Annotated in this window: 110 protein-coding genes, 1 tRNA gene and 1 pseudogene (2 of these 112 only partly in view); 72 read left to right on the plus strand and 40 right to left on the minus strand. The window is 72.1% G+C overall.

Annotated features, from left to right (window positions below; genetic code table 11):
* The 3 genes from FBY23_RS10075 to FBY23_RS26185 form a co-directional block, all read left to right on the plus strand.
* Window positions 1-215 carry the 3' portion of a WhiB family transcriptional regulator gene (locus tag FBY23_RS10075; RefSeq protein WP_141003398.1) on the plus strand. 52 nt of this gene lie to the left of the window's left edge, so only the last 215 of its 267 coding nucleotides appear in the window; its start codon lies off the left edge, out of view; its stop codon occupies window positions 213-215.
* A 48-nt stretch (window positions 216-263) separates the two neighbouring features.
* Entirely contained in the window at window positions 264-431 is a 168-nt protein-coding gene (locus FBY23_RS26180; protein WP_174245198.1) for a hypothetical protein, read from the plus strand.
* Window positions 432-566: 135 nt separating this feature from the next.
* Window positions 567-731: a hypothetical protein gene (locus tag FBY23_RS26185; protein WP_174245199.1), complete on the plus strand. Its 165-nt coding sequence runs from the start codon at window positions 567-569 to the stop codon at window positions 729-731.
* Between the two features lie 15 nt (window positions 732-746).
* On the opposite strand, the gene FBY23_RS10080 is transcribed toward FBY23_RS26185, so the two are convergent.
* Together FBY23_RS10080 and FBY23_RS25945 are read right to left on the minus strand one after the other, a co-directional pair.
* Window positions 747-1,586, minus strand: coding sequence for a hypothetical protein (locus FBY23_RS10080; protein ID WP_141798020.1), 840 nt, complete (start codon window positions 1,584-1,586; stop codon window positions 747-749).
* 135 nt (window positions 1,587-1,721) lie between these two features.
* Window positions 1,722-1,880 carry a DUF5679 domain-containing protein gene (locus FBY23_RS25945; protein WP_011754982.1) on the minus strand — a complete coding sequence of 53 codons (159 nt, stop codon included), beginning with the start codon at window positions 1,878-1,880 and terminating at the stop codon, window positions 1,722-1,724.
* Between the two features lie 139 nt (window positions 1,881-2,019).
* On the opposite strand from FBY23_RS25945, the gene FBY23_RS10085 reads away from it, so the two are divergent.
* From FBY23_RS10085 to FBY23_RS10095, 3 genes are all read left to right on the plus strand, one after another.
* Window positions 2,020-2,841, plus strand: a complete 822-nt coding sequence (locus FBY23_RS10085; protein ID WP_141798021.1) for an enoyl-CoA hydratase/isomerase family protein — start codon at window positions 2,020-2,022, stop codon at window positions 2,839-2,841.
* A gap of 351 nt (window positions 2,842-3,192) precedes the next feature.
* Complete coding sequence (locus tag FBY23_RS10090; RefSeq protein WP_141798022.1) at window positions 3,193-4,239, plus strand: PHP domain-containing protein; 1,047 nt, start codon at window positions 3,193-3,195, stop codon at window positions 4,237-4,239.
* Window positions 4,240-4,286: 47 nt separating this feature from the next.
* Entirely contained in the window at window positions 4,287-4,844 is a 558-nt protein-coding gene (locus FBY23_RS10095; protein WP_141798023.1) for a M48 family metallopeptidase, read from the plus strand.
* A 3-nt stretch (window positions 4,845-4,847) separates the two neighbouring features.
* Here the strand turns inward: FBY23_RS10095 and FBY23_RS10100 are convergent, their stop codons facing one another.
* Both FBY23_RS10100 and FBY23_RS10105 read right to left on the minus strand, forming a co-directional pair.
* Window positions 4,848-5,390, minus strand: coding sequence for an NUDIX hydrolase (locus FBY23_RS10100; RefSeq protein ID WP_141798024.1), 543 nt, complete (start codon window positions 5,388-5,390; stop codon window positions 4,848-4,850).
* A complete protein-coding gene (locus tag FBY23_RS10105; RefSeq protein WP_141798025.1) occupies window positions 5,387-6,721 on the minus strand; it encodes a zinc-dependent metalloprotease in 1,335 nt (444 codons plus the stop codon). The genes FBY23_RS10100 and FBY23_RS10105 overlap by 4 nt, the downstream gene beginning before the upstream one ends.
* Before the next feature lie 73 nt (window positions 6,722-6,794).
* On the opposite strand from FBY23_RS10105, the gene FBY23_RS10110 reads away from it, so the two are divergent.
* The 10 genes from FBY23_RS10110 to FBY23_RS10155 all read left to right on the plus strand — a co-directional run bounded on the left by FBY23_RS10110 (window position 6,795) and on the right by FBY23_RS10155 (window position 15,428).
* Window positions 6,795-7,223: a molybdenum cofactor biosynthesis protein MoaE gene (locus FBY23_RS10110; protein ID WP_141798026.1), complete on the plus strand. Its 429-nt coding sequence runs from the start codon at window positions 6,795-6,797 to the stop codon at window positions 7,221-7,223.
* Window positions 7,224-7,268: 45 nt separating this feature from the next.
* Entirely contained in the window at window positions 7,269-7,589 is a 321-nt protein-coding gene (locus FBY23_RS10115) for a hypothetical protein (protein ID WP_186348225.1), read from the plus strand.
* A 27-nt stretch (window positions 7,590-7,616) separates the two neighbouring features.
* Window positions 7,617-8,654 carry a PDZ domain-containing protein gene (locus tag FBY23_RS10120; protein WP_141798027.1) on the plus strand — a complete coding sequence of 346 codons (1,038 nt, stop codon included), beginning with the start codon at window positions 7,617-7,619 and terminating at the stop codon, window positions 8,652-8,654.
* 28 nt (window positions 8,655-8,682) lie between these two features.
* Complete coding sequence (locus FBY23_RS10125; RefSeq protein WP_141798028.1) at window positions 8,683-9,243, plus strand: PPA1309 family protein; 561 nt, start codon at window positions 8,683-8,685, stop codon at window positions 9,241-9,243.
* A complete protein-coding gene (locus FBY23_RS10130) occupies window positions 9,236-12,172 on the plus strand; it encodes a UPF0182 family protein (protein WP_141798029.1) in 2,937 nt (978 codons plus the stop codon). Before FBY23_RS10125 ends, FBY23_RS10130 begins: the two co-directional genes overlap by 8 nt.
* An 18-nt stretch (window positions 12,173-12,190) precedes the next feature.
* A complete protein-coding gene (locus tag FBY23_RS10135) occupies window positions 12,191-12,808 on the plus strand; it encodes a trimeric intracellular cation channel family protein (RefSeq protein WP_141798030.1) in 618 nt (205 codons plus the stop codon).
* 60 nt (window positions 12,809-12,868) lie between these two features.
* Window positions 12,869-12,942: transfer RNA gene (locus FBY23_RS10140), tRNA-Met, on the plus strand.
* A gap of 233 nt (window positions 12,943-13,175) precedes the next feature.
* Window positions 13,176-13,691, plus strand: coding sequence for a CinA family protein (locus FBY23_RS10145; protein WP_160158210.1), 516 nt, complete (start codon window positions 13,176-13,178; stop codon window positions 13,689-13,691).
* A 16-nt stretch (window positions 13,692-13,707) separates the two neighbouring features.
* Window positions 13,708-14,580 (plus strand): ERCC4 domain-containing protein, encoded by an 873-nt coding sequence (locus tag FBY23_RS10150; RefSeq protein WP_160158211.1) that lies wholly within the window; start codon window positions 13,708-13,710, stop codon window positions 14,578-14,580.
* A gap of 146 nt (window positions 14,581-14,726) precedes the next feature.
* Window positions 14,727-15,428: a response regulator transcription factor gene (locus tag FBY23_RS10155; RefSeq protein WP_141798033.1), complete on the plus strand. Its 702-nt coding sequence runs from the start codon at window positions 14,727-14,729 to the stop codon at window positions 15,426-15,428.
* Window positions 15,429-15,455: 27 nt separating this feature from the next.
* Here FBY23_RS10155 and FBY23_RS10160 read toward each other — a convergent pair whose 3' ends face one another.
* Entirely contained in the window at window positions 15,456-16,070 is a 615-nt protein-coding gene (locus tag FBY23_RS10160; protein WP_141798034.1) for a class I SAM-dependent methyltransferase, read from the minus strand.
* 128 nt (window positions 16,071-16,198) lie between these two features.
* On the opposite strand from FBY23_RS10160, the gene FBY23_RS10165 reads away from it, so the two are divergent.
* Genes FBY23_RS10165 through FBY23_RS10175 form a run of 3 tightly spaced genes read left to right on the plus strand, consistent with a single transcriptional unit; the run spans window position 16,199 to window position 22,584 of the window.
* Window positions 16,199-21,730, plus strand: coding sequence for a carboxyl transferase domain-containing protein (locus tag FBY23_RS10165; protein WP_141798035.1), 5,532 nt, complete (start codon window positions 16,199-16,201; stop codon window positions 21,728-21,730).
* Window positions 21,731-21,778: 48 nt separating this feature from the next.
* Complete coding sequence (locus FBY23_RS10170; protein WP_141798036.1) at window positions 21,779-22,105, plus strand: helix-turn-helix transcriptional regulator; 327 nt, start codon at window positions 21,779-21,781, stop codon at window positions 22,103-22,105.
* A complete protein-coding gene (locus FBY23_RS10175; protein WP_141798037.1) occupies window positions 22,102-22,584 on the plus strand; it encodes an SRPBCC family protein in 483 nt (160 codons plus the stop codon). The genes FBY23_RS10170 and FBY23_RS10175 overlap by 4 nt, the downstream gene beginning before the upstream one ends.
* Before the next feature lie 17 nt (window positions 22,585-22,601).
* Here FBY23_RS10175 and FBY23_RS10180 read toward each other — a convergent pair whose 3' ends face one another.
* From FBY23_RS10180 to FBY23_RS10210, 7 genes are all read right to left on the minus strand, one after another.
* The gene (locus FBY23_RS10180; protein WP_160158212.1) at window positions 22,602-23,585 is read right to left on the minus strand and encodes a hypothetical protein; all 984 of its coding nucleotides are present in this window, start codon (window positions 23,583-23,585) and stop codon (window positions 22,602-22,604) included.
* Between the two features lie 980 nt (window positions 23,586-24,565).
* The gene (locus tag FBY23_RS10185; RefSeq protein WP_141798039.1) at window positions 24,566-26,209 is read right to left on the minus strand and encodes an amidohydrolase; all 1,644 of its coding nucleotides are present in this window, start codon (window positions 26,207-26,209) and stop codon (window positions 24,566-24,568) included.
* A gap of 25 nt (window positions 26,210-26,234) precedes the next feature.
* Entirely contained in the window at window positions 26,235-27,818 is a 1,584-nt protein-coding gene (locus FBY23_RS10190) for a sulfatase (RefSeq protein WP_141798040.1), read from the minus strand.
* Entirely contained in the window at window positions 27,815-28,657 is an 843-nt protein-coding gene (locus tag FBY23_RS10195) for an ABC transporter ATP-binding protein (RefSeq protein ID WP_141798041.1), read from the minus strand. Before FBY23_RS10195 ends, FBY23_RS10190 begins: the two co-directional genes overlap by 4 nt.
* Window positions 28,654-29,427, minus strand: a complete 774-nt coding sequence (locus FBY23_RS10200) for an ABC transporter permease (RefSeq protein WP_141798042.1) — start codon at window positions 29,425-29,427, stop codon at window positions 28,654-28,656. The genes FBY23_RS10195 and FBY23_RS10200 overlap by 4 nt, the downstream gene beginning before the upstream one ends.
* Entirely contained in the window at window positions 29,424-30,212 is a 789-nt protein-coding gene (locus FBY23_RS10205; protein WP_141798043.1) for an ABC transporter permease, read from the minus strand. The genes FBY23_RS10200 and FBY23_RS10205 overlap by 4 nt, the downstream gene beginning before the upstream one ends.
* Before the next feature lie 12 nt (window positions 30,213-30,224).
* On the minus strand, window positions 30,225-31,232 hold the full coding sequence (locus FBY23_RS10210) for an ABC transporter substrate-binding protein (protein ID WP_141798044.1): 1,008 nt from the start codon (window positions 31,230-31,232) through the stop codon (window positions 30,225-30,227).
* A gap of 233 nt (window positions 31,233-31,465) precedes the next feature.
* On the opposite strand from FBY23_RS10210, the gene FBY23_RS10215 reads away from it, so the two are divergent.
* Genes FBY23_RS10215 through FBY23_RS10225 form a run of 3 tightly spaced genes read left to right on the plus strand, consistent with a single transcriptional unit; the run spans window position 31,466 to window position 33,026 of the window.
* Entirely contained in the window at window positions 31,466-32,371 is a 906-nt protein-coding gene (locus FBY23_RS10215) for a LysR family transcriptional regulator (protein ID WP_141798045.1), read from the plus strand.
* On the plus strand, window positions 32,368-32,730 hold the full coding sequence (locus FBY23_RS10220; RefSeq protein ID WP_141798046.1) for a YidH family protein: 363 nt from the start codon (window positions 32,368-32,370) through the stop codon (window positions 32,728-32,730). Before FBY23_RS10215 ends, FBY23_RS10220 begins: the two co-directional genes overlap by 4 nt.
* The gene (locus FBY23_RS10225) at window positions 32,727-33,026 is read left to right on the plus strand and encodes a DUF202 domain-containing protein (protein ID WP_160158213.1); all 300 of its coding nucleotides are present in this window, start codon (window positions 32,727-32,729) and stop codon (window positions 33,024-33,026) included. The genes FBY23_RS10220 and FBY23_RS10225 overlap by 4 nt, the downstream gene beginning before the upstream one ends.
* A gap of 6 nt (window positions 33,027-33,032) precedes the next feature.
* Here the strand turns inward: FBY23_RS10225 and FBY23_RS10230 are convergent, their stop codons facing one another.
* From FBY23_RS10230 to FBY23_RS10260, 7 genes are all read right to left on the minus strand, one after another.
* On the minus strand, window positions 33,033-34,595 hold the full coding sequence (locus FBY23_RS10230) for a DNA polymerase ligase N-terminal domain-containing protein (RefSeq protein WP_141798048.1): 1,563 nt from the start codon (window positions 34,593-34,595) through the stop codon (window positions 33,033-33,035).
* Window positions 34,596-34,619: 24 nt separating this feature from the next.
* Complete coding sequence (locus FBY23_RS10235) at window positions 34,620-34,856, minus strand: hypothetical protein (RefSeq protein WP_141798049.1); 237 nt, start codon at window positions 34,854-34,856, stop codon at window positions 34,620-34,622.
* A gap of 78 nt (window positions 34,857-34,934) precedes the next feature.
* On the minus strand, window positions 34,935-36,560 hold the full coding sequence (locus tag FBY23_RS10240) for a GMC oxidoreductase (protein WP_141798050.1): 1,626 nt from the start codon (window positions 36,558-36,560) through the stop codon (window positions 34,935-34,937).
* Window positions 36,561-36,628: 68 nt separating this feature from the next.
* On the minus strand, window positions 36,629-37,180 hold the full coding sequence (locus FBY23_RS10245) for a HutD family protein (protein ID WP_141798051.1): 552 nt from the start codon (window positions 37,178-37,180) through the stop codon (window positions 36,629-36,631).
* Between the two features lie 103 nt (window positions 37,181-37,283).
* The gene (locus FBY23_RS10250; protein WP_260805884.1) at window positions 37,284-37,619 is read right to left on the minus strand and encodes a hypothetical protein; all 336 of its coding nucleotides are present in this window, start codon (window positions 37,617-37,619) and stop codon (window positions 37,284-37,286) included.
* Between the two features lie 126 nt (window positions 37,620-37,745).
* On the minus strand, window positions 37,746-38,435 hold the full coding sequence (locus FBY23_RS10255) for a lysoplasmalogenase (RefSeq protein WP_141798052.1): 690 nt from the start codon (window positions 38,433-38,435) through the stop codon (window positions 37,746-37,748).
* A gap of 25 nt (window positions 38,436-38,460) precedes the next feature.
* On the minus strand, window positions 38,461-38,913 hold the full coding sequence (locus tag FBY23_RS10260) for an HNH endonuclease (protein WP_313901094.1): 453 nt from the start codon (window positions 38,911-38,913) through the stop codon (window positions 38,461-38,463).
* 207 nt (window positions 38,914-39,120) lie between these two features.
* Between FBY23_RS10260 and FBY23_RS10265 the strand changes: the two genes are divergently transcribed.
* The 3 genes from FBY23_RS10265 to FBY23_RS10275 are packed head-to-tail and all read left to right on the plus strand — an operon-like array spanning window position 39,121 to window position 41,704.
* The gene (locus FBY23_RS10265; RefSeq protein WP_222117785.1) at window positions 39,121-40,104 is read left to right on the plus strand and encodes an NADP-dependent oxidoreductase; all 984 of its coding nucleotides are present in this window, start codon (window positions 39,121-39,123) and stop codon (window positions 40,102-40,104) included.
* An 11-nt stretch (window positions 40,105-40,115) separates the two neighbouring features.
* The gene (locus FBY23_RS10270) at window positions 40,116-41,186 is read left to right on the plus strand and encodes a Dabb family protein (RefSeq protein ID WP_141798054.1); all 1,071 of its coding nucleotides are present in this window, start codon (window positions 40,116-40,118) and stop codon (window positions 41,184-41,186) included.
* Window positions 41,187-41,236: 50 nt separating this feature from the next.
* Window positions 41,237-41,704, plus strand: coding sequence for a hypothetical protein (locus tag FBY23_RS10275; RefSeq protein WP_141798055.1), 468 nt, complete (start codon window positions 41,237-41,239; stop codon window positions 41,702-41,704).
* A gap of 12 nt (window positions 41,705-41,716) precedes the next feature.
* Here FBY23_RS10275 and FBY23_RS10280 read toward each other — a convergent pair whose 3' ends face one another.
* Window positions 41,717-42,862, minus strand: a complete 1,146-nt coding sequence (locus tag FBY23_RS10280; RefSeq protein WP_141798056.1) for a CdaR family transcriptional regulator — start codon at window positions 42,860-42,862, stop codon at window positions 41,717-41,719.
* 82 nt (window positions 42,863-42,944) lie between these two features.
* Here FBY23_RS10280 and FBY23_RS10285 point away from each other — a divergent pair, with 82 nt between their 5' ends.
* Together FBY23_RS10285 and pruA are read left to right on the plus strand one after the other, a co-directional pair.
* The gene (locus tag FBY23_RS10285; RefSeq protein WP_141798057.1) at window positions 42,945-43,880 is read left to right on the plus strand and encodes a proline dehydrogenase family protein; all 936 of its coding nucleotides are present in this window, start codon (window positions 42,945-42,947) and stop codon (window positions 43,878-43,880) included.
* 28 nt (window positions 43,881-43,908) lie between these two features.
* Entirely contained in the window at window positions 43,909-45,546 is a 1,638-nt protein-coding gene (gene pruA / locus FBY23_RS10290) for an L-glutamate gamma-semialdehyde dehydrogenase (protein WP_141798058.1), read from the plus strand.
* Between the two features lie 170 nt (window positions 45,547-45,716).
* Here pruA and FBY23_RS10295 read toward each other — a convergent pair whose 3' ends face one another.
* Both FBY23_RS10295 and FBY23_RS10300 read right to left on the minus strand, forming a co-directional pair.
* Window positions 45,717-46,094, minus strand: a complete 378-nt coding sequence (locus FBY23_RS10295; RefSeq protein WP_141798059.1) for a VOC family protein — start codon at window positions 46,092-46,094, stop codon at window positions 45,717-45,719.
* A gap of 2 nt (window positions 46,095-46,096) precedes the next feature.
* The gene (locus FBY23_RS10300; protein WP_141798060.1) at window positions 46,097-47,518 is read right to left on the minus strand and encodes a DHA2 family efflux MFS transporter permease subunit; all 1,422 of its coding nucleotides are present in this window, start codon (window positions 47,516-47,518) and stop codon (window positions 46,097-46,099) included.
* Between the two features lie 83 nt (window positions 47,519-47,601).
* Here FBY23_RS10300 and FBY23_RS10305 point away from each other — a divergent pair, with 83 nt between their 5' ends.
* The 8 genes from FBY23_RS10305 to FBY23_RS10340 all read left to right on the plus strand — a co-directional run bounded on the left by FBY23_RS10305 (window position 47,602) and on the right by FBY23_RS10340 (window position 59,618).
* Entirely contained in the window at window positions 47,602-48,237 is a 636-nt protein-coding gene (locus FBY23_RS10305) for a TetR/AcrR family transcriptional regulator (RefSeq protein WP_141798061.1), read from the plus strand.
* Between the two features lie 52 nt (window positions 48,238-48,289).
* Window positions 48,290-49,609 (plus strand): serine hydrolase, encoded by a 1,320-nt coding sequence (locus tag FBY23_RS10310; protein WP_141798062.1) that lies wholly within the window; start codon window positions 48,290-48,292, stop codon window positions 49,607-49,609.
* Window positions 49,606-50,643 (plus strand): dipeptidase, encoded by a 1,038-nt coding sequence (locus FBY23_RS10315; protein ID WP_141798063.1) that lies wholly within the window; start codon window positions 49,606-49,608, stop codon window positions 50,641-50,643. Before FBY23_RS10310 ends, FBY23_RS10315 begins: the two co-directional genes overlap by 4 nt.
* Before the next feature lie 88 nt (window positions 50,644-50,731).
* On the plus strand, window positions 50,732-52,813 hold the full coding sequence (locus FBY23_RS10320) for an ABC transporter ATP-binding protein (protein WP_260805886.1): 2,082 nt from the start codon (window positions 50,732-50,734) through the stop codon (window positions 52,811-52,813).
* Between the two features lies 1 nt (window position 52,814).
* Window positions 52,815-53,765, plus strand: a complete 951-nt coding sequence (locus tag FBY23_RS10325; protein ID WP_141798064.1) for an ABC transporter permease — start codon at window positions 52,815-52,817, stop codon at window positions 53,763-53,765.
* Window positions 53,762-54,658: an ABC transporter permease gene (locus FBY23_RS10330; RefSeq protein ID WP_222117786.1), complete on the plus strand. Its 897-nt coding sequence runs from the start codon at window positions 53,762-53,764 to the stop codon at window positions 54,656-54,658. The genes FBY23_RS10325 and FBY23_RS10330 overlap by 4 nt, the downstream gene beginning before the upstream one ends.
* 131 nt (window positions 54,659-54,789) lie before the next feature.
* Window positions 54,790-56,652 (plus strand): ABC transporter substrate-binding protein, encoded by a 1,863-nt coding sequence (locus FBY23_RS10335; protein ID WP_141798065.1) that lies wholly within the window; start codon window positions 54,790-54,792, stop codon window positions 56,650-56,652.
* The gene (locus tag FBY23_RS10340; protein ID WP_141798066.1) at window positions 56,652-59,618 is read left to right on the plus strand and encodes a prolyl oligopeptidase family serine peptidase; all 2,967 of its coding nucleotides are present in this window, start codon (window positions 56,652-56,654) and stop codon (window positions 59,616-59,618) included. The genes FBY23_RS10335 and FBY23_RS10340 overlap by 1 nt, the downstream gene beginning before the upstream one ends.
* Here FBY23_RS10340 and FBY23_RS10345 read toward each other — a convergent pair.
* The 4 genes from FBY23_RS10345 to FBY23_RS10360 all read right to left on the minus strand — a co-directional run bounded on the left by FBY23_RS10345 (window position 59,602) and on the right by FBY23_RS10360 (window position 64,561).
* Window positions 59,602-61,272: a CdaR family transcriptional regulator gene (locus tag FBY23_RS10345; protein WP_260805887.1), complete on the minus strand. Its 1,671-nt coding sequence runs from the start codon at window positions 61,270-61,272 to the stop codon at window positions 59,602-59,604. The genes FBY23_RS10340 and FBY23_RS10345 overlap by 17 nt on opposite strands.
* A 216-nt stretch (window positions 61,273-61,488) precedes the next feature.
* Window positions 61,489-62,592: an o-succinylbenzoate synthase gene (menC, locus tag FBY23_RS10350; RefSeq protein ID WP_141798067.1), complete on the minus strand. Its 1,104-nt coding sequence runs from the start codon at window positions 62,590-62,592 to the stop codon at window positions 61,489-61,491.
* On the minus strand, window positions 62,589-63,434 hold the full coding sequence (locus FBY23_RS10355) for a GNAT family N-acetyltransferase (RefSeq protein ID WP_141798068.1): 846 nt from the start codon (window positions 63,432-63,434) through the stop codon (window positions 62,589-62,591). Before FBY23_RS10355 ends, menC begins: the two co-directional genes overlap by 4 nt.
* A complete protein-coding gene (locus FBY23_RS10360; RefSeq protein WP_141798069.1) occupies window positions 63,431-64,561 on the minus strand; it encodes a M20 family metallopeptidase in 1,131 nt (376 codons plus the stop codon). Before FBY23_RS10360 ends, FBY23_RS10355 begins: the two co-directional genes overlap by 4 nt.
* Window positions 64,562-64,668: 107 nt before the next feature.
* On the opposite strand from FBY23_RS10360, the gene FBY23_RS10365 reads away from it, so the two are divergent.
* On the plus strand, window positions 64,669-65,727 hold the full coding sequence (locus FBY23_RS10365) for an alpha/beta fold hydrolase (protein WP_222117787.1): 1,059 nt from the start codon (window positions 64,669-64,671) through the stop codon (window positions 65,725-65,727).
* Between the two features lie 125 nt (window positions 65,728-65,852).
* Window positions 65,853-66,218: a DsrE family protein gene (locus tag FBY23_RS10370; RefSeq protein ID WP_141798070.1), complete on the plus strand. Its 366-nt coding sequence runs from the start codon at window positions 65,853-65,855 to the stop codon at window positions 66,216-66,218.
* Here FBY23_RS10370 and FBY23_RS10375 read toward each other — a convergent pair.
* Genes FBY23_RS10375 through FBY23_RS10385 form a run of 3 tightly spaced genes read right to left on the minus strand, consistent with a single transcriptional unit; the run spans window position 66,212 to window position 69,048 of the window.
* Window positions 66,212-67,147, minus strand: coding sequence for a 2-hydroxyacid dehydrogenase (locus FBY23_RS10375; RefSeq protein WP_141798071.1), 936 nt, complete (start codon window positions 67,145-67,147; stop codon window positions 66,212-66,214). The two genes, FBY23_RS10370 and FBY23_RS10375, sit on opposite strands and share 7 nt — an antisense overlap.
* Window positions 67,144-67,827 carry a GntR family transcriptional regulator gene (locus FBY23_RS10380; RefSeq protein WP_141798072.1) on the minus strand — a complete coding sequence of 228 codons (684 nt, stop codon included), beginning with the start codon at window positions 67,825-67,827 and terminating at the stop codon, window positions 67,144-67,146. The genes FBY23_RS10375 and FBY23_RS10380 overlap by 4 nt, the downstream gene beginning before the upstream one ends.
* A 3-nt stretch (window positions 67,828-67,830) precedes the next feature.
* Entirely contained in the window at window positions 67,831-69,048 is a 1,218-nt protein-coding gene (locus FBY23_RS10385) for an aminopeptidase P family protein (protein ID WP_141798073.1), read from the minus strand.
* Window positions 69,049-69,271: 223 nt separating this feature from the next.
* Between FBY23_RS10385 and FBY23_RS10390 the strand changes: the two genes are divergently transcribed.
* The 8 genes from FBY23_RS10390 to FBY23_RS10425 all read left to right on the plus strand — a co-directional run bounded on the left by FBY23_RS10390 (window position 69,272) and on the right by FBY23_RS10425 (window position 78,236).
* Window positions 69,272-70,840: an ABC transporter substrate-binding protein gene (locus FBY23_RS10390; RefSeq protein WP_141798074.1), complete on the plus strand. Its 1,569-nt coding sequence runs from the start codon at window positions 69,272-69,274 to the stop codon at window positions 70,838-70,840.
* An 8-nt stretch (window positions 70,841-70,848) separates the two neighbouring features.
* Window positions 70,849-71,889 carry an ABC transporter permease gene (locus FBY23_RS10395; RefSeq protein WP_141798075.1) on the plus strand — a complete coding sequence of 347 codons (1,041 nt, stop codon included), beginning with the start codon at window positions 70,849-70,851 and terminating at the stop codon, window positions 71,887-71,889.
* A gap of 353 nt (window positions 71,890-72,242) precedes the next feature.
* On the plus strand, window positions 72,243-72,749 hold the full coding sequence (locus tag FBY23_RS26905) for an ABC transporter permease (protein ID WP_396954511.1): 507 nt from the start codon (window positions 72,243-72,245) through the stop codon (window positions 72,747-72,749).
* Window positions 72,750-72,763: 14 nt separating this feature from the next.
* The gene (locus FBY23_RS10405) at window positions 72,764-73,786 is read left to right on the plus strand and encodes an ABC transporter ATP-binding protein (protein WP_260805888.1); all 1,023 of its coding nucleotides are present in this window, start codon (window positions 72,764-72,766) and stop codon (window positions 73,784-73,786) included.
* Window positions 73,783-74,625, plus strand: coding sequence for an ATP-binding cassette domain-containing protein (locus FBY23_RS10410; protein WP_141798078.1), 843 nt, complete (start codon window positions 73,783-73,785; stop codon window positions 74,623-74,625). The genes FBY23_RS10405 and FBY23_RS10410 overlap by 4 nt, the downstream gene beginning before the upstream one ends.
* Window positions 74,622-75,710, plus strand: coding sequence for a sugar phosphate isomerase/epimerase (locus FBY23_RS10415; RefSeq protein WP_141798079.1), 1,089 nt, complete (start codon window positions 74,622-74,624; stop codon window positions 75,708-75,710). Before FBY23_RS10410 ends, FBY23_RS10415 begins: the two co-directional genes overlap by 4 nt.
* A complete protein-coding gene (locus FBY23_RS10420) occupies window positions 75,707-77,170 on the plus strand; it encodes an FAD-binding oxidoreductase (protein WP_141798080.1) in 1,464 nt (487 codons plus the stop codon). The genes FBY23_RS10415 and FBY23_RS10420 overlap by 4 nt, the downstream gene beginning before the upstream one ends.
* Entirely contained in the window at window positions 77,160-78,236 is a 1,077-nt protein-coding gene (locus tag FBY23_RS10425; protein ID WP_141798081.1) for a sugar phosphate isomerase/epimerase, read from the plus strand. Before FBY23_RS10420 ends, FBY23_RS10425 begins: the two co-directional genes overlap by 11 nt.
* 14 nt (window positions 78,237-78,250) lie before the next feature.
* On the opposite strand, the gene FBY23_RS10430 is transcribed toward FBY23_RS10425, so the two are convergent.
* Entirely contained in the window at window positions 78,251-78,778 is a 528-nt protein-coding gene (locus FBY23_RS10430; RefSeq protein WP_141798082.1) for a MarR family winged helix-turn-helix transcriptional regulator, read from the minus strand.
* A gap of 101 nt (window positions 78,779-78,879) precedes the next feature.
* Here FBY23_RS10430 and FBY23_RS10435 point away from each other — a divergent pair, with 101 nt between their 5' ends.
* From FBY23_RS10435 to FBY23_RS10470, 8 genes are read left to right on the plus strand one after another with little or no spacing between them, the layout of a single operon-like run.
* Window positions 78,880-79,818 (plus strand): VOC family protein, encoded by a 939-nt coding sequence (locus FBY23_RS10435; RefSeq protein WP_141798083.1) that lies wholly within the window; start codon window positions 78,880-78,882, stop codon window positions 79,816-79,818.
* A complete protein-coding gene (locus FBY23_RS10440) occupies window positions 79,815-80,621 on the plus strand; it encodes an aspartate dehydrogenase domain-containing protein (RefSeq protein WP_141798084.1) in 807 nt (268 codons plus the stop codon). Before FBY23_RS10435 ends, FBY23_RS10440 begins: the two co-directional genes overlap by 4 nt.
* Window positions 80,622-81,437, plus strand: a complete 816-nt coding sequence (locus tag FBY23_RS10445; protein ID WP_222117788.1) for an alpha/beta fold hydrolase — start codon at window positions 80,622-80,624, stop codon at window positions 81,435-81,437.
* Entirely contained in the window at window positions 81,434-81,943 is a 510-nt protein-coding gene (locus FBY23_RS10450) for a cupin domain-containing protein (protein WP_141798085.1), read from the plus strand. Before FBY23_RS10445 ends, FBY23_RS10450 begins: the two co-directional genes overlap by 4 nt.
* 4 nt (window positions 81,944-81,947) lie before the next feature.
* Window positions 81,948-82,754, plus strand: coding sequence for an SDR family oxidoreductase (locus FBY23_RS10455; RefSeq protein WP_141798086.1), 807 nt, complete (start codon window positions 81,948-81,950; stop codon window positions 82,752-82,754).
* Window positions 82,755-82,792: 38 nt separating this feature from the next.
* Window positions 82,793-84,448, plus strand: a complete 1,656-nt coding sequence (locus FBY23_RS10460; RefSeq protein ID WP_141798087.1) for a thiamine pyrophosphate-binding protein — start codon at window positions 82,793-82,795, stop codon at window positions 84,446-84,448.
* A complete protein-coding gene (locus FBY23_RS10465) occupies window positions 84,445-85,947 on the plus strand; it encodes an aldehyde dehydrogenase (protein ID WP_141798088.1) in 1,503 nt (500 codons plus the stop codon). The genes FBY23_RS10460 and FBY23_RS10465 overlap by 4 nt, the downstream gene beginning before the upstream one ends.
* Window positions 85,948-85,964: 17 nt before the next feature.
* The gene (locus FBY23_RS10470; protein WP_141798089.1) at window positions 85,965-87,095 is read left to right on the plus strand and encodes an FAD-dependent monooxygenase; all 1,131 of its coding nucleotides are present in this window, start codon (window positions 85,965-85,967) and stop codon (window positions 87,093-87,095) included.
* A 16-nt stretch (window positions 87,096-87,111) separates the two neighbouring features.
* On the opposite strand, the gene FBY23_RS10475 is transcribed toward FBY23_RS10470, so the two are convergent.
* The 4 genes from FBY23_RS10475 to FBY23_RS10490 form a co-directional block, all read right to left on the minus strand.
* A complete protein-coding gene (locus FBY23_RS10475; RefSeq protein WP_141798090.1) occupies window positions 87,112-88,224 on the minus strand; it encodes a S1C family serine protease in 1,113 nt (370 codons plus the stop codon).
* Window positions 88,225-88,294: 70 nt separating this feature from the next.
* A complete protein-coding gene (locus FBY23_RS10480; protein WP_141798091.1) occupies window positions 88,295-89,629 on the minus strand; it encodes an FAD-dependent oxidoreductase in 1,335 nt (444 codons plus the stop codon).
* A gap of 100 nt (window positions 89,630-89,729) precedes the next feature.
* Entirely contained in the window at window positions 89,730-91,001 is a 1,272-nt protein-coding gene (locus tag FBY23_RS10485) for a hypothetical protein (protein WP_141798092.1), read from the minus strand.
* Between the two features lie 26 nt (window positions 91,002-91,027).
* A complete protein-coding gene (locus FBY23_RS10490) occupies window positions 91,028-91,702 on the minus strand; it encodes a response regulator transcription factor (protein WP_141798093.1) in 675 nt (224 codons plus the stop codon).
* A gap of 26 nt (window positions 91,703-91,728) precedes the next feature.
* Here FBY23_RS10490 and FBY23_RS10495 point away from each other — a divergent pair, with 26 nt between their 5' ends.
* The 4 genes and pseudogenes from FBY23_RS10495 (at window position 91,729) to FBY23_RS10505 (ending at window position 93,958) form a co-directional block, all read left to right on the plus strand.
* Window positions 91,729-92,400: a hypothetical protein gene (locus tag FBY23_RS10495; protein WP_141798094.1), complete on the plus strand. Its 672-nt coding sequence runs from the start codon at window positions 91,729-91,731 to the stop codon at window positions 92,398-92,400.
* Between the two features lie 41 nt (window positions 92,401-92,441).
* Window positions 92,442-92,519 (plus strand): annotated as a pseudogene (locus FBY23_RS26910) (hypothetical protein); the annotation flags it as partial.
* 15 nt (window positions 92,520-92,534) lie between these two features.
* Window positions 92,535-93,029 carry a sensor histidine kinase KdpD gene (locus FBY23_RS10500; RefSeq protein ID WP_222117789.1) on the plus strand — a complete coding sequence of 165 codons (495 nt, stop codon included), beginning with the start codon at window positions 92,535-92,537 and terminating at the stop codon, window positions 93,027-93,029.
* Window positions 93,030-93,031: 2 nt separating this feature from the next.
* A complete protein-coding gene (locus FBY23_RS10505) occupies window positions 93,032-93,958 on the plus strand; it encodes a LysR family transcriptional regulator (protein ID WP_141798096.1) in 927 nt (308 codons plus the stop codon).
* 39 nt (window positions 93,959-93,997) lie between these two features.
* On the opposite strand, the gene FBY23_RS10510 is transcribed toward FBY23_RS10505, so the two are convergent.
* Both FBY23_RS10510 and FBY23_RS10515 read right to left on the minus strand, forming a co-directional pair.
* On the minus strand, window positions 93,998-95,020 hold the full coding sequence (locus FBY23_RS10510; protein ID WP_141798097.1) for a hypothetical protein: 1,023 nt from the start codon (window positions 95,018-95,020) through the stop codon (window positions 93,998-94,000).
* A 140-nt stretch (window positions 95,021-95,160) separates the two neighbouring features.
* A complete protein-coding gene (locus FBY23_RS10515) occupies window positions 95,161-96,057 on the minus strand; it encodes a phenylalanine 4-monooxygenase (RefSeq protein WP_141798098.1) in 897 nt (298 codons plus the stop codon).
* Between the two features lie 90 nt (window positions 96,058-96,147).
* On the opposite strand from FBY23_RS10515, the gene FBY23_RS10520 reads away from it, so the two are divergent.
* Together FBY23_RS10520 and FBY23_RS10525 are read left to right on the plus strand one after the other, a co-directional pair.
* Complete coding sequence (locus FBY23_RS10520) at window positions 96,148-96,576, plus strand: Lrp/AsnC family transcriptional regulator (RefSeq protein ID WP_141798099.1); 429 nt, start codon at window positions 96,148-96,150, stop codon at window positions 96,574-96,576.
* A gap of 17 nt (window positions 96,577-96,593) precedes the next feature.
* On the plus strand, window positions 96,594-97,376 hold the full coding sequence (locus FBY23_RS10525) for an SDR family oxidoreductase (protein ID WP_141798100.1): 783 nt from the start codon (window positions 96,594-96,596) through the stop codon (window positions 97,374-97,376).
* Here the strand turns inward: FBY23_RS10525 and FBY23_RS10530 are convergent.
* Window positions 97,368-98,441, minus strand: a complete 1,074-nt coding sequence (locus FBY23_RS10530) for an alpha/beta fold hydrolase (protein ID WP_141798101.1) — start codon at window positions 98,439-98,441, stop codon at window positions 97,368-97,370. The genes FBY23_RS10525 and FBY23_RS10530 overlap by 9 nt on opposite strands.
* 195 nt (window positions 98,442-98,636) lie before the next feature.
* Between FBY23_RS10530 and FBY23_RS10535 the strand changes: the two genes are divergently transcribed.
* From FBY23_RS10535 to FBY23_RS10575, 9 genes are all read left to right on the plus strand, one after another.
* Window positions 98,637-99,014, plus strand: coding sequence for a prepilin-type N-terminal cleavage/methylation domain-containing protein (locus FBY23_RS10535; RefSeq protein ID WP_141798102.1), 378 nt, complete (start codon window positions 98,637-98,639; stop codon window positions 99,012-99,014).
* 103 nt (window positions 99,015-99,117) lie between these two features.
* On the plus strand, window positions 99,118-100,224 hold the full coding sequence (locus FBY23_RS10540; protein ID WP_260805890.1) for a type IV pilus twitching motility protein PilT: 1,107 nt from the start codon (window positions 99,118-99,120) through the stop codon (window positions 100,222-100,224).
* A gap of 16 nt (window positions 100,225-100,240) precedes the next feature.
* The gene (locus tag FBY23_RS10545; protein ID WP_141798103.1) at window positions 100,241-101,974 is read left to right on the plus strand and encodes a GspE/PulE family protein; all 1,734 of its coding nucleotides are present in this window, start codon (window positions 100,241-100,243) and stop codon (window positions 101,972-101,974) included.
* Between the two features lie 2 nt (window positions 101,975-101,976).
* Window positions 101,977-103,182 carry a type II secretion system F family protein gene (locus FBY23_RS10550; protein ID WP_141798104.1) on the plus strand — a complete coding sequence of 402 codons (1,206 nt, stop codon included), beginning with the start codon at window positions 101,977-101,979 and terminating at the stop codon, window positions 103,180-103,182.
* Complete coding sequence (locus FBY23_RS10555) at window positions 103,182-103,676, plus strand: type II secretion system protein (RefSeq protein ID WP_141798105.1); 495 nt, start codon at window positions 103,182-103,184, stop codon at window positions 103,674-103,676. The genes FBY23_RS10550 and FBY23_RS10555 overlap by 1 nt, the downstream gene beginning before the upstream one ends.
* Window positions 103,664-104,311 carry a type II secretion system protein gene (locus FBY23_RS10560; RefSeq protein WP_160158214.1) on the plus strand — a complete coding sequence of 216 codons (648 nt, stop codon included), beginning with the start codon at window positions 103,664-103,666 and terminating at the stop codon, window positions 104,309-104,311. Before FBY23_RS10555 ends, FBY23_RS10560 begins: the two co-directional genes overlap by 13 nt.
* Window positions 104,308-106,521 carry a hypothetical protein gene (locus tag FBY23_RS10565; protein ID WP_141798107.1) on the plus strand — a complete coding sequence of 738 codons (2,214 nt, stop codon included), beginning with the start codon at window positions 104,308-104,310 and terminating at the stop codon, window positions 106,519-106,521. Before FBY23_RS10560 ends, FBY23_RS10565 begins: the two co-directional genes overlap by 4 nt.
* A gap of 32 nt (window positions 106,522-106,553) precedes the next feature.
* On the plus strand, window positions 106,554-107,318 hold the full coding sequence (locus tag FBY23_RS10570) for an A24 family peptidase (RefSeq protein ID WP_222117790.1): 765 nt from the start codon (window positions 106,554-106,556) through the stop codon (window positions 107,316-107,318).
* A 228-nt stretch (window positions 107,319-107,546) separates the two neighbouring features.
* Window positions 107,547-108,794 carry an HNH endonuclease signature motif containing protein gene (locus FBY23_RS10575; protein ID WP_141798109.1) on the plus strand — a complete coding sequence of 416 codons (1,248 nt, stop codon included), beginning with the start codon at window positions 107,547-107,549 and terminating at the stop codon, window positions 108,792-108,794.
* 12 nt (window positions 108,795-108,806) lie between these two features.
* Here FBY23_RS10575 and FBY23_RS10580 read toward each other — a convergent pair whose 3' ends face one another.
* The 3 genes from FBY23_RS10580 to cls all read right to left on the minus strand — a co-directional run bounded on the left by FBY23_RS10580 (window position 108,807) and on the right by cls (window position 110,882).
* The gene (locus FBY23_RS10580) at window positions 108,807-109,019 is read right to left on the minus strand and encodes a DUF6458 family protein (protein WP_141798110.1); all 213 of its coding nucleotides are present in this window, start codon (window positions 109,017-109,019) and stop codon (window positions 108,807-108,809) included.
* Window positions 109,020-109,056: 37 nt separating this feature from the next.
* Window positions 109,057-109,266 carry a hypothetical protein gene (locus FBY23_RS10585; protein WP_141798111.1) on the minus strand — a complete coding sequence of 70 codons (210 nt, stop codon included), beginning with the start codon at window positions 109,264-109,266 and terminating at the stop codon, window positions 109,057-109,059.
* A gap of 143 nt (window positions 109,267-109,409) precedes the next feature.
* Window positions 109,410-110,882 (minus strand): cardiolipin synthase, encoded by a 1,473-nt coding sequence (gene cls / locus FBY23_RS10590; protein WP_141798112.1) that lies wholly within the window; start codon window positions 110,880-110,882, stop codon window positions 109,410-109,412.
* 27 nt (window positions 110,883-110,909) lie between these two features.
* Between cls and FBY23_RS10595 the strand changes: the two genes are divergently transcribed.
* The 4 genes from FBY23_RS10595 to FBY23_RS10610 form a co-directional block, all read left to right on the plus strand.
* Entirely contained in the window at window positions 110,910-111,314 is a 405-nt protein-coding gene (locus FBY23_RS10595) for a hypothetical protein (RefSeq protein ID WP_141798113.1), read from the plus strand.
* A 35-nt stretch (window positions 111,315-111,349) separates the two neighbouring features.
* Complete coding sequence (locus FBY23_RS10600; protein ID WP_160158215.1) at window positions 111,350-111,814, plus strand: RDD family protein; 465 nt, start codon at window positions 111,350-111,352, stop codon at window positions 111,812-111,814.
* Between the two features lie 67 nt (window positions 111,815-111,881).
* Entirely contained in the window at window positions 111,882-112,568 is a 687-nt protein-coding gene (locus FBY23_RS10605; RefSeq protein WP_141798115.1) for an HD domain-containing protein, read from the plus strand.
* Window positions 112,569-112,577: 9 nt separating this feature from the next.
* On the plus strand, window positions 112,578-112,687 hold the start of the coding sequence (locus FBY23_RS10610; protein WP_260805891.1) for an IclR family transcriptional regulator. The gene runs 667 nt beyond the window's last position; 110 of the gene's 777 nt are visible here — the first part of the coding sequence; the start codon lies at window positions 112,578-112,580; its stop codon lies beyond the right edge, outside the window.

Genomic DNA, 112,687 nt, shown 5'->3' on the forward strand with positions numbered 1-112,687 from the left:
TGAACGACGCGGAGCTGTGGTTCGCAGAGTCCCCGTCGGACGTCGAGGCCGCGAAGGCGCTGTGCCTGGACTGCCCGGTCCAGAGCATGTGCCTGTCCGGCGCCCTGGAGCGGCGCGAGCCGTGGGGCGTCTGGGGCGGCGAGCTGTTCCTGGCCGGCGTGGTGATCCCGCGCAAGCGGCCCCGGGGCCGCCCGCGCAAGGACGCCGCGGCGTAGTCCACCCACGCAATCCCCTTCCGTACCACCACACCCTTGGAGCATGAGATGACCCAGTTCATGAACGAAGACCTGGCGCGGGCCCACATGGCCATGCGCCTGGGAGAGGCGCAGCAGCTGCGCGCGGCCAGCAGGATGGCCCGCGCACGCCGCTTGAGCCGCAAGGCCGAGCGTGCAGCGCAGCAGGCTCGTCTCGCCCTCGCTCGCGCACTCTGAGTCCGCACCGCGGACCAGCGAGACCGGAATTCTTCGAGGCCTCCTCGAAGGGCACCTGATCGCGGGTGAGAAGGAAGGGCCGGACCGACTGATCGTCGGGCCGGCCCTTCCGGCATTTCTGCGTAGGCTGGGCGGGTGAGCGTCACCTGCGACTTCTGCGGCCGCCTGATCGAGGGCGAGGAGCCGCCGCTGACCTGGACCACCTCGGTCGAGCGCGGTCGGGTACGCCGCTACTGCGACGAGTGCTCCCGCATCCACCTGCGCTCGATGGAGGCCAAGTTCGACAGCGAGTGGTGGTAGACCGGCCGTCGAGCGTCAGGGCAGGTCGAGGAAGCCGTCCCACGCACAGCCGCACCACGGGTGCCGGCCCCACCGGGTGAGGACCGGCGCGCCGCTCGGGCCGAGGTCGACGGTCGTCGACCAGGTGCTGGGCTCCTCGCCGTCCACGAAGCCGGTCAGGTCGCGCACCGCCCAGGCGAGCGCCAGCCGGTCGAGGACGGGATCACGGGGCGGCGGTCGCTGCGTGCTGTGCCTGGCCGCCTGGGCGAGGAGGAGCGGCAGCCGCTGGTCGTGGAGCGACTCGTGGGCGTCGACGCAGCGCAGGCAGGCGGTGCGGCCGGGGACGACGAACGGCCCGATCCGCACGCCCCGCGCGTCCCCGCCGACCAGCAGGTGGGGGACCGAGGCGCGCACCAGCGGGTCCAGGCGCTCGCGGGCGAGCGGGCCGTCGCCGATCACGAGCCGTACGGTGGCGTCCTCCGGCGCCTCGGCCTCGACGAGGCCGGCGGCGGCCAGCAGGGGGCCGAGGACGGCGCGGGCGCCGGGCGGCGCGTCGAGGGCGACCGGGGAGGCCGCGCGAGCCGCCGGGCGCCGTACGGCGTCGGACCCGGCCTGGGCCAGCAGGTGGGCCGGCACGTCACCGGCGGGTACGGCGAGACCGGCGTCGAGCAGCCGGGCCAGGGCGGTGGCAGCCTCCGTCGGCAGGGCGTCGGCCGGGGCGTGACCGGCCGGCCGGGCCAGGCCCTCGAGGAGGTCTCGGACGGCGGGGATGTCGGGCAGCCGGATCGAGGGCTCCACGAGGCCGACCTGTAGGACGCCGGGGGAGCGGGTCAGCACCGGCGTACCGGGGCGCAGCAGGAGGGTCCGGGACGCCATGACCGCAGCGTGGCACGCCCGCAACGACCCGCGCGGCGCTCCTCCACAGGGCGCCGGGGAGCGACCGCAAAAACACGCCACGGGCGGCTCCACCGCAGTGGAGCCGCCCGTGAAAGTCGGCTGGGTGCCTGTGGATCAGGCCTTGCCGAGGATGCGGTTGAGGTTGGTGCCGCAGACAGGGCAGACGGCCTTGGCCATCCGGGTGCCCTTGTCGTTCACCTTGACCTCGCCCTCGGCCTCGCGCTTCTCCTTGCACTTGACGCAGTAGAACTCACCGCTCCAGGTCTCCGCCATGACGGCCTCCTTGCTCATCTTTTCTCGTTCGGTCGTCGCGACGGGGACATGGGGGGAAGCCCGTCGGGGTCCGGAGCAGCACTCCGGACCTCTCTGACCCTACGGCACGCCGCCGCGGAGTCGCAGTAGCGTGCCCCGCATGTCTGAATCCGCTGTGAACCGGCCCACGCCGCCGTCCCTGACGCACCTGCGCCTCGAACGGCCCTCCGAGGGGGTCGCACTGCTGGTCCTGGACCAGCCCGAGCTGCGCAACGCGATGAGCGACGAGATGACCGAGTCCTGGGTCCGGGCGGTCGACCACCTGGCAGGCGACCCCACCGTGCGAGTGGTCGTGGTGACCGGCGAGGGCAAGGGGTTCTGCTCCGGCGGCAACCTGTCCTGGCTGGCGTCCGAGCCGGACGCGACCGTCGACGACCTGCGTGCCCGGATGCTGCCGTTCTACCGCGCCTGGCTCTCGATCCGGCGCCTGGAGGTGCCGACGGTCGCCGCGATCAACGGCGCGGCGATCGGTGCGGGGCTCTGCCTGGCGCTGGCCTGCGACCTGCGGTACGCCGCCCGGGGGGCCCGGATGGGTGTGCCGTTCACGAAGCTGGGGATCCACCCGGGGATGGCCGGGACCTACCTGCTGCCCGACGTGGTCGGCTCTGCCGCCGCCCGCGACCTGTTCCTGACGGGTCGGCTCGTGGACGCCGACGAGGCGCTCGGGCTCGGCCTGGTCTCCCGGGTCTGGGAGCCGGCGGAGTTCCGCGACGGCGTGCTGGGGGCGGCGGCCGACATCGCGGCAGCGGCACCGATCGCCACCCGGCTCACCAAGCGGGCCCTGCAGCACGGGCACGCGAGCATCGACACCGCGCTGGAGTGGGAGGGCCTGGCCCAGCCGGTCACGCTGGCCACCGCGGACCTGCTCGAGGGGATCCGAGCCGCCCAGGAGAAGCGGCCGCCGGTCTTCACCGGGCACTGAGCCCGGACGGGGGCCGAGGTGAGGAGACCCCCGGCGCCGCGGCCCCTCGCTTGCCTTCCCCTTGCGAGCGAGGTGCTGCGGCCCCGAGGGGCCTCGTCGGGGACGAACCTAGGCACCCCGGCGGGCGCGGTCAATCCGGGCGTCGCGCGTCCTGTGGACAGAGCTGTGGAGAAACCTGTGGAGGGAGCGCGGGCCCCGTGGATGGACGGGGGAGAACCCTGATCGGCCTGTGGAGGGACCGTTGGCAAGATCGGCCCGGCGGGCGCCGTACCGCGGGGTGACCAGCAAGGATGGTCCCCACAGGCTCATCCACGGCCTGTGGACAGACATTTCTCGAGGACGGACGAGGTCGTGAACGAGCAGGAGTACGACGGCACGCCGGTGGCGGCGCTGCGCCGGATCGCGTTCCTCCTGGAACGGGGCCGGGCGGACAGCTACAAGGTCAAGGCCTACCGCGGTGCGGCGGCCGCGATCCTGCCCCTGGACCCCGACGACGTCGCCGCCCGGGCGGCGGCGGGGACGCTCACCGACCTGCCCGGCGTCGGCGCCAGCACCGCACGGGTGATCGCCCAGGCGGCGACCGGCCGGGTGCCGGACAAGCTGGCCGAGGTCGAGGAGCAGTACGGCGGCTCCCTGACCACCGAGGGTGCCGGGACCGGCCTGCGGGCACTGTTGCGGGGCGACCTGCACTCCCACTCCGACTGGTCCGACGGCGGTTCGCCCATCGAGGAGATGGCGATGACCGCGATCGAGCTGGGCCACGACTATCTCGTGCTCACCGATCACTCGCCGCGCCTCAAGGTGGCCCGCGGGCTCTCGGCGGAGCGGCTGACCCGGCAGCTGGCCGTGGTCGAGGCGGTCAACGAGCACCTCGCCGGTGCCGGGTTCCGCCTGCTCAAGGGGATCGAGGTCGACATCCTCGACGACGGCGCGCTCGACCAGAGTGAGGAGATGCTCGCCCGCCTCGACGTCCGGGTCGCCAGCGTCCACTCCAAGCTCGCGATGGACCCCGAGCCGCTGACCCGGCGCATGGTGGCCGCGGTGCGCAACCCGTTCACCAACGTGCTCGGCCACTGCACCGGCCGGCTGGTGACCGGCAGCCGCGGCACTCGCCCCGAGTCGCGCTTCGACGCCCGCGCCGTGTTCGAGGCGTGCGCCGAGGAGGGCGTGGCCGTCGAGATCAACTCCCGCCCGGAGCGCCGCGACCCGCCGACCCGGCTGCTGGAGCTGGCCCGTGACATCGGCTGCGTGTTCTCCATCGACAGCGACGCCCACGCCCCGGGCCAGCTCGACTACCCGCTGCTCGGCTGCGAGCGCGCCGAGGCCGCCGGCATCGACGCGGACCGGATCGTCAACACGTGGCCCGTCGAGCGCCTGCTGGAATGGGCAGCGCCCTGACCATCGAGGTCCCACCACTCATCCCGGGGGAGCCGTAGGGTCGAGACATGCCCACCCCGCGCGTGGAGGTACGACGGTCGCAGCGCCGCCGCCGTACGGTCACGGCGTATCGCGAGGGCGAGACGATCGTGGTGCTCATGCCCGACAACCTCTCGGGCACCGAGGAGCGCGCCTGGGTCTCGAAGATGGTCGCCCGGGTGCAGCGCAAGGAGCTGCGCGCCGCCACGCCGCGGCGTTGGGACGACGAGGACCTCAAGCAGCGCGCCCAGGAGCTGAGCGACGAGTACCTCGGCGGCATCGCCGTGCCCGAGTCGATCCGCTGGGTCGGCAACCAGCGCGCCCGCTGGGGCTCGTGCACGCCCAAGGACCGCACCATCCGGCTCTCCGAGCGCCTGCAGCGGATGCCGGAGTGGGTCATCGACTACGTGATCGTCCACGAGCTCGCGCACCTCATCGAGCCGCACCACGACGAGAGGTTCTGGGGGTGGGTCGCGCACTACCCGGCGGCCGAGAAGGCGAAGGGCTATCTCGCCGGCTGGTCCGACGCCGCCCGGATCGACCGGCCGCCGTCGGAGCAGGTCGTGCCGGGCGAGGACGTCGACTGATCCTCAGACGAGGATCGCGCGGGCCCGGGCGATGAGGGCGTGCATGGCAGGCTCCAGCTCGGGCAGGCCGTCGAGGGGCCACCAGCGCACGGCGAGCGACTCGTCGCTCACCACCGCCGTCGCGTCCACCGGCGCGGCGGCGACGTAGCGCACGTCGAGGTGGTTGACGTCGCCGCGCTCGCCGCAGAAGGGCACGGTGTGCAGGTCGAGCTGGACCGGCTCCGGGTGGAAGGCCAGCTCGCGCAGCCCGCTCTCCTCGTGCGCCTCGCGCAGCGCGACGGCGGCGAGGGTGGCGTCGTCGTCCTCGCAGTGCCCGCCGAAGTGGAACCAGCGCCCCGCCTTGCGGTGCAGGTTGAGCAGCACCCGCTCCCCGGTGGCGTCGATGACGAGGGTGCCGGCGGTGATGTGGTCGGGGTACGACGCGCGCCGCATCCCGTCGGGCCTCGCGGTCAGGTGCTCGACGTACCGCCCGCGGAGGGCCTCTTCGACGGCGTCGGGCGCGCGCCAGCTCGTCAGGACGCCCAAGGCGTCCGCGTGGAGGGTCACTCGGTCGGGCTGTCGGGCGTGCCGGGCGTGCCGGGCGTGTCGGGGCCGTCGAGCAGCTTGCGCAGCTCGGCGTCGAACTCGTCCTCGCTGAGCGCTTCCGGCCGGGTGGCCTCGTCGCGGAAGGACAGCGGGTCGTCGAGGTCGGCGGCGGTGGGCAGCAGGTCGGGGTGCATCCACACGCCGTCGCGGGCCTCCTGGCCCGAGCGGGTGCGCAGCCCGCCCCACAGGGTGGACGCGTCGCGCAGCCGGCGCGGGCGCAGCTCGAGACCGACGAGCGCGGCGAAGGTCTGCTCGGCCGGGCCACCGGCGGCCCGGCGGCGGCGGACCGCCTCGCGCAGCTTGGCCGCGGCGGGCATCCGCTCGGCCGTGGCCTGGCCGACCACCTCGTCGACCCAGCCCTCGACCAGGGCCAGCGCGATCTCGAGGCGGGACAGCGCGGCGGTCTGCGCCTCGGTCTGCGGCGGGTCGAACATGCCGCCCTCGAGCAGGCCCTGCATCGCCTCGAGGTTCGTCGGGTCGATGCCGCGCAGCTGCTCCTGGACCCGGTCCTGGATCTGCTGGGCGTTGATCTCCAAGCCGCGGGCGTAGTCGGTCACCGCGCCGATGAGGTGCTCGCGCAGCCACGGCACGTGGGCGAACAGCCGCTGGTGGGCGGCCTCGCGCAGCGCGAGGTAGAGGACGACGTCGTCCTCCGTGACGTCGAGGCCCTCGGCGAAGGCGCGGACGTTGGTCATCACCAGCGCCGCCTTGCCGGGGGCGCCGAGGGGGAGCCCGATGTCGGAGGCGGTGAGCACCTCACCGGCCAGGGCGCCGAGGCCCTGCCCGATCTGCATCGCCATCATCCCGCCGACGGCCTGGCCGATGATGCCGACCAGCGGACCGGCCGCGGCCTTCATCTCCTCCGGCAGGCCGCTGGACAGGCCCGTCACGGAGCGCGCCGCCACGGGCTCGACGAGCACCTGCCACACCGGCTGGGTCTCGACCAGCCACTCGGCGCGGCTCCAGGCGGCCGTCGTACCGATGCCGGAGGGGAAGCCGGTGGCGGTGTCGAGCCAGTGGTCGGCGAGCCGGACGGCGTCGGCGACGCGGTCCCGGTCGCGCTGGGTGGGGGACGGGTCCGGCTCCTGGGCGACGGCCTTGCGGGCCATGTCGTTGGCGGCATTCCAGTTCAGCGGGCCGTCGTGCGGCTGCATCAGCGACTGCAGCTGCTGGAAGAAGGCCATCCCGCCGCCGGGGCCACCGGGGAAGGCTCCGCCGAGGGCGCCGAAGATCTGCTCGAACGGCGTGCCCTTGAACGGGTTCGGCTGGTCGTCGCCCGGGTTGTCGGTCATGGGTCAAAACTACGCCCGAACCACAACCAGGAGTGTCGGGGACAGCCCTGAACGGACCCCTAGAGTGGGCCGCATGCCGAACCCCGCCGTGCGCCTCGTCGCCATCTCCGACCAGCCGCTGTCGGTGACCGACGTGCTCGACAGCCTCGACGACGCGGCGTCCGGTGGTCTGGTGCTCTTCGTCGGACGGGTCCGCGACCACGACCACGGGCAGGGCGTCACCGGCCTGTCGTACTCCGCGCACCCCTCCGCCCTCGACCGGCTCCGGGACGTGTGCGACCGGATCGCCGACGCGCATGACATCACCGCGCTCGCCGCCGTGCACCGGGTAGGCGACCTCGACATCGGAGACCTCGCCGTCGTCGTCGCCACCACGGCCGGGCACCGCGGCTCGTCGTTCGAGGCCAGCCGCGCGCTGATCGACACGCTCAAGGCCGAGGTGCCGATCTGGAAGCACCAGCGCTTCGCCGACGGGTCCGACGAGTGGGTCGGTTCTCCGTAGCGTGTCCTGACCGGACGCCGACCCGGGTCGACCTACCCTCGTGGAGTGGAGATCCTGTTCTGGCTGCTGCCGGCCGCCGTGCTCACCCTCGCCTCGATGGCGTGGGTCGCGTGGTGGGGCCGCGAGGGCCGGGGCCAGGTCGACCGCGAGACCGCGGCCCGGCGCCTCGGCGAGGCGCTGACCCGCGAGCAGCGCTCGCGACCCGGGTACGCCGCACCCCAGCGGGCGCCCGAACGGCACACCGGCGTGGCCCTGCGCGCCTCGCAGGCCCGGCCCTCGGTGGTCGCCGGCGGCGAAGTGGAGGAGCCGGCCGCCGAGCCGGACGTCCAGGCGGACGACGCCACGGGTGACCGGCGCGCATCCTGATTGGACACGTCTGACAAGGTAGGCGCCATGAGCCAGCGCCTGATCGCCGCGTGCATCGCGGCCCCGTTGGTGCTGATCCTGGGCGGCATCGCGCTCGTGGTGCCGCTGCCGTACGCGTCCTACAGCCCCGGGCCGACGTACGACATCCTCGGCAAGGACGCCGACGATGCGGAGGTCGTGCAGGTCGACGGCCACGAGGCCTTCTACGACAAGGGCCAGATCCGGTTCACGACGGTGGTCGCGTCGTCGTACGGCCAGAAGCTGTCGCTCGGTGAGGCGCTGTCGCGCTGGCTGGACCCGGACAAGGCGATCCTCCCGTACGACGTGGTGCACCCGCCGGAGACCTCGCAGGCCGACGAGAAGGCCGAGAGCGCGGTCCAGATGACGACGTCGCAGGACGTCGCGAAGGCCGTCGCGATGAAGGAGATCGGCCTCCAGGTCCCCACCGCGGTGCAGGTCGCGATGGTCGACGAAGAGGGCCCGGCCAAGGACAAGCTGCTCGTCCACGACGTCTTCAAGGAGGTCGACGGCGAGCCGGTCACCGACGCCGACCAGATCGTCGCCGCCGTGCGCAAGCACGACGACGGCTCGCTGGTGGAGTTCCGGATCCTGCGCGACAAGCGCGAGCTGACCGTGCGGCTCAAGCCCGAGGAGATCGACGGGAAGCCGCGGGTCGGCGTCTCGCTCGGCCTGGGCTACGAGTTCCCGTTCACCGTCAACCTGCGCGTCGACCCTCAGGTCGGCGGCCCGAGCGCGGGACTGATGTTCTCGCTCGCCATCTACGACACGCTCACGCCGGGATCGATGACCGGTGGCGCGACCATCGCCGGAACGGGCGAGCTGGCCCCCGACGGCAAGGTCGGCCCGATCGGCGGCATCGAGCAGAAGATCGCCGGAGCCGAGGCGGCCGGCGCCAAGCTGTTCTTCGTGCCGAAGGACAACTGCGCCGACGTCAAGGGCCTCCACCCCGACCTGCGCCTGGTGAAGGCGACCACGATGCACGAGGCCCGCCTCGCGCTCGACACGTGGGTCGGCGACCACGACGCCGCCCTGCCGACCTGCTGACGGACCGACCGGACCACGGAGCAAGACCATGGACTACGACCTGGACGTCGACCCGGCCCTGGCTGCCGCCGTGCTCGAGATCGAGGGGCACCACGCCCGGGCGGGCTGGGACCAGCCGGCGCGGCTCTACGCCCTCGTCGACACCGCGCAGCTGGTGGCCCAGGAGCCCGCTCTCGCCGCCCAGCTCGGCCTCGACGCCCCGGCCGAGCAGGGCTCGCTGACCCCCGTCGAGCAGGACGACCTGCCGGCCGGCCAGCAGCTCGAGGAGGTGCTCCCCGGCATCCAGTGGCCCGCCGTGGTCACCGGCTGCGCGGCCGTGGTCGAGCGCCTGGTGCTCCCGCCGGCAGCGGACGGCCAGGTCCCCGAGGACCCGGCGGCGGCCGCGGAGTTCGCGCGCGAGCACCCCGACGCGGAGGAGGTCCGGATCGTCGCCGGCGTCACCAGGCACGGTGCGGGCTACTGCGCGCTGCGGATGCGCAGCCAGGACGAGGACATGGCCGTGATGGGCGGCAACGACCTGGTGCCGGGGCTCTTGGAGCTGCTGCACGCCACCCTGCTCGACGACGCGGAGGACGAGACCGATGAGTGAGCTGTTCGACGAGGAGCCGGAGCGTCCCGCACCCGAGCGGACCGGTCGTCGTACCCGTGCCCTGGTGATCACCGGTGTGGTGCTCATCGTCGGGTTCTTCCTGCTCAGCGCCTTCGCAGGCCTCTACACGGACCGGCTCTGGTACAAGGAGGTCGGCTTCGGCAGCGTCTTCAGCAAGATGCTGTGGACCCGGGTCGGGCTGTTCCTGGCCTTCGGCGCGGTGATGGGCGGCGTCGTCGCGCTCAACATGTACCTCGCGTTCCGGTTCCGGCCGCTGTTCTTGATGGCCGGACCCGACGGGGTCGACCGCTACCGCGACGCCGTCACCCCGATCCGCGGCTGGCTGCTGGCCGGGGTCGGCGTGGTCGTCGGCATCTTCGCGGGCACCTCCGCGATCGGGCAGTGGCGCACCTTCCTGCTGTGGCGCAACAGCGAGCCGTGGGGCGCGAAGGACGCGTACTTCAAGAAGGACATCGGCTTCTACGTCTTCGACCTGCCGTGGTGGAACTTCGTCATCGACTTCGTGATGGCCGTCGCCATCGTGTCGCTGATCGCGACCGCGATCGTGCACTACCTGTACGGCGGCATCCGGCTCCAGGTCGCCCACGACCGCTTCTCGCCGGCCGCCCAGGTCCAGCTCTCGGTCCTGCTCGGCGCGTTCGTGCTGATGAAGTCGGTCGACTACTACCTCGACCGCTACGACCTCGTCGCCGACGACCACCGGCTCTTCACCGGCATGAACTACGCCGGAGAGAACGCGATGCTGCCAGCGCGCAACATCCTCGTCGGCGTCGCGCTGATCTGTGCGGTGCTGTTCTTCCTCAACGTGTGGCGCAAGACCTGGCAGCTGCCGTCGGTCGGCCTCGCGCTGCTCGCCCTGTCGGCCGTGCTGCTGGGCATGATCTGGCCCGCCATCGTGCAGAACTTCCAGGTCAAGCCGTCGGAGGCCGACAAGGAGAGCTCCTACATCAAGGCCAACATCGATGCGACGCGCGAGGCCTACGGGCTCAGCGACATCGACATCGTGCCCAACTACCAGGGCATCGCCACCGACAGCAGCGGCGAGCGCGGCGCCGCGGTGCTCGGTCAGCTCGCCACCACCCCGGTCGTCGACCCGCTCCAGGTGCGCGAGACCTTCCAGCAGCGACAGCGGAGCAAGGGCTACTACTCCGTGCCGACCGTCCTCGACGTCGACCGCTACGAGCTCAACGGCAAGGAGGTTCCGCTCGTCCTCGGCGTGCGCGAGCTCGACCAGAGCGGCATCCGGGCCTCGTCCCAGAACTGGCTCAACCTGCACACCGTCTACACCCACGGCGACGGCCTGATCGCCGCCTACGCCAACCAGATCGCCGTCAACGACGAGGCCAACGGCCGGATGGTCTGGGCCGAGGGCATCCGCAGCGACGGCGATGCCGGTGGCTCGGACCTCACCAACGCCGAGAAGTTCGAGACCCGGGTCTACTTCGGCGAGCAGAGCCCGTCGTACTCCGTCGTTGGCAAGGCCAAGGGCGGTCGCGACGTCGAGCTCGGCCTCGACGAGAACGACCCGGAGGAGGCCGCCGACACGCGCACGACGTACGACGGCAAGGGCGGTGTGCCGGTCGGCAGCACCTTCAACCAGCTGATGTACGCGATCAAGTTCGGCGAGCCGAACTTCCTGCTCTCGGGCCGGGTCAACGACAACTCCAAGGTCATCTACAACCGCACGCCCACCGAGCGGGTGGAGAAGGTCGCGCCGTGGCTGACCATCGACGGCGACCCGTACCCCGCCGTGGTCGACGGCAAGATCGTGTGGATCCTCGACGGCTACACGACCACCGACCGCTACCCGAACGCGCAGCGCGAGTCCTTCGCGGCGATGATCGACGACTCGCTGCAGCAGGACACCGGGCTGCAGACGATCCCCACCGACGAGATCAACTACATGCGCTCGGCGGTCAAGGCCACCGTCGACGCCTACGACGGCACGGTCACCCTCTACCAGTGGGACGAGAGCGACCCGATCCTCAAGACGTGGATGAAGGCGTTCCCCGGTGCGGTGGAGCCGAAGTCGGCGATCGACGACGAGCTGATGGAGCACATCCGCTACCCCGAGGACCTGTTCAAGGTGCAGCGCTACCAGCTGGCGAAGTACCACGTCAGCGACGCGGGCGTCTTCTTCTCCGACGACGAGCGGTGGGAGGTCCCCGAGGACCCGAACGCGTCGCGTGAGGTGTTCCAGCCGCCGTACCGGCTGTTCTCGACCGGGGTCGACAACACCAACGACTGGTCGCTGACCTCGGTCTTCAAGCCGTGGGGCGCGCAGAACACGCTGGCGTCGTACCTGCAGGTGAACTCGGACGCGACGTCCGACGACTTCGGCCGGCTGCGCCTGCTCGAGATGGCCGACCAGGACACGCCCGGCCCGGGCCAGGTCGCCAACGAGATGCAGGGCAACGACGACGTCTCGCAGAAGCTGCAGCAGTACCGCGTTTCCGGCGCCACGCCGCCACGGTTCGGCAATCTGCTGACCCTGCCGGTCGACGGCGGCCTGATCTACATCCAGCCGGTGTACGCCGCCCGCAGCGCGACGTCCGCGTTTCCGATCCTGCAGTACGTGATCGTCAAGTACGGCGCCAAGGTCGGCATCGACCGCGACCTCCCGCTGGCCCTCGCGGCGGCCCTCGGGGTCGACCTCAACACGGGGGAGCCGACCCCGGAGACCCCCGAGACGCCGGAGACTCCCGAGACCCCGGAGACGCCGGGCGAGCCGACCGGCACGCTGAACGAGCAGATCGCGGCGGCGCTGCGCGACGCCGACGCGGCGTTCAAGGCCGCGGAGCAGGCCCAGGCGAAGAACGACACCGTGACGTGGGCCCAGGAGCTCGACAAGGCCCAGAAGGCGGTGGAGGAGGCGCTGAAGCTCGCTGACGAGCGCGACAAGCAGTAGCTGCGGCATCATCGCCGCATGCTGCAGACCCTCGACCTCGTCGGGATCTTCGTCTTCGCCATCTCCGGCGGACTGGTGGCGGTGCGCAACCAGCTCGACATCCTCGGGGTCGTGGTGCTGGCGATGGCCACCGGCCTCGGCGGCGGTGTCATCCGCGATGTCGTCATCGGAGCGGTGCCACCGCCCGCCGTCGCCGACTGGCGCTACCTGCTGGTGCCCGTCGTCGCCGGCCTGGTCGCCTTCTGGCTGCACCCCGCCGTGGGGCGGCTCGAGCGCGAGATCAACGTCTTCGACGCCTTCGGCCTCGGCCTGTTCTGCGTCGCCGGCGCCCTCAAGGCCCAGGAGTACGGGCTCGGCCCCGCCCCCTCCGCCGCCCTCGGCATGGTCACCGGCGTCGGCGGTGGCATCATCCGCGACCTGCTCGCCGGCCGGATCCCGGTGATCTTCCGCACCGGCGAGCTGTACGCCATCCCCGCCCTCGCCGGCGCCGCCATCGCCGCGACCGGTGCCGAGCTCGGCGTCGCCCACGGCGTGATCCTCGCCCCGGCGGCACTGGTCACCATCGGGTGGCGGCTGATCGCCGTACGTCGGGGGTGGCGGGCGCCCGTACCCCGGCTCGGGCCACCACCCTCGTGATCGCCCGATCGCCCCGATTTGGTGCGGTTTGGGGGCATGCCCTAACGTTGGGTTCACCGACGCGGGGTGGAGCAGCTCGGTAGCTCGCTGGGCTCATAACCCAGAGGTCGCAGGTTCAAATCCTGCCCCCGCTACAAAGAACAGGGCCCGACCTGCGGAAACGCAAGTCGGGCCCTGTTGCTGTTGTCGGGAACCTGTACCGGGTTCCCGCCAGTTCCTCTGCGATCGGCGCGACGTCGCGCCGTCACCTTCACGAGAACCATCACGTCGCCGGCTGCGTCCGATCGGCCCCGGGGCGCTGGATGCTGGCGCGCGAGGTGGGTACCAGTGCCATCACCGAAGAGAACGGCGAAGGGAGGTCGCAGGAGTGAGTCGGGGGCGAGAAGCCGAGGCCGGCGGTCACGGTCACAGCCACGCCGCGCCCGCGGTCGAGCGCATCGCCGCCCTCGCCTCCGAGCGGTCGCTCACTCTCGCGTGCGCGGAGTCCCTCACCGCGGGAGCGATCGCCAGCGCGCTGGCGCGTGGCGAGGACGCGGCGTCCTGGTTCGCCGGTGGTGTCGTTTCGTACATGAGCGAGGTTAAGTTCGAGGTCCTCGGCGTGACCGAGGGGCCGGTCGTGACCGCTTCGTGCGCGCAGGAGATGGTGCGCGGTGTGGCCGCGCTCCTCGGCGCCGATGCCGCCGTCGCGGTCACGGGAGTCGGCGGGCCGGACGAGGAGGAGGGCCAGCCGGCCGGCACGGTCTTCGTCGCCACCTGCGTCCACGGCCGGACCGAGGTCACCCACCACCGCTTCGAGGGCGATCCGCTGGACGTCCTCGACCAGACGGTCGCGGTGGCGATAGACCAGCTGCAGGCAGGTCTCGTCGCGACGCCCGGGCCGTAGCGAGCCGATGGCCGACATGGACGTCGTGCTGGTGGACCACCGCGAACGGAGCAGCGCGATCCCGGACGCGCTGGTCGCCGCCGGCCTCGACGTACGTCTCACCGACCTGCCGGTCGCCGACTACGTGGTCGGTCCGGGGCTGGCGATCGAGCGCAAGGGCCCGAACGACCTGGGTGCGTCGATCCGTGACGGGCGGATCTTCGAGCAGGCCGTGCGCCTGCAGTCGGCCTTCGCCCAGGCGGTGCTGCTGATCGAGGGGGAGCCACGCGGCATCGCGGAGGATGCCTGGCGTGGCGCGGTCTGCCGCCTGGTGGAGGACGGCTTCACCGTCCTGCACAGCCTGGACGCCGAGGACAGCGCAGCCTGGATCGTGCGGCTCGCCAAGCGTGCGCGTCGCGCCGCTCCCACGGTGCCGACGATCGGGCCGCGCCGTGCGCCGCGCCACCCGTCGGCGCAGGCCGAGGCGATGCTGTCGGTCGTCCCCGGGATCAGCGCCACGATGGCGCGCAGCCTGCTCGCGGCGTACGGGAGCCTGGCGGCGGTCGCGGCCGAGGCTCCGGAGGGGGTGCGCAGTCATCCGGGGATCGGACCGGTGCGGGCAGCCCGGCTCGCCGAGGCGCTGCACGGTGAGTACGTCGCCCCGGGCGACCGCGCACCGCAGCCCGGGCGCCGGGCCCGTGGCCCGCGGACGCCGCGACGGTGGCTCCTGGTCGAACCCGGCTCCAAGGGCGAGTCCGCGTCCTTCGACCGCCGGGCCGTCGCCCTGCGCGCCCTGCACTCGGCGCGGGCTGGCTCCCAGGTGGTCGACGGCCTCACCGGCGAGGTCTCGGCCACGGCGCCGTTCCCCGGCCGCGGATCGACCGGCCAGTCGTCGTCCGCGACCACCTGACCTGCAGACAAGAATTGGGTACGCCGGACCCGATCGGTGTCGGTGGGAGCAGGATGCGCGCATACTCAGGACATGGTGGGTCTGGCAGCGGGCCGCTGGTAGGAGCGTCGGTCTGGAGCACCTGCGGTGGACGACGGGCAGCACACATGACACCGGGCGCGCGGCCGACCCGGTTGACGATCGTCGAGGACCACGTGCTCTTCGCCGAGTCGGTCGCCACGAACCTGGCCACCGAGGGCTACCTGGTCAAGCGGATCAACCTCGCGGACTCCCGGGCGACGCTCGCCTCTGTGCTGGCGTCCGTGCTGCGCTCGGTGCCGCGAGTGGTACTGCTCGACCTGGACCTCGGCCGGATCGGTGACGGCATCCGGCTCGTCTCGCCGCTGGCCGGGTCAGGGGTGTCGGTGGTCGTCCTCACCGACGGCCTGAGTCGTGGCACCTGGGGCGAGTGCCTGCGGCGTGGCGCCAAGGCCGTCGTACCGACGACGGGCTGTCTCGAGGACGTCCTGGCCGCGGTCGGCCGGATCCGCGACGGTCTCCCGGCCATGCCCGCGGCGGAGCGTGCGGAGCTGGTCCAGGCGGCGCTGCACGATCGTGAGGAGTGCCGGGCCCTGCGCGCCCGGCTGGCTCGTCTCACCCCACGCGAGACGGAGATCCTCGGGGCGCTGATGGACGGTGCGCAGGTGCGCGACATCGCTCGCAGGTGCGTCGTCTCCGAGGCGACGGTGCGCACGCAGGTCAAGTCGATCCTGGCGAAGCTGGAGGTGCGCTCGCAGGTCGCGGCCGTGGGCGCCGCCTCCAGGGTGGGCTGGCACCCGCCCGGCGCCGACTGGAACCGCGCCAGCTGACCGGTCGAAACGGACCTTCGACGGGGCTCAGGCAGCGGCGACACCGAGGTAGAAGGCGGTCGCGAACCGCGGTCCGCCGGAGGCGTAGAACTCGTCGAGCTCGGTCATCGTGAACCCCGCGTCCGCGACGAGCGTGTCGATCGGCCGGCTGAAGGTGCAGCCCCCGGCGAGCCGCTTCTCGATCGGGTCGAGGCGGTGCTGCCAGCGCTGCACCTTCTCGTCGGGTGCCAAGCCGTGCTCGACGAAGTGCAGGGTGCCGCCGGGACGCAGCACCCGGCGCACCTCGCGCAGCGCCTGCGCGACGTCCGGGATCGTGCACATGGTCCAGGTGCTCAGTGCCGTGTCGAAGGAGTCGTCGGCGAACGGCAGCGACTGCCCGTCCAGCCCCGAGCGCTCGATCGGCACCCGCGAGCCGGCGACCCGTCGCTCGGCGAGGCGCCAGCCCAGGTCGGCGGGCTCGACCGCCGTGACGCGGGTCACCGCGTCCGGGTAGTGCGGGACGTTGAGGCCGGACCCGAAGCCGATCTCGACCACCTCACCGTACAGCCCGGCGCAGGCGCGATCACGGTGCGGTCGCATGTCTTTCGTGCCGCACGCGAGGTTCACGATCCGCGGCACCACGTGGTCGTCGTAGAAGCCCATGGGCCCAGCGTGCGCCTCGTCCCGATCGGACGCCAGCGTCGGGCTGGACGGACCCCACAACGATTCGATGCCAACCCTGTGGGATCCGCGCTGTCCCGCGCGCGCCGCGAGATGGAAGGGTCGAGATCGTGCCAACGGTCTCGCGAATCGCCATCGTCAACCGCGGTGAAGCCGCCATGCGTCTCATCCACGCCGTGCGGGACCTCAACGCCCGGCACACGTCCGGGAGCGAGCAGATCCGGACCATCGCGCTGCACACCGACGTGGACGCCGGCTCGGCCTTCGTGCGGGAGGCCGACGAGGCGTACCTGCTGGGCGCGGCCGCCGACCGGCCCTACCTCGACCTCGCCGTCCTCGAGCGGGCGCTCACCGAGACCGGGGCGGACGCGGCCTGGGTCGGGTGGGGCTTCGTGGCCGAGGACCCGGCGTTCGCCGAGCTCTGCGCCCGGCTCGGCGTCACGTTCATCGGCCCCAGCGCCGACGCGATGCGCCGGCTCGGCGACAAGATCGGCTCGAAGCTGATCGCCGAGGAGGTCGGCGTACCGGTGGCGCCGTGGAGCCGCGGTGGCGTGGACAGCCTCGAGGCGGCCCTGGCCAGTGCCGAGGAGATCGGCTACCCGCTGATGCTCAAGGCCACCGCCGGCGGCGGCGGGCGCGGCATCCGCAAGGTCACCTCGGCCGAGGAGCTGACCGACGCCTACCAGCGCACCCGCGACGAGGCCGAGCGTGCGTTCGGCAGCGGCGTCGTCTTCCTCGAGAAGCTGGTCACCGACGCCAGGCACGTCGAGGTCCAGGTGATCGCCGACGGCCAGGGCACCGCGTGGGCGATCGGCGTGCGCGACTGCTCGGTGCAGCGCCGCAACCAGAAGGTCATCGAGGAGTCGGCCTCGCCGCTGCTCGAGGACGCCCAGACCGCCGACCTCAAGGCCTCGGCCGAGCGCCTCGCCAACGCGGTCGGGTACGCCGGCGCCGGCACCGTCGAGTTCCTCTACCACCCGGGCACCCGGTCCTTCGCCTTCCTCGAGGTCAACACCCGCCTCCAGGTCGAGCACCCGATCACCGAGGAGGTGACCGGCACCGACCTCGTCGCGCTGCAGATCCAGGTCGCCCGCGGCATCCCGCTGGCCGGGGAGCGCCCCGCCGAGAGGGGCCACGCCGTCGAGGCCCGGCTCAACGCCGAGGACCCCGACCGCGACTTCGCCCCGGCGCCCGGCCGGATCACCCGCCTCGAGCTGCCCGCCGGCCCCGGCATCCGGGTCGACACCGGTGTCGGCGAGGGCGACGTGATCCCCGCCGACTTCGACTCGATGATCGCCAAGGTCATCGCCTGGGGCACCGACCGCGAGCAGGCGCTGGCCCGGCTGCGTCGGGCGATGGGGGAGACCACCGTCGTCATCGAGGGCGGCGCCACCAACAAGAGCTTCATCCTCGACCTCCTCGATCAGCCCGAGGTCACCACCGGCACGCCCGCCTGGGCCGACACCGGCTGGATCGACCGGGTCCGCGGCGATCAGTCAGGCGGCCGGCTGCAGTCGGCGCGCCACTCCGGCGTCGCGCTCGTCGCCGCCGCCATCGAGGCCTACGACGAGGAGGAGCGCGCCGAGATCGCCCGCTTCCTCCAGTCCGCGCAGGGCGGTCGCCCGCAGGTCCAGCACGACCCGTCCCGCACCATCGAGCTCAAGCTGCGCGGTGCGACGTACGCCCTGACGGTGCGGCAGACCGGCCGTGCCCGGTACGACGTCACGGTGGCCGGCGGCGGCGAGGAGCGCACCGTCACCGCGGTCCTCGACCGCATCGACGACGTCCACGGCCGTCTCACCGTCGACGGCCACCGCTACCGGCTGGTGAGTGCCACCCACGGCACGGTCCACCTGGTCGAGGTCGACGACGTCATGCACCGGGTCAGCCGCGACGAGGGCGGCATGGTCCGCTCGCCCGCCCCGGCGCTGGTCGTCGCGACCCCGGTCGCCGTGGGCGACGAGGTCGCCGCCGGGCAGCCGGTGCTGGTGCTCGAGTCGATGAAGATGGAGACCGTGCTCCCCGCGCCCTTCGCCGGGCGGATCAAGGAGCTGCTGGTCCGCGTCGGCGGCCAGGTCGAGACCGGGGCGCCGCTGGTGCGCCTGGACCCGACCGGTGACGGTGACGAGGCAGCCGTCGACGGCGGCACGAGGAGCGTCGACCTCGACCTGCCGACCTCGCACCGCGCCGGCGTCGCCGCCGACTGCCTCGGCGCGCTCGCGGGCCAGCTGCTCGGCTACGACATCGCGCCCGACCAGCGCGGTGCCCTGCTCGCCGGCCACCTCGCGACCCGCGAGCCCGGCGCCCTGCGCGCCGAGATGGACCTGCTCGCCCTGTTCGCCGACTTCGCCGAGCTCAGCCGCAACCGGCCGGCCGGCGACGAGGGGCACACCGAGCTTCGGGTGCACAGCTCGCGCGAGCACTTCCACACCTACCTGCGCAGCCTCGACCCCGACCGCGGCGCGCTCCCGGACCACTTCCGCGACAAGCTGCTGCGAGTCCTCGCGCACTACGGCATCACCGACCTCGAGCGCACACCCGAGCTCGAGCAGGCGGTGTTCCGCATCTTCCTGGCCCAGCAGCACCCCTCCGACGTCGACATCGCCGTCGGCGTCCTGCAGCGCTGGCTGAGCACCCCGCCGCCGCCCCCCGCCGAGGAGCAGGCCGAGGCCCGCGCGCTGCTCGAGCGCCTGGTGCGCGCCACCCAGCTCCGCTTCGCCGTCGTCGGCGACCTGGCCCGCTCGGTCCGGTTCGCCTGGTTCGACCAGCCGCTGGTGGACGACGAGCGCCGCGCGGTCCTCGAGGGCGTCGCCGCCGAGGTCGCCGCCCTCACCGACGCCGCGGCGCCCGACCGCGACGCCCGGATCGCCGCCCTCACCGCGATCCCCGAGCAGCTCGTCGGCTTCCTCCGCGACCGGCTGGTCGACGGCCTGCCCGAGCGCGAGCCGCTGCTGGAGGTGCTGATCCGGCGCCACTACCTCGAGTACGACCTGCACGACCTGACCGTCTCCGCCCCCGGGGAGTACGCCGGCCGCCCGGTCGTGCACGCCGAGTACGCCACCGACGACAAGGGCGCGACCCGGGTCGTCTCCACGATCGGCGACGTGGCCGAGCTGGCCGATCCCACCAGCGCGCTCGGCACCGCGATCACCGACGCGCTGGTCGCCGACCACGACGACGTCGTCGAGATCTACCTGCGCTGGCCCGACGCGCCCGCCGACCCCGACCGCGCCTCGGCCGAGGTCGCCAAGATGCTCGCCGGCCACGACTTCGCCGCCCGCGCCCGCCGCGTCTCGGTCGCGGTCTGCCCGGCCGCGCCGCAGCCGGTGGACTACTTCACCTTCCGACCGGAGGGTTTCGAGGCTCGCTCCGCTCGCACCTCAACCACCGAGCTGGTCGAGGACACCCTGATCCGCGGCATGCACCCGATGGTCGGGCGCCGGCTCAACCTGTGGCGGCTGCGCGAGTTCGACGTGACCCGGCTCGCCGCACCCGACGACGTGCTGCTCTACGAGTGCGTCGCCCGCACCAACCCGGCCGACCGGCGTCTGGTCGCCGCGGCGCAGGTGCGCCAGCTGGCCGTCGTACGCGACGACGAGGGGCGGGTGATCGCGCTCCCGCACGCCGAGCGCGCGGTCGAGAACTGCCTCGAGGCGATCCGCCGGGTCCGTACGGCGCGGGGCCGCGAGGGCACCAAGCTCGACGTCAACCACGTGTGGGTGACCGTGTGGCCGGTCGTCGAAGCCGACCTCGACCAGCTGACCGCGCTGCAGGGCAAGATCACGCCCCTCAGCGAGGGCGCCGGGATCGAGGAGGTGCTCGCCGAGGGCCGCGTCGCGAGCCCCGACGGCGGTGCCCCCACCCCGCTGGCGATCCGCTTCCACGCCAAGCCCGGCGCCGGTGTCGTGGCCGACATCGTCGCGCCGCCGACCGAGCCGCTGGCCCCGCTCGACGAGTACGCCGGCAAGGTGCTGCGTGCCCGCCGTCGTGGCCTGGTCTACCCCTACGAGCTGCAGCCGGTCCTCGCCGGTGGCGGCACCGTGGTCGAGCACGACCTCGACGATTCCGGTGTCCTGGTGCCCGTCGACCGGGCGCCCGGCCAGAACAAGGCCGGCATCATCGTGGCCGTCGTCTCGACCCCGACGCCGCTGCACCCCGAGGGTGTCACCCGCGTCGTGCTCTGCGGCGACCCGCTGATGTCCCTCGGCGCCGTCTCCGAGCCGGAGTGCTCGCGGATCATCGCGGCCATCGACCTCGCCGAGCGGCTCGGCGTACCGGTCGAGTGGTTCGCCGTCTCCGCCGGTGCCCGGATCTCGATGGAGAGCGGCACCGAGAACATGGACTGGGTCGCCGCCGCGCTGCGCCGGATCGTCCAGTTCACCCAGGCCGGTGGCGAGATCAACATCGTGGTCGCGGGCATCAACGTCGGCGCCCAGCCGTACTGGAACGCCGAGGCCACGATGCTGATGCACACCAAGGGCATCCTCGTGATGACCCCGGACAGCGCGATGGTCCTGACCGGCAAGCAGTCCCTCGACTTCTCCGGTGGCGTCTCGGCCGAGGACAACCACGGCATCGGCGGCTACGACCGGGTGATGGGCCCCAACGGCCAGGCGCAGTACTGGGTGCCCGACCTGGCCGGCGCGTTCGGAGTGCTGATGGCGCACTACGACCACACGTACGTCGCCCCCGGCGAGGCCGGGCCGCGTCGTGCCGAGTCGAGTGACCCGGTCGAGCGTGACGTGACGACGTACCCCCACCCCGGGACGGACTTCGCCACCGTCGGCGAGATCTTCTCCGCGACCCACAACCCGGACCGCAAGAAGCCCTTCGACATCCGCACCGTCATGCGGGCGCTGGCCGACGCCGACCACGAGATGCTCGAGCGCTGGGCCGGCATGGCCGACGCCGACACCGCCGTCGTGGTCGACACCCGGATCGGCGGCTACCCGGTCAGCTTGGTCGGCATCGAGTCCAAGCCGGTCCCGCGCGCGGGCTTCCCTCCCACCGACGGCCCCGACACCTACACCGCGGGCACGCTGTTCCCGCGGTCCTCGAAGAAGGTCGCCCGCGCGATCAACGCGGCCTCCGGCAACCGGCCGCTCGTCGTGCTCGCCAACCTGTCGGGCTTCGACGGCTCGCCGGAGTCGATGCGCAGCCTGCAGCTGGAGTACGGCGCCGAGATCGGCCGCGCGATCGTCAACTTCGAGGGTCCGATCGTGTTCTGCGTGATCTCGCGCTACCACGGCGGCGCGTTCGTGGTCTTCTCCAAGCAGCTGAATCCGGCGATGACCGTGCTCGCGATCGAGGGCTCCTACGCCTCGGTCCTCGGTGGTGCCCCGGCCGCGGCCGTGGTGTTCGCCGCCGAGGTCGCCAAGCGGGCCGCGGCCGATCCGAAGGTCGCCCAGCTCCAGGAGCGGATCGACCACGCCGAGGACGGTCAGCGCGGTGCCCTCGTCGTCGAGCTCGCCGAGCTCCGGGCGCAGCTGCGGGCCGACAAGATCGCCGAGGTCGCCGCCGAGTTCGACGGCGTCCACGACATCCACCGTGCGGTGGAGGTCGGCTCGGTCGACGAGGTCATCGCGGCCGGCGACCTGCGGCCGAAGGTGGTCGCGGCGATCGAGCAGGGTTGGCAGGCCTGACCTCCGGAGGCCTTGTGCCGGGCGAACGTAAGCAGTAACTTACCGTTCGTGACCACTTACGCAGTTGATGCGTGGACCGCGCTCGCGGATCCGACCAGGCGGGAGATCTTCGCCCGCGTGGCGCAGCGGCCGCGGTCGGTGGCCGAGCTGGCGGGGGACCTCCCCGTCAGCCGGCCCGCTGTGTCCCAGCACCTACGGGTGCTGAAGGACGCGGCGCTGGTGCAGGTGCGGCCCGATGGCACGCGGCGGATCTACTCCGCCGATCCCACGGGCCTGCAGGCGATGCGCGCCGAGCTCGAGGGCTTCTGGAGTGCGACGCTGGCCAACTTCAAGGAGCTCGTCGAGAGCGAGCCGCAGGATCGGAGCACGACATGAGCGAGACCACGCAGGACACGGCAGTGCGCTTCGAGATCACCGTGGAGGCGCCGGTCGAGCGCGCCTTCTCGGTCTTCACCGAGCAGTTCGACCGGATCAAGCCGCGCGAGCACAACCTGCTCGCGCCCGAGCCGATCGCGGAGACCGTCTTCGAGACGCGCGTCGGCGGCCACGTCTACGACCGCGGTGAGAACGGCTCTGTCTGCCGCTGGGCCCGGGTGCTGGCCTTCGAGCCGCCGCACCGCTTCGTGATCAGCTGGGACATCTCGCCGGCCTGGCAGATCGTGACCGACCCGGCCGAGGCGAGCGAGGTCGAGGTGCGCTTCGTCTCCGATGGCCCCGAGCGCACCCGCGTCGAGCTCGAGCACCGCCACCTGGAGCGCCACGGCGCCGGTTGGGAGTCGGTGCGCGAAGGCGTCGACAACCCGCGCGGCTGGCCGCTCTACCTCGAGCGGTACTCCGCGGCCGTGGCGGGCTGAGGGCTCAACACTGCGCGTCAGGCGGCGTAGTCGCCGGCCAAGGTAAGTGCCTGGTGGGTGTGGAGGTGGTACTCGGCCTGGGTGATGGGTCGGGTGCCACCGCCGGTGACGAGGCGGTAGAGGCCGTGGGGTGTGCCCCAGATCCATCTGTCGGGTCCGAGCTGCATCACCGTGTAGTCGAGGTGGGTCTTCGCGCGGTGGTGGTGTCGGGTGAGTGGGGTGTCGTTGTGATCACCTGTTTGGCCGGGTGGTCCGTGCTTGTCGTACGGCGTGGTGTGGTCGTGGTCCGGCGGGCGGCCGCTGTGGTTGAAGAGGCCGGTGGCGTGGGGGAACGCGTCCCCAACCGTTCTCAGCTGGGTGCGGTGCTTGACGTCGGTGGGGTGCTCGTAGCCGTTGACCGACCGTCCGGTGTGCAGGTCGATGACCGGCTGCACGGTGATGGTGGCGTGGCGGCGCAGGAGGTCGTGAACCTGGTCGAGGAGCCGGGGGCCGAGGCCCTCGACCCGCGCAACGGGGCCGAACTCACCGGTGTCGGTCAGGGAGACATGGACGATGAGCTCGGTGGTCGGGCTGCGGTGGTCTCGTGATGGTTGCTGCGCGACCTCCTCGACCTCCGAGGTGCCCGGGGTGTCGTCGATGCTGTTCAGGAAGGCGAGGACGGCGGCGGGGTCGGCAAGCATCGCGAACGCTTCGGCCCGCCAGTGGTCCATGCCCAGTGGCTCGGCACCGTCGGCGACGTCGGCGTGCTCGGCGAGGGCAGTGGCGAGGTCGTCGACGGTGTGTTGGTGGGCGAGGGCGTCGGCTTCGTCGAGCCGCGCGAACACCGTCCCCACCCCGGCCTGACTGTCGCTCTCGTCGACCTGCGCGCCCGGACGGGGCTTGGGGTACCAGACGCCCTTCTGGCTCTGGTTCTTGTCGATCCGGGCCTGGTGGGCGACCGGGTCGGCCTCGATGACCTTGGCCTCGGCGATGCTGAGGATCCGGCTGGGTGCTTCGTCCAACGCGGCAGCCACCGCGGTCGACGATGTGGATCTGGTGGCGGTCGAGCGTGCGGGACATCCGTGCGACCCGCCGCACCACCCACACCTCGCACCGGCCGGCCTTGACGCCTTCCCACGCCTGCGGGAGGCGGTGGCGCAGGTCGAACGCGTCAGCGAGGGCCCCACGGGTGGCGAGCACGTGCTCGTGCCGGGCGATCGCCATCTCCACCAGTGCAAGGTCGGCGACCTCCGGGGTCCCGTCCCCGCCCAGGGTGATCAGCCGCGGACCACCGAACCGAACAGGTACCGCGTTGGGCTCGGCCTGCGGGTCACCGGAGTGGAGGTCGGCCCAGGCGAGCAGCAGCTCAAGCTTGCGGACATCAAGAATCCGAGTCTCTCGGACACTGTCCTCGGCCGCGTGGAGCAGCTGCTCCGGCGTGGCGTCCGAGGGGTCCGAGATCATGGGGCCTACTCTATTCGAACAGACGTTCTAATTCAAGAGGTCGGGAAGGACTTTCCCCTTGTTTCTAGGGGTTTTTCGGCCGCATGCGAACCGTCGCCCGACCGCGGGACCCGGCCGCCTCCCAACCTTCTTCGTCGCTGCCTTTCGCGACCGCTACGCACCCGAGGCCGCGGACAGTTCGCGCGAAGGCCAGGTGGTTTCGAGGCTCGTCGCTGCGCTCCTCGCACCTCAACCATCGGACGAGGTCGGTTGCGGTGGTCTCGTGACGGTCGCTGCACGACCTCCTCGACCTCCGGACGCGGACCGCGGCCCGACCGCGGAACCCGACCATCTCCGCACTGTCCTCGTTGCTGCCTTTAGGAACGCAACCCGCTATGCACCTGAAGCCCACGGACAGTTCGCGCGACCAGCCGAGTGGTTTCGAGGCTCGTCGCTGGCGCTCCTCGCACGTCAACCGCCGGAAGGCTCGTCGCTGCTTTTCGGAACGCAACCACCTGCGCAACCGAAGCCCACGGAGAGTTCGCGCGCGGGCCGGGGCTCACCCCTCGTGCACGACCCGGCCATCCAGCACCGTCATGACCGGTGTGACGGCGTGCAGGTCCTCGTCGGGGACGGTCGTCAGGTCCTCGGCGAGGACGCACAGGTCGGCGACCTTGCCGGGCTCGACGGTGCCCTTGTCGTGCTCGGCGTGGTCCTGCCAGGCAGGGTTGGCGGTCCAGGCGCGGATCGCCTGCTCGCGGGTGAGCCGCTCGGTGGGACCGCAGGGTTCGTCGCTGCCGCGCGGGACGCGGGTGACCAGCATCTGCAGGGCGAGGCGCCAGTCCGGGTCGGTGATGGGGGCGTCGGAGGCGTCGCAGACGACGACGCCAGCGTCGGCCATGGAGCGGGCGGGCATCATCCGGTGCCACTGCTCCTCGGTGATGACGCCGACCAGGCCGGCTGCGGCCTGCCACTTCACGAGGGCGTTGACGTTGGCGAGGATGCCGTGCTCGGCCATCGCCGCGATCGACCCGGGCGAGGGCAGGTTGGCGTGGATGAGCACGTGCCGGGCGTCTGGCCAGGGATCCTCGACGAGCGCGGCCACGAGGGCGTCGACCGCGGTGTCGCAGGCCCGGTCGCCGGTCGCGTGGACCTGGACCTGGAACCGGTGCCGGTGGAGCAGGAGCACGAGGGCGTGCAGGGCGGCGACCCGCTCGGCGTCGTCGGCACCCTCGGTGACGAGCGCACCGCAGGTGCCCTCGTGGTGGTACGGCGCCGACATCCACGCGGTGCCCAGCGCGGCCACACCGTCGGCGATGAGCTTGCAGCCGCCGATGCGGAGCAGGTCGTCGCCCAGGCCGGTGGTCGAGCCGACGTACCGCATCGCCTCCTCCAGCACGCCGAGTGGCGTCTGCACCGACGGCCAGGTCCAGTGCAGCAGCGTGGTCAGCCGGGCGGAGAGCCGGTCCTCGCGACGTAGCGCCACGTAGTCGCGCAGCATCTCCGGCGTCACGATCGGGTCGGTGAGACTGGTGATCCCGCGGCGGTTGAGCTCCGCGATCGCCCCGACCACCGCGGCCTGCCGCTCGGTCGCGGTGGGGACCGGCAGCACTCCGTCGAGCAGCTGGAGGGCGGCCTCCTTGAGTACGCCGGTCGGCTCGCCCGTTGCGGGGTCGTGGACGACCTCGCCGCCCGGCGGTGCCACGGTCGCGCGGGTGAGGCCGGCGCGCTGCAAGCCGACGGTGTTGAGCAGCCCGCCGTGCGCGCTGAAGTGCTCGAGGAACATCGGGCGGCCGCCGCAGACGTCGTCGAACATCGCCGCGGTCGGCCCGAGCGGGTCGTCGCCGGCGAGCACCCGCTCGTGCCAGCCCCGGCCCCGCACCCAGCCACCCTCGGGCTGCGCGGCGGCGTGGCGTCGTACCAGCTCCCGGGCCTCGTCGAGGGAGCCGGCCGCGGACAGGTCGACCTGTCCGCGCGCCAGGCCCCACCACTGCAGGTGCAGGTGCGAGTCGTTGAGCCCGGGCAGCACCGTGCCGCCTGCCAGGTCCACCGTCCGGGTGCCGGGACCGGCGAGGTCGCGCACCTCGCGGTCGGAGCCGACGGCGACGATCCGGTCCCCTCGCACGGCGACGGCGGCGTGCGTCGAGAAGGCGGCGTCGACGCTGAGGACGGTGCCGGAGTGGAGGATCAGGTCGGCGTGCACGGGTCTCCTTCGGGTTCGCGCGTGGTCAGGCGGAGGCGGCGGGGCGGATGCCGGTGTCGGTGAGCCGGATCAGCTCCGCGGCCAGGTCGGCGGTCAGCCGGGCCTGGAGCGCGGCCCCGTCGAGGGTGTCGGCCAGGTTGGTGGTCTCGTCGGCGTCGTCGTCGAGGGCGTAGAGCTCGCGCACGTCGTGGCCGCCGTACACCGTGAGCCGGGCGTCCTCGGTCAGCAGCGTGCGGATGTGGACCGGTCCCGGCAGCCCGGGCAGCCCGAACGGCTGGTCCTCCTCGACCAGCAGCCGCGGTCGTACGGCGGATGCCCGGCCCTCGACCAGCGAGCGGAGGCTGGTGCCCTGGATCCCTCGGTACGACGGCACGCCGCCCAGGTCGAGCAGCGTCGGCGCGATGTCGGCGCTGCTCACCAGCGCCGAGGAGCGTCCGCTGTCGCCGTCGGGGGAGCGCACGATCAACGGCACCCGGGTCACGCCCTGGTAGTGCACGAAGTGCTTGAGCATCAGGCCGTGGTCGCCGAACAGGTCGCCGTGGTCGGCGGTGAAGACCACCGCGGTGTCGTCGGCGACGCCGAGGTCCTCGAGCCGGCCGAGGATGCGGCCGATGCTGTCGTCGAGCAGCGAGACCAGGCCGAGCTCGGCGGCGAGCGCGTGGCGGTACTGCTCCTCGGTGGGCGACCAGGTCATCGTCGGGTCGGCGGCGGGCCGGCCGCGGTCGGCGACGATCTGCCGCACGTGCTCGGGGGAGCGGTCGTGGGTGTCGAAGAAGGTCGCCGGCAGCTCGACGGCGCTCGGGTCGATCCGGTGCCAGTAGTCACCCGGAGGGGCGAACGGGTGGTGCGGGTCGGGATAGGACACGAACAGGCAGAAGGGCGCGTCGCCGGCGGTGAGCTGCTCGAGCCGGTCGATCGCCCGCTCGGTGACGTACGTCGTCGGGTGCAGCTCGACCGGCACCTCCGACTGGTAGACCTGGTCCCACCCGGGGTAGCCGACGAGCGCGTCGCCCATGATCCGCACGGTGTCCGGGTCGAGGCCGCGGGCCCGCGCCCAGTGGGCGTAGTGGCCGCCCGGGGCGTCGCCGTGGCCGATCACCAGGTCGACGGTGTCGAAGCCGTAGTAGTCGGGCGGGAGCTCGAGGCGGGCGGGCCGGTGCCGCTCGAAGCTCTCCCAGGTGTCCCACTGCGCCGGGCGGCCGCGCTCGACGGCGTCGACCAGCGCGGCGTCCACGAGCTCGGGCGCGTGCCGCGCCATGTCGGCGAGCTGGTCGTCCTCGTAGGGCCAGCCCATGGTCTGGAAGTGCAGCTTGCCGACGGCCGCCGTGTTCCAGCCGGAGCGCTGCATGGAGCGCATGAACGTCTGGGCGTCCCAGTCCAGGGTGACGCCGTTGGTGCGGGTGCCGTGGGTCGAGGGCCAGCGGCCGGTGGCGATCGTGGCCCGGTTCGGCATGCAGGTCGGGTTGGCGACGTACGCCTGGTCGAAGACCGTGCCGCTCGCGGCGAGGGCGTCGAGGTGCGGGGTCGGCACCTGGCCGCCGCCGAAGCCGAGATGGTCGGCCCGGAGCTGGTCGGCGACCAGGACGACGACGCCGCGGACCTTGCTCACGCGGAGGCCTTGATCCGCGAGAACACCCGCGCCCGCAGGTCGACGAAGCGCGGATCGGACTTGGTCTCGATCTGGTCGCGGGGGAACGGCAGCTCGACGGGGATGATCTCGTCGACGGTGCACGGGCCCTTGGTGACGACCACGACGCGGTCGGACAGGTAGACCGCCTCGTCGATGTCGTGGGTGACCAGCACGATGGTGATGCCGAAGTCCTCGCGCACCTTGAGCATCAGGTCCTCGAGGTCGGCGCGGGTCTGGGCGTCCACCGACGCGAACGGCTCGTCCATGACGAGCACCTCGGGCCGGTAGGCCAGCGCGCGGGCGATGGCGACGCGCTGCTGCATGCCACCGGAGAGCTGCCACGGATAGCTGGTGCGTACGTCGGACAGGCCCACCTCGCGCAGGGCGTCGGTGATCCGCTGCTCGCGCTCGGCCTTGCCGATCTTGAGGTTGGCGAGCGGGAGCCTGACGTTCTTCTCGACGGTCAGCCACGGCATCAGCGAGCGGGTGTACTCCTGCAGCACCAGCGCCATCTGGCGTGGCGGCCCGTCGACCACCTGGCCGTCGAGGCGGACCGCGCCGGAGCTGGCCGGGTGCAGGCCGGTCAGGCACTTGAGCAGCGTGGTCTTGCCGGCGCCCGAGGGGCCCACGATGCAGACGAACTCGCCCGCGTGCACGTCGAAGGTGAGGTCGGAGATGACCTCCTTGCGGGCCGCGCCGGCGCCGTACCCCTTGTGCAGGCCCTCGATCGAGAGCCGGACCTGGCGTTCGCTCATCGTCGGAGCTCCTGTCGTGGGCGAGGGGGAGGTGGTGCGGGTCAGGGTGGTGGAGGTGCTCATTCTTTGGCCGCCTTTCGGGCGCCGTCGTACCAGTGCAGGACACGACCGCGGGCGAGGAGGAACAGGAGGTTGACGAGGTAGCCCAGGAGGCCGAGCAGGACGATGCCGGACCACATGTCCGTGACCGCGAAGCTCTGCTGGGCGAGCAGGGTGAGGGCGCCGATGCCCTCGGTGGAGCCGAGCATCTCGCTGGCGATCATCACCACGAAGGCGACCTGCAGGCTGACCTGGAGGCCCGCGAAGATCTGCGGGCCGGCCGCGGGGAGCAGCACCTTGGTGACCCGCTGGCGGCGGGTGAGCTGGTAGGCGCGGGAGATGTCGAGCAGCACCGGGTCGGCGCTGCGCACGCCGTCCATGGTCGCGATGATCGTCGGGAAGACCGCTGCGGTGGCGATGATCGAGATCTTCATGCTCGGGCCGAAGCCGAGGAGCAGGATGAAGATCGGCACCAGTGCGACGCCCGGGGTGGCCCGGACGAAGTGCATCAGCGGCTCGAGCGCCTCGCGGAGCAGGCGGACCCTGGCCAGCACCATCCCGACGGCGATGCCGACGACGGAGGCGATGCCGAAGCCGACCGCCATGTTGCGCAGGCTCGGCAGCACGTCGCTGACGAACTGGTCGAACAGCCACATCTCCCGGAACCGGGTGAGGATCTCCTGCAGGGGCGGGAAGAACGGCTCGGCGGCACCGGCGGACCAGAGCCACCAGCCGACGAGTACGACGACCGGGAGCCACAGCTCGAGGGCCACCAGCGAGAGTCGGCGGGTCATGCGGTCACCTCCGAACGCACCGAGGCGTGCCAGAACAGGGCCCGCCGCTCGACGGCGGCCAGCACCGCGTTGATGAGGACGCCGAGGACGCCGAAGGTCACCACCAGCGCGTAGATCGCCGGGTAGTCGCCGGTGGTCTGGGCGAGGACCAGGTCCTTGCCGAGTCCGGGGGCGCCGCCGATGATCTCCGAGACGAGCGCGATGACGAGCGCGGCGCTGGCGCTGATCCGGACGCCGGTCGCCACGAACGGCAGGGCGGTCGGTGCCACCAGGGTGCGGACCCGCTGCCACCGGGTGAGCCGGAACGAGCGGGCGGTCTCGGCCGCGACCGGGTCGACGTCGTGGACGCCGTGGGCGGTCTGGGTGATCAGCGGGAAGACGCCGCCGAAGGCCACGAGGAAGATCCCCATGTCCCCGGTCGGGCCGAGCACCAGCACCAGCAGCGGCAGGATGACGATCGGCGGGATCGGCTTGAGGAACTCCACCAGCACGCGGGTGCTGCGGTAGGCCAGGTCGGACTGGCCGACCAGCAGGCCGGCCGCGACGCCGAGGACGACCGAGAGGACCAGGCCGATGGCCGCCACCCGGAAGGTCTCGCCGAGCGAGGACCAGAACAGCGGGTCGCCGGCGAACTCCCGCAGCCGGCCGAGGATCTCGGGCACGGTCGCGAACGGCTTGTCGGCGAGCGGTCCGGTCACGGCCCACTGCCAGAGCAGGGCGGCGACCGCGATGCTGGCTGCGCCGACGGCGTACCGCCGGACGGTGCCGGGACGGAGGGTGGGCATCGTCGTCCTCCGTCAGCTGCCGAAGACGAGGGAGGTGGCGTCGATGTCCTTCTTCAGGTAGCCGAGCTCCTTCATCCGCTCGATCACCGACTGCACGTCGGCCGGGTCGACCGTCGCGGGGAACGCCGGCTCCGAGCCCGCCTGCACCGTGGCCAGGTCGGTCTTGAGCACGTCGGCCGCCGCCTGCTGGGCCTCGGCGATGTGCGCCTCGGCGTACTCGTTGGTCTGCTCGACCGCGGCCTGGAAGGACTTCACGATCTCGGGGTCCTGCTTGGCGAGGGAGGCGGAGGTGACCCACATGCCGACCGCGCCGTCGTCGAAGAACTCGAGGCCGGGGGACAGGACGAGCTTGCCGCCGCCGTCCTCGGCCTGGGACAGGAAGGGGACGACGAGCCCGGCGGCGTCGACCCGGCCGGACTTCAGCGAGCTGACCGCGCTGGGGAAGTCGAGGGTGATCCAGTTGATCTTCGCCGGGTCGCCGCCGTCGGCCTTGACCGCCGCGGCGATCGTCACCTCGAGCTGGGCGCCGCGGGCCGGGACCGACACGGTCTTGCCCTCGAGGTCCTTCGCCCGCGTGATGCCGGAGTCGGCCGCGGCGACCACGCCGCTGTCGTCGTGCTGGAGCGCGAGCGACGGGTCGGCCTCGACCGCGGCCTTGGTGCCCTCGTCGTAGCCGTCGGCCGCACCGACGATCTCGAGCTGGACGCCGTTGGCGATGGCGTTCACGAACGGGATCGACGGGGTGTAGTTGAAGTCGACCTCGTCGCCGGCGACCGCCGCGATGCCGCTCGGCGGGTTGGCGACCTGCTTGAGCTCGATGCGCAGGCCCTGCTTCTCGAAGAAGCCCTGGTCCATGCCGAGCTTGAGGGCGCCGACGGAGTAGATCGGGGTGTAGGCGACCGTGACGACCTTCAGCCCGTCCTCGGTCTTGCGCTCACCGCCGCCCCCGCCGCCGCAGCCGGTGAGGACGAGGGCGAGCGAGGCGGTGGCGGCGACGAGCCCTGTGCGCAGGGTCTTCATGGGTCCTCCAGGTGGGGCGGGACGGTGTCGGTGTATCCGAGGTCACACCAGCGTGCTGCTGCCCGGCCCGGAGGTCTAATGGAAACTTCGTACCCGAACGATAGGCATTTCCAATGAGAGACAACGGCGGTATGCCGAGAATGCTGCTCTGAGAGGGAGATCCGGCGCTCGCCGTGGCTGCGCGGCGCTTTATCCGATAGCCAACACCTATCTCTCGGCGTACGCTGGTCGGCATGGAACGTCGTCAGCTCGAGTACTTCGTCGCCGTGGTGGACCACGGTGGCTTCGGGCGGGCCTCGGAGGCCGTCCACGTGACCCAGCCGTCGCTGTCGCAGGCGATCGCGGCGCTGGAGAAGGACCTCGGCGTCTCCCTGTTCCACCGGCTCGGCCGCAAGGTCAAGCTGACCGCCGCGGGCGAGGCGCTGCTCTCGCCGGCGCGCCAGGTGCTGCGCGACCACGCCGTCGCCCGCGCCGCCGTGGCCAAGGTCCGCGGCGGGTACGACGGCACCCTCGACATCGCCTCCACCCCGACCGTGGCCGCCCATCCGCTGACCGCGCTGCTGGGCAGGTTCAGCCAGCTGTACCCCGGCATCAACGTGCGGATCACCGACTGCGACGTGCCGGGTGGCGCGGCCGCGATCGTCGGCGGCGGCCAGTGCGAGATCGGGGTGGTGCGGCTGCCCGCGGCGACGACCGGGCTGCAGGCCATCGCCCTCGGTGAGCAGGAGTTCTTCCTGGTGCTGCCGCCCGACAGCCCCGACCCGGGCCCCGGGCCCGTGGAGCTGTCGGTGCTCGGCGAGCTGCCGCTCATCGCGACCCCGCCGGGCACGGCCTCGCGCAAGCGGCTCGACGACTCGCTCGCGATCGCCAACGTCACCGAGCCGCGGATCGTCGTGGAGACGATCTACCGCGCCACGATCCCCAAGCTGGTCGCGGCCGGCGTCGGTGCCTCGCTCCTGCCGCGGCACATGGCCCAGGAGGCGGCCCAGCTCGGTGCCCGGGTCGTCGGTACGACGCCCACGGTCGCCCACGAGATCGGGATCGTGCGCCGCGAGGGTCCGCTGTCGCCGGCCGCCCGGGCGTTCATCGACCTCGCGCTCGAGATGGCGCCGTTCGGGGCCGAGGGCGAGGAGCCGTGACCGCACGCCGCCCGCGCAGCGTCTACGACCTCGGCACCGAGCCGGACCCGCGGTTCACCTTCGCCAACGAGCGGACCTTCCTCGCCTGGATCCGCACCGCCCTCGCCCTGATGGCGGCCGGCGTCGCGCTGGACTCGCTGGCCAGCGCGCTGCCCGAGACCCCGCGCCGCTGGGTCGCCGCCGCGCTGATCCTGGCCGGCGTCGCCGGGTGCGGCCTGGCCTGGCTGCGGTGGATGGCCAACGAGCGGGCGCTGCGCGAGGCGCGGCCGCTGCCCGGCCTGCCGCTCGGCATCGCGCTTGTGGTGCTGGTCGCGGCGGGCGGGCTGGTGCTGGTCGCGCTCACCCTGGCGGCGTCGTGACCGGCACGCAGACCGAGCGGACCCGGCTGGCGTGGACGCGGAGCGTCCTGTCGATGCTCGGCGTCGTGGTGGTCGAGGTGCGCGTCCTGCTCGCGGTCGACGGCGTGGTCGCGCTCCTGGTCCTCGCCGTCGGCGTCCTCATCGCGGCGGCGGCGCTGGCCGGTGTCGCCCGCCGGCACCCGCGCCGCCGTCCCGGCGGCGGGCTGCGCCGCGACCTCGACGGGCGGCTCCCCGCCATGGTCGCCGCTCTGGCCGGGCTGGTCGGACTGGGCTCCCTGGTCCTGGTCCTGGGCTGAGCCGGCTCACGTGATGTCGGGCAGCTCCTGACCTGCGTCCAGCAGCGCCTGGAACGGGTCGCCGCGCACGGCCAGGCGGTCCAGAACGGTCCGGATCGTCCAGCGGTCCGGGCGCAGGTCCGGGTCGTCGAGCTCGCCCCAGCCGATCGGCACCGAGACCGGCGCGCCGCGCGCCGGGCGCGGTGAGTACGGCGCGACCAGGGTCTTGTTGATCGCGTTCTGGGTGTAGTCGAGACGGGCCCGACCCTCCCGGGCGCGGACCTCCCACTTCCAGCTCACCAGGTCGGGCAGCACCTTGCCGACGGTGCGCGACAGCTTCTCCACCCAGGCCCGGGTGTCGTCGAAGGTGTAGCCCGGCACGACCGGGATCCACACCTGGATGCCGCGGCGCCCGGTGACCTTCGGACGCGCGAGCACGCCGAGGTGGTCCAGCGCGGTGCGGTGCAGCCGGGCCAGGGTCAGCACCTCCTCCCACGTGGTGCGCTCTCCCGGGTCGATGTCGACCAGCGCGTACGTCGGCTCGTGCGGTCGCGCCACCAGCGACGTCCACGGGTGCCACTCGAGCGCGCCGAAGTTGGCGGCCCAGACCAGCGCGGCCGGCTCGTCCGCGACGACGTACGTCGTCGTCTCCCCGGGATCGGCGTCCGGGTTGTCCCAGGCACCGAGCCACGCGGGAGCGTGGTCGGGCCGCTGCTTGTGCCAGAAGCCCTTGGCGTCGGCGCCGTCGGGGTAGCGGTGCAGGTTGAGCGCGCGGCCGCGCAGGTAGGGGAGCGCCACGGGCGCGATCCGCGCCGTGTAGGCGAGCAGCTCGCGCTTGGTCACCGGGGGATCGCCGGGGAAGAGCACCTTGTCGAGGTTGGTGACCTTGAGCCTGCGGCCGAAGACCTCCCACGTGCCCTGCTTCCCGAGGTCCTCGAGCGAGGCGACGGCCTCGTCGGGCAACGGATCCGGCACCAGCACCTCCTCGGCCTCGGCGGCAGGGGCCCCCGAGCGCCACGTGCGGTCCGGGTCGGCGGCGACGTCGTCGTTCGTGCGGCCGCTCAGCACCGAGCGCGGGTGCGCCTCGGGGTCCCAGCCGTCGACGGCGTGCGCGTCGCGCTTGTGCAGCAGCATCCAGGACTCACGCTCGCCCTCGCCGCCGGTCCGGACCAGCACCAGCCGCCCCCGCAGCTTGTGGCCGTGGACCTCGGCGTGCAGCTCGCCGTCGCGTACGGCGGCCAGCGGGTCATCGGTCTTCACCGGCTCCCAGGTGCCGGTGTCCCACACGATGACGTCCCCGCCGCCGTACTCGCCCGAGGGGATCACGCCCTCGAAGTGCAGGTACTCGATCGGGTGGTCCTCGACGTGCACCGCCAGTCGCCGTGCACGCGGGTCGAGGGTCGGCCCCTTCGGCACCGCCCAGCTGACCAGGACCCCGTCGATCTCGAACCTCAGGTCGTAGTGCAGGCGGCTGGCTCGGTGCCGTTGGACGACGAACCGCGCGCCGGTCCGGTCCGCGACCGCGCCCGCCGGCTCCGGGGTGCGCGTGAAGTCGCGCTTTCGCCGGTACCGCTCGAGCAGGTCACCCATGCTCGCGCGGTGCCCGGGACCTCCTCATCCATGCAGGCTGCGCAGGATCCGGGCCCGTGCACGGTGCAGTCGCGGGACGACGACGTACACCACGATCGGCACCGCGATCGAGGCGAGCACGAAGGTGCGCAGCACGACCGGCAGGTGGCCGAGCCAGGAGCCGAGCAGCAGGTTGAGCACGGTGAGCGTCGGGAAGACGGCAAGCCAGATCATCAGCGCGGTCTGGTGCCGCGACGGGGCGGGGACGACGAGCTCGGACATGGTCGAGGAACCACCGGAGGGGCCGGGGTAGTCCCGGCCCCTCCGTGACGTACGCCGCAACGCGGGTCGCGGCGTACCTCAGACGTCGTTGGCCAGGATGTTGTCGATGTTGCGCTCGGCCAGCGCCGTGATCGTGACGAACGGGTTCACGGTGGTGTTGCCGGGGATCAGCGAGCCGTCGATGACGTAGAGGCCGTCGTACCCGTGCAGGCGGCCGTAGTTGTCGGTGGCCTTGTTGATCACCGCGCCGCCGAGCGGGTGGTAGGTCAGGCCGTCCTGCCAGATCTTGTAGCCGCCGAAGAGGTCGGTGCGGTAGATCGTCCCCTCCTTGCTGTTGATCTTGTCGAAGATCGTCTTGGCCATGGTGATCGAGTCCTGCTTCCAGGCCTTCTGCCAGGACAGGTCGACCTTGCCGGTCGCGGCGTTCCAGCTGAACTCCGCGCGCCGCGTGGTCCTGGTGATCGACAGGTACAGCGACGCGTAGGTCTCGATGCCGGTCGGGAGGGGAGCGACCTCGGCGAAGGCGCCGCCGGCGTCCCAGTTGTCGATGCCCGAGCACGGGATCGTCGACTGCAGGGTGCCGGTGGCGTCCCACATGTGGTTGGCCCGCCCGCACATGACGTTGCCGTTGTCGCCCCAGCCCTTGCCGACCTCGCCGTTGAGGCCGGGCAGCACGCCGGTCGCCTTGAGCTTCACGAGCAGCTTGCTGGTCCCGACGCTGCCCGCGGCGAAGAACACCTTCGTGGCGGTGACCGTCTTGGTCGCCACCGTGTCGCCGTTGGTGTCGATCTGGTCGATCGTCACCGTGTAGCCGGTCCCGCCGGAGACCGGGGCGACCGAGGTGACCTTGTGCAGCGGCGACACGTTGACCCGGCCGGTGGCCAGGGCCTGGGCGAGGTAGGTCTGCACGAGCGACTTCTTGCCGAAGTCGTTGCCGTACATGACCTGGCCGTCGAGCGCGGACCGCGGGACCGTGCCGGCCTGCTCGGCCTTCATGTAGTTCCAGTCGTAGACGTCGGGCACGAAGGTCCACGCGAAGCCCGAGCGCTGCGCGTGCTTCCGCCCGACCCGCGCGTACTGGTAGCAGGCGGCGGTCTCGAACCACGTCGGGTCGATCGACCCGACGCCGAGGCCGGCGTTGGCCCGCGGGTAGTAGGTGTTGTACATCTCCGCGGCGTCGACCGACGGCAGGATCGAGGCGAACCGCGACTGCTGGGGCGTGACCGCCATGCCGCCGTTGACGAGCGAGCCGCCACCCACGCCGCGGCCCTGGTAGACGGTGATGCCGGCGAAGTCCTCGGCGTCGAGGACGCCGGTGTAGCGGTCGATGTTGCTGTCGATCGGGAAGCCGAAGAAGTTGCTGACCGGCGCCTTGGTCTTCGTGCGCAGCCAGTAGGCGCGCTTGTCCGGCGAGGTGACCTTGGGGAAGATCCTGCCGTCCGAGCCGGGGGTGTCCCACGTCATGCCCATCTCGACCATCTCGACGGGTACGCCGGCCTGGGCGAGCCGGAGCGCGGCCACCGCGCCGCCGTACCCGGTGCCGATGACGAGTGCCGGCACCTGCGCGCCGTTGCCGATGACGGCGCCGGCGGCCGGACTCGTCATCGCCGGCAGGCCGATCGACGCGGCGCCGACGGCGGCGCCGGTGGTCGTCAGGAATCCGCGCCGGGTGAACCGGGACGCGGAGCGGGGGCTTTCGGACATGTGACCTCCATCACAGACGGTAAGAACCAGAACGTGTTCTACCGTTTGTGGTGAGGGTTCGTCACTACCTACTGGCCGGTAATCTCGATCCGCGCGATCGCCACCCGCCCCACGCCGCTCAGCCGCAGCCGCGCCCCGCTCACCGCGACGTCTCCCGTCTCCAGGGCGATCCCGTCGAGGACGACGGTCCCGTCGAGCACGACCAGCACCACCGTTCCCGCCGCCGGTACGTCGTCCGGCTCCGCGGTCACCGCCCGGACTGCGAGAGTGGCCCTGGCCGCACCGCGGCGGGTCATCACGTTGAGGTCGCGGGTGGGCTGCTCCACGGTGCACCGCACGGGTATGCCACCGTCGAAGGCGAACGGCTCGTCGGTGCGCAGCCGCTGGGTGTGGCCGGGTAGGTGCAGCGTCATCGCGCCGCCCTCGACGAGGACGATGATCCGGTCGATGCCGGGGAAGGCCGAGAAGTCGCCACTCCGGGTGACCTCGGCGACGCTGACCCGCCAGGTGAAGTCGTCGCGATCACCGCCGAGGGCGATCTCGGTGGTCAGGCCCTGTCCGTTGCGCCACGGGACCCGTGGGAGGTCGGCGGCCCGGGTGATCGTCGTCTGGGTGCTCATCGCCTCCAGTCCACCCGATCCCGGCGCAGTGCGGAACCGCCGAGCGCGTCGCGGTGTCTGGGATGCCAGACACCGCGACGCCGGGTCCTGCCTGTTCCTGGTGCTACTCGCCCCCTCCGCCGCCGGCCAGCTCGCCGGTGTGGCCGTTGCACGCGTCGCCGGGGCTCGGCACGAAGGCCTTGCCGCCCTGGGAGACGATCGCGCCGTAGCTCTGCACGTGTCCGGCGTACTCACCCTCCTTGCCGGGGTGGTAGGCGTTCAGGCCCGAGAAGGCGCAGATGGAGTTGGCCACGTATCCCGTGATCGGGGTCGGGCCGCCGGTGGCGAACCCGTCGGGTCCCGGCGGGCCGGTGACCTCGCCGGCCGACGCGACGCCGGTTCCGGCCAGGACGAGGATCGGGGCGCAGAACGCCCCTGCCATGACGCTTCTCAGTCGCATGTGGTCACGCTCTTTCTCTCGGGATTGTTCCTCTCGGGTGCGCTCCCTCCGCGCGAGCGTAGGACGCGGGAGGGCAGTACGGAATCGCCCGATTGGGGCATCACCAAAGCGGTGGGTGCGGACGTCTCAGCGACCGGCGCGGGCCGCGCCCTCGGCGAGCAGCAGCTGCGCGCCGGCGTACGTCGCCATCACGACCGCCTCCAGGCGCTCGGGTGCGTCGGGCAGCAGGAAGGTCCGGGCGCCGAGGACCGCGTCGGAGGCGAGGAACACCGATCCGCCGGCGGCGGTCAGGAGGCGGGCGTCGCGGGGCAGGGCCGGGTCGAGGTGGGAGGCGGTGGCCGCCATCGTGGCGAGCAGCCCCGAGTAGCCGAGCAGCGTGGCGCCCAGCCCGCGGTCCCGGCGCGCCGCCGTCGCCGCGACCACCGGGCCGGTGGCCGCCCACAGGGCGCCGACGACGCGGGCGGTGCGGCTCGCCGTGATCGGCGTACGACGGTCGCGATGGCGCCAGAAGCCCGAGATGTAGGCGAGATGGCCGACCCCGAACGACGCCGCGCCGGCCGCGAACGCCCGCTCTCCCTCGCCGAGCAACAGCACGTCGCCGCCCCAGCCGCCGACCTGGGCGGCCAGCGTCGTGGTCCGCAGCGGCGACCGCGCGGCGCGCGGGTCACTGGCCAGCGCGGTGCCGAGCACCGGCAGCAGCAGCGGTTTGGTGACGTGTCGGACCCGGTGCGCCCACGGGCGGCCCGACCCCGCCAGCGCGGTGTCGGCCGCCGCGAGGGCGACATAGGCGAGCTTGAGCCTGGTGGACGTGCGCACGCCCGAACTGTAGGGCCAGGCGGGCTCAGCCGACCGCGAGCTGGGCGCGCGTCGGGACGAACGGGTCGAGCCGCAGCCGCATGCCCGCCTCGGCCGGCGTGCGGTTGGCCTTGCGCCCGTTGCAGGGGCTGCACGCCGCCACCGTGTTCAGCCAGGTCCACCCTCCGCCGCGGCTCTGCGGGAGCAGGTGGTCGATGGTCGTCGCGTGCGAGCCGCAGTAGGCGCAGCGGTGCCGGTCGCGCTTGAGCACGTTGCTGCGGGAGTACGCCGCCGGCCGGTACATCCACTTGGCCGCGACGTAGCGCACCAGCCGGATCACCCGCGGCCACGGGTGTGGCCCGATCATCCGGTCGTCGTGCGCCTCCTCGACGGTGGCGACCTCGCGGAAGAGCATCCGCACGGCGTGCTGGAAGGTCACCGTGCCGAGCGGCTCGTAGGAGGCGTTGAGCAGCATCACGGTCGCCATGGCTGCCCTCACCTCCTTCCTCTGTCGGATGGATCGTCCAGGGTCCGTATTTCCGTTCGGCCACGAAGGCATGAAGGACAGGAGACCTCTGCGCGAGGTCCGACTCGTCGAATGTACGTCGGCGCGCGCTCCCGGCTCCACCGGTTTGCCCGTCCCGGCGCGTCCCGCTGAATGGGAGGGCGAGCGGCACGAGGTGTGACCGGGGCCACGCTCGGCGTCATGTTCGCGATGATCATGAACGAGACGGGCGGGCCCGAGGTCCTGCAGTACGGCGAGATCGAGACGCCCGAGCCGGGGCCCGGGGAGGTGCGGGTACGGGTGGCGTACGCCGGCGTGAACCCGGCCGACTGGAAGAACCGGCAGGGCATGCTGGCCGCCTTCCGGCCCTACGTCTTCCCCTACGTGCTGGGCTTCGACGCCGCCGGCGTCGTCGACGCGCTCGGCGAGGACGTCACGGGGTTCGCGCTCGGCGACCGCGTGGTGACCCCGACCAACCACGGTCAGGGCGCGCAGGGCAGCTACGCGGAGTACGCCGTCGCGAACGTCGACCGGGTCGCGCGCATCCCCGAGGGCATGGGCTTCGCCGAGGCCGCGGCCCTACCGGTGGCCGCGCTGACCGCGTGGCAGGCGCTGCAGCACAACGGCGGCGTGCAGCCCGGCCAGCAGGTGCTGGTGCACGGCGGCTCCGGTGGTCTCGGCAGCTTCGCGGTGCAGTTCGCCCGCGCCGCCGGGGCGCAGGTCGCCGCGACCTGCAGCACCGGCAATGTCGCCTACCTGCGGGAACTCGGCGTCGAGCGGGTCATCGACTACGTCACCGAGGACGTCACCGCGGCGGTCAAGGAGTGGGCGCCCGACGGCCTCGACCTGCTCGTCAACACAGCCGGCGCGAGCTCGCTCACCCACGGCCTCGACCTGGTCCGCCAGGGCGGCGCCTTCGTCAGCATCCCGACGCTCGTCGACGACGGCGACATCCCGGCCGACGTCGCCGACGCCGCCCGACGTGGCATCGAGCGCGTCTACTCGATGATGACCGACGTCGACTGCGCGCCCGCGCTCGCCACGATCGCCGGGCTCGTCGTGTCGGGCGAGGTGATCCTCCCGGAGATCCGCGAGCTCGACCTGCGCGAGGCCCCCGCCGCCCACGAGGCGATCCAGACCGGCCACACGCGCGGCAAGATCGTGCTCAAGGTCGCGGACCTGTGAGGGACAGTGAGATGACCACGACCCCCGCACCGGCCCCTGCACCGGCCCCTGCACCGATCGTCGTCCAGGACCGCTTCGAGCTCTTCGCCGCCGACCTGCCGCGACTGCGCGAGCTCGTCGCCGGCTACGCCACCGGGGCGGCCGCGCGCGGCCTGAGCCTCGTCGAGGAGCGGGTCTCTCCTCCGCTCGCCCTCGCCGACCAGCCGGTCGTGCTCTGGGTGCGCTGGACCCTGCCCCACGCCGGAGGCTTCTGGACCGCCCGCGCCCAGACCCACGCTCCCGACGTCGTGCAGTTCTGGGCCGACGTCGACGCCCTCGTCGTGTCCCGCGCCCGCACCTACCTCGTGGCGCCGGACCAGGTCGGGCCCCCGCCGACCGACACCCGCCCCGACGCGGTCACGCCCACCCGGTGGCGCGAGACCGCCCAGCTCCACCTGGCGGCCGATGCCGGCGAGGAGCAGCTGGGCGCGCTGGCCGCGGTGCTGGCCCGGGCCGCCGAGCTGCCGGGCATCGAGGCCGCGATCCTGAGCCCCAACTACCTGGCCGACCTCGGCGCCGGGCACCTCACCTGGGACCTGGTCTTCCCGGACCGGGGGACCGCGGAGGTGGCGCACGAGTCGGAGCTGTGGGCCGACGTACTGCTGCCCGCGATCGAGGAGCACTGCACGTCCTGGTCGGCTCTCGGTCTCGACACGATCGGTGCCGGCGCCCGCGAGCCCGGCATCGCCGGCGGCGTCAAGCGCACCGCGCTCTTCCGGCTGCTGCCGGGCGTCGACCCGGAGGTCGAGTCGGAGTTCGCCCGCGACACCCTGGCCATGCCCGCGCACATCGCGTCGATCCGCAACTGGCGCCTGAGCCGGGCGATCGCGCTCGACTGGGACGCTACCGACGGCGCGCCGTGGGACTTCGTGTGGGAGCAGGAGTACGCCGACCTGGACGGGCTGAGCGTCGACTACATGATCCACCCGCACCACTGGGCGCACGTCGACCGCTGGTTCGACCTCGAGTCGGGGGCGCAGGTCGTGGACCCGGCGCTGTGCCATGCGTTCGCGGGACTCGCGGAGGGCTTCATCGTGCGCTGATCCCGTGCTTCCATGGATCCGGCACCGCAGCGAGCGACAGGACGGCACCTATGGACGACACGAGCTGGGACGGCGCCCGCAAGGCGCGGGTCAAGGAGGCGCTGCGCGGCCGGGTCGAGGCCGCGCTGGCCAGCGCCCGGGAGGCGGTCGCCGACCAGCAGGGTGCGGCCGAGCTCGACCAGGCCGACGTCCACGACGTCGACGACCTCTCGCAGTCCGACGAGGGCGGTGACCTCGCCGGCCTGTTCGGCGGCGTCGTGGCGCGGCGCCAGGAGGAGCTCGCGCGGGTCGATGCCCTCGACGTCACGCCCACCGACGTCGTCGCGGACGGCGCGATCGTCGCCTTCGGTGACGACCACTACCTCGTCGGGGTGGCCGCCGAGGCGTTCGAGGTCGACGGCACGACCTTCGAGGGGATCGCCGCGGACGCCCCGGCGCATGCGGCGATCCTGGGGCTGAAGGCCGGCGACAGGTTCACGATCGGCGGCACCGAGCACCGGCTCGACCTCGTGGTCTGAGCCTCCTCCCGATCAGGCAGTGAGGTACGGCGCCAGCTCCAGGGCGAGGTGCAGACGCAGCCGGTCCTGGCCGCGGCCGAGGTCGTAGCCCGTCGCCTGCTCCACCTGCCCGATCCGGTGGTAGACGGTCTGCCGGTGCACGGCGAGCCGGGTCGCCGTACGCCCGGCGCTGCAGGCCTCGTCGAGCCAGACCCGCACCGTGTCGAGGACGTCGGGGGGCGCGGCGGCGAGGAAGGTCCGCACCCGCGGGTCGATGACGGCGCCCTCGAGGTCGTCGTCGCGGGTCACGCCGAGCAGGGCGAGCGGGCCGAGGGACTCCCAACGCACGACGGTGCCCGGCTCGGCGGTGCGGGCCACGCGCAGGCCGACCCGGGCGCCGCGGTGGGCGGCGGCGAGGGCGTCGATGCCCGCCACGGTCGGGCCGGTGGCGGCCCGGGTGACCCGGTCCAGGCTGTCGACGCGGCGACCGAGGCCGAGCGCGGCGAGCAGGTCGGTGAGCCCGTCGGTCTCGCCGACGAGTGACGCACGGACCACGGCGCAGGCCACGCCCGGGCTGGAGCGCACCCAGACCACCCCGGAGCGCGAGGGCCGACTCGACACCTGGTCGAGCAGCTCGGGCCGCTCCAGCAGCACGCAGGTCACCGGCTCCTGCAGGTCGAGGCCGCCGGCGTGCGCGAGGTCGACCGCCGACTCGCGCGCCGCCAGTCGACCGCCCTCGACGAGCTCGCGGAAGAGCGCGTCGCGGTGGGCCTGGCGGCGCTCGGCCACGTTGAGCAGCCGGGCCGCCGACTCCGCGATCCGGGTCGCCTCGGGCCAGGTGGACTCGGGGATCCGGCCCTCGGGGTCGATCAGCCAGAAGTACCCGTGCACCCGGTCGAGGTGCCGCGCCGGGACGCAGAGTCGGGCCACGATCCCGAGGTCCGGGTCGGCCGGCGTACGCAACGGGCCGAGGGAGTCCTCGATGCCCTGGCCGCGGAACCACACCAGCACGTCCTCGCTCGAGCGGCGCTGCAGGATCGAGCGCTGCCGGATGGAGTCGATGACGTCGTCGCCGCGGTGGTCGGAGAACCCGATCAGCCGGAAGTCGGGGTCCTCCAGGGTGCACGGCGCGTCGGTCAGCCGGGCCATGTCCTCCACGAGGTCGTCGAGCGAGCTCACTGGACAAGTGTCACACGTTCGCGGCCGAAAGATGTGACAGGTGTCCGTTCCGTGTGACCCGGCACGCTCCTAGCGTGGAGACATGCTCGACCAGGCCCTGAGTCACACCCTGAACCGCGCCTCCCGCAGCGCCCGCGCCCGCCGCGCCGTCGAGTCCTTCCCCGTTACCCGCAAGGTCGTCGACCGGTTCGTGCCCGGCGAGTCCACCGCCGACGCGGTCGAGGCCACCCGTCGCCTGGTCGCCGCCGGCCGCGCGGTCACCATCGACGTGCTCGGCGAGGACGTCCTCGACCTGGCCGGCGCCCGCGCTATGCGCGACGCCTACCGCGCCCTCCTCGCCGCGCTGGCCGAGGCCGGCTGCGCCGCCGGCGCCGACGTGTCCCTCAAGCTCTCCGCGATGGGCCAGGCCCTGCCCGGCGGTACGACGATCGCCACCGACCACGCCGCCGAGATCGCCGACGCGGCCGCCGCCCTGGGCTGCACCGTCACCCTCGACATGGAGGACCACACGACCGTCGACTCGACGCTCGCGATCGGCGGCGCGCTGCGCGCGACGTACCCGTTCGTCGGGAACGTGCTGCAGACCAACCTGCGCCGTACCCCCGGCGACATCGCGGACCTCGACGGCACCGGCGCCCGGATCCGCCTGGTCAAGGGTGCCTATCGCGAGCCCGAGACGGTCGCGCTGCAGCGCAAGGCCGAGGTCGACCACGCCTACGAGCGGGCTGTCGACGCGCTGATGGCCTCCGACTGCTACCCGATGATCGCCACCCACGACCCGGCGATGCTCGACCGCGCGGTGGCTGCCGCGGTGGCCGCAGGTCGCGGCGCGGACCGCTGGGAGGCGCAGATGCTCTACGGCGTGCGCCCCGAGCTCGAGCAGCGGATGGTCGAGGAGGGCATGAGGATGCGCGTCTACATCCCGTTCGGCACCGACTGGTACGGGTACTTCATGCGCCGGCTCGCCGAGCGCCCCGCCAACGTCGCCTTCTTCCTGCGCGCCCTCGCGCACCGCTGATCCCACCGCTTCCCGAGAGAGGACTGACATGGACGCCATCACCACCCCGCCGGCTCCCGTCAACGAGCCCAACCTGACCTACGCCCCGGGCAGCGCCGAGCGCGACGCCCTCGTGGCCCAGCTCGACGCGCTGGGCGGTACGACGCGCCAGCTCGACGCCCACATCGGTGGCGAGAAGGTCGTCGGCGGCGGCGAGGAGATCGCCGTCGTGCAGCCGCACGCGCACCAGAAGGTCCTCGGCGTGCTGCGCAACAGCACCGCCGACGACGCCAAGTCCGCGATCGCCGCGGCCCGGGAGGCCGCGCCCGGCTGGCAGGCGCTGCCGTTCGACGAGCGCGCTGCCGTCATCCTGCGTGCCGCCGAGCTGCTCGCCGGCCCGTGGCGCCAGAGGCTCAACGCCGCCACGGTGTTGGGCCAGTCGAAGACCTCCTTCCAGGCCGAGATCGACGCCGCGTGCGAGCTGATCGACTTCTGGCGGTTCAACGTCCACTTCGCCCGGCAGGTCCTCGCCGAGCAGCCGATCGCCAACGCGCCCGGCATCTGGAACCGCACCGACCACCGCCCGCTCGAGGGCTTCGTCTACGCGATCACGCCCTTCAACTTCACCGCCATCGCCGGCAACCTGCCCACCGCGCCCGCGCTGATGGGCAACACGGTGATCTGGAAGCCGTCGCCCACCCAGCAGCTCGCCGCGTCGCTGACCATGGAGCTGCTCGAGGAGGCGGGCATGCCGCCGGGCGTCATCAACATGCTGCCCGGCGACGGGCTGGCCGTCTCCGAGGTCGCCCTCGCGCACCCCGACCTCGCGGGCATCCACTTCACCGGCTCCACCGCGACCTTCCAGCGGCTGTGGTCCTCGGTCGGCGCCAACCTGTCGTCGTACCGGACCTATCCGCGGCTCGTCGGCGAGACCGGCGGCAAGGACTTCGTCATCGCCCACCCCTCGGCCGACCCCGACGTGCTGCGCACCGCGCTGATCCGCGGCGCCTTCGAGTTCTCCGGCCAGAAGTGCTCGGCCGCCTCGCGCGCCTACGTCCCCGCCTCGCTGTGGTCGCGGATGGGCGCCGACCTGGCCTCCCAGACCGACGCCCTGCCGGTCGGCGACCCGACCGACTTCTCGAACTTCACCGGCGCCGTCATCGACGCCCGGGCGTTCGCCAAGCACAAGGCCGCGATCGAGCGCGCTCGCGCCACCGAGGGGCTGCAGATCGTCGCCGGCGGCGAGGTCGACGACAGCGTCGGCTACTTCGTCCGCCCGACAGTCGTGGTCGCCGAGGACCCGGCCGACGAGATGTTCTCCACCGAGTACTTCGGCCCGATCCTCGTCGTCCACGTCTACGACGACAGCCGGCCCGGCGCCTTCGAGGAGGTCGTGAGGCAGGCCGAGTCCGCGGCGCCGTACGCGTTGACCGGGTCGGTTCTCGCGACCGACCGCGCGGCCATCGACTGGGCCAGCAACCACCTGCGCTTCGCCGCCGGCAACTTCTACGTCAACGACAAGCCCACCGGCGCCGTCGTGGGCCAGCAGCCCTTCGGCGGCGGCCGCGCGTCGGGCACCAACGACAAGGCCGGCTCCGCGCTCAACCTGCTGCGCTGGACCTCGCCCCGCTCGATCAAGGAGACCCTGGTCCCGCCGACCGACCACCGCTACCCCCACATGGGCTGACCCGGCAGAAACAGGCTCGCGAATTCCGCCGACCCGGCTCGAACTGTCCCGCGAATGCCGCTGACCCGGCAGAAGATGGCCCCGTCGGGTGTCATCTTCTGCCGGGTCAGCGCGCAATTCGAGCCACTTTCTGCCGGGTCGGCGTGAGATCAGGGGCAGTTCGCGCCGGGTCAGCCGCCGTAGGGGACCGTGATGATCTCCAGGTTGTGGCCGTCGGGGTCGGACCAGTAGAGACCGCGGCCGCCGTCGTTGCGGTTGATCGCGCCCTCCTGCCGGTGGAACGGGTCGGCCCAGAAGGTCAGCCCGCGATCGACGATGCGGGCGTGGATCGCGTCGAACTCCTCGTCCCCGACGAGGAACGCGTAGTGCTGGGAGGTCACCGGGCCGGGGGCGCCGACGACGTCGAGGCTCACTCCGTTGCCGAGCTCGACGACGCGGAAGGGTCCGTAGACCGCGGCCTCCGGGAGGCCGAGCAGGTCGGTGAGGAAGGCCGCGGTGTCGTCGCGGTCGGTGGCGTGGACGATCGTGTGGTTCAGCTCGATGGACATGGTCAGGCTCCTTGCTCTCCAGTGTGCGCCTTCGACGCCGGCAGCAGCACGGCCGGGACGACGGCGAGGACGGCGACGGCCAGCGGCCACCAGAAGGCGGCGCCGAAGGCGTCGGCGGGTGCAGCGGCAGCGGACAGCTGGTGCTGCAGGACGGTGGCGAAGACGGCGGTGGCGACGACGCCGCCGGTGCGCTGGGCGATGCTCATCGTCGTGGTGGCGCGGGGGATGGCGGCGTGGTCCAGGGCGGCGTACGCCGCGGCGCTGGTCGGCGCGAAGATGCAGCCGGCGCCGAGGCCGATCGCGAACAGCGCGATCCCGAGATAGACCTGACCCGGGTCGCTGCCGACCGCGGTGTAGCCGAGGAAGCCGGCCACCAGCAGGCCGACGCCGGCGAGCACGACGGCCCGGCCGCGACCACGGTCGACCAGCCGGCCGGTCAGCGCCATCGCGAGCGCTGCTCCCACGCCCTGGGGCACGAGCAGGAGGCCGGTCTGCAGCTCGGTCTCGCCGCGCGCGAGGAGGTGGTAGAGCGGGAGCAGGAAGCCCGCGCCGGTGAGGACGCCGACGGCGAGGAACTGCACGGCCGTCGCGGTCGCGAAGCCACGGGTGGCGAAGTGGCGCAGCTCGACCAGCGGCCGCTCGGTGCGCAGGGCGTGGGCCACGAACGCGACCAGGAGCATGACGCCGCCGGCGATCCCGGTCGCCGCCTCGGTGGACGACCCGGTGGGGGCGGCGAGCGCCGTGACGCCGTACGCCAGTGCGACCAGGCCGGGGGAGAGCAGGGCGAGGCCGAGGACGTCGAGCCGCTCGCGGCCGGCGCCCCGTGCGTCCGCGAGCGCGCGGACCGACCAGGCCAGGCAGGCAAGGCCGACCGGGATGTTGACGAGGAAGATCCAGCGCCAGTCGACGCTGTCGATGAGCACGCCGCCCAGCACTGGGCCGAGGATCGGCCCCAGCATCATCGGGATGCCGACGACGGCCATCGCGCGATCCATCCGCTGCGGGCCGACCGCCCGGGCGACCATCGCGATGCCGACGGGGCTGACCAGGCCGGCGCCTGCGCCCTGGAGGACGCGGAACCCGATGAGGGAGGGCGCCGACCACGCGGTGCCGCACAGCAGCGAGCCGAATGTGAAGACGCCGACGGCGAGCAACCAGACGCGGCGGGCGCCGTAGCGGTCCATCGCCCAGCCCGCGAGCGGGATGGTCGCGGTGAAGGCCAGCAGGTAGCCGGTCATCACCCACTGGATCGTGGTGAGGGAGACGGTGAACTCCGCCGCGAGGCGGTCGGTGGCGACGCTGACGATGGTCGCGTCGAGGACGGTCGTGATCATGCCGAGCACGACCACCGCGATGACGGTGCGGGCCGTGCGGTCGAGCGGTGCCGCGGCCGAGGCGGGGGCGGGAATGGCGGTCTGGCTCATGACGCTCTCCTTTCATGTCGTGAATCTAAAGATATAGTGACTCTAAGTTTCTAGTGACGCAAAAGTCAAGGTAGGGTGCCGTCATGGCCGAGCTGGGACTGCGCGAGCGCAAGAAGCAGGAGACGCGACGACGGATCACCGAGGCCGCGATCGAGCTGTTCGCCGAGCGCGGGTTCGAGCAGGTGCCGGTCGCGGACATCGCCGTCGCCGCCGACGTCTCCACCGCCACGGTGTTCAACTACTTCCCTGCCAAGGAGGACCTGATCTACGACGGGATGGCCGCCTTCAACGAGCACCTGCTCGCCGCCGTCCGCGACCGGCCCGCGGGCCAGCGGGTCGTCAGCGCGTTCCGGGAGTACGTCGTCCAGCCCCGCGGCGTCCTCGCCGACCCCACCTCGCCGGTGCTCGCCGGGCTGTCCCGGATCGCACGGATCGTCCAGGACAGCCCCAGCCTGCAGGCCCGCGAGCGGCTCGAGGCCGACCGTGCGGTCGCCGCGCTGCGCGACCTCCTGCACGACGAGCTCGGTGACGACCTGCGCTCCTGGACCGTCGCCTCGGCACTCGTCGGCACCACTCGCGGGATGACCCGCGAGGTGCAGCGGGCCGCCGCCGAGGGCCGGGTCGACGCGCGGCTGTCCGAGCGACTCCTCGCGTCGGCCGCCGCGGCCATCGACGTCATCCAGGTCGGGTTGGCCGAGGCGACGAAACCGCACCGGTGAGCCGGTCCTGATCGACGAAGGACCCGCCGGCCGCGCCGCCTAGGCTGCGGCCATGCGCGGGATCGACGACTGGCTGGAACAGCGGCTGCCCACGCTGCTCGAGGAGACCGGAGTGCCCGCCGCGGCGGTCGCGGTCGCGTACGGCGACCGGGTCGTCGACGCCGCCGCCGGCACGCTCAGTGCCGCCACCGGGGTGACCGCGACGACCGACGCGATCTTCCAGATCGGCTCGATCACCAAGGTGCTCACCGCGACCCTCGTCCAGCAGCTCGCCGACGAGGGCCTGGTCGACCTCGACCGTCCGGTCCGCACCTGGCTGCCCGGCCTGCGGCTCGGCGACGAGACCGCCGCCGCGGCCGTCACGGTCCGCCAGCTGCTCACCCACACCGCGGGCTTCGAGGGCGACGTCTTCACCGACACCGGCAAGGGCGACGACTGCGTCGAGAGGTACGTCGACCTGCTCACCGGCGTACCGCAGCTGTTCCCTCCCGGCGAGATGTGGTCCTACAACAACGCCGGGTTCTGCGTGCTGGGCCGGCTCGTCGAGGTGGTCCGCGGCGCGCCGTACGACGCCTGCCTGCGCACCCACCTGCTCGACCCGCTCGGCATGACCGGCGCCGCCACCGACCCCTACGAGGCGATCCTGCACCGCACCGCGGTCGGGCACGTCGACGGCCGCCCGACCGACACGTGGGCGCTGGCGCGGTCGAACGCGCCGGCGGGCTCGATGCTCGCGATGCGCGCCCGCGACCTGGTCGCCTTCGCGCGCCACCACCTCGCCACTCCCGCACTCGCGGGGATGCGGGAGCCGCAGGTGAGGCTGCCGGATCTCGGCCAGGGCGAGGCGTGGGGCCTGGGCTGGGAGCTGTTCCAACTCGCCCCGACGCCGATCGTCGGCCACGACGGCAACACCATCGGCCAGTCCGCCTTCCTGCGGCTGCTGCCCGAGCACGACCTCGCGGTCGCCGTCCTCACCAACGGCGGTCCCGCGAAGCTGCTGCACCGCGCGGTGACCGGTCACCTGCTCCGCGAGCTCGCCGGCGTCGACCTCCCGGCGCCACCCCCGCCGCCCGCCACGGTGACGACCCCCGACTCGGTCCGGTACGCCGGCACCTACGTCTCCGAGGTCGGCGAGACCGTCGTCAGCCTCGACGGGCAGGGGCGCCTGTGGCTGGACCGCACCCCGCTCGGGGTGCTGGCCGAGATCGACGAGCCGCCGTTTCGCACCGAGCTGGTCGCCTGGCGCGGCGACACCCTGTGGCCGCTCGAGCCCGAGGGCGGGGTGCACCAGCCGGTGGCCTTCCTCGGCGACGACGGCACCGGGCGGGCGGCGTACCTGCACACCGGACGAGCAGACCGGAGGATCCGGTGACCGACCCTCGCCGGCTCCACGCGGAGTCCGTCGTCGCCGACACCCACAACGACCTGCTCTGCGCGGTCGTCGCCCGTCCGGTCGAGCGGTGGGCCACCTTCTTCCGCGAGCGGTGGCTGCCGCAGCTGCGGGCCGGCGGCGTCGACCTGCAGACCCTGCCGGTGTTCATCGAGGACCCCTACCGCCCCGAGGGCGCGCTGCGCCGCACGTTGCGGATGATCGAGGCGGCGCACCGACTGGCCGAGGGCAACCCCGACGAGGTCGCGCTGTGCCGCGACGGTGCGGACATCGACGAATCCCTGCGCCGGGGCAGGATCGCGCTCGTGCTCGCCCTCGAGAGCGCGCCGGGCGTCGGGGACGACGTCGAGCTGCTCGAGACCCTCTTCCGGCTGGGCGTGCGGGTCGCCTCGCTCGCCCACTTCGGCCGCACCGCGCTCGCCGACGGCAGTGGCGAGGACGGCACCGGGGGACGGCTCACGAAGGCAGGAGTCGCGGCGCACCAGGAGATGGAGCGCCTCGGCATGCTGTTCGACGTCAGCCACCTCGGCCGCGCCGGCGTCGAGCACGTCCTCGAGCTCGCGACGCGCCCGGTGATCGCCACCCATTCCTCGGCCCGCGCGCTCTTCGACCACCATCGCAACCTGACCGATGCGCAGATCCGGGGGATCGCGGACGGCGGTGGCCTGGTGTGCGTGAACTTCTTCGCGCCGTACCTCCACGCCGAGGACTACTCGGTCGACCGGCTGGTCGACCACCTCGAGCACGTCGTCTCCCTCGCCGGCATCGACCACGTGGGCCTCGGCCCGGACTTCGTCAAGGAGGTCCTGGCCGACACCACGCCGCCGTGCTGCGAGGTCGCCCTCGTCGAGGGCGTGCCCGCGGACGCCTACCTCCCCGGTCTCGAGGGTCCGGCGGGACTGCCGCTGGTGACCGAGGCGCTGCTGCGTCGGGGCTGGGCGGAGGCCGACGTCGTCGCCGTGCTGGGGGCGAACGTGCGACGCCTGTACGTCGCCGAGCTCGGCCGCCCCGCATGAGCCGGTTCGTCCCCGCCGACGAACCGCCCACCCCAGCTCGGGCGGCCCGCACCAACACCGGGCGTGACCCGCGTCGCACCATCGTTGCGTGGCAGAGAGCACCGCAGAGAGCACCGCAGAGAGCACCGCAGTGATCACCGATCCCGTCCTGGCGACCGACCGGGTGCTGAGCGTTCGCGACCTGTCGGTGGAGATCCGCCGCGGCGACCGCGTCGTACGCCCCGTGTCCGGGGTCAGCCTCGACCTGCACCGCGGCGAGACCCTGGGCATCGTCGGCGAGACCGGCTCCGGCAAGTCGATGACCGGCCTGGCGATCATGGGGATGCTGCCTGCCGGCGGCCGCGTCACGCAGGGCTCGATCGACTTCTCCGGCACCGAGCTGGTCGGCCTGGAGGCGCCCGCCTACCGACGGATCCGCGGCAACGACATCGCCATGGTCTTCCAGGACTCGCTCACCGCGCTCAACCCGACCCGGCGCATCGGCGACCAGGTCGCCGAGCCCGCGCGCCTGCACCAGGGCCTGTCGAAGCGGGCAGCCCGCCAGCGCGCGGAGGAGATGCTCGCCCTCGTCGGCATCCCGCGCCCCGGCGAGCGGATGGACGACCACCCGCACCAGCTCTCCGGCGGCATGCGGCAGCGCGTGATGATCGCGATGGCGCTGGTCTGCGAGCCCAAGGTCGTCATCGCCGACGAGCCCACCACCGCCCTCGACGTCACCATCCAGGCGGAGATCCTCGACCTCCTCGACGACCTGCGCGCCCGCCTGGGGATGGCGATGATCCTGGTGACCCACGACATGGGCGTGATCGCGCGGCACGCCGACCGCGTCGGTGTCATGTACGCCGGCCGGCTGGCCGAGACCGGACCCACCACCGACCTCTTCGAGCGCACCCGGCACCGCTACACGCAGGCATTGCTGGCCTCGATCCCTTCCCTCACCCACGACCGCGGCGAGGAGCTCTACAGCATCGGCGGCGCGCCGCCGGACCTCTCCGCCACCCAGCCCGGCTGCCGCTTCGCGCCCCGTTGCGCCGCGGCCACCGACGAGTGCCGCACCGAGCAGCCGCCGATCCTCACCGAGGGCGCGCACGCCTTCGCCTGCTGGAACCCGGCCTCCGGCCCCGTCCAGCACACCGCCGTGCGCATCGCCGAGGCCGAGCGCCGGCCGACGGAGGACGGCACCGGCCCGCGGCTCGGCGTCGTCGACCTGCACCGCGAGTACCCCGCCGGCCACGGCAGCTGGTTCGGCTCGAAGCGCACGGTCAAGGCGGTCTCCGGTGTCAGCTTCGAGGTCGCGGCAGGCGAGACCTTCGGCCTGGTCGGGGAGTCGGGCTGCGGCAAGTCCTCCCTGGGGCGCATGCTCGTCGCGCTCGACCGGCCCACCTCGGGCGAGGTCGTCTTCGAGGGCCGCTCGGTCACGACCATGGGGCAGCGCGAGCTGGGCAGTCACCGGGCCCGGCTGCAGATGATGTTCCAGGACTCCGGCGCCGCCCTCGACCCGCGGATGCGGATCGGTGCCGTGCTGCGCGAGCCGCTCGCCATCCAGGGCATCGGCACCCGCGCCGAGCGCACCGCCACCGCCCGCGACCTGCTCGCCGACGTCGGCCTGCCCGCAACCGTCCTCGAGCGGTACCCGCACGAGCTGTCCGGCGGCCAGCGCCAGCGGGTCGCGCTGGCGCGGGCGCTCGCCCTCGACCCGACCGTGCTCGTCGCCGACGAGCCGGTCAGCGCACTCGACGTCTCGATCCGCTCCCAGGTGCTCAACCTGATGCGCCGGCTCCAGCGCGAGCGCGGGCTGAGCAGCGTCGTGATCTCCCACGACCTGGCCGTGGTGCGCTACCTCGCCGACCGGGTCGGGGTGATGTACCTCGGCAAGCTCGTCGAGAGTGGCACCGCCGAGGAGGTGTACGCCGCACCCGCGCACCCCTACACCGCAGGGCTGCTGGCCGCCGTACCCGAGGTGTCGCCGACCGCCCAGCAGCCGCGTGCCGAGCGCGTGCGCGGTGAGCTGCCCAGCCCGCTCGACCCACCCAGCGGCTGCCGGTTCCGCACCCGCTGCCCACTCGCCACGGAGCTCTGCGCGGAGGTCGAGCCGGTCCTCGAGGACGTCACCGCCACCCACCAGGTGGCCTGCCACTTCCTGCTGCAGAGCAAGTCCGGAGGTGCCTGACATGGCGTGGTACGTCGCCAAGCGGCTCGCCGTCTCCGCCGTGGTGCTCCTCGGCATCTCGGCCGTCGTCTTCTTCCTCCTGCACCTGGTCTCCGACAGCCCGGGCCGCGTGGTGCTGGGCCAGCGTGCGAGCCCACAGGCCGTCGCCGACTTCAACCACGAGCACGGCTTCGACCGCCCGGTCGTGGTGCAGTACCTCAGCTACCTCGGCCAGCTGCTGCACGGCGACCTCGGCCGTTCCTACAAGCTCAACCAGGACGTCGGCACCCTGCTCCAGCAGAATGCCGGCCGCAGCGCGATGCTGTCGCTGGCCGGGCTGGTGCTGGCGCTGCTCGTCGCCGTACCGCTGGGCATCCTGCAGGCGGTCAGGCGCAACAGCGTGGTGGACCGGGTCGCCACCGGCCTGGCGTACGTCCTCTACGCGACACCGGCGTTCCTGCTCGGCCTGGTCCTGATCGCGGTGTTCAGCCAGCAGCTGGACCTGTTCCCGGCGGAGGCATCGCAGTCGCACTCGCCGTGGGTGGTGTTCACCGACCCGCGCTCGATGGCGCTGCCGGTCGTCACCATCGCGGTCACCAGCATCGCGATCTTCAGCCAGTACCAGCGTTCCTCGGCGCTCGACCAGCTCGGCCAGGACTACATCCGGGTCGCCCGCGCCAAGGGCCTGCCCGAGCGGCTGGTGCTCACCCGGCACCTGCTGCGCAACGCGTGCCTGCCGCTGATCACCCTGGTCGGCACGATGATCCCGCTGCTGCTGGCCGGCAACCTGATCGTCGAGTCGCTGTTCAACTACTCCGGGCTCGGGCTGCTGTTCCTCAACAGCCTGCAGCGCGAGGACTATCCCGTGCTGCTCGCCTACACCCTCATCGGCGGCGTGCTGACCGTCGTGGGCAACTTGATCGCCGACATCGCGGTGGCCATGGCCGACCGCAGGATCGAGCTGGCCTCATGACCGCTGTGCCCGCCACCCCCGCGACGCCCGAGACCGTCCTGCCGCCGCCCGCGCCCGCCGGCCTCCGGGCCGCCGTACGACGGATGCGGCACCACCCGCTCGGCCTGGCCGGCGGTGCGCTGCTCCTGCTGGTCGTCGCCTTCTGCTACCTCGGCCCGCTGGTGTGGAGGACCAACCAGACCGACGTGAACCTGCTCGACGCCGCCCTTCCGCCCGGCCCCGGGCACCCGCTCGGCACCGACACCAACGGCTTCGACGTGCTCGGCCGGCTGATGGCAGGCGGTCAGGTGTCGCTGCAGATCGGCCTGCTGGCGGCGGTCTTCGCCACCACCTTCGGCACCGTGTACGGCGCCGTGGCCGGCCTCGCCGGTGGCGTGGTCGACGGCTTCCTGATGCGGATGGTCGACGTGCTCCTGTCGGTGCCCTTCTTGTTCTTCGTGCTCATCCTGTCGGCCCGCTTCCACGCGAACGCCTGGACCCTGGCGCTGGTCATCGGCGCCTTCTCGTGGCTGATCTCCGCGCGCCTGGTGCGCGGGGAGGTGCTGACCCTGCGGGTGCGGGAGTACGTGCTCGCGGCCCGGGTGATGGGCGCCTCGCGACGGCGGATCATCTTCGCCCACCTGATCCCCAACGCGATGGGCGTCATCATCGTCAACGTCACCTTCCAGGTGGCCGACGCGGTGCTCGTGGTCGCCGCGCTCGGCTTCCTCGGCTTCGGGCTGAGCTATCCGACGACCGACTGGGGCAGCCAGCTGGCCAGCGGCGTCACCTACATCTCGGCCGACTACTGGTGGCTGATCTACCCCGTCGGCGGGTTCATCGTCCTCACCGTGCTCGCCCTGAACCTGCTCGCCGACGCGCTCCGGGACGCCGTCGGGCGCAAGGCCGACTAGGTCCGCACCGGCCGTCGTACTCCCCGAAACCGCCGCTGAGGAATCGTCGACTCGGACGAACCGGCCGCCGTACCGCTGGTGCAGCCTCATCCGAACAGCAAGACCCCCACCCACACTGCGGAGAAGAAGACATGACCCACCTGCGTGGACAGCGAACCGGCCGCCTCGGCGTGGCCCTGGTCGCGGTGGTCGCCCTCCTCGTCTCGGGATGCTCCAGCGAAGGAGCATCGACGAAGGACGTCGCGAAGAAGTACAAGGACATCCCGGCCGAGACCGGCAAGCCCCAGGACGGCGGCACGATCACGGTCGCGCTGACGCCGGGCCTGAGCCCCAACTACATCTACCCCTACCCGCCCGCCTCGGCGAACGGCACCGTGATCGCCCGCGGGCTGATGTGGCGTGGGCTCTACCGCACCAGCGGCACCGGCGACCAGGTCGTCAACCCCGAGCAGAGCCTGGCCGAGCTGCCCGAGGTCAGCGAGGACCGCAGGACCGTCACCGTCCGGCTCAAGGACCGCACCTGGTCCAACGGCCGTGCGGTGAGCGCCGACGACGTCGTCTTCTCCCTCGACCTGCTCAAGGCGGCGCTCGACAAGAGCCCCGGCAACTGGAGCTTCTACACGCCGGGCCAGTTCCCCGACGGGGTCACCGCCGAGGCGACGGCCGACGACACGGTGACCTTCCACCTGGAGACGGCGTACAACGAGTCCTACCTGCTCTCGATGCTGGCGCTGCTCTACGTGATGCCGTCGCAGGAGTGGGCGATCGCCGAGACCGGCGGCCCGCAGCTCGACTTCACCGACGAGAAGAACGCGAAGGCGATCTACACCTACCTGACCAAGCAGTCCGAGGACCAGGCCGGCTTCGCCACCAACCCGCTGTGGCAGGTCGTCAACGGCCCCTACAAGCTGAAGTCCTTCGACTCCACGACCGGCTCGTTCTCACTGGTGCCCAACGAGGAGTACGCCGGTCCCGGCGACTCCCGCCTCGACCAGGTCGACTTCAAGGCGTTCACCTCCGCCTCGGCCGTGCTCAACCAGTACAAGGCAGGCACGCTCACCGTCGGCACCCTCGACTCCAGCTACGTCACCGAGATCGACGCCCTCAAGAAGGACGGCTACCACGTGTACGGCGCCCCGGCGCCGGCCCGCTTCGACTCGCTGACCATCAACTTCGAGAACACCGTCGACGACTTCGACAAGATCATCGCCCAGCCCTACGTGCGCCGGGCGCTGCAGCACCTGATCGACCAGCAGGGGTACGTCGAGAGCCGCGGCATCTACAACGGCGCGGCCTCGGAGAACTACAGCACCGCGGGTGCGGACTCGCCGTACCCGCCGGAGTTCGGCGACGAGGCGCCCTACCCCTACGACCCGGAGGCGGCCCAGAAGCTCCTGACCGACCACGGCTGGAAGGTGGCGCCGAACGGCACCACCACCTGCGAGAGCCCCGGCACCGCCGAGGACCAGTGCGGCGCGGGCATCCCGCAGGGCGCGAAGATCAGCTTCACGCTGGCCTCGGCCAACACCCCGGCGTACGTCGGCGCACGAGACGTCGCCTTCGTCTCGGAGGCCAAGAAGCTCGGCATCGAGGTCAAGGTCGTGACCAAGTCGCTGAACTACATGTACTCCAACTACGGCAACAGCTTCGCGCCCGCGACGAAGAACGAGTGGGCGATGCAGGACTACGGGCCGCTCTACCTCGCCGCCGGCTACCCGAGCAGCAACACCGTCTTCAACACCACGGGCAGCTTCAACCTCGGCAGCTACTCCAACAAGGACGTCGACAAGCTGATCGACGAGTCCACCTTCGGCGCGGACCCGGCGGTGCTGTCGAAGGAGATCACCACGATCTCCGAGGACCTGCCGGTGCTCTTCTTCCCGACGCCGCACACGCTGGTGGTCTGGAAGGACACGCTGTCCGGCCCGCCGGAGTCGTTCCAGGCGCTGCTGAGCTTCCTGTACAGCCCGGAAGAGTGGTATCTCACGAAGTGATGGCGACACCGATCCTGGAGCGACTGCGCGGCGCCGCGACCGGCGCTCGCGTGGTCGCCCTGGGCGAGGCGTCGCACAACGTCACCGAGCTCAACGAGCTGCGCGACGAGGCGCTGCGGATGCTCGTCGCGGAGCACGGATTCACCGCACTGGTGCTGGAGTCCGGGTTCGCGGAGGGGCTCGCCGTCGACGCCTGGGTGCGCGGCGGGCCGGGCAGGGTCGAGGACGTCGCTCGGGACGCGATCTCCTACGGCTTCGGGCACTCCGCCGTCGTGCACCGGCAGCTCTCGTGGCTGCGCTCCCACGGCGGGGTGCGGGTGTACGGCATGGACGTGCCGGGTGGCTCGACCTCTCCCGGGCCCGCGGTGCGGGCCCTGCTGGCCCGGATCCCCGCAGCTGCGGGGGATCCGGACCTGCTGCGGCGCAGCGACCTCGGCGGCCGGGTGGAGGCGGCGGTCCGGTACGCCGGGCTGTCCGGCTCCGCGCGCGAGCGGCTGCTGGCCGACCTGCGAGCCCTGGCCGCGCGTGGACTGGCCATGGGCGACCCGGTGGCGGAGCGGCTGGCCGCCTCGGTCCTGGCGTTCGCCGACGGCCAGGACCGGGACCGGTTCATGGCCGACACCGTGCGCTGGGTGCTGGAGCGCGAGGAGCGGGTGCTGGTCAGCGCGCACGACGGGCACGTCCAGCGCACGCCGTACGACGGACTGCCGACGCTGGGCGGTCTTCTCGCCGACGCGCTGGGCTCCGACCTGCTCCTGGTCGGCACCACCTTCGCCTCCGGCCCCGCGGTCCGGATCACCGACCGCTCGGACCGGCCCTTCGACTGGGCCGTGGCGCTGGAGGAGGGCGTTCCCGGTCCGGTCCTGGACGACGACGCGTTCGACCTGGTGCTCGACCTCGGCGAGGTGCACCGCGTGCCCGGCGCCTTCGAGCGGCTGCGGCGCGAGCTCGCGGCGCCGTACCCGCCGACCCGGACCGTCGAGGTCGTCGCCACCCAGGCGGGCGTCTCCGTGCCGGACCCGTACCGCTGGCTGGAGGCCGAGGATGACGAGGTCCATGCCTGGCAGCGCAGGCAGGCCGAGGTCGCAACCGGCTCGATCCTCGGTGGGCAGGACCGCGCGGCGCTGCGGGCCCTCGTCGAGGAGTACGACGCCGGCGCACGACCGGTGCTGCCCCGGCATGCGGCGGGGCGGTGGTTCCGGCCGGTGGGTTCGTCGGTGGTGGTGGCCGATGAGCCCTACGGTGCGGGGGTCCCGGTCGTCGTACTCGAGGCGGGGGCGTTGCTCTCGTGGCTGGCGCCCTCGCCCGACGGCCGGGTACTGGCGATCGGCGTGTGCGCCGACGGCAGCGAGCACAACACGATCCGGCTCGTCGACGTCGCGTCCGGTGAGCGGCTGCCCGCGCCGCCACAGGTGCTGCACAGTGCCTGGGCCGGCGGCGTCTCCTGGGCGGCCGACAGCACGGGCTTCTGGTTCTTCGCGCTGACCGGCACTCCGGAGGAGTTCGTGCAGGCGACCTTCCACCACGAGCTCGCCACCGGTGCCACGGTGGTCGAGCCGGTGCCGGTGCCCGCGGGTTCGCGGGAGTACACGCTGGTCCAGCCCTCGCCGGACGGGCGCTGGCTGGTGGCCTCGCACCGGGTCGGCAGCCCGATCCCCGTCGCGGTGCGGGACCTGGCCTCCCCGCAGGCCTCGTGGCGGCCGTTCGTCACGTCCTGCACCGGCACCGTCGCGGGACACGTCGTCGGCGACAGGTACGTCGCGGTCACCGATGTCGGCGCCGCCCGCGGCCGGCTGGTCGCGATCCCGCTCGACGCGGCGTCGCCCGACGACGTCTCCTGCTGGGAGGAGCTGGTCGCCGAGGGGCCGACCGTGCTGCGCTCGGTCACGCCGGTGGGGGAGCACCTCTACCTGTCCGAGCTCGACCGGACGTTCGCGCGGGTGCGCGTCCTCGAGCGCTGCGGTGGCGCGGTCGGCGACGTGCCGCTTCCTGGTCGAGGCGCCCTCGCGGCGCCCTTCTTCGCGCTGACCGGCCTCGCGGCCGGTGGGCCGACCCCGGACTTCCTGTTCGCCTTCTCGACGCCCACCACCTCGTGGAGCGTGCACCGGCACCGCGCGGGTGCCGCGGACGTCGAGACGCTGCTCGCGCCGGTCGTGACGCTCGACGCGGTCCTCGAGGAGGGCGCCGCGCCCGCCGCCGACGGGACGCTCGTGCCCTTCCACGTCATCCGCCCGACCGACGGCGACGCGGCGCCCGCGCCGACCCTGGTCACGGCGTACGGAGCGGCCAATGTGCCCACCCTGCCGTCGTACCAGCCCGACCTGGCAGCCTTCGTCGCCGCCGGTGGCACCGTCGTCCAGGCCTACCTGCGCGGAGGTGGCGAGCTCGGGCGGGACTGGTACCTCGCCGCGCACCGCGAGACCAAGCACGTCCGCGACGACGACCTCGTCGCGGTCGCCGAGCACCTCGTCGCAAGCGGTCGTACGACGCCCGACCGGCTCGCGCTGACCGGCGGCTCCGACGGCGGCCTGATGTGCGGCGTCGCGGTCACCACCCGCCCCGACCTGTGGCGGGCGGTGCTCCCGCGCGCGCCCCTGCTCGACCTGGTCGCCGGCATGCGCGACCCCTACCTCGACTTCGTGATCCGCAAGGCGTGGGGCGATCCCGACGACCCGGCCGACGTACGCCGGATGATCGGCCGCTCGCCGTACGAGCTGATCGGCCCGGGCACCTTCCCGGCCGTCTACGTCCAGGCCGGCGCCACCGACCCCCGCTGCCGCCCGTGGCACGCGCGCAAGTTCGTGGCCCGTCTCCAGGCTGCGCAGGAGGGCGATGCCCCGATCCTGCTGCACGTCTTCGAGGACGCCGGGCACGGCGCCGCCACCAGTCCCGAGGTCGTGGTCGCGCAGGACGTCGAGTGGCTGGGCTTCCTCGTCCAGCAGCTCGGGCTCAGTCCGGAGCAGTGAGGTCCATCAGCCGCAGCTGCAGCATCGCGGCCAGCCGGGCGTTGGGGTCGGTGAGGTCGAGCCGGCCGACCTCGGCCGCCCGGCGCAGGCGGTAGCGGAAGGTGTTGGCGTGGACGTACATCGCGGCCGACGCGATGGCGACGTCGCCGAAGGCGTCCAGCCAGGCGCGCAGGGTGTCGACCAGGCTGCTCTGGTGCTCCTGGTCGTAGGCGACGATCCGCGCGACGGCGCCGCTGGGGATGTCGCCGCGCGGGACGCGGTCGGCGAGCTCGAGCAGCAGGGCCTCGAGGTGGACGTCGTCGAGCCGGGCGACCTGCTGGCCGGGACGTGAGCGGAGCACGCGCAGGGCGCGGTCGGCGCCGGTGCGCGAGCGCTTGAGGGAGGCGCTGCCGGGGGCGAGCGGGCCGACGCCGACGAGTGGACGCAGCCGGGAGTCGACGCGGGACAGGAAGTCGGCGGCGATCTCGGCGGCGCGTTCCTCGCCGTCCTTGCGGCCGCGCGCGACCGGCAGGATGCCGTAGGCGACGTCGCCGACCAGGCCCGCGGCGCTGCGCGGGTGCACGGCGGTCAGGTGCAGCGCGAAGGCGTCGGCGACCCGCTTGCGCTCGACGGCGAGCTGCGCGGGCAGCGGGCTCTCGGTCCCGGCGCCGACCACGGTCAGCGCGAGGACGACCGCCGGCTCGTCCTTCAGCCCCAGCCGGCGCAGGGTCTCCGCGGTGCGCGGGCCGCTCTCGAGCGCGGTGCTGAGCAGGTCGGCCCGCAGCCGCCGCTCCACGTCGGCATCGGCCCGCGCCCACACCAGGTGCATGGCGACCAGCTTCGAGGCGTCGTACAGCGCCTGCCCGCGGGCCTCGTCCATCGGCTCGTTGACGACCGCCCAGATGGTGCCGAGAATCTCGTCGCCCGCGCGTACGGCGATCGCCGCGCGCCCGCTGCCGGACGGCTCGTCGTCGGACAGCGGCGGCACCCAGACCGGCCGCGTGGAGCGGTAGATCTCCTGGAAGACGCCCTGCTCCTCGAGCTGGCGGGTGTAGTCCTCGGGCACCTGCCGGCGCAGGATCGTCTGCACCCGCCAGGTGTCGGCCTCCTCCTGGCGGCTGGAGAACGCGAGCAGGCGTGAGCTGCGGTCCTCGATCGTCACGGGGGCGTCGACGAGCGCGGCGATCGCGTTGGCGACGGCGAACAGGTCGTCGAGGCCGGACTGGTAGCCGACCACCTGGCGCAGCCCCGCGCCGGTGCGGCCCAGCGGCTCCGGGTCGAGCTCGGGGCCGTCGCTGGTCAGGGTCCTGATCATCCCGGCCAGGTGGGTCCAGGCGGCCCCGCGCGCCAGCGCGAGCACCGTGACGCCGGTACGACGCGCCGTCGCCGCGAGCTCGTCACTCTCCGCCACGGGCGCGCGGACGACCAGCCCGAGTGCGCCCTGCGCACCGAGCCGCTCGACCGCCTCGGTGATCGCCGCCGGCTCCTGCAGCCCGACCCCGAGGACCAGCGCGTGCTCGGGCAGCTCCGGCTCGTCGAGCGGGTCGTCGATGACCACCCCGCCGATCTCCTCGGGCCGCTGCACCTCGCCGCAGACCACCTCGAGCAGGGTGCTGCCGAGCTCCTCGACGACGCGAGCGAGTCCGGCGCGGGGGAGGTCGGCCACGGTCACCACCCGCCCGACGCTAGCCGCGGGGCATGGGGTCGTCGTTCGTCCGGCACGACGAAATCGTGACAGATGCTGGTGGGATCGAACAGGCGGTTGAGTTGCCACGAACTCGCCGTCGAGTTGCCGCAAACTCACCGTTGACTTGCCACTTGCCGTGCGGGGTGGCAACTCAACGGTTGGGAAGCGGCAACTCAACGGTGAGGATGGGGCAACTCAACGGGGTCAGAGGGGGATCCAGGTCCGGTCGACGGTGACCTCGTCGAGGACGTCCGGCAGCGGGCTGACGCCGAGGCCCGGACCCGTCGGCACGGACAGGTGACCGTCCTCGAGCACGAACGGCTCGGTCAGGTCGGTCGCGTAGTAGCGCTCGGAGGCCGACGTGTCGCCGGGCAGGGTGAAGCCGGGCAGCGCGGCCAGCGCGAGGTTGGCAGCCCGGCCCAGGCCCGTCTCCAGCATGCCGCCGCACCAGGCCGGAATCCCGTGCGCGGACGCGACGTCGTGGATCCGGCGCGCCTCCAGGTAGCCGCCGACCCGGCCGGGCTTGATGTTGACGATCGAGCAGGCGCCCAACGTGATCGCGTCCGCCGCGGCCCGGGCGGAGACGATCGACTCGTCGAGACAGATCGGCGTACGGACGGACCTGGCGAGCTCGGCGTGGCCGAGCAGGTCGTCCTCGGGCAGCGGCTGCTCCAGCAGCAGCAGGTCGAAGTCGTCGAGCTGGGCGAGATGCCGGGTGTGGCCCCGACGGTACGCCGTGTTGGCGTCGACCTGCAGCAGGACGTCTCCGAACCGCTCCCGTACGGCGCGCACCGGCTCGACGTCCCACCCGGGCTCGATCTTGAGCTTGATCCGCAGGTAGCCGTCGGCCAGGTACCCCTCGACCACGTCCAGCAGCGCGGGGATCGACTCGGTGATGCCCACCGAGACCCCGCAGGGCACCCGGTCGCGGACCGCACCGAGGGCGTGGGCGAAGGAGACGCCCCGGCCGCGCAGGTCAGCGTCCAGGACCGCCGTCTCCAGTGCTGCCTTGGCCATCCGGTGACCGCGGACCGACTGCAGCGCCGGCGCGACCCGGTGGGCGTCGAGATGCTCGACCTGCGCGACCATCGGCACCAGCACGCGCTCCAGCACGTCTGCCGCGGCCTCGGTGTACTCGGAGGAGTAGAACGGCCCGGTCCCGGCGCCGCACTCGCCCCAGCCCTCGGCGTCGTCGGTGACGGCGCGCACGAGCAGCGCCCGGCGTACCGTCTCGGTCCCGAAGGACGTCCGGAACGGCGCCACCAGCGGCACCTCGACGGTCCGGATCTCCACCCCGGTCAACTTCATTGCGCTTCCTTCCTCTCCACGACGTACCAACCCGATCGGTCGAACTCCCGCACCCGCGCGCCTCCGGCGAGCAGCCCGCCGAGTACCTCGCGCAGCGCCTCGCGCCACGTGGCGGCGAGCGCCGGGTCCTGCTCGCGCAGGCCCTCGACGTCAACGGGTACGCCGACCAGCACCGTGCGCCCGTACGCCGGCCGCAGGATCGGGCCGCCCGCGGCGGACACCTCCAGCGCGACGACCGCGCCGTCCGCGCGCAGCTGCTCGACGTCGACGGCGCGGGGGGTCCCGGCGCACGCGGCGACGACGGCGGGTGCGTCGAGCGACCACCGCACGAGGACCCGGTCGGTCGGGTCGGCGCGGTTGATGTCGTCGTCCATCGGCCCGTAGAAGTCGGGGAGGTACTCGGTGACGTCGGCGGCGAGCTTGCCCAGGTTGAACCACGAGTTGCGCCGGATCAGCGGGTCGTAGGTCCAGGTGATGGCACCGGCGCCCTGGTCGAGCGTCCACGCGCGCTGGTGCAGCTTGAGGGCCAGGCCGACGTGCCGGCCGGCCATCCGCGGCGCGACACCGGCGATGTGGCTGTGCAGCGCGTCGCGCGCGGGCGCGGAGAAGAAGCCGAAGCAGGCGCCGACGAGCTCGTCGCCGTCGTAGGCGCCGCTGACATAGCTGCCCGCCTTCGCCATCGCGCGGAGCAGGTCCGCGGTGACCGGCGGGTTGGTCGCGCCGGTGCGCCAGATCCGCTCGTAGAGGCGGCGGACGTCCTCCAGCGACGCGATGTCGTCGAGGGTGCGGATCGTGATCCCCGCGCCGGCGGCGGCCTTGTCGGCGTCGGTCCAGGCGGTCATGGGCGGTCCTCGGCCAGGAGGTCCGTGACCAGAGCGGTCAGCAGCCGGGTCCGGCCGGGTAGCTCGGCGACCAGCACGTGCTCGTCGTCTGCGTGCGCGCCGCCGCCCACGGCACCGAGTCCGTCGAGGGTCGGGGTGCCGACGCCGGCGGTGTAGTTGCCGTCCGAGGCGCCGCCGACGGAGATCGAGGTGACCGGGTCCAGCCCGAGGTCGTGGGCGAGCAGGGCCGCACGGTCGTAGAGGTCGCGAGTCGCGGTGGGGGTCAGTGGGGGCCGGTTCGGCCCGCCGACGACCTCGACGTCGGCACCGTCGAGAACCGGCCGGAGCGCGTGCATCGCCGCATGCACGCGGTCCTGCTCGCCCTCGTCGCGCACTCGTACGTCGACCCCGAACCCGGCGGCGGCGGGCACCGTGTTGATCGTGGTACCGGCGTCGAGGCGGGTCGGAGTGACCGTCGTACCGCGCTCGGGGTCGGCGATCGCGGCGACCGCGTGCACCTGGTGGGCGACCTCGATGGTCGCGTTCACGCCGCGCTCGGGCTCCAGGCCGGCGTGCGCGGCGCGGCCGGTGACGAGCACGTCGTACCGGGAGACGCCCTTGCGCTCGGTCTTCAGCGCGCCACCGGGGCCTGCCGCCTCGAGGACCAGCGCGCCGGCGCAACCGCGAGCCTCGTGCTCGATCAGCGCGCGCGAGGAGGGGGAGCCGATCTCCTCGTCACCGGTGACGAGGAGGGTGACGCCGTCGCGGTCGTCGAGCGCGGCGAGGGCGTGCAGCGCCATCACGACGCCGGCCTTCATGTCGAAGCAGCCGGGCCCGCGCAGCACGCCGTCGCTCACGCCGAAGGGGTGCGTCTCGAGGGAGCCGAGCGGCCAGACGGTGTCATGGTGGCCGAGCACCAGCACCCTGCGCCCGGTGCCGAACCGCCAGCGCAGGTGGGTCCAGCCGTCGAGCACGATCCGCTCGGGCCCCACGCCCAGCAGGCGGGTGCCCAGGGCCGCCACCACCTCGGCGCTGCGCGCGACCGCCGCCAGGTCCTCCGACGGGGACTCGCAGGTCACCAGCGCCTCGAGGTCGGCGACCATCGCGTCGAGCGACGGGAGGGCGCGGTCGGGTGCCTGCTGGTGCATGCTGCCCAGCATCGGGAACGCGACGACGCCGCGGGCTGTCGGCCCGGCCAAGATTCCGGGTCCGCGTTCGTCGGGCAGCCCGAGTCCGACGAGCGTACGCTTCGATCGTGGCGAGCGCCGGGACCCAGGAGGTCCGCTTCTGCCGCACCGACGACGGCGTGCGGATCGCGTGGGCGCGCCACGGATCCGGCCCGCCGCTGCTCATCGTGTCGTGCTGGCTCAGCCACCTGCAGCACGACTGGCAGAGCCCGGTGTGGCGGCACTTCCTCGACGACCTGGGGGACGTCGCCACCGTCGTCAGGTACGACGAGCGCGGGTTCGGCCTCTCCGAGTGGGACGTCACCGACTTCTCCCTGCCGCGCCGCCTCGCCGACCTCGAGACGCTGGTCGACGCCGCCGGGCTCGACCGGTTCGCGGTGCTCGGCATGTCCGGCGGGGCACCGGTCGCGGTCGCCTACGCGCACGCGCACCCCGAGCGGGTCAGCCGGCTGGTGCTCTACGGCGGCATGGCCGGCGGGGGCATCCAGCAGGAGGACGAGGCCGCCGAGGAGGCGTTCCGCGCGATGATCCGGGCCGGCTGGGCGCGGCCGGACCCGCTGTTCCGCCGGGTGTTCACCAACGCCTTCATCCCTGACGCCACCGAGCAGCAGATGGCGTGGATGGACGAGCTGCAGCGCACCTCGACCAACACCGAGAACGCCGTGTGCAGCCGGATCGCCCGCCACGCCGTCGACGTGCGGGAGCTGCTGCCCGGGATCAGCGCACCCACGCTGGTCCTGCACGCCGAGGGCGACCGGGTCGCACCCGGCTGGGGGCCGCGGCTCGCGGCCGCGATCCCCGACGCGCGGCTGGTCATGCTCGACTCGCGCAACCACGTGCTGCTCGCGGACGAGCCGGCCTGGCCGGTGTTCCGCCACGAGGTGGCCGGCTTCCTCGCCGCAGACCGGGTCGTCGTACCCGTCGACCACCTGTCCGCGCGCGAGCGCGAGATCCTGCTGCTGGCCGCCGAGGGCCTCGACAACACTGCGATCGCCGAGCGGCTGACGCTGAGCGTGCGCACCGTCGAGCGGCACTTCCAGAACGTCTACCTCAAGCTCGGCCTGTCCGGGCGTACGGCGCGTGCCGCCGCGGTCTGCCGGGTCCTCGGGATCGACGCACGGGCCTGACGCGTACGCGTCGGCAGCCACCGCTTCGCCGCGGTTGCGCGTCGGCACCGATGCCCGCAGGCGCCCCGGATTCCTAGCGTCGGACGCATCGGCGAACACCCGCCGCACCGACGAAGGAGACGACGATGTCGAACAAGGCAGTGGTCAGCCTGGCCACCGGGATGGAGGACCCCGAGCGGGTCACCGTGGCGTTCCTGGTCGCGCTCGGCGCGGCCGAGCACGGACGCCCGACGCTGATGTTCCTGACCAAGGAAGCCGTGCGGCTCGCCGTACCGGGCGTCGCGGTGGGCCGGGCCTGCGAGGGCTGCCCGTCGCTGCCCGAGCTGCTCGAGCGCTACCTCGCGGCCGGCGGGACCTACCTGGTCTGCCCGCTGTGCTTCAACGCGAAGGCGCTCGACCCGGAGAACCTGGTCAAGGGCGCGGAGATCGGCGGCACCGTCCCGATGTGGGAGTGGATCGGCGAGGAGGGCGCGACGTCGTTCAGCTACTGAGCCGACATCTCGGGGATCGGCGTGCGCAGGGTGCCGTCGGCCAGCCAGGAGTCGAGGTTGGCGAGCGTCAGCTCGCGCATCGCGGCCCGGGTCACGTGGGTGCCGGACGCGACGTGGGGGAGCAGCACGACGTTGTCGAGGGCGATCAGCTCGGCCGGCACGTTCGGCTCGTCGGCGTAGACGTCGAGGCCCGCACCACCGAGCCTTCCGTCCTGCAGCGCGGCGACGAGCGCGGGCTCGTCGACGACTGACCCACGGGCGATGTTGACCAGCACCCCGTCCGGGCCGAGGGCGTCGAGCACCTTCCGGTCGACGAGCGCGTCGGTCGCGGAGCCGCCCGGGACGACCACGACCAGGCTGTCGACGGAGGCCGCCAGCTCGACCGGCGAGGCGGCGTACGCGTAGGAGACGTCGGGTACCTGGTGGCGGTTGTGGTAGCTCACCGTGCAGCCGAGGGCCTCGAGCCGGGTGGCGACCGCTCGCCCGATCCGGCCCAGCCCGATGATGCCGACCCGGCTGCCGGCGACCTGCGCGGTGAGGGGGTACGCGCCGGCCGGCCAGCTCCCGTCCCGCACGAAGCGGTCGGCGGAGACCACCTCCCGTCGTACGGCGAGCAGCAGCGCGATCGCGGTCTCGGCGACCGCGTCGTCGAGCACCTCCGGGGTGTTGCTGACCGCGATCCGGCGCGCCAGTGCGACCGGGACGTCGATGTTGTCGTAGCCGACGCCGTGGTTGGCGATCACCCCCAGGTTAGGCAGCGACGCGATCAGGTCGCTGCCGACCCGGCCGGTGTTGGTGCACACGATGCCGACCACGTCGCCCGCGCGGGCCGGGAGGTCGGCGGGGTCGACGGCGTCGTACCGCTCGCCGACGGCGTCGTGCAGCTGCGGGCTGAGCGGGGGGACTCGGAGGATCGTCGGTCGGCTCACCCGTCCAACATAGAGGCCAGCGCCTCGAGGGTCGGACGCCGTCCTCGGGCGACGTGGGCGTAGGCGAGGGCGGCCGCGATCTCCTCGTCGCCGTTGCGGATCGCGTCGAGCAGCGCCTCGTGCTCGGCCCCGTGGCCGTGGTCGCCGCGGAAGGTGGTGAGCCGGAACAGCCAGTGCACGCGGCCCGAGACGACCCGCATCAGCGCCTTGAGCAGGCTGCTGCCCGTCAGCTCGAGCATGACCTCGTGGAACTGGGAGGTGGCGGCCGCGATGTGCCGCTCGTCGCCGGTGCGGTGGGCGCCGCCGGACCGCTCGAGCGCCTCCTCGAGCAGGGCGATGCCGTGCTCGTTGATGTGCCGTGCCGCCAGCCGGGCGACGAGCACCTCCAGCGCCTCGCGGACGTCGAACAGCTCCTCGACGTCCGCGATCGTCAGCTGCCGCACGGTGGCACCCCGGCGCGGCCGGATCTCGACCAGGCCGTCGAACTCGAGACGCCGCAGCGCCTCGCGGACCGGGACCCGGGAGACGTCGAGCATGTCGGCCACGTGGGTCTCGCGGAGCCGCTCACCGGGCGCGACGGCGCCGGACACGATGCGCTCGACGAGGTCGGCGTAGATGCGGTCGACGAGGAGGTCCTCGGTGAGGTCGTCGTCGCCCTCGGGGTGGTGGATGTCGAGCATCGCCTAGACCACGTTCACCCGGAGGCACAGTGAGTTGAGCTCCTCGACACCCTGCTCGGTGACGATCACCGTGCCGCCGATGCTCACCCGTGCCCGGTCCAGGCAGGCGTTCGGCTCGAACGCGAAGGCGACACCGGGCTCGATCACGAAGTCGCCGTCGCGGGGTGTGGTGTGAGGCAGGGGGACGCCGGCCAGTCCGGCCTGCTGGTCCATCCCCACGTGCGTCGCGCCGTTGTAGATGACGGGCGAGACGGTCTGCACGACCGGTCCCATGTTCCACGCTCCTGCCTCGCGCAGCGGCTGCTCCATGACCTCGCACAGCTCGGCGAAGGTCCCGCCGACGTGGAGGTAGTCGACCCCGCGCCGATAGGCCTCGACCGCGACCTCCTCGAGCCGGCGGTGGACGTCGTCCGGCTGCCCGACCGAGATCTCCACCTGCTGCTGTGACTCGAAGCCACCGTAGAGGGTGAACAGCTCGGCGCCGTAGACGTCGCCCTTCTCCAGGACCCGGGACCCACCGCCCATCCACGGCCAGTCGGGGCCGGCCCAGCCGAGGCGTTCCGCGCCGCTGCGCTGGGGGCCGTTGAGCCAGAGCCCGCCGGCGGCGGTGACCGACTGCATGCCGGCAGCGGAGATCTCGGACTCGCGGACACCGGCTCCGGCGACCTCGATCATCGCCGCGCAGGCGGCCTCGCCGATCGCCGCGGAGTGCCGGATCATCGCCAGCTCGGCCTCGCTGTGGACGAGCATCAGCTGCTCGAACTCGGCGTGCAGGTCGACGAAGCTCGCCTCGGGCAGCCGGTCCAGGACACGCTGCCAGGTCCCGAACGGGATGGTGCCGGCGACGCTGGCCGGGGCGCGGCTGCGCAGCCCGACGACGCCGATCGTCGCGGCGGTGAGGCCGAGGTCGGCGAGCACGTCGCCCAGCTGGTGGCCCGGTCGGGTCAGGCGCTGGTCGGTGACCCAGCGCTCGTAGCGGCTCCCGGGCTCGTCGTACCGGCCGAGCGTGATGTTGCCGGTCGGTACGACGGACACCGGCTCGCCGTGGCGGGGGAGCACGCAGTAGCTGCGGGTGCCCTCGTTGGTGAGGTACCGGTCGAGCTGGTCGCGGCCCTGTCCCGACACCAGGACGGCGTCGAGGCCGGCTTGGTCCATGAGGGCGCGGACCGCTGCGTAGCGCCGGTCGCGCTCGGTGGTCGTCAGGGTGGGGAACTCGGTCATATCGGTCTCCTCGTATACCAAATCATCTGTTAGTGATCGCGGGCTCTGAGCCGGTGTGCTGCCCGTCGGCGAGCCAGAATCACCGTAGCAAGGCGGGAATCAATATTTAAGTGCTTAGAAAGTTAGATGAAAGCCTTGTTTCCATCCGGGCGTATGTGCTGTTCTATGTATACACGCCGGGTGAGTTGGCTCACAGGCGGACACGGACACAAAGGAGCACGGAGTGAGAACCTTTCGGACGAAGAGGGCGCTCGGCCTCGGCCTGGTGGCCCTCGCGCTGGGGACCGCCACCGCCTGTGCTGCCGATCCCAGCGGCTCGGGTGCTGCCGGCGACACGACCCTCACCTTCGGCGTCGACGGCACGGTGCCGAACATCGATCCGGTGCTGGCCGACAACAGCACGGTCGACCAGTCGGTGGTGCCGATGTACGAGTCGCTCGTCGACTACGACCCCGACGGCACCCTCCAGGGGCGCCTGGCCACGGCCTGGACCGTCGCGGACGACGCCCGATCGGTGACCTTCACGCTGCGCGACGGCGCGAAGTTCCACGACGGCGCCCCGGTGACCGCCGACGACGTGAAGTACACCTTCGACCGGGCCAAGGCGCTCGGTGTCGGTGTCGCGCAGTTCCTCTCCGACTACGCGTCGGCCGAGGTGGTCAGCCCGACCGAGGTGAAGATCAACCTCGCCGCGCCGTCCTCGCTGTTCCTGGGCGGGCTCGCGAAGGTCTACGTCGTCAACTCCGCCCTCGTCGAGAAGAACGCCGGCTCCGACCAGGGCCAGTCGTGGCTCGCGTCCCACGACGCTGGCAGTGGTCCCTACACGCTCGAGGACTTCAAGCCGAACCGGCAGATCATCTTCGAGAAGTACGACGACTTCACCGGCGACGCCAACGCCGCCGCCCCCGACAAGATCGTCTACCGGCTGATCCCGGAGAGCTCGACCCAGCGCGAGGAGATGCTCGCCGGCAACATCGACGTGGCCGACGGCATCGAGCCGCAGGACCTCGCCACGGTGCTCGAGCAGGACCACTTCACCTCGGTCGAGCTGGCCAAGGCGCAGGGTCTCTACGTCTACTTCAACACCCAGCGGGCGCCGTTCGACGACCCGTCGGTGCGCCTCGGCATCCGCCTCGCCTACGACTACCAGGCCCACGTCAAGACGATCCTCGGCGGCCACGGCGCCGTGGCGACCGGCGTCGCACCGGCGGTGATGGACTGCCGGCCCGAGATCGCGCCCTTCGAGCAGGACCTCGACCAGGCCCGCGAGCTCCTCAAGGGCCTGGCCGCGAGCGGCCAGGAGCTGACCCTCGCCTACCAGGCGATCTTCGCCGAGCAGGCCGACGCCGCGACCGCGCTGCAGTCCACGCTGCGCGACCTCGGGGTCAAGGTGAAGCTCAAGACCGTCGACTACCCGACCTACATCGAGTCCCTCGGCTCGGTGGGCACGACCCCGGACATGGCGGTCATCTGGGACAACCCGCCGACCCCCGACGTGGGCAGCCTGCTGACCACCCGCTACCACTCGAAGTTCCGCGACACCTCGACCAACTTCGGGCAGTACGGCAACCCGGCGATCGACAAGCTGCTCGACCAGGCCAACGCCACCGGCGACGCGACCGCGCGGTGCGACCTCTACAAGCAGGTCGAGCAGGACCTGGTCGACGACTCGGCGTCGATGCCGGTCGCGGACGAGGTGACCACGGTCGTCGTACCGACGACGGTCACGGGTGTCGAGCTCTATCCCGCGCACACCGGCTACATGCCGCAGACCTACCAGATCGAGGACTGAGTCGACCGATGGCACCTTCGCTTCTCGCCCGGTACCTCGCGCGGCGGCTCGCGCTGCTGGTCACGACGCTGTGGGGAGTCGTCACCATCGTCTTCCTGCTGATCAAGGCGATCCCGGGCGACGAAGCGCAGGCAGCCGCCGGCGTCACGGCCACCCCCGAGCAGGTGGAGGTCGTGCGCCAGCGGCTGGGCCTGGACGAGTCCGTCCTCCAGCAGTACCTCAACTACCTCGGCCGGCTGCTGCACGGCGACCTCGGGACGTCGATCTTCACCTTCCAGCCGGTGCTCGGCGACCTGCAGCAGCTGATCCCCTACACGGTCGAGCTGGTCGGCCTGGCCATGGTCATCAACCTGACCTGCGGGGTGCCGCTCGGCGTGCTGGCCGCCGCGCGGCACCGCACCCGGACCGACAACTCCGTCCGACTCGCCGCGATCTTCTGCGGCGCGCTGCCGACCTTCTGGCTGGCGATGATCGCCCAGACCCTGATCGGCCGGAAGCTCGGCGTGGTGCCGATCTCGGGTGTCTCGACCCTCGGCGTCGAGGTGCCGCGGCGCACCGGCTTCCTCACCGTCGACAGCCTGCTCGCCGGCGACCTGACCGCCTTCTCCGACGCGCTGGCCCACCTGGTGCTGCCGGCCGCGGTGCTGGCCATCCCGTTCATGTCGTTCGTGATCCGGGTCGTCCGCGGCTCGATGATCACCGCGCTCGAGGCCGACCACGTGACCGCGGCCCGGGCCAAGGGGGCCAGGGAGCGCACGGTGCTGCTGCAGCACGGCCTGCGCAACGCGATCGCGCCGGTCAGCACCCTGGTCGGCCTGCAGGTCGGCTGGATGATGGGCGGCGCGGTCATGGTCGAGACGGTCTTCAGCCGCCCCGGGTTCGGCAGCTACCTGACCCAGGCCGTCGCGCAGAAGGACACCTTCGCGGTGATCGGCATGGTGCTGGTCGTCGGCGTGATCGTCACCTTCGTCGGCCTCCTCGTCGACCTCGTCCAGCTCGCCGCGGACCCGCGCGTCCGCCTCCTCGAGACCCGGAGGGCCTCCGCATGACCACCGCAGCCGCCGCCCACGCCGTGCCACGCGTACGCCGTACCCGTCGCCGGGTGCCGTGGCTCGACCGGATCGCCTACGGCACGGTCGTCGCCCTGCTGCTGCTGGCGATCCTGGGACCCCTGCTCACGCCGCACGACCCCTACTCGGTCGACCTCGGCCGGGCCCTGCAGGCACCTTCGGGCGACCACCTCCTCGGCACCGACGGCCTGGGGCGCGACGTGCTGAGCCGGGCCCTCGCGGGTGCCCGCGCGTCCATCCTCGGAGCGTTGCTGGCGGTCGCCGGCGCTGCCCTGATCGGCATCCTGGTGGCCTCGATCGCCACCATCGGCGGGCGCTGGGTCGACGACGTCGTGATGAGGTTCTGCGACATCACGCTCTCGCTGCCGGTGATGGTGATGGCGCTCGGCGTCGCCGTCGCGCTCGGCCCGAGCCTGCGCTCGGCCGTGATCGCGATGGTCGTGGCCTGGTGGCCCGGCTTCGCCCGGATCGCGCGCGCCGAGATGCGCACGGTGATCACCTCGCCGTACGTCGAGGCGGCCCGCGTCCTCGGCGCCGGCCGGTGGCGGCTGATGCTGCGCCACGTCCTGCCGAACTCGCTCGACGGCGTCTACGTGCAGGCCACCCTCGAGATCGGCGGCGCGACGCTGATCATGGCCGGTCTGTCGTTCGTGGGCGCCGGCGCCCAACCGCCCAGCGCCGAGTGGGGCGCCATGGTCGAGACCGGCTCGCGCTACCTGACCAGCGCCTGGTGGATCTCGGTGGTCCCCGGCCTGCTCATCACGATCACGGCGCTCGCCTTCGCCCTCAGCGGCGACTCGCTGCGCAACCGCAACCACCCCGACGCGACGCTGGCATGAAAGGTCTCGACATCGTGAGCCTCAACGTGGAGGTACCCGTCCCGGCCCCGGGCGAGGACCTCGCACCCCGTCCACTGCTCGAGGTGAGCGACCTGACGGTCAGCTACCCGAGCGCGGCGGGCGCCGTGGAGATCGTCTCCGGGTTCGGCCTCACCGTCGCTCGCGGGGAGCGGGTGGCCCTGGTGGGCGAGTCCGGCTCGGGCAAGTCGGTCACCGCCCGGGCGCTGCTCCGGCTCGACCACCGCGCGTCCGTCAGCGGCCGGGTGCGCCTCGACGGCACCGACCTGCTCGCCCTCAGCGATCGCGAGATGCGCGCCCAGCGCGGCCGCCGGATCGGCCTGATGCTGCAGGACCCGATGACCACGCTCAACCCGGTCCGCTCGATCGGCAGCCAGGTGATGGAGTCCCTGCGGGTGCACGGCGTCGGCAAGGCCGAGGCCCGCAAGCGCGCCGTCGAGACCCTCGACCGGCTCGGCATCCCCAACGCCGAGCGGCGGATGCGGGCCTACCCGCACGAGTTCTCCGGCGGCATGCGCCAGCGGGTCTGCCTCGCGATGGCCATCGTCGCGCACCCCGACCTGCTCATCGCCGACGAGCCGACAACCGCGCTCGACGTCCGGGTGCAGGAGCAGGTGCTCACGCTGATCGACTCACTGGTCGCCGACCTCGGCATGGGCGTCGTCCTGATCACCCACGACCTCGGTCTGGTCGCCGGCTTCGCCGACCGGGTCGCGGTCATGTACGCCGGGCGCGGGGTCGAGACCGGACCGGTCCGCGAGCTGTACCGGACCCCGCGGCACCCCTACACCTCCGGCCTGCTCGCCTCCGTGCCCCGGGTCGACCGCGACGGCGCCCTCGCGCCGATCGCCGGCAGCCCCGCCCAGCCCTCCTCGCGGCCCGGCGGCTGCGCGTTCCACCCGCGCTGCGCCCGCGCCGAGGCCGACTGCGCCGAGACCCGACCCGACCTACGACGCCTCGGCACGGCCGACGTCGCCTGCCACCACCCGCTCGCACTCGCGGGGGAGGGGAACCGATGAGCACGACCACCGAGGGCACGCCGATCCTGGAGGCCCGCGGCCTGACCCGCTCCTTCGGCTCGCGCCGCGACGCCACGCGTGCGGTCGACGACGTGGGCTTCAGCGTCGGCCCCGGCGCGATCCTGGGCATCGTCGGCGAGTCCGGCAGCGGCAAGTCGACCACCCTGCGCTGCGTCGTCGGCCTCGAGCGCGCCGACACCGGCCAGGTCCTCTTCGACGGCGTGCCGCTCGCCGGTGCCGACCGCGCCACGCGGCGCCGCTTCAGGCGCGACGTGCAGATGGTCTTCCAGGACCCCTACTCCAGCCTCAACCCGCGGATGACCGTCGAGACGATCGTCGGCGAGGGCCTCGACATCCACCGCATGGCCGGCACCCGCGAGGCGCGCCGCGCCCGCGTCGTCGAGGTGCTCGATCTGGTCGGCCTCGACGCCACCGTGCTGGACCGCTTCCCGCGCTCGTTCTCCGGAGGCCAGCGGCAGCGGATCGCGATCGCCCGCGCGCTGGCCGTCGGCCCGCGGGTGCTCGTGTGCGACGAGCCGGTGTCCGCCCTCGACGTCTCCGTCCAGGCCCAGGTGGTCAACCTGCTGCTCGACATGCAGCAGCAGCTCGGCCTCGCCGTCGTGTTCGTCGCCCACGACCTCGCCCTGGTGCGCCACCTGTGCCACGAGGTGATGGTCATGCAGCGCGGCGTCGTCGTCGAGAGCGGTCCGTGCGCCGAGGTGTTCGACCGGCCGCAGCACGAGTACACGAAGAGCCTGCTGGCGGCGATCCCGATCCCCGACCCGGACCGCGACCGCGCCCGACGCGCGGCCGCGGCCGCAGAGCGGAGGAGTGCATGAGCCCGCGCATCGGCGCTGACGTCAAGCTGCCGTCGCCGCACCGCGCCCTCAAGGGGGCCGTCGACGTGCCCTGGCCCCAGGTGCTCGCCGACGCCGCCGAGCTCGGCCTCGACGGCGTCCTGGTGCGCACCCTCTACGAGCTCTCGCCGACACTCGACCCCGGCCTGCTTCGCGAGGTCGCCGACGCGGCCGCCGGGCTGGGCCTCTACCTCGAGCTCGGCGTCGGCAAGGTCAACCCCTACATGACCGCCGAGCTGCCGGAGATCCGCCGCCTCGGCGACGGCAGCTACGTCACGGGCATGGAGCGGATGATCGAGGCCGCGGCGGCGATCGGCTGCCACGAGCTGTGGACCGCGACCGGCAACTTCCAGGCCGGGCTGCCGGGGCTGCACAAGAACGACCGCTACCGCCGTGACGCACCGTGGGCCGACCAGATGGCCGCGACCGAGGGGCTCCTGCGCCAGCTCGCCCCGGTGCTGCGCGCCTGCGGGTCGCACCTCGACCTGGAGACCCACGAGGAGATCACGACGTACGACGTGGTCCGGCTCGTCGAGGCGGTGGGCCCCGACGTCCTCGGCGTCACCTTCGACACCGCGAACGTCTACGTGCACGGCGAGACCGCCGAGGCGGCGGCACGCCGGGTGGCGCCGTACACCCGGATGTGCCACCTGCGCGACGTCGCGATCGTCGAGGGACCGGAGGCGCCGGACCGCTACCTGCTGCCGTGTGGGGACGGCGTCATCGACTGGGCCGACGTCCTCGGCGTGCTGCTGGGGGCCAACCCCGACCTCCACCTCTCCATCGAGCCGGCCGGTCCCCACCAGCCGGCGATGCAGGTCTGGCACGACGACCCCCGCTGGCGGGCCGCCCACCCCGACCTGGATCCCCTCGAGCTTGGCGCGGTCCTCGACTGCGTCGGTGCCTACGAGCACCACGTCCGCTCATTCGATCGTCCCGACGCAGCCCTGCTGCGGGCGGGCGGGCTGTTCACGCGGGAGGAATTCCTCCGCCGAAGTGCCGGGCACCTCCGCAGCGTCACCGCTGCCGGAGACCACACCCATCCGACGAAGGAGTACATCCCATGAGCACGACCGCGAACGCGACCCGGGCGGACATCGCCGGGCTGAAGAGCGCCGTGGACTGCCCCGTGATCCTGCCCGGGGAGCGGCACTACGACCTCGAGCGCCACGTGTGGAACGCCGACATCGACCGCAGCCCGGCCGCGATCGTCTCGTGCCGCACCGCCCAGGACGTGTCCCGCGCGCTGACCTGGTCCCTCGAGAACGGCTTCGAGGTCACGGTCCGCGGCGGCGGCCACAACCTGGCGGGCACCGCCGTCATCGACGGCGCCGTGCTGCTCGACACCGGCCCGATGAAGGAGGTCACCTTCGACCACGCGGCCGGCACGGTCACGGCCGGCGCCGGCTGCCGGCTCGGTGACCTGGACCGGGCCTGCGCCGAGCACGGCGTCGTCGTACCTGCCGGCACGGTGTCGCACACCGGCGTCGCGGGCCTCACCCTCGGCGGTGGGACCGGCTACCTGTCGCGGATGTACGGCCTGACCACCGACCACGTGGTCGAGGTGGAGTTCGTCGTCGCCGACGGCCGGATCCTCACGGTCAACGAGGACGAGCACCCCGAGCTGTTCTGGGCGGTGCGCGGCGCGGGCCACAACTACGGCATCGCGACGAAGTTCACCTTCCGCTACACGCCCTTCACGATGAAGGCCAACGTGCGCCAGGCGTTCTACGTCGGCGAGGACCGCAAGCGCGTCCTCCAGCACTTCCGCGACTGGAGCTACGACGCCGCCGACAACGTCGTCACCTACGCCCGCACTGTCGAGGTGCCGGACTTCTGGACCGTCGTGCCCGCGAAGTACCGCGGCAGCCAGGTCGTCTCGGTCGCCACGATCCACTGGGGCGACGCCGAGGAGGGCCGCACCCTGACCGACTCGATGATGGGCGCCGGCTCGCCGGTGTGGCAGACCGAGTACCAGGTGCCGCACGTCGAGCTGCAGCGCGCGTGCGACGACGACTTCCGCTACGGCGTGCGTCGCTACTGGAAGAACAGCATGCTCAACGAGTTCCCCGACGAGGCCATCGACACGGTCCTCAAGTGGTCGGACGCCTACCCGGGCCGGCCGCTGCAGGCCCGTTCGACCATCGCGCCGCACTTCGCCTGCCCGTACCAGCTCTACCCCCGTGGCGGGCAGGCGGCGCGGGTCGACCCGATGGCGACCTCGACCAGCGACCGCACGTCGGCGAAGTTCATGGCGAGCGCCGGCGCCGAGTGGGAGTTCCCGTCCGAGGCCCCGGAGCTGATGGACTGGGTGTCGGGCTTCGACGCGGAGATGGACCCCTACAAGAACGGGACCTACATCAACTTCACCAGCGTGGCCGGTGACGAGAACGCGGCGCGCTACGCCTACGGCGACAAGTACGACCGCCTGGTCGCCGTGAAGCGGGAGTACGACCCCCGCAACGTCTTCCGCCGCGGTCTCGTGGACCTGTCCGGTGAGGGCGAGGACGTCCTCGATGACGAATGACCTCGGGTTCCGGATCGGGACGGACAGCTCGAAGTTCCCCGCGCCCGCGGGAACTGACGCCGCGTGGCTGCTGGCGAAGGCCGCGAGGGCCGGCTTGGAGGGCGTGTTCTTCCGCTCGGCGCTCGAGCTCAGCCCGACGCTCGACGTCGGCGAGCTGACGGCATTGCGGGAGCAGGCCGACGGGCTCGGTCTCTACCTCGAGGTCGGGGCCGCGAAGATCAACCCCTTCGCGGCCCCGGAGGCGCCGGAGATCCGCGCGCTCGGCGACGGCGACTACCTGGCCGGCATCGAGCGGATCGTGGCGGCGTGCGCCGCCGCGGGGATCCACGAGATCTGGGCGGCCACGGCGAACTACAAGTTCGACCTGGCCGGCCGGCTGGCCTGCGACCGCTACCGCACCGACGTGACCTGGAACGACCAGCTGCGGGCGACCGGCAAGGTGATGGCCGAGATCGCGCCGGTGCTGCGCGAGCACGGTTCGCACCTCAACATCGAGACACACGAGGAGATCACCACCTTCGAGCTGGTGCGGCTGGTCGAGGAGGGCGGCCCCGACGCGTTCGGGATCACCTTCGACACGGCCAACGTGCTGATCCGTGGGGAGGACCCGGTGGCCGCGGCGCACCGGGTCGCGCCGTACACCCGGCAGACCCACGTGCGCGACGGTGCCCTGTTCTTCACCGAGCAGGGCCTGTGCCGGGTGCTCGCACCCTGTGGCCAGGGGGTCATCGACTGGCCGGCGCTGATGACCGCGCTGCTCGACGCGCCCCGCAAGGCGCTGTCGATCGAGGGGATCATGGGTCGCCGCTTCCAGCTGCCGATCCCGATCCACGACCCGCTGTGGCACGCCGGCCAACCGGACATGACGACCGTCGAGCTGGCCGAGCTGGTCCGCCTGGCCCGTGGCTACGAGGACGCGGTCGCCCGCGGGGAGCGGCGCTCGCTCGCCTCGCTGGCCGAGCCGGCCGACGACGCCGAGCGCGAGCGGTTCGTGCTCGACAGCGTCGCGCACCTGCGCGCCGTCGCTGCGCAGATCGCCGCGCAGATCGGGGCAGGGCCGGTGTGATGACCCCGGTGCCGCTACTCCTGCGCGGAGAGGATCGAGTCCTCGAGCCGCTGCAGGAGCGCGGCGAGCTGGGCGGCGTCGTCGGCATCGACGCCGCCCAGCAGCCGGTGCTCGTTGGCCAGGTGCGTGGCGATCGCCTGGTCGATCAGCGCCAGGCCCTCGGGGGTGAGCTGGGAGTGCACGACCCGGCGGTCGTGCGTGTCGCGGATCCGCGTGATCAGCCCGGCCTGCTCGAGCTTGTCGAGCCGGAAGGTGATGCCGGCCGAGGACAGCAGCGACTCCGCGGCCAGCTCGGTGCCGGACATCCGGTAGGGCTCGCCAGCGCGGCGCAGCGCGGCGAGCACGTCGAACGACGCCGGGTTGAGGCCGTAGTCGTCGAAGGACTTGGCGATGACCGCCTGGTAGCGCAGGTAGACGCGGTGCACACGACCGAACAGGGCGATGGGCGACGGGTCGAGATCGGGACGCTGCTCGCGCCACTGCTGCACGAACCGGTCGACGTCGGACAGCACGTCGGTTGCCTCAGCGTCCTGGTGGGCCATGACGCGGATGCTAGCCACGATCGGCCGACTCCTTCCACCCAACATGCTTGACAGTAAGTAAGTAAGCACTTAAAGATTAAGTCCTAAGGAAAAGAGGAGTCATGAACCAGCCCGTCGTACGACTGCACTCGCTGCGGTCGGTCCAGCTCGGTGTCCCGGACGTGACCGCCTGCAGCGACTTCTACTCCGAGGTGTGGGGCCTCTCGGTCGTCGAGAGGGACACCGACGACACCTGGCTGCGGGGCTCCGGCCCCGACCACCACGTGCTCCAGCTCAGCCGCGCCGAGCGCAACGCGCTGGGCCGGATCAGCTTCGCGGTCCGTACGCCGGCCGAGGTCGACGAGGCCGCCCGCCGGCTGGTGGCCCAGGGCGTCCCGCTGCTGCGCGAGCCCGGGCCGCTCGCCGACGCCGGCGCCGGCTACGGCCTGGTCCTGGTCGACCCCGAGGGCCGCCGGATCGAGCTCAGTTGCGACGTCCACTCGGTGACGCCCCGCAGCCGCGACCTGCCCGTGCCGATCGGCGTCACCCACGTCGTGCTCAACACCGTCGACATCGACCGGGCCGTCGCCTTCTACACGCAGGTCCTCGGCATGCGGGTCTCGGACTGGTCGGAGCACCAGATGGCCTTCCTGCGCTGCAACACCGACCACCACAGCATCGCGTTCAACCAGGCGGCGTGGACCTCGGTCAACCACGTCGCCTACGAGATGGCGTCGATGGACCACTTCATGCGCGGCATCGGCTCGCTCAAGCACCACGGCATCACGCCGCTGTGGGGCCCGGGCCGGCACGGTCCGGGCAACAACACCTTCTCCTACTTCGCCGACCCCGCCGGCCTGGTGTGCGAGTACACCTCCGACGTCGCGCAGGTCGTCGAGGACCAGTGGCTGTGCCGGGTGTGGCGCCGGGTGCCGGAGCTCTCCGACCTGTGGGGAACGGCGGGCCCGCCGTCGACCGACGTGCGCACCCACATGGCCGGCGTCGAGGACCACGGCGCCCTGGGCGACCTCGACGCGGCCGATCCGGTGGTGGCCTCGTGACCGCCGCGGTCGACACGCCGATCCGGGCCGTCGTCATCGGTGGCGGGGTGATCGGCGCGAGCGTCGTCGCCGCCCTGCTGCGCGGCGACGTCCCCGACGTGGTCCCCGTCGCGGTCGTCGACCCGCAGCCCGTCGGTGACCTGGGGGTGCCCCAGCTGCGGCTGGAGGCCGCGCTCGACCAGGCCGACGTGGTCGTCGAGTGCGCGGGCCAGGCCGTCGTCGCGCAGAGCGCGGTCGGCATTCTCGAGCGGGGGATCGACCTGCTCATCACCTCGGTCGGCGCCCTGGCCGACCCCGAGGTGGCGGCAGCGGTCCGCGCCGCCGGCCCCGGTCGCTTCCTGCTGACGGCCGGCGCCATCGGCGGTCTCGACATCCTCTCCTCGGCCGCCGCCCAGGGCCCGCTGACCCGGGTCGAGGTGACCACGACCAAGCTCCCCACGACCCTGGTGCAGCCGTGGATGGACGACCACGACGCCGACCTGCTGCGGGTCGCGACCGAGCCGATCGAGGTCTTCCGCGGCAACGCCCGGGAGGCGACGCGGCTCTTCCCGCGCTCGCTCAACGTCGCGGCGACGCTGGGCTGGGTGGTCGGCGACTTCGACCTGGTCGACGTCCGGCTGATCGCCGATCCCGCCGCGGAGCTGACCTGCCACCGGGTGGTCGCCGAGGGTGCCGCCGGCCGCTACTCCTTCGAGATCGAGAACCTGCCCTCGCCGCAGAACCCCCGCACCAGCGGTGTGGTCCCGCACGCCGTGCTCCGTTCGCTCGCCGCCCTGGTCGGCCGCCCCAGCGGGGTGGTCTAGGTGCTGGCCTTCCGCGAGGGCGGCAGCGGCTCACCGACGCTGATGCTGCACGGCATCGGGTCCTCGTCGCTCGCCTTCGGCCACCAGCTCTCGGCGCTCGGCGACGAGCTGCGGATGGTGGCCTGGGACGCTCCCGGGTACGCCGCGTCCACCGACCCCGACACGGCCCTCGACCTCGACGGGTACGTCGACCGGCTGGCCGCCCTCGCCGGCGACCGGTTCGGCGACGACCCCGTCCACCTGGTCGGGGTCTCGTGGGGCGGCGTGCTCGCCCTGCGCACCGCCGCGACCCGGCCCGGCCTGGTCCGCAGCCTCACCGTCATCGGCGCCAGCCTCGGCTCCGGCGTCGACCCGGTGCGGGCGGCGCAGATGCGCGAGCGGTCCGGTGAGCTGGTCCGCCTCGGCGCCACCGACTTCGCCCGGCAGCGCGGGCCGCGGCTGCTGGCCCCCGGCGCCGACCCCGCGCTCGTCGAGCACGTCGTCGCGACGATGGCGGCCGCCATACGTCCTGCGGGCTATGCCTGTGCCGCCGAGGTCATGGCCGCGGCCGACCTCACCGACGACCTGGCCCGGATCACCGCACCCACGCTGGTGATGGCGGGCGTCGAGGACCGGGTGACCGGCCCGGCGCGGGCCCGCGAGATCGCGGCCCTGGTGCCCGGCTCCGCGCTGGTGCTCGTCCCGGGCGCCGGCCACCTCGCCAACCAGGAGCGTCCCGCCCTGGTCAACGCCTGGCTGCGCGGCTTCACCCGCGCGGCCGACCTCCTGGCCGCGGCCCAGCCCGCGACCGACCTCCACGAAAGGAAGATCCCATGACCCTGCAGTACGACACCGCCGACGACCTCGCCGAGTTCACCGACTCGCTCATCCTCACCCGGGCCACCCGCCACGAGGACTGGGACACCCTGGGCTTCCAGGCCAAGGCCGGCGACCAGTTCAAGCGCGCCCAGATCCGCTACGTGGGCTCGGGCGCGACCGGCAACCACGAGAACGACAACCGGACCGTCAAGTCGCAGGGCTTCACGTTCTCCAACATGCTGCTGCCGCCCGGCGCCGAGGGCCCCGAGCACACCCACCACGACGCGGAGGAGGCCTTCTTCGTCCTCGAGGGCGAGGTCGAGGTCGGTATCCACCGCGACGGGCAGGTCGTCAAGCGCACCCTCGGCTACCGCGACATGATCGTCGTGCCCGCGGGCGTCCCGCGCAGCCTGAAGAACAACGGCGACGAGGACGCGCTCTTCTGCGTGATCATCGGCGCCCAGAAGCCGCAGGTCCCGACCTACCCCGAGACGTCGGCCATGCACGGCGTGACCCGGGACTGAGCCCGTGGACCTGGAGCTGCGCGACCGCACCTACCTCGTCACCGGCGGCAGCTCGGGGGTCGGTCTGGCCACCGTCGGGCTGTTGCTGGCCGAAGGGGCGCGCGTGGTCACGTGCGGGCGGCGGGCCGATGGGCTCGACGCCGCGGCGGCGCAGCTGGCGGCGGCGCTCGGTGCCGCTGAGCTGTCGGGCGCGCTGCTCACACGGGTCTGCGACGTTCGCGACGCCGCGGCCGTGGCGTCGCTCGTGGACGACGCGACGCAGGCCTTCGGCGGCCTCGACGGGGTGGTCAACAACGCCGGCCAGTCCCGGATGGCGGGGCTCGCCGACGTCCGCGCCGCCGACTTCCTCGACGAGCTGGACCTCAAGTTCAGCAGCGTGCTCAACGTCCTCGGCGACGCGCTGCCCTGGCTCGAGAAGTCGCCGGTGGCCTCGGTCGTCAACGTCAACGCGGTGCTCGCCAAGCAGCCCGAGCCGCGGCTCGTCACCACCTCCGCGGCCCGCGCCGGCCTGCTCAACCTGACCAAGTCAATGTCGGTGGAGTACGCCGCCCGCGGGGTGCGGGTGAACTCGGTCTGCCTCGGCCTGGTCGACACCGGCCAGTGGCGCCGTCGCTACGACGACTCCGGCGACACCCGCGACTACGCCGACTGGGAGCGGGAGATCGCCGCCGACCGCGGCATCGCACTCGGCCGGTTCGGCCGGGCCGAGGAGGTCGCCTCGGCGATCGCCTTCCTGCTGTCCCCGCGCTCGTCGTACGTCACCGGCGCGGCGCTCGACGTCTGCGGCGGCGTCTCCCGCGGCCTGTTCTGACCCTTCACCCTCCCGTCACCCTCCCGAGGAGAACTCCCATGACCAGCCCGGCACCGGAGCGCACCGGCGGCGACCTGCTCGTCGACCTGCTGCGCCGCTACGACGTCGACACCGTCTTCGGCATCGTCAGCGTCCACAACCTCCCCTTGGTGGAGGCCGTGGACCGTGACCTCCGCTTCGTGCCGGTCCGTCACGAGGCGAGCGCGGTCAACGCCGCCGACGGCTACGCCCGGGCCCGGGACGGACTGGGCTGCGCGCTGACCAGCACCGGCACCGGCGCCGGCAACGCCGCCGGCTCGCTCGTCGAGTCGCTCAGCGCCGGGACCTCGGTGCTGCACGTCACCGGCCAGGTGGACACGCCGTACCTCGGCTCGGGGCGTGGCTTCATCCACGAGACCAAGGACCAGCTCGGCATGCTCAGGGCGGTCTCGAAGCACGCGGTCACCGTGCCGGACGTCGCGTCGGCCGGCGCCGTGCTGCAGGAGGCGGCCGAGCAGGCGCTCGCCGCTCCCGGCGGTCCGGCGAGCGTCGAGTGGCCGATCGACCTGCAGTACGCCGTCCCCGTGGGACTTCCGGCTCCGGCGACCCCGGCGCCCGCCGCCCCGGTCGACCCGGTCAAGGTCGCCGAGGTGGTCAGCCTGCTGCGGGGCAGCGAGCGGCCGGCGATCTGGGCCGGCGGGGGAGTCGCCCGGGCCGGCGCATCGCTGCGCAGGCTGGTCGAGCTGACCGGAGCCGCCCTGTTCACCAGCAACTCGGGACGCGGCGCGGTGCCCGAGGACCACGAGCTGTGCGTCGGCAACTACGCGACCACGCCCGGGGGACGCAGCCTGCTCGCCGACGCCGACCTGCTGCTGAGCGTCGGCACCCACTTCCGCTCCAACGAGACCGGTGACTACGGCCTCGTCGTACCCACGACGCACGTCCAGGTCGACCTCGACCCCGCCGCCCTCGGCCGGGTCTTCCCGGCGAGCGTCGGTGTCGTCGCCGACGCGAACGCCTTCCTGGGCGCCGTCGTCGACGCCCTCGTCGCAGCAGACGTTGCGCCGCGCGCCGCCTGGTCGGAGCGGGTGCGGGTCACCCGCGCGTCGGTCCGCGAGGCCCAGCGCGCCGGTCTCGGGGAGCACGCGGCCTTCGCCGACGCCCTGCGCAAGGTGCTGCCGCGCGACGCGGTCGTCGCCCGCGACGTCACCATCGCGTCGAGCTCGTGGGGCAACCGCCTGCTGGAGATGTACGACGCCCGCGGCAACGTCTTCCCGCGCGGCGGCGGCATCGGCCAGGGCCTCGGCATGGCGATCGGCGCCGCGATCACCCGGCCGGACCGGCCCAGCGTCGGCATCGTCGGCGACGGCGGCCTCGCGGTCCACCTCGGCGAGCTCACCACCCTCGCCCAGGAGAGGCCCTGGCTGGTGCTGCTGGTCTTCAACGACGGCGGCTACGGCGTGCTGCGCAACATGCAGGAGTCGCTGGGCAGCCCACGCTCCGGCGTCGACCTGCTCGCCCCCGACTACGCGACCCTGTGCCGTTCGATGGGGCTGGCGCACCTGCGCATCGCGGACCCCGGTGCGGTCGCGGCCACGCTCGAGCAGGCCGTCGCGCTCGGCGGCCCGGTCGTCGTCGAGGTCGACCTGGCGGCGTACCCGCCGATGCCGCGCCCCTTCACCCCGCCCGTCCACGTCCCGGGAGCACCCTCATGAGCGCCGTCATCACTGATCGCCTGGCCCCGGAGGGGCGGATCCTCGTCGGCGGCGAGTGGGTCGAGGGGACCGGTGCCGAGATCGTCACGACCGACCCCGCCGACGGCAGCACCATCGCCACCCTGGCCGGGGCGGTGCCGGCCGACGTCGACAGCGCCGTGCGCCGTGGCGAGGCCGCGCGCTCGGCCGCGGCGTGGCGCACGATGCTGCCGCACCAGCGGGCCCGCTACCTCGCCCGCACCGCCGACCTGATCGAGGCGCGCAGCGAGGAGCTCGCCCTGCTGCAGAGCCGCGACAACGGCAAGCCGCTCGCCGAGACCCGGGCGCTGGTCGCGAGTGCGGCCGGGACCTTCCGGTACGTCGCGGCGCTCCTCGAGACCGAGGAGGGCGCGATCCCGCCCTCGCGCGGCGGCTACCTGACCTTCTCGGTGCACGAGCCGATCGGAGTGGTCGGTGCGATCACCCCGTGGAACAGCCCGATCGCCTCCGAGGCCCAGAAGGTCGCCCCCGCGCTCGCCGCCGGCAACGCCGTCGTCCTCAAGCCGGCCGCGTGGACGCCGCTGCTCGCCCTCGAGCTCGGCGCGCTGCTGCTCGAGGCCGGGATCCCCGAGGGCCTGGTCAGCGTGCTGCCCGGCCCCGGGCGCACCGTCGGCCAGGCGATCGTCGAGCATCCCGGGATCGGTCACCTGTCCTTCACCGGCGGCACCGACACCGGTCGGGAGCTGGCCGCCACCGCGGCCCGGCTGCTCAAGACGACCTCGCTCGAGCTCGGCGGGAAGTCGCCCACGATCGTGCTGCCCGACGCGGACCTCGACCTCGCGGTCAACGGCATCCTCTACGGCATCTTCAGCTCCCAGGGGCAGTCCTGCATCGCCGGCTCGCGGCTGTTCGTCCACGACAGCGTGTACGACGAGGTCGTGGCCCGCATCGCCGAGCGCGCCGACGCGCTGCGGGTCGGGCACCCCCGGGCCGAGGGCACCCAGCTCGGGCCGCTCATCACCGCCTCCCACCGAGACTCCGTCGAGCGCTTCATCGCCGACGGCCTCGCCGCCGGCGGGACGCTGCGGGCCGGCGGCGTGCGGCCGTCCGACCCTGCGCTCGCGGCGGGCAGCTACCTGCGGCCCACGGTGATCGACGGACTCGGTGCCGACGCGTCCGTCGTGCGCGAGGAGATCTTCGGCCCGGTCCTGGTGGCGCTGCGCTGGCGCGACGAGGAGGAGCTGGTCGCGGCGGCCAACGACTCGGCGTACGGACTCGCGTGCGGCATCTGGACCCGGGACTTCGCCCGCGCCTGGCGCATCGCGCGCGCCGTCGACGCGGGCACGGTCTGGGTCAACACCTACAAGCAGCTGTCGATCGCCACCCCGTTCGGCGGCGTCAAGGACAGCGGTTCCACCCGCGAGAAGGGGCTGGGCGCGATCCGCGCGTACCAGCGGCAGAAGAGCATCTATCTGGGCACGTCCGGGCCGATCGCCTGGGCGGACCGACCGGGCTTCTAGGAAGGGCAGGGCACGACATGAGCATGCACGTCGGCATCGTCGGGGGCGGGATCGGCGGCCTGGCCGCCGCCATCGGCCTGCGCGCGCGAGGGATCGCGGTCACCGTCTTCGAGCAGGCGCCCGAGTTCGGCCGGGTCGGCGCGGACATCAACCTGACCCCCAACGCGGTCCGCGCGCTCGACGGCGTCGGTGGTGGTGTCGGGGTCGCGATCCGGGACTCGGCCGCGCGGCCGACGTACCGCATCAGCAGGACGTGGGACACCGGCGAGGAGACCTCGCGCCTGGAGATGGGCGACGCCGCGGAGCGGAAGTACGACGCCCCGCAGCTCACCATCCACCGGGCCGACCTGCTCTCCGCGCTCGAGCGGGAGCTGCCGCCCGAGGTGATCCGCCTCGGCCACCGGCTGGTTGCCCTCGACCAGGGGCCGGACGGCCCGGTGCGACTGGACTTCGACGGTGGCGCGACCGCGGAGGTCGACGTCGTGATCGGCGCCGACGGCATCCACTCCAGCGTGCGGTCCGCGCTGTTCGGCAAGGAGAGCCCCGAGTTCACGGGGGTCGTGGCGTTCCGCGCGGTGGTCCCCTCGGACCGTCTCGACGTGCCGAACCTCGATGCCTTCACCAAGTGGTGGGGGCCGGACCCCGAGACCCAGATCGTCACGTTCCCGCTCAACCGCGGGCGGGACACGTTCATCTTCGCGACGACCCCGCAGGAGTCCTGGACCGAGGAGTCCTGGACGACGCCGGGCGACGTCGTCGAGCTGCGGGCGATGTACGCGCACTTCCACCCCGAGGCGCGGGCCCTGCTCGACGCCTGCGAGTCGGTCCTCAAGTCCGCGCTCTACGTCCGCGACCCGCTGCCGCAGTGGTCCCTGGGCCGGGCCACCCTGCTCGGCGACGCCGCGCACCCGATGATGCCGTTCATGGCGCAGGGCGCTGCCATGTCGATCGAGGACGCGGTCGTGCTGACCCGGGCGATCGCAGACGGCGCCGCCGATGTCGGGCAGGCGCTGAAGGGCTACGAGGCCGCACGCCTGCCCCGCACCAGCCGGATCCAGGTCGGCTCGCGCGGCAACACCTGGTTGAAGTCGTCGGGCGACGCCGACTGGGTCTATGCCTACGACGCCTGGCAGGTCGCGCTGGCCTGACGGCCCGGCGTGCCGGTCACGAGACCGGCGCCTCGCCCAGCGTGACGGTGGCCGACTCGGTCGAACCGGTGGCGGTGGTCCAGGTGACGGTGACCCGGTCGCCGGCCGCGTGGGCGCTGATCGCGGCACGGAGCTCGTCGGTCGTGCCCACCGCGGTGCCGTCGACGCGGGTGATCGTGTCGCCGGCGGCGATGCCTGCGGAGGCGGCGGCACTGCTGTGGGTGACCTCGGCGACCAGCGGTGCGCCGGCCGAGGGGTCGAGGGCGACGCCGAGGTAGCCGTCGTACCCGAGCTCGACGCCGCTGCCGGTGTCGCCCGACTCGATCTGCGCGACGACCCGCTCCACGGTGGCGACCGGGATCGCGTAGCCGGTGACGTCGCTGCTGCCGCTCGACGCGGCGACGTTCATGCCGACGACCTCGCCGTCGGCGTCCAGCACGGCGCCGCCGGAGTCGCCGGGGACGACGTAGGCGTCCATCCGGATCAGGTCGGTCAGTGCAGTGCCGCCGGGGGACCCGTCGGTGCTCTCGACGGTGATGTCGTCGTGCAACGCGGCGACCGTGCCGGGGGAGGCGGTCAACGAGCCGCCGTCGCCGCCCGCGTCACCGACCGAGGTGATCTCGTCGCCGACGGCGGCCGCGGTGTCGGACAGCTCGACCGGGGTCAGTCCGCTCGCGTCCTCCAGCTGCAGGACGGCGACGTCGGTGGTGGCGTTCGCGCCGACGTACCGCGCGGTGTAGGTGCGCCCCGTCGTCACGACCGTCACCTCGATGGCCGTCGCGCCCTCGACGACGTGGTGGTTGGTGACGATCGTGCCGTCGGAGTCGAGGACCAGCCCGGTGCCGGCACTGGTCCCGTTGGTGAGCGTCGAGGAGATCTCGACGACTCCGGTCGACTGCTCGTCCGTCGCGTCGGCCGTGTCCCGGCCCGTGGCGCCGGGGACGTACGACTGGCGCCGGACATACGGCGTCGCCGGCACCTCCGGCGTCGTCGGGACCTGGGTCGTGGCCGCGCTCGACGTCGGGGCGGCCTCGTCCGCCAGCAGGTGCGTGGCGACGGCGGCGCCGCCCGCACCGGTCGCGACGAGCAGCAGGGCGGCGGTACCGAGGGCGAGGGGGTGACGGGTCATGCCCCGATGCTGCGCACCCTGCCTGTGCGGCGGCTGTGTCCCGGCCCAGCGCGGGCCACGAGGTCCGCGCTCAGCCGCGCCCGGCGGCCAGCATCTCCTCGCGGGTCGCCACCTTCACCCGGGCGCGGCCCTCGGCCTCGCCCAGCGCGACCTCGTGCGCGTCCAGCCGCTCCCACGCGGTGTGGGTGACGACGTCCACCTCGCGCTCGGCGAAGTACGCGTCGACGTCCTCGGTGCGCCGGGCGGTCGCCGTCTCCCGGGTCTCGGCGAGCAGGTGCGCGACGGTCTCGGCCGCGTCGGACTTGGTGTGCCCGATCAGGCCCACGGGTCCGCGCTTGATCCAGCCGGTCACGTACGTACCGGGGATCGGGGTGCCGTCCAGGTCGAGCACCCGGCCGCCGTCGTTCGGGATGACCGCGGCGCGGTCGTCGAACGGCAGGCCGGGCAGCGCGCTGCTGCGGTAGCCGATGGCGCGGTAGACCTGCTGCACGTCCCAGTCGGTCACCTCGCCGGTGCCCTCGACGTTGCCGTCGGCGTTGGGGGAGTGGGTGCGCTCGGTGCGCAGCGTGGTGACCCTGCCGTCGGCGTCGGCGACGATCTCGATGGGCGCCTCGGCGAAGTGCAGGTGGATCCGGTGCGGCTTGCCGACCGGGTCGGCACCTACCCAGCTGGTGAGCGTGTTGAGCACCATCTTCTGCGACTTGTGCTCGGCGATGTGCGCCATCCCGTGCTCGTCCACGTCGAAGCCCTCGGGGTGCACGATCACCTCGACGTCGGGCGAGTGGTTGAGCTCGCGCAGCTCCAGCGGCGAGAACTTCGCGTACGCCGGCCCACGGCGCGCGAACACGTGCACGTCGGTGATGGTCTTGGCCTTCAGGCCCGCGTGGACGTGGGCCGGGATGTCGGTGACGAGCATCTCGTCGCCGGTCTTGGCGAGCACCCGGGCCACGTCGAGCGCCACGTTGCCGACACCGAGGACGGCGACGCTGGTCGCCTCGAGCGGCCACGTCTGCGGCACGTCCGGGTGGGCGTCGTACCAGGAGACGAAGTCGGCGGCGCCGTACGAGTGCTCCTCGCCGGGGATGCCGAGGTCGCGGTCGCCCATCGCGCCGGTCGAGACGACCACCGCGTCGTAGAACTCGCGCAGGTCCTCGAGCTTCACGTCGACGCCGTACTCCACGTTGCCGAGGAAGCGGACCTCCGGCTTGGCGATCACCCGCTGCAGCGCCTTGATGATCTCCTTGATCCGCGGGTGGTCCGGTGCGACGCCGTACCGGACCAGGCCGAAGGGAGCGGGAAGCCGCTCGAGGATGTCGACGGACACGTCGGTGTCCGCCTTGGTGAGGATGTCGGCGGCGTAGATGCCGGCCGGGCCACCGCCGACGATCGCAACACGGAGAGTCATGTCAACGAGTCTGGGCGTTCGCACCGGCTCACAGAACGAGGTTGTGGTTGGGTGCTCACAAGGTCGTCTTGGGAGTCCCGTGACGTGAGTCACCGCCGGGTCACGGCAGGGTCGTCAGCAGGGTGTCCATCGTCGACTCCTCGGCGCTCGCCTTGGGGTGGCTGGCCCGGACCGAGGTGAGGACGTCGTCGATCTGGTGGTCGAGGACGTTCCACGCCGCGCAGTCGGCCGGCTGGAGGTCGGCCTGGTCGTTGTCCCACGCGGTCTCCAGGTCGGTGATCCGCTTGGTGGCGCCGCCCTGGTCCCCGCTTGCCACGAGCTGACGGGTGTCCTCCACGATGGTGCGGTAGCTCGACGTCGTCGCTGCCGGGAACGCCGTACCCGCTCGGGTGTGGGCCTCTCCGGCGCTGATCGGGCCGGCCGCGCAGGACGGGGCCTTGCCCTCCTCCGCATCGAGCGCGCTGACGTGCGGCTGGCTGTTGGCGTAGGCGAGCAGACCGACCGTGAGCGCCGCGAGGGCGCCGAACCCGGCCAGGGCGACGCGTTCGCGGGTCGGGGCGACGTCGTACGACGGCTCGTCGTTCGTGCGCCGCTCGGTGACGTCACTGCGGGTGATCGTGAGAAGCACGACGGTGGCCAGGATGGTGCCGAGGAACACTGCGCTGGTGCCGAAGGTGCCCAGGCCCAGACCCTGCTCCGACTTGGGCGAGGCGAGCCAGTCGCCGATGTTGGCGCCGAGCGGGCGGGTGAGGATGTAGGCGACCCAGAACGACAGCACCGGGTTGGCGCCGAAGCGCCACAGGGCGGTCACCGCGGCGATCAGGCCGAGCGGCAGGAGCACCGAGCGGCCGGGGCCCCAGCCGGTGAGCTCGAGGGTCCAGTCGCCGGTGGCGGTGCCCAGGGCGAAGGTGACCAGGACGGCCAGCCAGTAGAAGGCCTCGCGCGGGGTGGTGACGATGCTGTGGATCGACAGGGTGCGCTCGCGGGCCCACCAGATCCCGAACACCGCGGCGAGCGCGACCGAGAACACGGTGGTGCTGATCCACAGGGGGACGCCGAGCTGGTCGGTGAGGATGTCGGTGTAGAGGGTGCCGGTGACGCTGACGACGACGACGGTGAGCCAGTAGAGGGCCCGGACATAGCGCCGGGCACGCATCTGGACGGCGAGGGCCACCGCGAAGACGGCGGTGAAGATGATGGCGGTGCGGACCAGTCCGACACCGAGGTTCACGTTGATCCAGTCGGCGAAGCTCTCGCCCACTGTTGTGCACAGGACCTTGATGATCCAGAACCAGGCGGTGACCTCCGGGACCTTGTTCAGCAGCAGGGCCCGTGTGGAGCGGGAGGGAGTTGTCGAGGCTGTCGTGGACATGGGCCGAGGGTGGCCGACCCGACCTGTCAGGAACCTGACTGCTCGAATCGGTAGCCGACGCCCCGGGCGGTGGTGATCTCGGCCGCCATGTCGACCTCGGAGATCTTGCGTCGCACCCGGCGCAGGTAGGAGTCGAGGGTGTTCTCGCTGACCATCGCGCCGTCGGGCCAGGCGGCCGCGACGAGCGTGGCGCGGCGGACCACCTCGCCGGGACGGGCCATCAAGGTGGCCAGGATCCGGAACTCCGTAGGGCTGAGTGCCACCTCGCCGGACCCGTCGACCAGTGCGTGCCGCGTCGGGTCGAGCCGGACCCCGTTCGTGGTCGCCGTGGCTGGCGCACTACGGCGTACCAGCACCTCGACCCTGGCGAGCAGCTCCTTCACCGCGAAGGGCTTGACCAGGTAGTCGTCAGCGCCGGCGCCGAAACCGGCAAGCCGGTCGTGGAGGGCGTCGAGCGCGGTCAGGAAGAGCACCGGCGCCTCCTGGCCTCCTGCCCGCAGCGCCTGGCACAGGTCGCGACCGTCGCCGTCGGGCAGGCCGACGTCGAGGATCAGGGCGCCAATCTGGGTCGGGGCGGCCAGCAGCCGCATCGCCTCGCCGGCGTCGTGCGCGACCACCGGCTCGTGGCCGGCCAGTCGCAGCGCGTCGGCCACGACGCGGCGGATCTCGGGATCGTCCTCGCACACTCCGACCCGCGCCATGCCGACCAGCCTGCCATGCTGGCCGCGTGCGCAGGCGGATCGTGGTCTCGACGGTGCTGCTGATGCTCGCGGTCATGGTCGCGGTCGGCTGCGGTATCCAGATCGTGCTCGCGCTGACGGCCGAGCGCGACATCGGCCGCGTCCTCGAGGCGCGCACCGACACGGTGATCGCGGTCGCACGCTCCGACGGCTCGGCTGCCGTTGCACTGGCCGGCCGGGTCGAGCCCGGGGTGCGGGTGTACGACGCCGCGGGATCGGTCGTGGTGGACACCCTCGCCTCCTCCGAGCGTGCAGGAGCCGACCGGCTCGCGCGCGTGAGGTCGGTGCGTGACCTCGCGCCGAACGAGAGCGTGCGGCTGCGGGCGACGCCGTTCCGCACGCCCGCCGGGTGGCACGGCGTGGTGGTGGTCGCGGAGCCGACCGGGCCCTACGAGCGGGCGGAGCGGTACGCCCTCCTCGCGACCGTCGTGGCCGGCGCCGTCGTCCTGCTGGCCAGTGGCCTGCTCGCGAGCCGGATCACCTCGCAGGCGCTGCGGCCGGTGGCGACGATGGCCGACCGGGCAGCGGACTGGAGCGCCCGCGACGTCGGCCGCCGCTTCGGGGAGGTCCCTGACGGCCCGGAGCTCGCGCACCTCGCGACCACCCTCGACGGCTGCTCGACCGGGTCGCGCGGGCCCTGGAGTCCGAGCAGCGGCTGACCTCCGAGCTTGCCCATGAGCTGCGGACCCCGCTCACCGGCATCGTCGGGACGGTCGAGCTGCTGGAGCTGCGAGGAGGCGGTGCGCCGGAGGATCGGGCCGACCTGGCCCGGGTCCTCGGCCTGGCCCGCTCCATGAGCGAGACGATCACGACCCTGCTGGCGATGGCGCGCGAGCGCGCATCCCACGGAGACCCGACCCATGTCGACGACGTGATCGACGAGCTGCGTGACGCGGCCGGCGAGACGGTCGAGCTCGTCGCCGACGTGGCCTCCGACGCCGCGGTCATCGTCCCCGCTGCGGTGCTGGTGCGGGTGCTGGCGCCGGTGGTGGACAACGCCGCGCGGTTCGCTGAGTCCAGGGTCGACGTGGAGGCACGCCGCGAGGGCGGCTCCGTCGTCATCGAGGTGGAGGACGACGGACCGGGCCTGGCCGCGGGGGTGCGGGAGCGCGCGTTCGAGCCCGGCTTCTCGGGCCGCGGCGGCACCGGCCTGGGGCTCCCGCTGAGTCGCCGGATCGCCGCCACGGTGGGTGGTTCGGTCGAGGCGGTGGACGCGCGGGGGAGCGGCGCGCGGTTCCGGGTCGCCCTTCCTGCGGCGCCCGACCGTGCTCACAACGTATCGTTGTGAGCATGCTCGGCCCCCACGTCCCCGACCTGCGTGCGCTGGAGCTGCTCGTCGTCGTCGCCCGGACCGGTTCGCTGGGGGCTGCCGCCACTGAGCTGGGCATCAGCCAGCAGGCCGCGTCCTCCCGGGTGCGGACCATGGAGGCGCTCGTCGGGGAGCCGCTCGTGGCCCGCAGCAAGCGCGGCTCGGAGCTGACGCCGACCGGCGAGCTGGTCGTGCAGTGGGCCGACCGGGTGCTCGACGCCGCACAGGAGCTGGACGCCGGCATCGCCGCCCTGCGGGCCGATCGTCGCGGCCACCTCGACATCGCCGCCAGCCTCACCATCGCCGAGCATCTGCTGCCCGGCTGGCTGGTCGGCCTGCGCGCGCAGCAGGTGCAGCGCGGCCAGCAGCCGACCGAGGTCAGGATGACCGCGACCAACAGCGTCCGGGTGGCCGAGCTGGTCGAGGGCGGCGACGTGGCGCTCGGGTTCGTCGAGGGTCCCGAGGCCCCGCGCGGCCTGCGTCGCCGCCTGGTCGGCACCGACGAGCTGCTCGTCGTCGTCGGACCCCAGCACCCGTGGTCGCTGAGGTCCCGTCGCCGGGTGAGCGCCGAGACCCTCGCGGCCACGCCGCTCGTCGTACGGGAGGCGGGGTCGGGCACCCGCACCGTCCTCGAGCGGGCCCTCGCCGACCTGCCCCGCGCGACGCCCGTCCTCGAGCTCTCCAGCACCGCTGCCGTGCGAGCCGCCGTCGCCGCCGGTGCCGGTCCGGCCGCGGTCGGCGCGCACGCCGTACGCGACGACCTCGCCACCGGTCGGCTGGTCCGGATCACCGTCACCGGCCTCGACCTCACCCGCCGCCTGCACGCGGTCTGGAAGGGCGGGCCGCACCCGCCCGAGGGACCGGCGCGCGAGCTGGTCGCCTGGGCCGCTCGCAGTCCTCGTACCTGACGAATCTGTCGTGGACCGGCCACGGAAGGAGCAGATCCGTCAGGTACGACGGTGCCGGAGCCAGATCTCGCGCTGCGCGGGTGTGAGCGCGCGCCGACGCGCCACGGTCGAGGTGTCGACCCACCAGTCGGGCTGTGCGAGTGTCCAGGTGCGTGGCACGGTCGGCCCGGCGGCGCGGGCCAGCGCTCCGTCGAGCCGGTACCGGAAGCGCGCCGCTTCGCCGCGTCCCGCCATCATCGTGACCACCTCGATGCCCGCCCGGCGAGTGAGCTCCTCACGCATCAGGTCGCGACTGTGCCGACCGCCCTCCAGGTGATCGACGCCGTCGTAGTCGCCGGCGACGCCCGCTACGGGGTCGAGAAGGTCGGGGGTGAACAGGTGGCGGCCCTGCAGGTCGAAGATCGGGGCATTGCAGAGCAGGATGCCGCTGCGGTGCTGGTGCCAGATCCGCCGCATCACGACCTCCATCGGCGACCAGGCGTTCTCGTCGGCCACGGCGAGGGCGCGTTCGAGGCGGCGCTTGCCGCGGCGGCTGATCAGGCGTGCGGTGTAGGCGTGCAGGGAGGCGAGGTCGACCAGGTCGTCGTACGCGGCCATGTCGATCGCGCGGACGGCGGCGATGTCGTCGGAGGCGGTGCGGGCTTCGAAGGTGACCGAGCGCAACGGGATCGTGACGGGGAGCCCGTCGATGACGACGACGTCGTCGGCGAAGAGCCAGTCCTCCGAGAGGGTCACCCCCGGCCGCTTGCGGGCGACCCGTCGGTCGCCCAGCGCCACCGGCACCGGCAGCGCCGACCCGTCGGCGGCGACACCGTCGAACCACCGTGCTTCGAGCCAGCTCAGTGCGGCCCAGCCGGTCGCTGCCGAGCCGGGTGGGAGGCAGGCGACGGCTTCGAGGATGCGTTGCTGCGTCGTGAGGGCGACGTCGGCGGGCACGAAGTGGTACGGCCCGGCAGTGCGCCAGCGCCGTCCACGGACCTGCCCTGGGGTCGGCCCGGCACGGCCGGACGGATCGATGCGCACCGGCACGACCAGACCGGAGCGGGTGATGTCGAGTCCCATGCCGGCGAGCATGGGTGAGATCGGGAGTGGTTGCGAGGCTCATCCACAGGCCGCGCGGAGCCTGGCACGTCGTACCTGACGGATCTGTCGCGATCTGCCCGTCGAGAGAGCAGATTCGTCAGGTACGACGCGAGCCCGGGTCAGGCGTGGGCCGGGGTGCGGGCCAGGATCTCGGCGATCGAGTCGTCGGTGCAGTCGGCCCAGAATCCGCCGACGACGTCCTCGAGCTGGGTGAACGAGTCAGCGACGTACAGCACGTCCTGGTAGTCGGTGATGTCGTAGAGCTGGGTGCCCATCGCGGCGATGTCGAGCGGGCGGATGTTCATGCCGCGGAACGCCTCGATCTCGCCGGGGGAGGAGAGGATGCCGGCGCCGTACGCCTTGAGCTCGCCGGACTCCCACAGCACGCCGAACTCGAGGGTGAACCAGAAGACCTTGCTGACGAACTCCAGCGCCTCGGTGGTGCGGACCCGGCGGGAGGCCTGGCCGGCGAGCTCGTAGAGCGCGGTGAAGCGCGGGTTCGCGAGGGTGTTGCCGTGGCCGACGACCTCGTGCAGCACGTCGGGCTCGGGCGTGTAGAGCGGCACCGAGTGGTGGCGGACGTACTGCGTGGACCAGAACCCCCTGTCGGCGAGCGTGCCGTAGAACTCGCGCAGCGGGACCAGGCCGGCGGCGGGGCGGTAGCTGAAGCCGGTCAGCGGCGCGAGCCACTCGCTGACCTCGGCGAGCTGCGGGATCCGGTCGATCGGGAGGCCGAGGGACTCCTTGCCGTCGAGGAACTCACGGCAGCCGTAGGCGCGGTGCTTGGTCACCAGCGCCTCGCTGACGACCCGCCACACCTCGTGCTCGTCGGCGGTGTACTCCGCCGTCGGGCAGGGCTGGCCCGGACGCCAGTTGCTGGCGAGGGTGGCGAGGGCGTCGCGACGGGCGCGGTACGCCGGGTCGGCGAACCCGGGGTGGTCGGCACCGAGATGGACCTTGAGCGAACCGTCCTCGTCGGCGGTCACGGGCGCGAAGTACTGACCTTCCTCGAACATGGCAGCAGTCTGTGACTCGGTCCACACAAATGCGAGTCGGGTCGGACGAATGGCTATCCGTGACGCCTGATCGGTGGCAATCTGTCTCGTATGGATGGTGTCGACAGCGAGATTCTGGACGTCCTGCGGGCCGACTCCCGGACCTCGATCCGGGAGGTCGCCGAGCGCGTGGGGATCAGCCGGGCCAGCGCCTACGCGCGGGTCAGGCGGCTCGTGGACACGGGCGTGATCCGCGGGTTCACCATCGACGTCGACCCCGCGGCGCTGGGACTGGGCCTGCCGGCGTACATCCACGTCCGGATCAAGCAGAACACCTGGAAGACGTTCCGCTCGAAGGTGTGGGCGATGGAGGAGGCCGCGCACGTCGCGCTGGTGGCCGGTGACTTCGACTGCGTGATCCTGGTCCGCGCCCGCGACGCCGAGCACCTGCGCGAGCTGGTCCTCGAGCGGATCCAGTCGCTGCCCGAGGTCGTCGCGACCCAGACCGTGCTGGTGTTCGAGGAGCACGTCGGTCACTGATCTGCGAGCCTGTGCGCATGGCTGGGCTCGCGTTCGTGTTCGGTGGTTCGGAGGGGATCGGCCTCGCGGTCGCGGAGCGGCTGGTCGCCTCCGGGCGGCGGGTGGTGGTGCTGTCGCGGTCGGCGGCCAAGCTGGACGCGGCACTGGTCCGGCTGGGGACCGGTGCACTCGCTCGGGCGGTTGACGTGTCGGACCCGCTGGCGACCCGAGCCGCGGTCGACGTGCTGGTCGCCGAGGTCGGCGTACCCGGCCTGGTGGTGACGACCGCGGGCTATGCGCGGCCCGGGTACCTCGAGGACCTGCCGGCCGAGGACGTGACCGGCATGGTCACGACCAACCTGCTCGGCACCATCAACGTCTGCCGCGCGGTGCTGCCACACCTGCGTGCCTCCGGCAGCGGCACCATCGTCACGACCTCCTCGATGGCCGGGCTCGCCGGGGTGTTCGGCTACACGGTCTACAGCGCGACGAAGTTCGGCGTGATCGGGTTCTCCGAGGCGCTGCGCCGCGAGGTCCGGCCCTACGGGCTGCGGGTGCTGGTCCTGTGCCCGCCGAACACGCTGACCCCCGGCTTCGACGAGGAGAACCGGCACAAGCCGGCCGAGGTGCTCGCCGCGGAGGAGAGCGTCGCGACGCTCGCGCCGGAGGCAGTGGCCGACGCGCTGGTGCGCGCGCTGGCCCGGCGGCGCGGGTTCCTCGTCGTACCCGGTCGAGACAGCCGGCTCGCCGCCGTCGCCATCCGACACCTGCCGTTCGTGGTCGACCGGGCCCTGCGGCGCCCGGAGGCCTCCTCAGGCTGAGCGCCGCCTGCGGTCATGGGCCTCGAGGAACTCGTGGAGGTGCAACCACGTCGTCTCCGGGGCCTTGGTGCCAGTCAGTACGCCGAGGTGCCCGCCCGGCGCGAGCGGCAGCCGCACGTCGGGTGAGCCGGTCAGCAGCTCACCGACGTGGTGCGCGGCGGCCGGCGGGACGAGGACGTCGGTCCTGCCCGCCACGTTCATGACCGGCACGGTCACGGTCGCCAGGTCGATGAGGTGGTTGGGGCCCTGGATCCGGCCGGTGGCGAGCTCGTTGCGCAGCGCGAGGCGCTGGTAGACCTGCAGCGTCGCCCGCCCGGGGTAGGCGAGCATGTTGTTCATGATGTGGTCGACCGCCTGCACCTGACCGAGGAACTCGCGGTCCTCGCGCTTGTTCCACAGGGTCCGCGGCTTCTTGAGGTACGTCGGCAGCGCGGTCGCCTTGAACCCGATGCTCACCACCGGCGCCGGTACCGAGCCCGCCGCCTTGAGCGCGGAGCCCACCACCTTGCCGCGGGTGACCTTCGAGGCCACCTGGACCGGGCGCAGCAGTGGCTGCTTGGACAGGTCGAACGGGCTGGCCACCATGGCCACGGAGCGGATCGGCAGGTCGCGGTGGACGGCCGTCGTACCGAGGGAGAGCAAGCCGCCCATGCACCACCCGACCAGGTGCACGTCCCTGCCGCCCGCGTCCTCGGACACCTTGCGGATCGCCGGCGGCAGCACGTCGTTGACGAAGTGCTCGATCCCGACCAGCCGGTCCTCGCCCCTGAGCGGGCCGTAGTCGACGAGGTACGTCGGCCGCCCGCGATCGACGAACGCCTGCGCGAGCGAGAGCCCCTGGCGCAGGTCGAAGCACTTCGCCTGCGAACCGAGCGGCGGCACGAGGAGCACGGGAATCCCCTTGCTGCGCACGCCCTTCGCCTTGTCGTAGCGGTGCAGCTCGCGGGTCCGCCCGGTGTCGATCACCTCCGACGGGGTGCGGGTCAGGTCGGCGATCCCGCCCTTGACGAGGAAGTCCCACAGGTTGAGGACGGACTGCTTCGAGGGAGCCTTCGGCGTAGCCACGGAGTCAGTGTGGCCCACGTCACGGGGGTGGTAGCACGACCCGTCGCGAAATTCCGGAGATTCCGAAGCAGTACCCAAACGGCGGTAAAGAAAATGGAAAAGCCATGACGCCCCGTCGCACTGGGCGTTTCCTTGTCGTCAGCGCTCGGGGGCTGCTCCTTCTCATCAATCCTCTCTCCAACCGGAGGCTTTGGCATGCGCCGACTCATCGACCGCCTTTCGGCGGCACGCCGCAACGACGGCGGCTTCACGCTCATCGAGCTCCTGATCGTCATCATCATCCTCGGCGTCCTCGCCGCCATCGTGGTCTTCTCCGTGCGGGGCATCACGGACACCGGCGACGAGGCCGCTTGCAAGGCGAACTACAAGACGGCGCAAACGGCCCTCGAGGCCTACTACGCGAACGACGCGACGAACTCGTACCCTGCGGCGCTCGCTGATCTGGTGCCCGACTTCCTTGCGACCGACCCCAGCGCCGCTGGAGTCGACGCCAAGGTCAAGGTCGGCTACACGCACATCACAACTCCCAGCGAGAGCTACACGCTCACGTCGGGTTCTGCCTGCACTCCCTGAGTCGCGCACTCGTAGCGCTCAGTTGGAGCTGGGGGCCGACGCCGTCGCGGCGGCCCCCAGTTCCCGCAACGCTCAGTACTGACTTACTGACTGGGGACATTCCGTGTTTCATTACCTGCACCGCATCGGCGACCGCGTCGACCATCTCCTGGCCGCGCTCTGGGACGCCAAGGGCACCGACCTGATGCTCACCGTCGGCCTTCCGCCGATGATCCGGGTCGACGGCACACTGATGCCCGTGCCCGGCCAGCCCGCGCTGACCCACGAGGACACGGACTCCCTGCTGGCCGAGGTGCTGACGCCCGAGCAGCGCGACGCCTGGGACGGCAGCCACGAGTACGACTTCTCCTTCTCGTGGCGCGAGCACGCCCGGATCCGTGGCAACGCCTTCACCCAGCGCGGCCTGACCGCCGTCGCGCTGCGGATGATCCCGCGCACCGTCCCGACACCCGACGAGCTGGGCTTGCCGCCGGTGCTCCGCGACCTTGCGATGAAGCACCAGGGCCTGATCCTGATGACCGGCCCGACCGGCTCGGGCAAGTCGACCACCCTGGCGTCCCTGATCGACCTGATCAACGCCAACCGCGGCTGCCACATCATCACCGTCGAGGACCCGATCGAGTACGTCCACGACCACAAGATGGCGGCGGTCAACCAGCGCGAGGTCGGCACCGACACCGAGAGCTTCCACAACGCACTCCGGTCCGTGCTCCGCGAGGACCCCGACGTCCTGCTCGTCGGCGAGATGCGCGACCTGGAGTCCATCCAGTTCGCCCTCACCGTCGCCGAGACCGGCCACCTCGTCTTCGCGACCCTGCACACCAATGACACCGCCCAGTCGCTGGGCCGCATGATCGACGTGTTCCCCGCCGAGCAGCAGGCCCAGATCCGGGTCCAGCTCGCGGCCGCCCTGTCGTGCGTGGTCTACCAGCGGCTGATCCCACGGATCGGCGGCGGCATGATCGCGGCGTACGAGGTGCTCACCGCCACGCCGGCCGTGCGCAACCTGATCAAGGAGGGCAAGACGCACCAGCTGCGCAACTCCCTCGTCACCGGCGCCCAGGACGGCATGGTCACGCTCGAGAAGTCCCTCTCGCAGCTGATCCAGCACGGCATCGTCGCGGAAGAGGAAGCGGTCGCCCGCAGCCTGTACCCGAAGGACATCGACGCTCGCCCGCGGTACGCGGCCGGCGTCGGCGTGAGCCAGTGAGGCGGCAGCACGTCAGATGAGGCTGAAGGGCAAGCACAGCAAGACCGATCCTGCGGTCGCCGCTCCCCGCACGGACGAGGACGACGAGCGGTTGGGCCGCATCCTGGTCGCGGCAGGCCGGATCCAGCCGTACCAGCTCGACGCGATCCGGGACCAGGACGGCTCGCTGGGACAGAAGCTCATCGCCAGTGGAGCGATCACGGACGACGCCCTCGCGCGCACGCTCGCCGACCACCACCAGGTCGACGTCGCGGACTTCCGCGCGCTCACGCCGACGGCCGAGGCGCTTGGCCTCCTCACCCGCGAGCAGGCCGTCACCCTCGATGCTCTCCCGATCTTCATCGACGACTCCAGCGTGGTCGTCGCCGTCCTCGACCCGTCGCCCGAGCGCGTGAAGGCGATCGCCGCCGTGCTCGAGATGCAGGTCCGCCCGCTCGTTGCGACCCGGCGCGACCTCGACCGCGGCTTGGCGACGTCCTACCGGGCGACGCACGAGGTCGGAGGACAGGTCCAGGCGTTCGAGGCCCGCGACGTGCTGCGCCGCGAGGCTGAGGGCCTCACCGACGTCAGCGTCAACGAGGAGGCGCCCGTCGTCCGCGTCGTCCAGTCGGTGATCACTCAAGCATTGCGCGACCGGGCCTCCGATATCCACGTCGAGCCGACCGGGGACCGGGTGCGGGTGCGCTACCGGATCGACGGTGCCCTGACCGAGGTGCTCGATCTGCCCGCATCGATCGGACCGGCCATCGTCAGCCGGGTGAAGATCCTGGGGGGCATGAACATCGTCGAGCGACGACGTCCCCAAGACGGCCAGATCTCCATGGAGATCGACGATCGAGCGGTCGACATCCGAGTCTCCACCACGGCGGTCGTCGGCGGTGAGAAGATCGTCATGCGGGTGCTGGACAAGAGCCGCCCGCTGTTCAAGCTCGAGCAGCTCGGCATGCCCGCGGACACCGCCGAGCGCTACTCCCAGCTGATCCACTCGCCCTTCGGCATGGTCATCTGCGCCGGCCCGACCGGTGGTGGCAAGACCACGACACTCTATGCGTCCCTCGGCGAGCTCAACAGCCCCGACAAGAACCTGATGACGATCGAGGACCCGGTCGAGTACACCTTCGACTCGATCAACCAGATCCAGATCAACGAGCAAGCAGGGATCACCTTCGCCGGCGGGCTCAAGTCCATCCTGCGCCAGGACCCGGACGTCATCCTCGTCGGCGAGATCCGTGACGTCGACACCGCCCGGATCGCCGTCCAGTCCGCCCTCACCGGCCACTTCGTGCTGTCCTCGCTGCACGCGACCGAGGCGGTCTCCGCCCTGTACCGACTGCTCGACATGGGCATCGAGGCCTTCCTCATCGCCTCGTCGGTGACCGCCGTCGTCGCGCAGCGCCTGGTACGACGCAGCTGCACCTCGTGCCTCGAGGCCTACCAACCCTCGCCTGACGAGCTCGCCTTCGTGCAGCAGTTCGGCGGCCAGGAGCCCATCGGCGGCTGGAGGCATGGAACCGGCTGCCACTTCTGCGCCCACACCGGATACCTGGAGCGAATCGGTGTCTACGAGATGCTCGTCGTCACCGACGAGGTGCGGGAGCTGATCGTCGACCGGGCGCCGCACGACCAGATGCGCAAGCTCGCCCGGAGCCAGGGGATGCGCACCTTGCAGGAGCAGGCGGTCCGCCTGGTCACCGACGGCACGACGACTGCCGCCGAAGTCATGCGCTCGATCTACATCGCAGGGGTCTGAACATGCCGAAGTACGCATTCGCAGGGGTCGATCTCGAGGGCAAGCGGGTCAAGGGCACCGAGAAGGCCGCCAGTCGCGGCGACGCCGAGGTCGCGCTCTACCAGCGCGATCTGCGCGACTTGCGGGTCACCGAGAAGAAGAGCGTCCTCCAGTACGAGATCTCGGGACCGCGGATCAAGAAGGCTGAGGTCATGCACCTCTCCCGGCAGATCGCCGCCTTCCTCCGGGCAGGCCTACCGATCCTGGACGCCGTGCACTCGATCGGCGCGGAGAGCGAGAACTCCTCGGTGCGCCGGATGATGCACGACATCGAGGACGGACTTCGGACGGGCGAGCGCTTCTCGGACACCCTCGAGCGCTACCCCAAGGTCTTCCCTGAGTTCTATCGCGGCATCGTCCGGTCGGCGGAGCTCACAGGCGAGCTCGACACGGTTCTGTCACGCCTGGCGATCTACATGGAGCGTGACCTCGAGGCGCGTCGCAAGATCAAGTCGGCGCTCATGTACCCGATCGCGGTCGCCGTCATGTCCGTGGTCACCGTCCTGGTACTGGCCGTCTACGTGCTACCGAAGTTCGAGGTGTTCTTCAAGGACCTCGATGCCGAGCTGCCGCTGCCGACACGGATGCTGCTCGGAATGACGGACTTCCTCGGCACGTGGTGGTGGGCGATCCTTACCGGATTCGTTGTCTGGGCCCTGTTCTTCCTCCTGTCGCAGCGGTTCGAGAAGGGCAAGTACGTCTGGCATGCGTTCCTGCTCAAGGTGCCGGTCCTCGGCGAGACGATTCAGTACTCCTTGGTGGAGCGGTTCTGTCGTGTGATGGCCTCGATGGTCGGCGCCGGTGTCAATCTCCAAGAGGCGATCCGTGTAGCGACCGACTCCCTGCGGAACCGGGTGTTCACAACGCGGCTGAAGGGGGTGACCGAGCAGATGCTGGAAGGTCAGGGCATCGCCGGCCCGCTGGCCCGCACGCGGCTGTTCCCGGGTACCGCGACGTCGATGCTGAGGGTCGGCGAGGAGACCGGGTCGATGGACACGCAGCTCGAAGTCACCGCGAACTACTACGAGGACGAGCTCGACTACAAGATCAACAAGCTGACCGCACTCTTCGAGCCCGTGGTCATCATCGTGATGGGCGGCATCGTCGGCTTCGTCGCAGTCGCGCTGGTCTCGGCCATGTACGGCATCTTCAACCAGGTCGACATCTGATGTTCGGAAGGCGACCGTGGCGAGCCGATGAGGGGGTAACCCTGATCGAGGTCCTTGTCGCCATCACGATCCTCGGAATCGCGGGTGTCGCGATCATGGCCGGACTCCAGACCAGCATCCTCGCCTCTGACATCCACAGGAAGCAGACGACCGGCGGTGCCTACGTTCGAAGCTACGCGGAGGCGCTCCAGCAGTACCTGACGGACAACCCGGGTGCATGGGTCCCGTGTGCACCGGTGGGGACGTGGGACGTGCAGGACCTACCTGCCTCGTACCGTCCGGACGTCCTGAACGGAGGTGCCTACGTCGGAACTCAGATCGCCTCCTCGCCTTACGCGGCGTTCGATGGGAACTCCAGCGGCTGCGGCGTCAACACTGCAGTCAGGCTCACCTTGCAGGTCGCGAGCACCAAGAACGGTGTCAAGTCGGCGACCTTGGAGACACTGGACGTCGTGATCCAGCGCCCGTGCGGCGGTGCGCAATGCCTGAGCTGAAGCTCTCCCGTCGTGCACGACGGGACGAAGGTGTGACCTTGATCGAACTCGTGATCACGGTCTCGATCATCGGCGTCGTCACCGTTGCGCTCACCGGCGTGATGCTGTCCTACCTTCGTAACACTGCAGACACCCAAGCCCGCCTCACCGAGTCGCATGACGTCCAGTTCGCGGCGGCCTACTGGCAGCGGGATGTCTCGAGCATCGGCGTGAGAGCAAAGGATCCCGACCCAGCCACGGGCATCTACGTCATGAACCAGTCGGTCTTCCAAGGGAGCGACCACGCCTGCGGGAGCGTTCCGGTTGACGCGACGGCGGTGGGCACGCTGGCCTGGAGCGACTATGCCGCTGCTGCGAACAACTCGACGGTCGAGCCGGAGACAGTCAAGGTCAGCTATGCGTGGCGCGGCCCGGTGGACGATGTGTACGAGCTCCTGCGCGTGCGTTGTGGCACCGACCCGTCAACGGTTCAGATCGCCGACAGCCTTGCCGCTCCGCCCGTGATGAGCTGCGTTCCAGGATGCACAGGACAGCCCCGTGTGGTGACCCTCGATCTCGACGTGAGAGATCCGAGCGGCGAGCACAACGATGGGGACTACTCGGTCACTCTGACCGGAGAGCGGAGGCAGTCGTGACCGGAGGAGTGCGGGCGCGCGGTCGCGTGCGGATCAGAAGCCTTCGCGATGACTCTGGGGCGATCCTGATCATCGCCATCGCCATCATCACGGTGGTGGCGGTCGTGGTCGGTGCGCTGCTGACGCGGGGTGACGGTTCGCTTCGCACGACAGTGAAACTGCGCCAGGTGGCCGGGACCACCTACGCTGCTGATGGCGCTGCCCAGGTCGCGGTGAACGCACTACGAACGGGATTTCACCACGAGAGCCAGGAGGGCAGCTCGTGGACCTTCACGAACCAGGACATCCCTGCTGTTCCGGGACTGCCCGAAGGGTGCTTCGGCTGGGACGGGTCCAACCAACCGGACCCGAACCTGCTGCTGTCCAACTTCTACCCGGCCCCCAAGTCCAGCGGCCAAGCGCCCACTTCTGCCTACGTCACGTGTGTCCCCGAGGACGACACGGGAGCGCAAGGGCCCCCGGTGCGGATCAACGACGCCAACAAGCCGGGCAACGCGATCTTGACCCTCTCGACGGACGCCGCGGAGCACGGCTTCACCTTCAAGTCGAACGGCAGTGGTGGCGCCTTCCGGGTCAGGGGCGGGATCTGGTCCAACTCTGACATCAACAGGGACAACAACGGCGTGCTCGAGTCCACCGAGAGCATCCGGGCACACGCGGGGTGCACGCCGGCGAACGCGATGAGCGCGCCCGTCGTCGACTGCAGCGCTGCTACCGCGCCCGATCCTGACTACAGGAGCGATCCCGACATCGCCGACGGAGCCGCAGGTGACGGGGTCGTGCCGGCCTATCGCACGCCGCCGGCCACTTGCCCCAACAACGGCTCGATCAGCCTGCAGCCCGGCTACTACGACGATGTCTCCAAGCTCAACAATCTCACGGACACGAACCAGACCTGCTTCATCCACATGCAGCCGGGCACGTACTACTTCGACTTCCACAACGACAGCGCGATCGGCGACCCCCTGTTCGATGCGGATGTCGCTGCCAACGCCGGCAATGTCTGGCGGATCGGCTCGCGGAAGACGATCGTCGCGGGAACTCTGACCAGCGACACCACTGTGCCGGGCCGTTGCGTCAACCCGATCAACGACGAGACCGCGCAGGGAGTCCAGCTCATCTTCGGCGCGACGAGTCGTATGGCGATCAACGCCACGGGCCAGGACACGTCGGTCGAAATCTGCGGTACATATCAGCTGACGCGCCCGCCCATCGCGGTGTACGGCCTCAAGAGTGGCACCGCAACGTCGACGGTCATCCCGCCGGCCAGCGCGCTGACGACGAGCGGGACTCCCACGGTCTCGACGGCCGGTACTGGCGGAACCTTCACGCAGGCGACGGCTGCCAATCTGCAATCGGTCAACGGCGTCGAGGCCACGAACGCCAACCTTGCGTATTGGCAGCGCACGGGAGCCGGCGGCAACAACAACCAGACCCAGTCGATCACCATGACTGGCTTCGGACCCGCCTCGGCCATCCCCGCCGGCAGCGTGCTCACCGGCGCTCGCCTGAAGGTCACCCACAAGTCGACCGGTCAGCAGAACACCATCACCGTCACGCCCAACCTCGGGACCGGGCCGATCAGCTACACGCTTCCGGCACGCCCTGCCCTCGGCACCGAGGACATCGACCTCTCCGCACGTACCGGTTGGGGGGCCTTCCAGAAGGCTGTGCACGACAACGGCTACACGGGAGCGTCGGTCCAGTTCAGCTCGACCCTTGGCCAGAACCAGCTCGCACAGCTCGATGCCGTGCGTCTAGAGCTGACCTACTACGTACCGCAATGGCGCCAGCAGACCGGCGCGGTGACCGCCACCAATGGCGCCAATCTCATCCAGGTGTCAGGAAACACGGCCTTCCTCTACATCCAGGGGACGACGTACGTGCCGAGGTCGTCGATCAGTCTCGACATGAACAACCTGCAGGAGTCTGTCTTCCGGTTCGGCGTCATTGCCCGATCGTTGTCGGTCTTCCAGACCGGATCGTTCGCGTTCGTCGGCGCAGTCATCGAGCTGCCCGACAACTCGGTGGGCTTGGGCTTCAAGAGCACCATCGTGCGGCTCGAGGTGGACGTGTGCCCAAACTCCGGCACGTGCAGCCATACGGACACTCCGGACCTCACGGCTAGAGTGCAGCTCTGGGCTCCGTCGGGCTCGCCGACGAAGAACAAGCGTCAGATCCGCATCCTGAGCTGGAGTCACAACCGCTGAGCGAGCAACAGTTCCTCGACGTCCTCGTCCCGGTGACGGCCGGCCTCCTCGGGCTGGCGATCGGGTCCTTCCTCAACGTCGTGGCGCACCGGGTGCCGGCGGGGGAGTCGGTGGTGAGCCCGCCGTCGGCGTGCCCGCGGTGCGGGCACCAGATCCGGAACCGGCACAACGTTCCGGTGCTGGGCTGGGTCGTGCTGAGGGGGCGGTGCTTCGACTGCGGGGAGCCGATCAGTGCGCGGTACCCGCTGGTGGAGGCCGGAACGGGGCTGGTGTTCGCGCTTGTGGCGTTGAGGTTCGGCACCGACGGGGACGGGCTGCGGCTGCTGCCGGCGTACCTGACGTTCGCGGCGGTGGCGATCGTGCTGGCGCTGATCGACCTCGACGTGCACCGGCTGCCGGACGCGATCGTGCTGCCGTCGTACCCGGTGCTGGCGGTGCTGCTGGTCATCGGCGGGGACGGGCACGCGCTGCTGCGGGCGCTCGAGGGTGGCGCGATCCTCGGGGCGTTCTTCTTCGTGGTCTGGTACGTCGCACCCGGCGGGATGGGGTTCGGGGACGTGAAGCTGTCCGGGCTGGTGGGTGCGATGACGGCGTACCTGACGTGGGGCACCTTCCTGGTGGGTGCGTTCCTCGGGTTCCTGCTCGGGGCGGTGGCCGGGGTGCTGCTCATGGCGGGTGGTAGAGCAGGCCGCAAGACGGCGGTGCCCTTCGGGCCGTTCATGGTGCTCGGGGCGTGGAGCGCCATCCTCGGAGCGGGGAACCTGGGGGACAGCTACCTGCGCTCGATCGGGTTCTGAACGACCCGCGGGGCCAGCCCGTTCGAACAAGGGGTAGAACATGTGTTCGAACAGGTGTAGGGTGGCCGCAGGCCGTACGGCGGGATGCTCCTAGTGGTCCCGGGGACCTGAGGCCCAGCGTTGCAGGACAGGGCGCGCACCCACCAGGTGCGTCACGACCGCTGAGCCGCGGAGGCTCCTCCTGGAAGGCGAGACCGAGCTGTCGCGCCCTCAGGAAGGAAGCCCCGGATGTCCACCGGCCTCCTCGCCCCGCCGCACCCGATCGTGGGCTGCGCGGACGCGCTTCGTGCGGCGTTGCAGGACGTCGCGGACGTGCAACCGGTGTTCATGTCGGTCGCGGAGAAGGAGGCCGCGCTGGTCGAGCTGGCCCGGGCGGAGGCCGGGCTCGCCGAGCTCAAGGCGCGGATCCTGGCCGTCGGCGACGACATCGCCGCCGAGCATGGTGCGCGGGACGTCGCGGCGTGGCTTGCGCACGCGACGCGGGCCGATCCTCGTGGTGCGAGAGCCGACCTCCATCTGGCGAAGGCGCTCGAGGGGCGGCGGGTGCTGGCGGCGGGCATGCGAGCGGGCGAGGTGTCGGCCGCCCAGGCGCGGGTGATCGTCGAGGCGGTCGAGGAGCTGCCGGCTGAGCTCGGACCGGTGCTGGCGGCGCAGGCCGAGCAGACGCTGGTCGGCTACGCCGCACACCATCCACCGCGGGAGCTGAAGCGGCTGGGGCGGCGGATCCTGGAGGTCGTGGCGCCGGAGGTCGCGGAGGCCGAGGAGGGGCGGCGGCTGGAGGAGGACGAGCGGCGGGCGCGGGAGAAGGCGTCGTTGCGGTTCCGCGACCTGGGGGAGGGGCGGACTCGGATCACGGGGGTGTTGCCGACCTCGGTGGCGGAGCGGTTGAAGCACTATCTGCAGGCGTTCACCTCGCCACGCCGGCGTGGGAACGACGCGGCGCGCGAGGAGAGGGTGCCGCAGCACCGGGCCTACGCGCAGGCGTTCGCGGCGTTGCTGGAGCTGTTGGACCCGGAGCGCCTGCCGGACCACGGTGGGGATGCGACCACGGTGATGGTCACGATGTCGCTCGACCAGCTGCTGAGCGACCTCGCTGCGGCGGGGGTGATCGCGGGCGACGGGGAGGAGGAGATCTCGGCGAGCGAGGCGCGGAGGCTGGCGTGCCAGGCGCAGATCATCCCGGCCGTGCTGGGCCTGAAGGGGGAGGTGCTCGACCTCGGACGGCGGATGCGGTTGTTCTCGAAGGCGCAGCGGCGTGCGTTGCGTCTTCGGGACAGGCGCTGCCGGGCGGAGGGGTGCACGATCCCGGCGGCGTGGACCGAGGCGCATCACCTACGGCCGTGGTCGGCAGGCGGGCCCACCGACCTGGCGAACGCCGTCAGCCTCTGCAGTCATCACCACCATCGCATCCACGACCGCACCTACCGTCCCGAGTTGCTGACCAACGGGGACGTCCGCTTCGAGCGGCGGACGTGAGCCGTGCGTAGGTCAGACCCGGTCGTCGTAGTGGTGCACCACGCGGTCGCGGTCGCGGCGCCACGGCGGCGCGACGACCAGGGACAGCACGATCGCCAGAGCGCCGGCGACGATCAGGATCGTGCCGAGCGCGTCGTCGTTCACGTAGCTGATGTCGACGGTGATCACGTCGAGCGCGAGCACGAGGCCCGCGACGAGCAGGAGGATGCCGAGTCCGATGTACATGGACCGGCGGTGCCCGGAAACGGCCGGTGCAGACCTCTCAGCGCTCGGTGAAGCAGACCAGGCAGGAGCGCGGGTCGTGCTGCAGGTGGCTCTCGTGCAGCCGCGAGGCGCGCAGGAGCAGGTCGTCCAGGGCGCGCTCGGACGCGGCGATCTCGAGGATCGTCTCCTCGAGCTCGGGGGACAGGCGCGGACCGGGCTCCGCGGTCCGGACGTCCGGCTCGGCATAGGTCGCCTCGAGTGCGCTCATGGTCCCTCCCCAAAATTGATGACCGAGACCCTCATGTCGAGGATCGGCAGTTCGGCCGGGAAGAGCAATGGTTCGAGGGAAGGTCAGGTCGGTCGCGTTCCACGGGTGACCCGATGGGGTCAGCGGACCGGGACCGGGGTCCCCTACTGCAGGGCGGCGGTCAGCCGGGCGACGTTGTCGACGTACTTCGCGCCGGGGGAGCGTTCCTCCCACGCCTCGAGGGTGAGCTCCTTGGACAGCGTGCGGTAGGTGTCCTCGACGCGGCGCATCTTCGCCACCACGGCGGGGTCCGGCATCATCAGCGACACCTCGTAGTTGAGCGCGAACGAGCGCAGGTCCATGTTGCTCGACCCGACCACGGCGACCTGGTCGTCGATCGTGAAGTGCTTCGAGTGGAGGATGTACGGCGCGGGGTACTGGTAGATCCGCACGCCCGCCTCGAGCAGTGCCTTGTAGTACGACGCCTGCGCGTGCCCCACGAGGAACTGGTCGGACACCTCACTGACGAACAGCTCGACGTCGATGCCGCGCTCGGCAGCGGTCGTGACGGCGTACAGGAGCGACTCGTCGGGGACGAAGTACGGCGAGGTGAGCGAGATCCGCTCCGTGGCCGCGTAGATCAGCGTGGTGAACATGCGCAGGTTGTTCTCCGCGACGATGCCGGGGCCGCTCGGCACCACCTGGCAGGGGACGTCGAAGACCTCCTCGGGCCGGCGGTCCTGCTCGCCGTGGACCGCGACCAGGTCGACGACGCGACCGGTCTCGACGTACCAGTCGGAGGCGAAGACGGCGTTGAGGGCGCCGACGACCGGCCCCTCCAGCCGCACCATCAGCTCGACCCACTCGCGGCCGAGCTTCTGGTTGGCGGGCTTGTTGTAACAGGGCTCGGTGAGGTTGAGCGAGCCGGTGAAGCCGACGCTGCCGTCGACGACCAGGATCTTGCGGTGGTTGCGCAGGTCGGGGCGGCGGAACCGGCCCCGCAGCGGCTTGATCGGCAGCATCGGGTGCCAGGCGATCTCGGTGCCGCGCAGCCGCTTGACCATCCTCCGGTAGCCCGGGATCCGGCGGGAGCCGATGTGGTCGAACAGCAGGCGTACGTCGACGCCGCGCTCGGTCGCGCGGATCATCGCCTGGAACACCGGGTCGGTCACGTCGTCCCAGGCGGTGATGTAGAACTGCACGTGCACGTGGCTGCGTGCCCGGTCGATCTCGCGGGCCATCTCGGCCATCAGCGCCCGGTAGTCGGACCACAGCTCGACCTCGTTGCCGCCGGTGATCGGCAGCGCGCCGAGGTTCTGGTTGAGCCTCGCCACGCCGGCCATCGCGGCCGGCAGCCGGCCCGCGTCGAACGACAGCGGCAGCTCGGCGCTGCGCTCCCGGATGGCGGCGATCGCCGTGCGCTGGCGGGTGATCCGGCGGTTGCCGAGCCGGGTGCGGCCGAGCAGCAGGAAGACCGAGAACCCGACGATCGGCTCGATCAGGATGAGCAGCAGCCAGGCCATGCCGGTCGACGGCTTCCTGTTGCCGGGAATGATCCCGAGGGCGACGAGGCGCAGCACCATGTCGAGACCGAAGACGATCCACCCGAGTGTCGACGTCGGAACCAGCAGATTCATGGGCGCAGCCTATGGAATCCTCGGTCCATGACACCGCCAGACGACAGCCTGTTCAGCCGTGTCGCCGGCGCGGTCACCGGCAAGGTCGTCGACGCGGTGCCGGTCGAGGAGATCCTCGAGCACGTCGACCTCGACGCCGTGCTCGACCAGATCGACGTCAACCACCTGCTCGAGCGGGTCGACGTCAACCGGCTCCTCGACCGGGTCGACGTCGACCGGCTGCTGGCCCGCGCGGACGTGGAGGCACTCGTGCAGCGCGCCGGGATCCCCGACATCGTGGCCGAGACCACGGGCCACCTGGCCGGGCGGACCCTCGACGTCGCGCGCAGCCAGGTCGCCGGCCTGGACACCGTGGTCACCGGCATCGTCGACCGGATCCTGCGGCGCCGCGGGCCCGCACCGCTCGGGCCGGCGCTGCTGGTGGAGCGGTGAGCCGCGCCAGCGTCACGGGTCGGTACGCCGGCCCGGTGAGTCGCGCGGGAGCGGTCGCCATCGACGTCGGGGTGGTGCTGGCGTCGTACTCCGTCGGTGTGGCGCTGACCGGATTCCTGCTGGACGCGATCTTCGATGCCTCGCTGGAGGAGGGCACCGGGACGATCGCGTCGGTCGTCCTGCTCGGCTGGGCGGCGCTGTACGTCGCCGTCGGCACCGCGATCGCGGGCCGCACCGTCGGCAAGGCGATCGTCGGCCTCAAGGTCGTGACCCGTGACGGCCGCCCGGTCGGGCCGGCGGCCGCGGTGGTCCGGGTCGTCGCCTTCCCGCTGAGCACGTCGCTGTTCGGGCTGGGGCTGCTGCTCGTCGTGCTGCGGCGCGACCACCGTGCGCTGCACGACCTGGTCGCGCGGACCGCGGTGGTCTACGACTGGGGCGACCGCCAGGCGCAGCTCCCGGGTCCGCTGACCGCGTACCTGCGCGCCCGCGACGTCGCGTGACGGATCGCTTCCGTCCACCGGAAACGTCCTCTTGCCGTCGCCGAGCACGCCGAGGTTGGCTGCCCAGGTGCTGCCGCCACTCACGCCCACCCGCAACGACCTCGGCCGCGACGTCACGGCACACCTGCCCGCGGCAGCCGACCTGAAGGGCGTCTACGCGCTGTCGGTGGAGCACAGCGCGATCTGGGAGCGTGCCGTGCCGTACCTGAAGGTGCGCGACAACGACGGCCACACCATCTACGCCTACGGCCTGGGTCGCGCGCTGCTCGACCTCGCCCCGGACGCCGACCCCGAGGTGGTGCTGCCGGCGATCCTGCTCCACGACACGGGCTGGTCGCAGGTGCCCGAGCCGGAGATCCTCGAGGCGATCGCTCCTGGTGGCGGACGACCGGACCTGGTGCTGCGGCACGAGGAGGAGGGCGCCCGGATCGCGCGCGAGGTGCTCGGCGAGGTCGGCTGGGACGCGGAGCGCACCGAGCGGATCGTCGCCATCGTCGACGGGCACGACAGCCGGCGCGAGGCGATCAGCCTCGACGACGCGCTGATGAAGGACGCCGACAAGCTCTGGCGGCTCACGCCGCACGGCGTCGACACGGTGATGAACTGGTTCGGGCTGACCCGCGACGAGGCGCACCGGCTGATCGCGGGCCGGGTGCACGACCACCTGCTCACCGACGCGGGCCGCACCCTCGCGCTCGCGCTGGCCGCGGTCGCCTCGATCGACACCACTCCGCAGCGGATCGCGCTGGCGTAGCCTCGGCCCGTGGCGACGGACCAGAGCGGCGGGGGGCGCACCGTCACCTCGAAGGTGCTGGCCCTGCTCGCCGCCTTCGAGCACGGGCCGAGCGCGCAGTCGCTGAGCGAGCTCGCGGC

This window comes from Nocardioides sp. SLBN-35, from assembly GCF_006715725.1.
Taxonomy (GTDB): domain Bacteria; phylum Actinomycetota; class Actinomycetes; order Propionibacteriales; family Nocardioidaceae; genus Nocardioides.

Coding starts and splice junctions, on each gene's coding strand:
- FBY23_RS10300 (WP_141798060.1), bottom strand. CDS start 47,518: ATGAGCCAGACCGCCATTCCCGCCCCCGCCTCGGCCGCGGCACCGCTC.
- FBY23_RS10305 (WP_141798061.1), top strand. CDS start 47,602: ATGGCCGAGCTGGGACTGCGCGAGCGCAAGAAGCAGGAGACGCGACGA.
- FBY23_RS10325 (WP_141798064.1), top strand. CDS start 52,815: ATGGCGTGGTACGTCGCCAAGCGGCTCGCCGTCTCCGCCGTGGTGCTC.
- FBY23_RS10575 (WP_141798109.1), top strand. CDS start 107,547: ATGTCCACCGGCCTCCTCGCCCCGCCGCACCCGATCGTGGGCTGCGCG.
- FBY23_RS10580 (WP_141798110.1), bottom strand. CDS start 109,019: ATGTACATCGGACTCGGCATCCTCCTGCTCGTCGCGGGCCTCGTGCTC.
- FBY23_RS10125 (WP_141798028.1), top strand. CDS start 8,683: ATGGACTACGACCTGGACGTCGACCCGGCCCTGGCTGCCGCCGTGCTC.
- FBY23_RS10395 (WP_141798075.1), top strand. CDS start 70,849: ATGGCACCTTCGCTTCTCGCCCGGTACCTCGCGCGGCGGCTCGCGCTG.
- FBY23_RS10195 (WP_141798041.1), bottom strand. CDS start 28,657: ATGAGCACCTCCACCACCCTGACCCGCACCACCTCCCCCTCGCCCACG.
- FBY23_RS10385 (WP_141798073.1), bottom strand. CDS start 69,048: ATGACCGAGTTCCCCACCCTGACGACCACCGAGCGCGACCGGCGCTAC.
- FBY23_RS10200 (WP_141798042.1), bottom strand. CDS start 29,427: ATGACCCGCCGACTCTCGCTGGTGGCCCTCGAGCTGTGGCTCCCGGTC.
- FBY23_RS10420 (WP_141798080.1), top strand. CDS start 75,707: ATGAGCACGACCGCGAACGCGACCCGGGCGGACATCGCCGGGCTGAAG.
- FBY23_RS10085 (WP_141798021.1), top strand. CDS start 2,020: ATGTCTGAATCCGCTGTGAACCGGCCCACGCCGCCGTCCCTGACGCAC.
- FBY23_RS10410 (WP_141798078.1), top strand. CDS start 73,783: ATGAGCACGACCACCGAGGGCACGCCGATCCTGGAGGCCCGCGGCCTG.
- FBY23_RS10310 (WP_141798062.1), top strand. CDS start 48,290: ATGCGCGGGATCGACGACTGGCTGGAACAGCGGCTGCCCACGCTGCTC.
- FBY23_RS10235 (WP_141798049.1), bottom strand. CDS start 34,856: ATGTCCGAGCTCGTCGTCCCCGCCCCGTCGCGGCACCAGACCGCGCTG.
- menC (WP_141798067.1), bottom strand. CDS start 62,592: ATGAAGTTGACCGGGGTGGAGATCCGGACCGTCGAGGTGCCGCTGGTG.
- FBY23_RS10340 (WP_141798066.1), top strand. CDS start 56,652: ATGGCGACACCGATCCTGGAGCGACTGCGCGGCGCCGCGACCGGCGCT.
- FBY23_RS10275 (WP_141798055.1), top strand. CDS start 41,237: ATGGACGACACGAGCTGGGACGGCGCCCGCAAGGCGCGGGTCAAGGAG.
- FBY23_RS10425 (WP_141798081.1), top strand. CDS start 77,160: ATGACGAATGACCTCGGGTTCCGGATCGGGACGGACAGCTCGAAGTTC.
- FBY23_RS10175 (WP_141798037.1), top strand. CDS start 22,102: ATGAGCGAGACCACGCAGGACACGGCAGTGCGCTTCGAGATCACCGTG.
- FBY23_RS10330 (WP_222117786.1), top strand. CDS start 53,762: ATGACCGCTGTGCCCGCCACCCCCGCGACGCCCGAGACCGTCCTGCCG.
- FBY23_RS10295 (WP_141798059.1), bottom strand. CDS start 46,094: ATGTCCATCGAGCTGAACCACACGATCGTCCACGCCACCGACCGCGAC.
- FBY23_RS10245 (WP_141798051.1), bottom strand. CDS start 37,180: ATGAGCACCCAGACGACGATCACCCGGGCCGCCGACCTCCCACGGGTC.
- FBY23_RS10105 (WP_141798025.1), bottom strand. CDS start 6,721: ATGACCGACAACCCGGGCGACGACCAGCCGAACCCGTTCAAGGGCACG.
- FBY23_RS10470 (WP_141798089.1), top strand. CDS start 85,965: ATGAGCATGCACGTCGGCATCGTCGGGGGCGGGATCGGCGGCCTGGCC.
- FBY23_RS10430 (WP_141798082.1), bottom strand. CDS start 78,778: ATGGCCCACCAGGACGCTGAGGCAACCGACGTGCTGTCCGACGTCGAC.
- FBY23_RS10160 (WP_141798034.1), bottom strand. CDS start 16,070: ATGGGCTTCTACGACGACCACGTGGTGCCGCGGATCGTGAACCTCGCG.
- FBY23_RS10515 (WP_141798098.1), bottom strand. CDS start 96,057: ATGTTCGAGGAAGGTCAGTACTTCGCGCCCGTGACCGCCGACGAGGAC.
- FBY23_RS10230 (WP_141798048.1), bottom strand. CDS start 34,595: ATGGGTGACCTGCTCGAGCGGTACCGGCGAAAGCGCGACTTCACGCGC.
- FBY23_RS10155 (WP_141798033.1), top strand. CDS start 14,727: ATGACACCGGGCGCGCGGCCGACCCGGTTGACGATCGTCGAGGACCAC.
- FBY23_RS10380 (WP_141798072.1), bottom strand. CDS start 67,827: ATGCTCGACATCCACCACCCCGAGGGCGACGACGACCTCACCGAGGAC.
- pruA (WP_141798058.1), top strand. CDS start 43,909: ATGGACGCCATCACCACCCCGCCGGCTCCCGTCAACGAGCCCAACCTG.
- FBY23_RS10465 (WP_141798088.1), top strand. CDS start 84,445: ATGAGCGCCGTCATCACTGATCGCCTGGCCCCGGAGGGGCGGATCCTC.
- FBY23_RS10360 (WP_141798069.1), bottom strand. CDS start 64,561: ATGCACCAGCAGGCACCCGACCGCGCCCTCCCGTCGCTCGACGCGATG.
- FBY23_RS10595 (WP_141798113.1), top strand. CDS start 110,910: ATGACACCGCCAGACGACAGCCTGTTCAGCCGTGTCGCCGGCGCGGTC.
- FBY23_RS10265 (WP_222117785.1), top strand. CDS start 39,121: ATGTTCGCGATGATCATGAACGAGACGGGCGGGCCCGAGGTCCTGCAG.
- FBY23_RS10130 (WP_141798029.1), top strand. CDS start 9,236: ATGAGTGAGCTGTTCGACGAGGAGCCGGAGCGTCCCGCACCCGAGCGG.
- FBY23_RS26180 (WP_174245198.1), top strand. CDS start 264: ATGACCCAGTTCATGAACGAAGACCTGGCGCGGGCCCACATGGCCATG.
- FBY23_RS10135 (WP_141798030.1), top strand. CDS start 12,191: ATGCTGCAGACCCTCGACCTCGTCGGGATCTTCGTCTTCGCCATCTCC.
- FBY23_RS10080 (WP_141798020.1), bottom strand. CDS start 1,586: ATGGCGTCCCGGACCCTCCTGCTGCGCCCCGGTACGCCGGTGCTGACC.
- FBY23_RS10205 (WP_141798043.1), bottom strand. CDS start 30,212: ATGCCCACCCTCCGTCCCGGCACCGTCCGGCGGTACGCCGTCGGCGCA.
- FBY23_RS10110 (WP_141798026.1), top strand. CDS start 6,795: ATGCCGAACCCCGCCGTGCGCCTCGTCGCCATCTCCGACCAGCCGCTG.
- FBY23_RS10285 (WP_141798057.1), top strand. CDS start 42,945: ATGCTCGACCAGGCCCTGAGTCACACCCTGAACCGCGCCTCCCGCAGC.
- FBY23_RS10480 (WP_141798091.1), bottom strand. CDS start 89,629: ATGACTCTCCGTGTTGCGATCGTCGGCGGTGGCCCGGCCGGCATCTAC.
- FBY23_RS10475 (WP_141798090.1), bottom strand. CDS start 88,224: ATGACCCGTCACCCCCTCGCCCTCGGTACCGCCGCCCTGCTGCTCGTC.
- FBY23_RS10095 (WP_141798023.1), top strand. CDS start 4,287: ATGCCCACCCCGCGCGTGGAGGTACGACGGTCGCAGCGCCGCCGCCGT.
- FBY23_RS10555 (WP_141798105.1), top strand. CDS start 103,182: ATGTTCGGAAGGCGACCGTGGCGAGCCGATGAGGGGGTAACCCTGATC.
- FBY23_RS10270 (WP_141798054.1), top strand. CDS start 40,116: ATGACCACGACCCCCGCACCGGCCCCTGCACCGGCCCCTGCACCGATC.
- FBY23_RS10525 (WP_141798100.1), top strand. CDS start 96,594: ATGGCTGGGCTCGCGTTCGTGTTCGGTGGTTCGGAGGGGATCGGCCTC.
- FBY23_RS10460 (WP_141798087.1), top strand. CDS start 82,793: ATGACCAGCCCGGCACCGGAGCGCACCGGCGGCGACCTGCTCGTCGAC.
- FBY23_RS10370 (WP_141798070.1), top strand. CDS start 65,853: ATGTCGAACAAGGCAGTGGTCAGCCTGGCCACCGGGATGGAGGACCCC.
- FBY23_RS10545 (WP_141798103.1), top strand. CDS start 100,241: ATGAGGCTGAAGGGCAAGCACAGCAAGACCGATCCTGCGGTCGCCGCT.
- FBY23_RS10535 (WP_141798102.1), top strand. CDS start 98,637: ATGCGCCGACTCATCGACCGCCTTTCGGCGGCACGCCGCAACGACGGC.
- FBY23_RS10210 (WP_141798044.1), bottom strand. CDS start 31,232: ATGAAGACCCTGCGCACAGGGCTCGTCGCCGCCACCGCCTCGCTCGCC.
- FBY23_RS10500 (WP_222117789.1), top strand. CDS start 92,535: ATGAGCGAGACGATCACGACCCTGCTGGCGATGGCGCGCGAGCGCGCA.
- FBY23_RS10450 (WP_141798085.1), top strand. CDS start 81,434: ATGACCCTGCAGTACGACACCGCCGACGACCTCGCCGAGTTCACCGAC.
- FBY23_RS10150 (WP_160158211.1), top strand. CDS start 13,708: ATGGACGTCGTGCTGGTGGACCACCGCGAACGGAGCAGCGCGATCCCG.
- FBY23_RS10435 (WP_141798083.1), top strand. CDS start 78,880: ATGAACCAGCCCGTCGTACGACTGCACTCGCTGCGGTCGGTCCAGCTC.
- cls (WP_141798112.1), bottom strand. CDS start 110,882: ATGAATCTGCTGGTTCCGACGTCGACACTCGGGTGGATCGTCTTCGGT.
- FBY23_RS10490 (WP_141798093.1), bottom strand. CDS start 91,702: ATGGCGCGGGTCGGAGTGTGCGAGGACGATCCCGAGATCCGCCGCGTC.
- FBY23_RS10550 (WP_141798104.1), top strand. CDS start 101,977: ATGCCGAAGTACGCATTCGCAGGGGTCGATCTCGAGGGCAAGCGGGTC.
- FBY23_RS10485 (WP_141798092.1), bottom strand. CDS start 91,001: ATGTCCACGACAGCCTCGACAACTCCCTCCCGCTCCACACGGGCCCTG.
- FBY23_RS10250 (WP_260805884.1), bottom strand. CDS start 37,619: ATGCGACTGAGAAGCGTCATGGCAGGGGCGTTCTGCGCCCCGATCCTC.
- FBY23_RS25945 (WP_011754982.1), bottom strand. CDS start 1,880: ATGGCGGAGACCTGGAGCGGTGAGTTCTACTGCGTCAAGTGCAAGGAG.
- FBY23_RS10505 (WP_141798096.1), top strand. CDS start 93,032: ATGCTCGGCCCCCACGTCCCCGACCTGCGTGCGCTGGAGCTGCTCGTC.
- FBY23_RS10240 (WP_141798050.1), bottom strand. CDS start 36,560: ATGTCCGAAAGCCCCCGCTCCGCGTCCCGGTTCACCCGGCGCGGATTC.
- FBY23_RS10215 (WP_141798045.1), top strand. CDS start 31,466: ATGGAACGTCGTCAGCTCGAGTACTTCGTCGCCGTGGTGGACCACGGT.
- FBY23_RS10120 (WP_141798027.1), top strand. CDS start 7,617: ATGAGCCAGCGCCTGATCGCCGCGTGCATCGCGGCCCCGTTGGTGCTG.
- FBY23_RS10355 (WP_141798068.1), bottom strand. CDS start 63,434: ATGACCGCCTGGACCGACGCCGACAAGGCCGCCGCCGGCGCGGGGATC.
- FBY23_RS10415 (WP_141798079.1), top strand. CDS start 74,622: ATGAGCCCGCGCATCGGCGCTGACGTCAAGCTGCCGTCGCCGCACCGC.
- FBY23_RS10335 (WP_141798065.1), top strand. CDS start 54,790: ATGACCCACCTGCGTGGACAGCGAACCGGCCGCCTCGGCGTGGCCCTG.
- FBY23_RS10585 (WP_141798111.1), bottom strand. CDS start 109,266: ATGAGCGCACTCGAGGCGACCTATGCCGAGCCGGACGTCCGGACCGCG.
- FBY23_RS10510 (WP_141798097.1), bottom strand. CDS start 95,020: ATGGGACTCGACATCACCCGCTCCGGTCTGGTCGTGCCGGTGCGCATC.
- FBY23_RS10560 (WP_160158214.1), top strand. CDS start 103,664: ATGCCTGAGCTGAAGCTCTCCCGTCGTGCACGACGGGACGAAGGTGTG.
- FBY23_RS10520 (WP_141798099.1), top strand. CDS start 96,148: ATGGATGGTGTCGACAGCGAGATTCTGGACGTCCTGCGGGCCGACTCC.